This is a genomic window from Corynebacterium sp. AOP40-9SA-29, assembly GCF_052377405.1.
In the GTDB taxonomy this organism is placed as follows: domain Bacteria; phylum Actinomycetota; class Actinomycetes; order Mycobacteriales; family Mycobacteriaceae; genus Corynebacterium.
This window is the reverse complement of record NZ_JBQSWR010000006.1, coordinates 54,708-170,050: the sequence shown is the minus strand read 5'-3', so window position 1 is coordinate 170,050 and position 115,343 is coordinate 54,708. Positions and strand designations below refer to the sequence as shown.

Genomic DNA, 115,343 nt, shown 5'->3' with positions numbered 1-115,343 from the left:
CGCCCATCGAGTTGGCCGTGCCGATGGCCGCCAGCCCGGCGACGCCGGTGCCGATGACGTACACGGTGGCCGGGGGAACCTTGCCCGCCGCGGTCACCTGACCGGTGAACAGCCGACCGAAGGTGTTCGCGGCCTCGATGACCGCACGGTAGCCGGCGATATTGGCCTGCGAGCTGAGCACGTCCATGGACTGTGCGCGGCTGATGCGCGGGACGGTGTCCATGGCGATGGCGGTCACGTTCTTCTCCGCCAGCTCGGCGACGAGCTCGTCGTTGCGCCCCGGGGCGAGCCGGGAGATCAGGGTGCCCCCGGACTTCAGGGCGCCACGCTGGTCGGCGGAGGGGGTGTCGAGCGTGGTGACGATGTCGGAGGACCAGACGTCCTCGCCGACGATCGTGGCACCGGCGGCCTCGAACTGGCTGTCGGGGAAGTTCGCCTTGTCACCTGCGCCGGACTGAACGGCTACGTCGTAGCCGAGCTTGATCAGCTTGCCGACGGTGTCAGGTGTCGCAGAGACCAAGGTTTGCGGTTCCCGGGGGATACCTATGAGCAACGGAGGGCTCCTCTGGTGCGTGGTCGAGCTTTCCGGGGCCGCGGCATGCCCACCATAGGTGTGGGTGGAGGTCGCGAGCGCGCCCGGACGTCGACCCAGTCATTGGGTACACGTATGTTAACGTCCGGTTTATTATGCACATGTAGCTGACTCGCCAACAGAGGTTCCGTGATATTGTCCGGAACTTCCCGCACATGGCCGGCAACCACCCCCGTTTTCCCGGATACAGTGCCCCCGACACTGCCTAATGTGACCTATTTAACGTTTCTACTGATAACGAAACCTCCCCCGTGTAGGGTCCCCACCCCATGCAGCGACCCCCGGGGTGAAGTCCCCGGGGGTCGATGTTTCTACGATGCGGACTAGTCGCGCACTGGTGTCAGCCGAGCTTCGTGGCGATGAGCTTGTTCACCTGTGCGGGGTCGGCCTTGCCGCGGGTGGCCTTCATGACCTCACCGACGATGGCGCCGGTGACCTTCTTATTGCCTGCCTTGTACTTCTCGACGATGTCGGGGTTGGCGGCGAGGGCGTCGTCCACGGCCTTCTCGATCGCACCGTCGTCACGGACGACCTCCAGGCCGCGGGCGGCGACAACCTCGTCGACGTCCCCCTCACCGGCGAGCACGCCGTCGACGGCCTTGCGGGCGAGCTTGTTGGTCAGCTTGCCCTCCTTCACCAGTGCGGCGACGCGGGCGACCTGGGCCGGGGTGATCTCCAGACCCTCGAGTTCGACGCCGGCCTCCTTGGCCTTCTGGGACAGGTAGGCGACCCACCAGCTACGCGCCTCGGAGGGAGTGGACCCGGCCTCGACGGTGGCGATGATCAGGTCGAGTGCACCGGCGTTGACCAGGTCACGCATCTCCTCGTCCTTGAGGTCCCACTCCTCCTGGATGCGGGCGCGGCGGATCCAGGGCATCTCCGGCAGCGTCTCGCGGATCGACTCGACCCACTCGGACGGTGCGAGCACCGGGGGCAGGTCGGGATCATTGAAGTAGCGGTAGTCCGCCATCGTCTCCTTGACGCGCCCGCGGGAGGTCGTGCCGTCGGCCTCCTGGTAGTGGCGGGTCTCCTGGATGATCTCGACATCGTTGACGATGCAGGCCGCCTGGCGCTGCATCTCGAAACGCACGGCCTGCTCGACCGACTTCAGCGAGTTGATGTTCTTGGTCTCGGTACGGGTACCGAACTCCGTGGTCCCGACCGGACGCAGGGACAGGTTGGAGTCCACGCGCATCGACCCCTGGTCCATGCGAGCATCAGAGACCTCGAGGGCCTTGACCAGGTCACGCAGGGCGGTGACGTAGGCGCGCGCGATCTCCGGTGCGCGCTCCCCCACACCCTCGATGGGCTTGGTGACGATCTCGATCAGCGGGATACCGGCACGGTTGCAGTCCACCAGCGACGCGGTCGCGCCGTGGATGCGTCCGGTCGCGCCACCCAGGTGGGTGAGCTTGCCGGTGTCCTCCTCCATGTGCGCACGCTCGATCTCGATGCGCCACGGGGTGCCGTCGTCCAGCACGATGTCGAGGTAGCCGTCGTGGGCGATGGGCTCGTCGTACTGGGAGATCTGGTAGTTCTTCGGCTGGTCCGGGTAGAAGTAGTTCTTCCGGGCGAAGCGCGAGTAAGGGGCGATGTCGCAGTTCAGCGCGAGGCCGATCTTGATGGCCCACTCAACGCCCTGGCGGTTGACCACGGGCAGCGCTCCGGGGAGGCCGAGGCTGCAGGGGTCCACGTTGGTGTTCGGTGCGTCACCGAACTCCGCCGAGGACGCGGAGAACATCTTCGTCCGCGTTGCGAGTTCAACGTGGACCTCCATCCCCATCACGGGGTCGAAGCGCTCGAGCACCTCGTCGAAGTCCATCACGTCATCGGAGTAATCGTTCACCACGGCTGTCATGGTGATTCAGTCTAGTGGATGGCGTCCGCGGCGTCGCTGGCGTGGTCCGCTCTGTGCTCGGTTCGTTGTGCCGCACGACGGTCCGATGCACGGCACAGGGCTGCGAAGACCGCACCGGACAAGTTGTGCCATACCGAGAAGATGGCACCCGGCAGCGCGGACATCGGCTCCATGTGCTGGGCGGCGAGCCCGGCGGCCAGCCCGGAGTTCTGCATCCCGACCTCGATGGCCATGGTGCGACGCACCGGGACGGGCCGTCCGGTGACCTTGCCCGCACCGTAGCCCAGCGCCAGGCCCAGGGTGTTGTGCAGCACGACGGCCACCAGCACCAGGAGACCGGCTTCCAGGAGGTTGTCGCGGTTTCCGGAGACGACGATCGCCACCACGGCGGCGATGGCGACCACCGAGATCCACGGCAGTGCCGGCAGGATCTTCTCGATCAGCCGGGGCAGCAGGAAACGGAACAGCAGCCCGGCGATGACCGGAACGAGCACGACCTGCACGATCGACACTGCCATGGAGCCGGCGTCCAAGGGCATGTACTGTCCGGCCAGCCACAGGGTGAGCAGCGGTGTCAGCAGCGGTGCGAGCAGGGTCGAGACCGACGTCATCGCCACGGACAGGGCCAGGTCACCGCGGGCGAGGTAGGAGACCACGTTGGACGCCGTCCCGCCCGGGGCGCAGCCCACGAGAACCACACCGGCGGCGATAGCGGACGGCAGGCCGAGGACCCAGACCACCAGCAGGGCGGCCAGGGGCATGATCACGAACTGTGCAACAACACCCACGATCACCGGAAGCGGCCGCTTGACCACGAGGACGAAGTCGCCGGGCTTCAGGGTCAGCCCCATGCCGAACATGATCAGCCCGAGCAGCCAGTTGGTCCACCCGGACGTCGCAGCGGACAGGTCGTCGCCGCCGAGGAAACCGATGACACCGCCGATAATCACCAGGACGGGGAAGCCCAGGGAAGCGATGTAGGCGCTGCGGTCCTGCGTTGCGGAGGAGGATGGGGATGTTGATGTAGAAGACACGGGGAGGTCAGGTCACTTTCGGAAAGAAGCCGTGAGTGCGCGCCATCTCCGTGGGCCGGGGGTGGTCGGCCGCGCGAGAACGGGAATGAACGCGGGATGCCTGATGCGGTGAGGGTCACCCTACAAGCGGGTACCCCCTCCCCTGTTCGGCAGGGGCCGGATGCACGTCGTTCACCGCTACTACCGACACAGAACCCCGCGTAGTGGTTGGTCTGACAGGATCAGACCACCAACCGCGCGGGGTTCTGGGAACGGGGCCGGGTACCTACCCGATCAGCGCGCCGACCGAATCGATACGCTGCTGCGGCACGACCTTCAGGTTGCCGACCGCCTCATCGAAGGACACCAGCTCGATACGCTCACCGTGCAATGCGACGACCTTGCCGGTCTCCCCACGCAGCGCCGCCTTCGTGGCATGCACCGCGTACCGGGTCGCCAACACCCGGTCGAACGCGGTCGGGGTGCCACCACGCTGAATGTGACCCAGCACCGTGGAACGCACATCGGTGTCCAACCGGTTCTCGATCTCGTTGGCGATCTTCGCTCCGATGTCATCGAACTTCTGATGACCGAACTGGTCCACCGCCCGGTCGCCGATGTCGAAGGTGCCCTCCTTGGGCACCGCCCCCTCGGCCACCACGATGATGCCGTACTTCTCGCCCAGCTCGAAGCGACGCGACATGCGCTTGCACACCTCGTCAATGTCGAAGGGCACCTCCGGGATCAGGATGTCGTGGGCACCACCGGCCATACCGGCGTGCAGGGCGATCCAGCCCACGTGCCGGCCCATGACCTGCACGATCATCACACGATTATGCGACTCCGCGGTGGTGTGGAGCCGGTCAATGGCATCGGTGGCCACGGCCACCGCGGTGTCGAAACCGAAGGTGTAGTCAGTGGCGTTGACGTCGTTGTCGATGGTCTTGGGCACACCGATCACCGGAAGGCCCTGCTGGTGCAGCCACTGCGCACCCTTGAGCGTGCCCTCGCCACCGATGGCGATGAGCACGTCGATACCAGCGTCCTCGAGGTTCTCGCGGATCTTGCCGATCGATGCCTTGAAGTCGGCGGTCTTGAGCCGGCCGGTGCCCAGAATCGTGCCGCCACGGGTGAGGATCCGGTCGATGTCCTCATCATCGTAGAGCTGGATGCGGCGGTCCTCGACCAGCCCCTGCCAACCGTCCTGGTATCCCACGACGGTTCCTCCACGGCCTGCCGCCGTACGGACCACGCCACGGATGACGGCGTTGAGTCCGGGGCAGTCCCCTCCACTGGTCAAGGTTGCGATGCGCATGTCACTGATCCTAGTCAGCCGACGGCTCGGCTGCGACTGTCGAGGTCCGGTGCAGGTTGTTCCTGGACAACAGGGATGACGCCACCCCCACAAGCATGGACGCGGCGGGCAGAAGCACCGCCAGCCCGAAGGCCATACCGGGATCGTCGACGGTGAGTCGCCACTGCATCATCGCCCCGACTGCCGCCACGCCGAGCACCGAGCCGAGCTGGCGGGTCTGGTTGTAGACACCGGAGCCGGCACCCATCTGGCTGAGTTCCAGGTCGCGCATCGTCGAGGCCGAATTCGGCGCCCACACCAGCGAGTTGCCCACGCCCAGGCCGAGCAACGGAATTATCGTCCAGTAGTGGCTCACGTCCGTGGACATCACCACGGTCATGCCCACGATCGACAGCCCCATCAACGCGAAGCCGGACGCACTCAGCCCCCGCGGGCTGTAGCGGTCGGTCATGCGTCCGACGACGGGCGACAGCACCAGCGCCATCGCCGCCTGCGGGACGAGCATCATGCCGGCCTCCAGCGGCGTCAACCCGTGAACCTGCTGGTAGTAGAGGGTGAACGGCAGCGGCACGCTGGCCACGGTGAAGCCCATGGCCACGATGCCGATATTGCCCAGGGAAAAGTTGCGCACCTTGAACAGACTCAGCGGCATCAGCGGGTCGCGGCCCCGCTTCTCGGCGACGACCTGCTGGCGCACGAACAGGACCAGGAGGACCAGCGACCCGATGATCATCAACCAGATCCACCAGGCCCAGTCCATCGTCTCGCCCTCCTGCAGGCCGAACACCAGCAGGAAGACGGCGAGCACGGACAGCACGATGGACAGCGGGTCGATGCGCCGCGCTGCCGGCGGGAACCGGGGCACCCACATCATCACCGCGATGATCGACAGCACACCGATAGGCACGTTGATAAAGAAGACCCACTCCCAGCCGACGGTGCCGGTAATCAGTCCACCGAGGATCGGACCACACAGGGTGGACAGTCCTGCCGTCGCACCCCACACTCCCAGTGCGGAGCCGCGCTTGTCGCGCGGGAAGATCCGGTTGATCACGGCCATGGTCTGTGGCGTCAGCAATGCCGCACCCAGTCCCTGGACGGCGCGCGCGGCGATCAGCTCCTCGACACTGCCCGACAGCCCACACCACAGCGAGGACGCCGTGAACACGGTCATGCCCACGACGTACACATTGCGCGGGCCGAAGCGGTCGCCGAGCCGTCCGGTGACCAGCAGCGGGACGGCGAAGGTCAGCAGGTACGCCGATGTCACCCAGATGACCTGGTTGTAGTCGGCATCGAGCTGGCGCTGGAACTCCGGCGTCGCCACGGCGACGATCGTCTGGTCCAGCAGGATCATGAAGAAGCCGGTGCATAGCGCGAAGAGCGCGGGCCACGCGTCCTTCGCCGGCAATGGCATCGTGGGGTACGTCGGGGCGTTCTTTTCGGTCACGTCGGACCAGTGTGCCACGAAAAGGTGTTTCTAGGCCTCCAGCATCTCCCGCAGCCCGGGCAGGGCCTCGCGGAAAGGCGGGATCAGCGGGAGCTCGGCAACCTCGTCGATGGGGCACCACGCCAGATCGGCGCTCTCCGCCGAGGGGTAGAGCTCGAGCGCGGAGTCGCAGGTCGCCAGCACGGTGGTGTACGTCCATTCGTCGACGCTGTCATCCGGGACCTCCCAACACAGTTGGCCAGAGATGGTCATCGTCAGCGGATAGCCGGTGCCAGGCTGAGTGATGCGGTGGGAGCGCACGGCCTCCAGCAGCGTCGCGCCCTTCTCGACGGCGGCGGTAACCGGGCCGGCGAGCACCATTTCCTCTGGGGCGAGGGGCACCCGCACCAGCACGTGGGTGAGCTCTGCCCGGGAGGTGACCAGATGGTCGGAGATGTGGGTATCGGACGGGTCGACGCCGGTTTCCTCCTGCGTCTCGCGCAGCGCGGCTTCCACCACGGACTCCCCCGGTTCAACCGCCCCGCCGGGGATTCCCCAGGTGCCGCCGAAGTTGGTCCAGTTCGCGCGGTGCTGAACGAGCAGGAGGATCGTGTCGTTTTCCCTGGTGGTGAGGAAGAGGCCCGCCGCACCGAGCGTGCCCCACCGTCGGGTGCCGTCGGTGCCGACAGCCCACCCGTCACCGTGCAGTGCCTGTTGGGTCATGCCGACGAGGGTACGCCACTTCGGGCCGAGGCTCTTGTGCGGAGTCCCCGCCGGATCTACCATGAAGCCCATTCATGGTTACGGTTGCCAAACCGCAGGAGAGACATGACCACGCCACACACAGAACCGGACGCCGACTCGGAGCCTGACGCGGCACCCGACGCGGCGACATCCGGTCAGGCCGACCAGAAGGCCGGCTCGGCCGCGCTCCGGGACCTGCTGTCCCCGGTTTCCGGCCCACTCGCGGTCGGACGCCTCCTCGCCGCAGTCTCCGCGATCCTGGCCGTCGCCCCCTACGTGGCGCTGGTGAAGATCGGAGAGATCCTCCTGCGCGCCTCGACGGCCGGCAATGCGGACGGCGGCGTGAATGGAGACGCGGTCGACGGTGCAGCCGTCCAGCGGTGGCTGTTCATCCTGGTCGCCACCTTCACCGCCCGCCTCTTCGTCTACTTCATCGCCCTGACCCTCACTCACGTGGCCGACGTCCGCCTCGGCCACCACATTCGCGGTGAGCTGGTCGCCCGCCTGGCCCGTGTTCCGCTGTCCTGGTTCACCTCCACGAACTCCGGCCGCGTGCGCAAGGCCCTGCAAGACGACATCACCACCGTGCACCAGCTCATCGCCCACCAACCCGTCGAAGGAACGAATGCGCTGGTGATGCCCATCGCACTGATGGCCTACGCCTTCGTCATCGACTGGCGTCTCGGACTGCTATCCATTGCCACAGTGCCGCTGTACCTGGTGGCGAACCTGGTGATGATGCGGGGCATGGGCGAGAAGACGGTGGAGATGGACCGCAAGCTCGGCGACGTTTCGGCGCGGATGGTGGAGTTCGTCACGGGCATCACCGTGGTCAAAGCATTCGGGAAGGTCGGCAAGGCCCACGGCCGCTACCAGCAGGCGGCCGACGACTTCTACAACTTCTACTACGCCTGGTGCCAGCCGCTGATCCGGATGGCCGCATTGGGCCAGTCCACCTTGGCTGTCCCGCTGGTCCTGCTGGTCAACCTCGGCGGTGGCGCGTGGCTCGTGCACCGCGACTACGTCAGCGTCGCCGATGTCACCGCTACTGTCCTGATTGCCCTGCTCGTACCCTTTGCCATCGAGATCGGGATGAGTTCGATGTGGTCGCGACAACTTGCCGGGCAGGCCGCGCTGCGGCTCATCCAGCTCCTGCAGACCCCGACGCTGCCCGAGGGCACGGAGACAGGTACCGACGCAGGCACGGACGTCGCGTCCTCCCCCGCCAACCACGATGTCGTCTTCGACCACGTCACCTTCTCCTACGAGGGCTCGGACGTTGCGGCCGTCGACGACGTCAGCTTCACCCTGCGACAGGGCACCGTCACGGCCCTGGTCGGTCCGTCCGGCTCCGGCAAGTCCACCATCGCCACCTTGCTCGCCCGCTTCGCCGACCCGGACTCCGGCACCGTCAGTATCGGCGGTGTCCCCGTCCCCCAGGTGCCGGACTTGTACTCCCACGTCGGATTCGTCCTGCAGGATCCGCAGCTGCTGGGGGTCAGCATCAGGGACAACATCGCTTTAGGACGCCCCGACGCCACCGACGACCAGGTCCGCGCCGCCGCGCGGGCGGCCCACGTCCTCGACGAGATCGAGGCACTGCCCCACGGCTTCGACACCGTCTACGGTTCGCAATCCGGCCTGTCCGGCGGCCAGGCCCAACGCATAGCCATCGCTCGGGCCCTCCTGGTCGATGCCCCCGTCCTCATTCTCGACGAGGCCACCGCCCTGACCGACCCGGAGTCCCAGCACCAGATCCAGGAAGCGTTGAGCACCCTTGTCCAGGGCAGGACCGTACTCCTCATCGCGCACCGCCCCGAGGTCATCACCGGGGTCGACCAGATCATCCTCACCGACAACGGCAGGGTCGTCGCCGCCGGGAACCACACCGAGATGCTCGCCCATCCGGGGTACGCGCGCCTCTGGGACAACACCGAAGGACTTCACTCATGAACCTCCCGCTGACCGACATCATCCCCCGCTGCCGCCGGATGCTCGCCGACCCCGGCGCGATGCGGCGCGTGGTGGCTGTCGCCATCCTCGTCGGCCTCCTCGAAGGTGCAGCGCTAGGAGCCCTGTTACCCGCAGTGACCACCCTGGCGACTGGAGATCCCGTGTGGGGGCTCGGATTCACCGGATGGATGTGGGTATTGGGCGGACTCGCCCTGGCTACCTTCGGGGCGAACTACCTCTCCAACAGGTGGGGATACGCCATGGCCCTGGATTTCCTGCAGAATATCCACCGGCTCGTCGGCGACCAGGTGACACGTCAGCCGCTGGGCTGGTTCGCCCGGTCCCGGGCGGGCCGTCTCTCACGCATCGTGTCCACGGAGTTGATGACCACCGGCGAGATCATCGCCCACATGATCGTGCCGCTGATCAGTCGGACGGCCGCAGCTGGAGTCATCATCGTGGCGGCCTGGTTCTGGGACCCGCTGCTCGGGCTGGTCCTCACCGTCTCTGTCCCCGTATTCGCACTGCTAACGGTGGCCTCCACCGCCCTGATGCGCCGGGCCGCCCGGCGAACCACCCCGGCACAGGAGGACCTCGCCGACCGGATCGTCGAATTCGCCCAATGCCAGGGGGCGTTGCGGTCCTGCGGGCGAAGCGGCGACTTCACTCCCCTGACCGAATCGATGGAGCAGGCCCGGTCCACGAAATTGCGGGCGCTGGGAATGGAGACCGGTGGCCTGCTGCTGAGCGGCGCGGCAACCCAAGGTGTGGTCGTGGCACTGATCAGCGTGACCGGTTCGCTGGCGGTGTCCGGCACCTTGGAACCAGTTCCTGCGCTGGCCTTTATCGGGCTGGCGATGCGCTTCACAAGCACCCTGTCGGCGATCACGGAAAGCGCGATGGGTATCGAGAGCCGACGCGCCGTGCTCGACGGAATCGACGACGTCCTCACGGCCACGCCGCTGCCGGAACCGTCTCGTCCGTCCGAATTGACCGCTCCTGGCTCGGTGTCATTGGAGCACGTCACCTTTGGTTACACACCGGACTCCCCGGTGCTGCGCGACGTAGATCTGCACATACCGGCCGGGACGATGGTCGCGCTCGTCGGCCCGTCCGGGTCAGGTAAGACGACGGTGGCACGCCTGATCAGCCGCTTCTACGATGCCGAAAGCGGTGTCGTCATGGTCGGCGGGGTGCCCGTCACCGAGCAGACCACCACCCAACTGATGTCGCAGCTGTCCATGGTCTTCCAGGATGTGTACCTCTTCGACGACACCCTGCTGGAGAACGTGCGCGTAGGACGGGAGGACGCCTCGGACGCGGACGTGATTGCCGCCGCCTCCGTGGCCGGCGTTGATTCCATCGCCGCCCGGCTCGCCGACGGCTGGCACAGCCGTGTCGGCGAGGGTGGTCGTTCGCTGTCCGGTGGTGAACGCCAGCGGGTGTCGGTCGCCCGCGCCCTGCTCAAGCAGGCGCCGGTCGTCCTGCTGGACGAGGCGACGAGCGCCCTGGACGTCGAAAATGAATCAAACATCATCGCCGCAGTGGAGGAACTTCGCACCCACTCCACGGTGCTCACCATCGCCCACCGGCTGGACACCATCGCCCGCGCCGACGTCATCGTGCAACTCGACGAGCAGGGCCGGGTGGAGGCGCAAGGGACTCACGCTGAACTGCTCGCCCTCGGCGGGACGTACGCGCGTTACTGGGGCCACCTGCATGACGCGCAAGGGTGGAGGCTGGTGGAGTAGATGGCACTCTCCCCCACTACGCTGGTCCCATGAGCACCACACCTGGACAGGCGGGACGCAAGACCGGGCCGAAACCCACATTCACCGGCGACAACGTGGTGGATGCCGCGCTGGAGCTGGGCATCGCCGACTTCACCCTGTCCGCCATCGCTCGCCGACTCGAGGTCGTCACCCCAGCGTTGTACCGGGTGTTCCCCTCCCGCGACGCGGTGCTGGAGGCCTGTCTCGCCCGCGTCGCCGCCACGATCCAGCCTCCCGGGGATGACGCCGGCTGGCAGGACGCCCTGCGTCTCTGGGCCAATGAGTGCTGGCGCATGTGCGAGGAAGTGCCGGGGCTTGCCCGGACCCTGTTCTCCTACCCGGCGGCGTTCGATCACATCGAGGACCCGCTCCGCGGCTACGTCCGGGTGATCGAGGAGCACGGCAGGTCGAGAATGCAGGCAGCCTTCGCCCTGGACTTCCTCGGCGACACCGTGATGGCCACCCGGCTCGGGGTGGAGATGATGCGCGCCACCGACACCGCCGGTGTCTCGGGGCTGGAGAAGGTGCGCCAGCGCATCGGCGAGGAGCACCTCTTCCAGCCCGACGAGTCCTGGTCGGGGCGTGGATTCATGGACGTGAAGGTGAACTTCATCATCGAGGGCCTGGAGCGCAACTGGCCAGAGGTGTGAGGGGCCGAGCCTATTCGGCCGCTCGCCTCAGCCGTTTCGGGGCGCGGGCCTCCCATGCTTCGGCGAGGAGCTCGGAAAGCTCAGCGACGTCGACCTGGTCGAGGCGGACCAGGACACAGGCGTGCCCTGCGTAGTGGTCCGTGGTGAAGAACTTGCCCGGATCCGCCGCCAGCAGGAACTCACAGTCCTCGAGGCTCTCCCGCCAGCACACCAGCACGTCCGGTTCTTCGCGGAGGCGTGCGAAGATCCTACCCGCCACGTAGAACGCGGGCGTCCCGTAGCACGTGCGCTCAGCCACCTCCGGCAGGGCGGTGGCCAGGCGCCGGACATCGTCCTCAGTGCTCACTGGTCTCTCCTCCTGCCTCAGCGGTGGTTGCGGCCAGTCTAGCGCCGCCCCGCCTCGTAGGCCGCGCCCACGCGGTAGAGCCGGTCGTCGCCGTGTGCCGGGCCCATGATCTGCAGACCGACGGGCAGGCCGGTGTCGCTGGACAGCGGGCCGGGCACGGACATGCCACACACCCCGGCGAGGTTCAGCGGCAGGGTGCACAGGTCGAACAGGTACATCGCCAGCGGGTCGTCCGCCTTCTCCCCCAGCTCGAAGGCGGTGGTCGGGGTGACCGGGGAGACCAGCACGTCCACGTCGGCGAAGGCCTTGGCGAAGTCCTGGGCGATGAGGTTACGCACGCGCTGTGCCTGAAGGTAGTAGGCGTCGTAGTAGCCGACGGACAGCGCGTAGGTGCCCAGGATGATACGACGCTTGACCTCGGGGCCGAACCCTGCGGCGCGGGTCGCGGACATCACCTGGTCGGCGGAGTGCTGGCCGTCGTCGAGCTGACGCTGGCCGTAACGCATTCCGTCGAAGCGGGCCAGGTTGGAGCTGACCTCGCAGGGCAGGATGAGGTAGTAGGCGTTCAGTGCGTACTCGAAGCTCGGGCAGTCCACCTCGACGATGGTCGCGCCCTGGCTCTTGAGCTGCTCCAGGGAGGCCCGGTAGCTCTCCGCCACACCGGCCTGCAGGCCCTGCACGCTCTCGAGCTGCTTGACCACGCCGACGGTCACACCGGTCAGGTCGCCGTTGGCGCCCTGGCGGGCCGCCTCCACGACGGGGGCGACGGGACGCTCGGAGGACGTCGAGTCGTTGGCGTCGTGGCCGGCGATGACCTCGTGCAGCAGAGCGGTATCGAGCACGGTGCGTCCGGTGGGCCCACCCTGGTCCAGGGAGGACGCGCAGGCGACCAGGCCGTAGCGGGAGACCGTGCCGTAAGTGGGCTTCACGCCGACGGTGTTGGTCAGGGCGGCCGGCTGGCGGATGGATCCGCCGGTGTCGGTGCCGATAGCCAGCGGGGCCATGCCCGCGGCCAGTGCGGCGGAGGAGCCGCCGCCAGAACCACCGGCGGTGCGGGTCAGGTCCCAGGGGTTGTGGGTGGGGCCGTAGGCGGAGTTCTCGGTGGAGGAACCCATGGCGAACTCGTCCATGTTGGTCTTGCCGAGGATCGGGATGCCGGCCTCACGGATGCGGCGGGTGACCGTCGCGTCGTAAGGGCTCATGTAGCCCTCGAGCATCTTCGAGGCGCAGGTCGTCGGCGCGTCGGTGGTGACGAAGACGTCCTTCAGTGCCAGTGGGACGCCGGCGAGGGAGGACGCGACGGTGCCGGCGGCGATGTCCTTGTCCGCCTGCTCGGCGGCGGCGAGCGCCTCCTTCTCCCCCACGTGCAGGAAGGCGTGGACATCGGTGTCCACCGAGGAGATCCGGTCGAGGTGGGCGCGGGTGGCGTCGACGGAGCTGACGTCGCCGGCGTGGATCTTCTCCGCGAGCTCGGCGGCGGTCCAGGTCGTCAGGTCCGAGTCGTCCCGGGTGCCGACGGTGTAGGTCGTGTTGTTCACTTCACTCATTTCGCTGTCGTCTCGCCCTCTACTCGCCCAGGATCCGGGGAACCTGGAAGCGCTGCTGGTCCTGCTTGGGGGCCTGGTCCAGGGCCTGCTCGGCGGTCAGGGACTCCTGGGGGACGTCCTCACGCATGACCGACACCGCGCCGTCGACGTTCTGGGTGGGGTGGCTCAGCGGTTCGACACCCTCGGTGTCGACCTCGCGCACGGCGGCGACGGTCTCGACGATGCCGTCGATCTGTGCGGCGTAGTTGGTGAGCTCGTCCTCGGTCAGGTCGAGGCGGGAAAGCCTGGCGAGGTGCGCGACCTCGTCACGGGAGATCTCGGACACAGGTGGGTCCCCTTTTCATCGTTCGTGCGGTGTTCGTGCGGTACATGTGCTGTCGCAGGGTTTACCCGCACCACTCTAGTAGGACGCCGTGTCCGCGCGTGCGTCCGCCCCGGTTCGCTACAATCGTGGCGCAACGCATTGTTTCTGCTTTATTTACCCTGCCCTATCTACACTGAGGTTCACCTTGTCCTATCTGATGCGCGTCCGGCTTCCCGACGTCCCCGGCACCCTCGGGCTCATCGCTGCCACGATGGGCACCATCGACGCCGACATCAGGAGCGTGGACGTCGTCGAGCATGATCCGGACGGCTCGGTCGTCGACGACATCGTCGTCGACCTGCCGAACGGCCGCCTGGCGGACGCCCTGATCAGCGCTGCCCAGGAAGTCGACGGGGTCTACGTCGACTCGATCCGCCCGTTCTCCGGGACGGTGGACCGTCGCGGCCAGATCAGCCTGCTCGCCGAGGTCGCCCGGCACCGCCGTCGGGCGATGGGCAGCGTCCAGAAGCTGATCGACCGGCTGCCGAAGTCGATGTCGGTGCAGTGGGCGGTGATCCTGGAGTCCGGGGAGAACACCCGCCGTGTCACGGCGTCCGCCGCGGCGCCTGAGGACGACGGCCGGGTGCTGACGGAGACCCCGGTGACCGAGCCCCGTGCACTGACCGACCGGGACACCTGGGTGCCGTCGAGTTGGACGGTGATGGACTCCGCTCTGGCGGCGACCCCGTTGACCGGTACGGACTACATCCTGATCCTGGGCCGTCCGGGCGGCCCGGATTTCCTGCTCTCCGAGATCGAGCACCTCGGCGAGGTCGGCGAGATCCTCGGCGCCCTGCTGGACTGAGCGGCCTCCGCCTCGACCCAGAGGCCTCGACCCGAACTTCGTCGTCTACTCCCCCGGTGCCCGGTAGTTCGAGGCGGGGACCCCGGGATGAAGTTGCTCCCAGACCTCGCTGATCCCCTGCCTGCCGAGTTCGATGCCGCTGTCCTGCGGCAGCAGTTCCCAGTTAAAACCCTGCGCCGACCAACGGTGTGCATTGGTGTCCTCCTCGTGCCGCAGTTCGCTGTCCGGGAGGACCCGGATCAGGGACATGTTCTCTGCGGAGGCCCTGAATTCACCGGCCTCCTCGCGCCGGACGGGCACCCTCGTTGGCGTCAGGTCCACGGTGACAGGCAGGTTGACAAGGTCGTCCTCGGACTCAACGACATTGGCCAGCAGCCAGTCGCGGTGTCGATGCTTCGCTTCCTCCAGCCGCTGTGCCCTGGTCTTGCTCCAGGCTTTCTGTCTGGATCTCTCCGTCTGGATCGGTCCGGACCAGCTGAAGAGCTCCTCGTCCACGGGTAGGCCTATCTCCGGGTCCACGAACCTCTCGCCGAAGGTCGATCCGCCGGTGTGCAGGGACATCGTGTGAAGTGACTCCTGATCAACCACGACCCGGACCCCACGGAGCGTGAATGCCCATGCGGAACGTCCGGCGATGCTATCACCCTCGATCGCTGCATCCGGACGCACGTCGTCCTCGGTCCAGCCGATCGCGGGAAGCCCGTTGATGAGCCACTGTGCTTCACCGCGGTAGGCCATCGCACCTGACCAGCTGGCAGTCTCCCGGGAGATCAGGACAGGACGGTGTGCGTCCTCCCAGAAATCCCAGGTGCGCGTCCCGTCGGTGATGTGGACCGGGACACCGTTCCTCTCGACGCGCAGTCGTCGACCGTGGCGCCAGACCTCGATCTGGACAGGTTCGTCTGAGGATTCGCCTTTCCTCCCCAGGTTCCGCGGCCCCGGACCCCAGGTGTAGTGACCGTTCATGAAGAACAACGGTGGTGCCTCGCCGTCCTCCCACTGGATGCTGGCGTGGAGTGTGCCGGATGGTTCGGTGAGCAACCGCTCGCGCAGGTCCTCCCATGTCGGGGTCGTCACTTTTCTTCACTCCTGTCGTGGACCTGTCGGCTGAATCTCCGGCGGACCTCGGAGCGCAGCGCATCGTCGACGATGATCTGGGGTGCCAGGAAGGTGACCTCCCAGTCGTACCCGTCTTCCTGCCAGGAGACGTCCGCTTTCTTCCCCGCAGGTTGGGGGTTAGCCCGATCAGGCGTGGAAACACGTCGCTCGAAGCGGAAGATTCCTGGCGTCCCACCGTGGACAATGTCCTCTTCAACACGCATCTGTTCGGGGATGAGGCTCACCGTCGCAGACGCAGTCAACGGCGTGGACAGAACATTTCCCCGGAACCATGCCATTTGGGATTCCTCGAGTGCCCGGATCTCGTCCGACCTGAGTTTCTTGACGTCGCCTTGCGTCAGCACCGGTCCGTCCCAGGAGAACAGCGCGGCATCGAGAGATATGCCGATTTCAGGAGCCTTGATCCACTGTCCATCAATTGTCGGATCCGTGGTGTCAGCGATCATCCCGAGCAGAAACCCGGAGTCCCGGTCGACCCAGATGCGTAGTTCCTCGTTCAGCACAATGGTCCAGCAATCCCGCCCTTGAAAAGAGTCCTCGGCGGCCGGACTGTCAGGTGCGGTGGCGTCAGTTCCCGCCCAGTCACCTGCCTTCCAGGGCCGACACAAGTGCTGGATCCCACCGAAGAAGCGCGACCCGTCGCCTGCGGCGGCGACCGGGCGGCCCTGTGCTCCGGCCAGGCGTTCAGTACGCCCGAAGGACCAGTAGGTTTCCCCGTCACTGATGAACGTTGGGGCCCCGTTCTTCTCGACCCGGAGTTTCGGGCCATCGCGCCAGATCTCGTAGGCGGATTTCTCTGCGAACTCACCGCGACTCTCTACAGTCGCGTGCAGCGTGCTGGGCGGGTTGCGGAGAAGGACCCCGAATAGACGGGCCCATGTCATCGGAGTGATCGGCTGGTCCGGCTGCTCGACGCCGTTCATCGGCTACTCCCCCGCAGGTGCCAGGAACAGCTTGTAGGACGAGTTGTCCGTCACCTCGGTGAACGGGTAACCCAGCTCGCTGAGGTGGGCCTCGAAGTCGGCGGAACGGGCATCCTCGAAGGCGGCGAGGATTCGTCCGTAGTCCATTCCCTGGCTGCGGTAGTGGAATGCGGTGACGTTCCAGTTCGCGCCGAGCACGTCGAGGAAGTGGACCAGGGCACCGGGGTGCTCGGGGAACTCGAAGGTGAACATCCGCTCGTCGACGAAGGCCGGCGGCACCCCGCCGATCATGTAGCGGACGTGCTCCTTGGCGACCTCGTCGTCGGAGAGGTCGACGACGTCGTAACCGGCGGTGTCCAGTGCGTCGGCGATGGCGGTGCGTTCGGCGGCGCCCTCCTTGAGCTGGACACCGACGAAGATCCGGGCACGCCGGTCGTCACCGCGCTCGCCTACGCGGTAGTTGAACTCGGTGACCATTCGGCCGTTGAGCACCTCGCAGAACTTCACGAAGGCGCCCTGCTCCTCGGGGATGGTGACGGCGAAGATCGCCTCGCCACCTTCACCGAGCTCGGCGCGCTCCGAGATGTAGCGCAGGGTGTGGAAGTTCAGGTTCGCCCCGGACAGGACGTTGACGAGGGTCTCGTCCTGAAGATCATTGGCGGTGGCGTACTTCTTCAGCCCGGCCAGGGACACCGCGCCGGCCGGCTCGGCGATCGCGCGGGTGTCGTCGAAGAGGTCCTTGATCGCCGCGCTGATCTCGTCGGAGCTCACGGTCACGACCTCGTCGAGGTACTGCTGGCACAGCCGGAAGGTCTCGGCACCGATCTTGCGCACGGCCACACCCTCGGCGAAGAGGCTGACGTGCTCGAGCTCCACGGGCTCCCCTGCCCACAGGGCGGCGGTGAGGCACGCGGATTCCTCGGGCTCGACACCGATGACCTTGATCTGCGGGTTGAGTTCCTTGAGCAGTACCGCCACTCCGGCGGCGAGGCCGCCACCACCGACGGGCACGAAGACCCGGTCGACGGCGGCGGACTGGAAGATCTCCAGCCCGATGGTTCCCTGCCCGGCGATCACTGCCTCGTTGTCGAACGGGGGCACGTACACCAGGCCCTCGACCTCGGAGAGTTCCTTGGCTTTGCCCTGCGCGGCGTCGAAGTTTTCTCCGTGCAGCACGACCTCTCCACCGAATCCGCGGACGGCTTCCACCTTGATGGACGGGGTGGTCACCGGCATCACGATGACTGAGCGAATCCCCAACTCACGGCCGGACAGGGCCACGCCCTGGGCGTGGTTGCCGGCCGAAGCGGTGATCACACCGGCGCAGCCGGTGAGCTGGGACATGCGGTTGAAAGCCCCACGCAGCTTGAAACTGTGGACCGGCTGCAGATCCTCACGTTTGACCATCACACGGTTGCCGGTGCGTGCCGACAGCGCGTCCATGGTCTCAAGCGGGGTGTGCCGTGCCGCCCGATAGACCGGCGCGGCAACGATGTCGCGGAGGTACTCGGCCGAGGTCTTAGGTGCGGAATTAGCCATGGTCGTCAATCCTACTGAACAGCTATGCCTGCAGGGGCCAGGAGGTGTTCACCGTGGCCGCACGGTCGGTCTGACCCTTGTTCTCGAAGTACTTCTTCAACCCCGACTGCGACTCGTAGTGCCAGGTGGCCTGCTGGAGCATCAGCTCGTCCGCGGTCACCTCAGTGATCTCCGGGTAGGCACGAGCCAGCTTCCAGGCCACGCGGGCGGCTGCCAGTGCGTCCGCCGTCGCCTCGTGAGCGTTGCCGAGGGTGACGCCCCAGTGCTCGCACACGTTTTCCAACCGCCGTTTCCCCGTGCGGTACTGGTCCTTGGCCTTGTCGACCACCAGCGGGTCGATAACAGGACCGTCCACGGTGAAGGACGGTTCCAGGCTGCGCAGGACGGTGAGATCGTAGGCTGCGTTGTAGACGACCAAGGTCGCCCCGGCGCGCCAGCCGGCCCGGATGCGTTCGATGGTCTCGGACAACACCTCGGCGTGCGGGCGGCCGTGCTCCTGCGCGTACTCCGTGGAGATGCCGTGTATCTTCGACGCCCCCTCGGGGATCGGAATCCCCGGGTCCGCGAGCATCTCCAGGTCGTCTCGTTCACGTCCGTTGATGGTGATCAGCGCGCTGGTCACGATCCGTGCGGTCAAGGGATCCGTTCCGGTGGTCTCCAGGTCGAAGCTGAGGAGGTGGGTCGGGTCGAAGTGCTCGGCGGTGGTCATGGCAGCCACTCTATAACGGACCCCGGACATGAAAATCCGGGCGTGGTCGAACAGCGCCGTCCAGCAACGTCCAACTACAACATCGCCCGGGTGCACGATCGTGACGATCGTGCACCCGGGCGACGGGAACCCGGTGAAGTTAAACCAGGCGAAGTTAAACCAGGCGAAGTTAAACCAGGTGGAGCTAGACGAGGAAGTCGTCGTGCTCCGGGGTGTCCACGGCGATGGCCTCGTCGTCACCGAAAAGGAAGTAGTTGGCGCCGGCGGTCATCTCGTTGATCTCTTCACGGCTGAGCAGGTTGAACATGTGATCGTCCTTTCTGAAGGTGCAGCCATCCGATTTCAGTACTGGTCTGCGTGGGTGGTGTTCCCTGTGGGGCTCCCTGACACCGACAACGCTAGGTTTCCCCAGGTGAACAGATCTACCCCCACGCGCCACGGTCCACCCCGATACCTACATCACATTCCCGGAATCACCGCAGGACACGGCCTGGACGTTGCACTAACCTAGTTATGACCACCGCACAGACCACCACCCCCGCCGGTAGTGATGCACACCACAGATAGGCCGGGACCTGTGAACAGGCACTCATCTGTCCGCAGAACCATCCGATTGCCGCCAGGTTCAACTCCCCCGGTGACTCCGCGCTCACTACACTGGCCCAGGTGACTGAGACATCCGAGCCGACACCTGAGCACACTCCCGAGCAGACACCCGAAGACCGGTGGACCACGCTGGCGTCCGACATCCGCCGCCACCGGGAGCTGTACTACTACGAGGCGCCCGAGATCTCCGACGCCGACTTCGACGTGATGATGCGCGAACTCCAGGAGCTCGAGGCGTCCCACCCGGAGGTGGTGCAGGGCACCAGCCCCACCCAGGAGGTCGCCCCGTCGCCGGAGAACTCGCCGTTCCGCAACGTCGACCACCGTGAGCAGATGCTCAGTCTCGACAACGTCTTCAGCCTCGACGAGATGCGTGAGTGGCTCGAACGCACCCCCGCGCCGACCTACCTCACCGAGCTGAAGATCGACGGTGCCTCGATCGATCTGCTCTACATCGACGGTCGGCTCGACCTCGCCCTCACCCGCGGTGACGGCGTCACCGGTGAGGACGTCACCCACAACGCCCGCACCCTCGACGACATCCCGGACGTGCTCACCGGCACCGAGGAATTCCCCGTGCCCGCCCTGGTGGAGATCCGCGGCGAGATCTTCATCACCGTCGAGGACTTCGCCACGATGAACGCCGACCGGCAGGCCGAGGGCAAGAAGATGTTCGCCAACCCCCGCAACGCCGCCGCCGGGGCGATGCGGCAGAAGAATCCGGAGGAGACGGCCAAGCGTCCGCTGCGGCTGATCTGCCACGGCATCGGCGCCCGCGAAGGCTTCGAGCCGGCCAGCCAGCACGACGGCTACCGGGCGATCGAGGCCTGGGGCCTGCCCGTGAGCCCCTACACCCGGCAGGTGCACAGTGTGACCGAGGTGCTGGACGCGGTCACCTACTGGGGCGAGCACCGTCACGACGCCGCCCACGAGATGGACGGGCTCGTCGTGAAGATCGACGACGTCTCCGAGCAGCAGGACCTGGGTGCCACCAGCCGAGCACCGCGCTGGGCCATCGCCTACAAGTATCCGCCGGAGGAGGCGGTGACCACCGTGGAGTCCATCCGCGTGGGCATCGGACGCACCGGGCGCGCCACCCCGTACGCGGTCATGACACCGACCTACGTCGCCGGGTCCACCGTCACCATGGCCACGCTGCACAACGCCACCGAGGCGCACCGCAAGGGCGTCCGGCTGGGTGATCGTGCCATGATCCGCAAGGCCGGCGAGGTCATCCCCGAGGTCCTCGGCCCCGTGGAGAGCGCGCGCACCGGGGAGGAACGCGAGTACCTCTACCCGTCGTTGTGCCCGGAGTGCGGCACGCCGCTGTCGCCGACCCGCGACGGCGACGCCGACTGGCGCTGCCCCAACACCCGCTACTGCCCCGGCCAGCTGCAGAACCGCCTGAATTACCTCGCCGGACGCGGCGCCTTCGACATCGACGCTCTCGGTGAGCGCGCCGCCCACGACCTCATCGACTCCGGCGTCCTGCCCGACGAGGGCCACCTGTTCTCCCTCACCGCAGAGAAGCTGGCCACCACCAGTGCGTACACCACGAAGGCCGGCACCCTGAACAAGCAGGGCGAGGTGCTGCTTGCCAACCTCGAGGAGGCCAAGGGTGTGGACCTGTGGCGGGTGATCACCGCCCTGTCGATCCGCCACGTCGGCCCCACCGCAGCTAAGGCGCTCGCCGCGAAACTGCAGTCCATCCCCGCCATCGACGAAGCCTCTGTCGAGGAAATGGCCGACATCGACGGGGTCGGCGGCATCATCGCCCAGTCGGTGAAGGACTGGTTCGCCGTGGACTGGCACCGCGAGATCGTCGACGCCTGGGCCGCCGCCGGAGTACGCATGGAGCAGATCATCGAGGCCTCCGAGCGCCCAGAGCAGACCCTAGAGGGGTTGACCCTGGTCGTCACCGGATCCCTCGTCGACTTCGACCGCACCGAAGCCAAGGAGGTCGTCGAAGCCCACGGGGGCAAGGCATCCGGCTCGGTGTCGAAGAAGACCGACTTCGTCGTCGCCGGAGAGAAGGCGGGCTCGAAGCTGAAGAAGGCCGAGGACCTGGGTGTCCCGGTCCTCGATGAGGACGGCTTCAAGCTACTGCTGGCCGAAGGGCCGGACGCGGTGCGCTGACCGTCGGCGATGGACTTCGACTGACCGAAGTACTCCCGAAGTTACTACAGTCGACTGTAGTAACTTCAGGACTACTATCAGCCTCGTGCCCCTCACTGACGTACTCGACCGGTTCCGCGGGTTCGCACTCGACTCCCAGCTCACCGACACCGAAATTCGCAACGCGCTGGACGATGGCACACTGGTGGTCCACGAGACCTTCGGTGACACCACCGTCTACCGGCAGACCGACCTAGAACCCGACATGCCAGTCTCCGACTACTGGCCCACGGTGATGGCGCTGAGCCGGGCCGACGTTCCCGAACCAGGCCGCACTCCCGGATTCATCTTCGCCGACTCCACCGCGTTGAGGATCCGCGACTGCGGGGTTCTATCTCCCCAGCGCACCGAGATTCTCGCGCACCACGACTGGATGCCCCCGGTATCTGAGGGGACGCAACCGCCGACCCTGACAATCACGCCTGGGACCATCACGACCGTGACCATCACGTCTGGGACCTTCACCGACGAGGACTGGTCCTGGGAGTTCGGCCTGCCGGTCATGACCGCCCTGTGCGCCATTCGCCGGCTGGCGGACAACTCCGGTATCGAGCCCACCTGGTTGCTCGCGGCCGTCGAAGACGCCTACGACGAGGGGCTGGCCGACTTCCCTGACCTCGCAGCCGCCGTGAACCACCGGGCGCAGACGTGGGGATACCAGGACGGACAGGCCCTCATCGCCGACATGTGTCCCAGCCTGTTTCTGGACGCCACCGGCGGTAGACTCGCAGGTGGTAACGCACTCTCACCCCGAAGCAAGGAGCACCATGTCCGTCGTGAAGATTAACGCCATCGACGTCCCCGAGGGCGCCGGCCCCGAGCTCGAGGCCCGTTTCGCCGCCCGCGCCCACACCGTCGACAGCTCCCCCGGCTTCGAGGGCTTCCAGCTGCTGCGCCCCACCGCCGGCGAGACCCGCTACTTCGTGGTCACCACCTGGGCCACCGAAGAGGACTTCCAGGCGTGGGCGGACGGCCCGGCGAAGGCCGCCCACAGCGGCCCGCACGGCGGCGAGGGCAAGAAGCCCGTCGCCACGGGTGCCTCGCTGCTCGAATTCGAGGTCGTGGACCTCAGCTCCGAGTAGTCCCCTCCCCGACCCCCGGGGACGCCGCGCCTAGTTGCTGTGCAGCAGCGCCGCGGCCCCGCGCACGGTACGGGCAAGTTCGGCCGCCGGGCCTGGTTTCAGTACCCCGTCCCCCACGGCGACCAGGTCGATCTGGGGTTCGGGGGTGGCCGCGTCGAAGGTCCAGCGCCGCCACGTGCCGATGACCTCGTGGGCGATGTCCTCGCTCGACCGGGCGTCGTCCACCCGCCAGGCGACCTGCGCCCCGGCGTCGATCAGCCCGGCCACGTCGTCGGTGCACTCCCCGGAGATCTCGTCAACGACCAGCGCGTCGGCACCGGTGTGCAGCAGTTCCGGCCACACCAGCCCGGTGTCCAGGACTACCTGGCGCTGCGTTCCACCGCGCACCTGGTCGATGAACCTGTGCTCCACGTTCAGCGCGACCTCCCGGTCAACCTGCATCGACTCGAACTCCGTCGCACCCTGCAGGTGTGAGGTGACCTCGCCGAGGCGGCGTTCATGCACGTGCACCACGGATGCGCCCACCGCATCGCAGAACTCCCGGACGCCCTCGCCCAGCGACAGCGCCACGTCCCGGAACGCCGGACGATCAAAGCACAGCGGGTGCCCGCGGTACTCCACGTCCGCCCCGAACGTCCACGGGCCGGTGACGTGCACCATCAGCCGGTCGGTGCCCGGCATGACCTCGGCAACGATGTCGGTGAGCTCGTGCAGCCGCCCCAGGAAGTGCCGGGCGTCCAGCGTCCGGCCCGGGGCGATCTCCCAGCCGCGGGCGTGGGAGCGCAGGTAGGGCCCGCCGACGAGCACGCCCATCGCCGCGCTGGCGGGCAGCAGGTCACCCTGCGGCAGGCTCAGCGGGGGAACCACGCCAACGTCCTCGTCCACGTCGCGGGAACGTCGGGACGCTGCGGCCAGAGCGGCACGCAGGTCGATGTGCTCGGTACGGACGTCCTCCCACCAGGCGAAACGACCCATCGTCTCGCTCACGCGGTCCGTGCCTGCGACGCCTGTGATGTAGGCGCCGTCTCGGACCAGGGCTGCGTCCGGCAGATCGTGCCGGAGCCGAGCAGGATGTCGCCCTCGGCGTCCGGCAGGTAGACCACCGCGGCCTGGCCGCGGGCCACCCCGCGCAAGGGTTCGTGCAGCTCCAGCTCCACCGACTCCCCGCTGAGGGTAGCGGTGGCCGGAACTACGCCGCCGTGGGCGCGGACCTGCACATCGCAGTCGAAGGTCGTGCCGTGCTTCGCCGGGTCCAGGCGCTTGAGCCGGTCGGCGGTGATGTGCCCGACCCGCAGGTCCTCGCGTCCGCCCACGGTCACCGTGCCGGTGGAGGCGTCGATGTCGGTGACGTAGCGCGGCTGGCCGTCAGCGGCGGGACCGGCCACGCCGAGACCCTTGCGCTGGCCGATCGTGAATCCGTAGACACCGTCGTGCTCGGCGAGGGTCTCGCCCTCCACGGACTTGACCATGCCGGGGCGCAGACCGATCTGGTTGCCCAGGAATGCCTGGGTGTTGCCGTCGGGGATGAAGCAGATGTCGTGGCTGTCCGGCTTAGAGGCCACGCCCATGCCCAGGTCAGCGGCCTCCTCACGAATCTCGGGCTTCACGGTGTCGCCGACCGGGAAGATGCAGTGGGCCAGCTGCTCGTCGTCCAGCACGCCGAGCACGTAGGACTGGTCCTTGTTGTCGTCGATGCCGCGGCGCATGACCCCGTCGTGCAGGCGGGCGTAGTGGCCGGTGACCACCGCGTCGAAGCCCAAGGCGATGGAGCGGTCCAGCAGCGCCTCGAACTTGATCTTCTCATTGCAGCGCAGGCAGGGGTTGGGGGTCTCGCCGATCTCGTAGGACTCCACGAAGTTGTCGATCACATCGGCCTTGAACCGATCGGAGAAGTCCCACACGTAGAACGGGATGCCCAGGGAGTCGCTGACTCGGCGGGCGTCGGCGGAATCCTCCAGCGAGCAGCAGCCGCGGGAACCCGCCCGCACGGCCTCCGGCGACTGACTCAACGCCAGGTGCACGCCGATGACCTCGTGTCCGGCCTCTAGTGCCCGTGCTGCAGCCACGGAGGAGTCCACCCCACCGCTCATCGCCGCGACAACCCGCATCGTGTGTACCCGTTCCTCTCGTGCTCTCTTCTTCGCCCCCGCGCGCGGGGGCCCTGCAGTCAGCCCTTCACCCTACACGGTGGGGACGCGGCCTCTCACCTGCTACGCCATGCCCGCCGCACGGGCCTGATCGACGACCCCGGGCAGCAGCGTGCACAACCGGTCCACGTCGGCGGCGGTGGTGGCGGTGCCCAGGGTGAGCCGCAGCGCGCCGCGGGCGACGTCCACCGGCACGCCCATCGCGGTGAGCACGTGGCTGGCCCGGTTAACCCCGGCCGAGCAGGCCGAGCCGGTGGAGGCGTCGACCCCGGCGACGTCGAGCAGCATGATCAGGCTGTCGCCCTCTGCCCCCGGAAAGCCCACGTGCACGTGGCCGGCCAACGCACCGCCGGACGGGTCGGTGTAGGTGCGTGCGTCCGGGATCTGGCGCACGGTCGCCAGCAGGCGCTCCTGCAGGACGCTGAGGCGCTCGTGCTCCTGGGCCATCTCCGCCACGGCGGCGGCGAGGGCCGCGGCGGTCGCCGCTGCCCCCTGCGGATCGGCGGTGCCGGAGCGGATCTTGCGTTCCTGGCCGCCGCCGCGCAGCGGGCTGACAAGTCCGGCGTCGCGGCGGGCCAGCAGAATCCCGGTGGCCTTCGGCCCACCGAACTTGTGCGCACTCGCCGCCAACGTGGCGCAGCCCAAGGCGTGGAAGTCCACCGGGACGTGACCGACGGCCTGGACGGCGTCGACGTGCACGGGCACGCCCGCGCCTGCCGCGAGGTCGGCCAGCTCGGCGACGGGCTGCAGGTTTCCGGTCTCGTTATTGGCCCACATGCAGGTCACCAGCGCGTCGGTGGACGGATCGAGCGCCGGGACGTCCCCGGCGTCCACACGCCCGTGGCCGTCCACCGCCAGTTCGACGTGCTCGAACAACGGTTCCCCGCCCCCGAGCAGGTCGCCGCACAGCCAGTCGACGGTCTCCACGACCGCCGGGTGCTCCGTGGCCGCGGAGTAGATACGCCGGGCACCGGGCCCGCGGGACGACCGCGCACCGAAGGCGAGACCCTGCACGGCGAGGTTGTCGGACTCAGTACCGGAAGCGGTGAAGATTACTTCGGCGCGGTCGGCGCCGAGCAGTTCGGCGACCTGCTCGCGGGCGTCCTCCAGCACGCGCTGGGCCTCACGTCCCGAGGCGTACTGCCCGGCCGGGTTGAGCAGCGCAGTGGACGCCGCGGCAGCCTCCACCGCTTCCGGACGCAGCGGCGCGGTGGCCGCGTGGTCGGCGAAGATCCGCCGTGTCACAGGTGTCATACTCACTTCTCCCCGGGGAACGCCAGCAGGCGTCGGTCGAGTTCGCGCATCTTCTCGGCGATGACCTCCGGGTCGACTCCCTTGCGGAACTTCGCCGCGGCGAGGCTGCGCTGGGCGGCGTACATCGACACGCGGCGCACCTCCACGGCGCGTTGGGCGAGCTGCTGGCGGTGCTCGCGGCGCCGGCGCAGGGCCTCCGCCTCAGTTCCTCCGGACCCGCTCGTCCGCGCGGGAGCGGTCCGTTCGCCACCGGCCTCGTCAACTTCCTCGGAGGTGTCGTCGGAACTGTCGTCAAGACTGGAGACCGAGCGCACCACACCGAGGCGTTCCTCGATCCTGGCGGCCTGCTCCGGGGACAGCCCCTCGCCCATTTGCTGGCGGACCACCAACATCGCGGCACGGTAGGCCTCGTCGAGCGCTTCCTCGGTCAGCTTGTCGTCCAGGTCCTGGAGATCGTAGTGCTCGCGCAGATAGTTCGTCAGCGCCGGCAGGGTAAGGCCCGGGATCACCATGGTGCACAGCAGGACCACGAAGGCCACGATGATGAACTCATCGCGCATCGGGAAGTCGACCGGGTTCAGCGACAGCACCAGGGCCAGCGTCACCAGCCCGCGCATGCCCGACCAACTGAGCAGGATCACGTCCGTGAACCGGATGGGCGCGCGGTAGCGTCCACCCTTGCGGCGGTTGACCCGCAGCAGCCAGCACATCCAGAGGAAGCGCACGAGGATCAGCACCGCGGAGATCACCAGCCCCCACCACACCGGGTTGAGGTGGTCGGTCTCGTCGTCCATGATCGCATCACGCACGTTCATGCCCATCAGCCCGAAGGCCAGACCGGTGACGAGCAGTTCGGTGACCTCCCAGAAGGCTGAACCCGTCAGGCGAGCGTCGGCGGCCGTGGCATCCGCCCGGGAGGTCAGTTCCACGGCGGCGACGACCACGGCGATGACCCCGGACACGCCGATCTCCTCGGCGGCCAGGTACACCATGAACGGCAGCACCCAGGTGAAGGCGTTGCCGGCCACCGACGAATCGACCCACCCGAGCACCAGGGCCGAGCCACGCCCGACGAGCCAGCCCAGCGCCACCGCGCCCACGGCACTGTAAATGAACGTGCCGCCGGCCTCGAACCAGTGGATATCGTGGTGGAACTCCGCGGCGGTAATCGCCGCGCTGAAGATGACCAGTGAGGCCGCGTCGTTGAACAGTCCCTCGGACTGCAGCGAACCGATGATCCTGCGGGGGATGCCTGCGGGCTCGGCGACAGCCTCCACCGCCACGGGGTCCGGTGGTGCCACCGCGGCGGCCAGCGCCATCGCCGAGACCAGCCCCACCCCGGGGATGATCAGCATGGTCACACCGGTGACCGCTGCCACGGTGATGAAGACCAGGCCGACCGACAGGCTCAGGATCGTGCGCCACTGGTCACGGAACATGCCCCATGAGGTGCGCCTGGCCAGCGCCCACAGCAGTGGTGGCAGGAACAACGGAAGGATCAGCTCCGGTTCGATCCAGATGGTGGGTGTGCCGGGAATGAACATCACCGCCGTGGTGACCAGCAGCAGCAGGACCGGCCACGGCAGTCCGATCCGGTCACCCACGCCCACCGTGAGGACGGTGGCGAGCATCAGGCACATGATGACGAAGAGGGTGGTCACGGAGGTGTTGTCCTTTTCAGGGGTGCACGTGGGGGCTCACGTGGGGGCACGTCGGGTTGTAGCGTGAGGGCCTGACGCACAACGACGACGACCCGCACTCGGTGAGTGCGGGTCGTCGTCGTGCCGTGCACGGTGCACCTCACCGGTTCACCGAAGAGTCTACTCTCCGGTCCCGGGGGGATGCGGGGGTGGTTGGCTAGCCGCGGGCCTTGAGGGCCTCGGTGGCCTGCGGGGCGACCTTGAAGAGGTCGCCGACGACACCGAAGTCGGCGATCTCGAAGATGCCTGCCTCGTCGTCCTTGTTGACTGCGACGATGGTCTTCGAGGTCTGCATGCCGGCCTTGTGCTGGATCGCACCGGAGATACCCAGGGCCAGGTACAGGTTCGGGGAGACGGTCTTGCCCGTCTGGCCGACCTGGAACTTGCCCGGGTAGTAGTCGGCGTCGACCGCGGCGCGGGACGCGCCGACGGCGGCACCGAGGACGTCGGCCAGCGGCTCGATGACGTCGCGGAAGCCGTCCGGACCGGCGACACCACGACCACCGGAGACGACGATCTTCGCCTCGGTGAGCTCGGGACGGTCGGCCTTCTCCGCCGGGGAGAAGGAGGTCACGGTCACGGCCGTGGGGCCGGCAGCCGGCAGCTCGACGGGCTGAACGGTACCCGAGGCCGCCTGCGGCTCCGGGTCGACGGCACCGGCACGCAGGGTGTAGACCGGCGACGCGCCACCGGCGGTCGAATCAACGGTGAAGTCGCCACCGAAGATCGAACCCTTGGCGGAACGGTCGGCGTTGACCGCGATCTGGTCGTAGAGGACGCCGGAAGCCACGCGGGCACCGACGCGTCCGGCGATCTCGTTGCCGGCGGCACCGGCAGCGATGATCACCGGGACCTGCAGCTGGGCGGCCAGGCCGGAGACGGCGTCCACGGAGGGGGTGACGACGTACTTCTCGGCGTCGTCGGACTCCGCGGCGTAGATGGTCTCGGCGCCACCGGCGGCCAGACCCCCCTGCAGCTTCTCGGCGGTGCCGGGGGCACCGACCACGATGGCACCGACGGAGCCGAACGTGCGGGCCGCGGTGATGAGCTCCAGGGTGGAGTTCTTCAGTTCACCCTGAGTGTGCTCGACAAGTACCAGGACGTTGGTCATGGTTGTGTATGTCCTTTCGACAGTTTCGTTCTCGCTGAACCGGTGGGTGAACTAGACGAGCTTCTTCGACACGAGGTACTCGACGAGCTTGTTGCCGCCGTCGCCCTCGTCGGTGATGATCTCGCCCGCGGTCTTCTCCGGCTTCGGAGCCGCGGTGGTCACGGAGGTGGAGGCGGCGGCCAGGCCGACGTTCTCCGGAGCCACTCCGATGTCGGCGAGACCGACTTCCTGGATCTTCTTCTTTTTGGCGGCCATGATGCCCTTGAAGACGGCGAAACGCGGGGTGTTCGCCTTCTCCGTCACCGAGACGATGGCCGGCTTCGGGGCCTCGACGGTGTAAATGCCGTCCTCGGTGACACGCTCGCCGGAGACCTTGTCACCGCTGACCTCGAGGGTGCGGAGGTGGGTCAGGGCGGGGATCTGGCGGTACTCGCTGAGCAGACCCGGGACCGCGCCGGCAACGCCGTCGGTCGAGGCGTTGCCCGCGATGATCAGCTCGATGTCGTCGACGAGGTTCAGCGCATTGGACAGGGTCCAAGCGGTGCCGAGGGCATCAGAGCCGGCGAGTGCGTCGTCGGTGACGAGGATCGCCTCGTCAGCACCGAGGGACAGCGCCTTGCGCAGCGCATCCTTGGCGCTGGCCGGGCCGACGGAGAGGACGACAACGTTGCGGTCGCCACCAGCTTCCTTGAGCTGGAGCGCAGCCTCGACGGCGTTCTCATTGATCTCGTCGAGGACCGCGTCAGCGCACTCCCGATCGAGGGTGAAGTCGTCATCGGTCAGCTTGCGCTCGGAATAGGTGTCCGGCACCTGCTTGACCAGAACCACGATGTTCGACATTCATAGGCCTTCCTGCTTGGGGTGCTTTTCTTCGGTCCGAAGTCTACCTGCGAATCGCCGTGACGTACCCCACATCGGAAATATCCCCCGGCCCACGTCACCACGGAATGGTCGTCACCTGCGACGACGCGGCCGACCGTCGCGAAAATCATTTATTTAGAACTACCCCCGCAGGTGTAGTTCCTCGGTGATGACCGCTACAGAGGTGTCGCCGATCCGGGTGAGAACAACCGTCAGCTCCCGGTCCCCCTTCAACTTCATCTTGCGACGCAACTGGTCCGGGTCCACGTCCACTCCGCGCACCAGGATCTCCAGTCGCCCGCACCCGAGCGCCGCCAGCGCCGGGCGCAGCTTCTTTAGCTGCACCTGCTCGATCACCTCGAAGACGCGCTGTCCGGGCAGGAACGCCCCGGCCATCCCCTTGTCCGGCAGATCCTCCAGGGAATCGCCACTGAGATAGGCGATGTGCGGGTCCACCCGCCACCAGCCCAGGGCCGCGGCGTACTGGCGCACCAGCCCGGCGCGCACCACGGCACCGTCCGGGTCCAGGATGTAGCGTCCCACGGCCCCGACCTCCTCCGACTCCTCGTCATCGGAGGTCAGCACGCGGCGCTGCCCGTCGCGGAAAACCACAGCCCGACGCTCGTGCACGGCCAGCGACGGGGTGTACAGGCACGCTTCCTTCACCCCGCCGTCCACGCTGACCACGTCGACCTGGCCCTCCCACTCGCCGTAGTCGATGCCCGGCGCGCACTTCACCGCCACTGCGGCTCCCCGGTGTGCCTCCAGCAGGTCCGGCAGGGGCGGCAGTAAATCCTTCGGGTCGCGGATCCGCCCGCGGGCGGTCCTGCGTGCCGGATCGGCCACCACAACGTCCACGGCCCCGGGGGCGAAGACAGGACGCACCGCGTCGGCGCGCACCAGCGCGACGCGTCCTACGTCCTGTCCTGCGTCCTGCCCTGTGACCGCCATATTGTGACGCGCCATCGCCAGCCGGACGGGATCCATGTCGCCGCCGATCACCATGCCGAATCGTGCGGCGAGATGCGGCAACTCGGTACCGACCGAGCAGGTCACGTCGGCGACGACGAGACCATCACTGTCCTGAGTACCGCTGGCCCCGAGCACACCGGCGATATGCTCGGCACGCTCGGCAGCCACCACAGCCGGAGTGGCCTGCTGGGCAGAGTCCCCGCACACCAGCCAGTCCCCGGGCACCTTGCCGCCGGCGACGGCCGAACGCCGGGCGGACACCAATTCCATCAGGGCGCGGGAATACTCGCCATGTTCCCGACGCAGCGTCGCGGTGTCGGCCACCCGGCTGGACTTCGTCAGTGCGAGGGTCTCCGCTCCAGCCACGGCATCCGGGTGCGCCTTGAGCCAGTCGACCTCGTCCAGCGAGAAACTCACGCGAACGGGGACGGGGGCAGATCCCCCGGGTCGACGGCGAACTTCATACCGGGGGCGAACACCCGCTCGGGGTAGCCGTACATCCGGGTCTCCAGCAGGTAGTACTCGGCCATGTAGGGCTCGTCGACCGGTTCGGAGCGCACCGGATCCACCCGCAACGTCTCGGCGAAGTCGAGGACCTCGTCCACACTGCGGAAGGTGTCCAACATCTTGAGCTGCGACCACGTCGGCGGCATGAGATTGATTTTGCGGTTGCGCCAGCCGTCGAGCAGCGTGGCCGGACGGAACCAGCCCGTCGAGCTCGCCTCACGGGTGTCCCCGTGGGCCTCCTGCCCCTCGGGCATCGCGGCGACGAAGAACGCCGTGTCATATCGGATCGGCTGCGACTCCGGGGTCACCCAGTTCGCCCACGGGCGCAGCAGGTCGCCGCGCAACACCAGGTCATGCATGCTCAAAAAGTCAGAGAAAGCCAACCGGTGCTGCTCGAGTTCCTGCCGGAACGGCAGGTAGGGCACCGTGTCACGCACCGGACCGGAACCGTTCTGGCCGGTCTCCCCTGCCTCACCTGCTTCGCTCGCATAGCCGGCGAGCAGCGTGCCGGTCTCCTCGAAAGTCTCACGCACCGCCGCGCATACCAGCGCCCGCGCCAGTTCCGGAGAGGTCCCCAGTCGCTCGCCCCACCACTGCGGTGAGGGGCCCTGCCAGCCGATCTCCGGGGAGTCGTGGCCGTCGCCATCCACGTCGCCGGGAAGGTCCCGGGCGTCCACCCCGCCACCGGGGAAGACCGTCATCTCCGCGCAGAAACGCATCGTGCTCGCACGCTCCTGGACGTACACCTCCGGGCCGCTGAGAGTGTCGCGCAGCAGCATCAACGTCGAAGCATGCCGGGCTGGCACGACCGACCCCGGGGCCCCCGAGGCCTCCTCGCGTGCCCCGTCACGCTCACTGCCGTTCACACTGCCGTCCACCATGTCCTCCACCATAGTCGTGTGTTCCGGTCCCTGTTCCTCAGCGGGCCCGGTGGCTTCCCCCGGTCCGCGCCCTGCGCGCGAAGTAGCGTCCGTCGTCGAAAGACAGCGAGATCGGCTGGTGGTAGGCCCTGGTCAGGTTCTCGGAGGTCATCACGTCCTCCAGCAGCCCCTGGGCCACCACCCTGCCCTCGTCCAGGATCATGCCGTGGGTGAATCCCGGCGGGATCTCCTCAACGTGGTGGGTGACCATCACCGTCGCCGGGGCGTCCGGATCCTCGGCCAGCTCCCCGAGCATGCGCACCAGGTCCTCACGCCCACCCAGGTCCAAGCCGGCACCCGGCTCGTCGAGCAGCAGCAGTTCGGGGTCCGTCATCAGGGCGCGCGCGATCAGCACGCGTTTACGCTCGCCCTCGCTCAGGGTCTCCCAGGTCTGCTCCCCCAGGTGCAGCGCACCCATCTGCTCCAGGATTTCCATGGCGCGCAGTTCATCGCCGCGGTCATAACGTTCACGCCAGCGGCCCATCACGTCGTAGCCGGCGGAGATCACCAGGTCGAGGACCTTTTCCCCACCCGGAACCTGGTGTGCCACCGCGGCCGACGACATGCCCACCGCGGTGCGCAGTTCGCGCACATCTGTCTTACCCAGGGTCTCCCCCACGATCCGGGCGGTGCCGGACGAGGGGTACTGGCGCGCCCCGGCGATGGTCAGCAGCGACGTCTTTCCCGCCCCATTGGGGCCGATGATGATCCACCGCTCATCCACCTCAACCTGCCAGGTCACCGGGTGCAGGACGTGGCGTCCGTCGCGCACGATGGTCACCTCGTTCAGGTCGAGGACGAGATCCTCGTCGAGGGCATCGGCAGTGGCGGGTGAGGAAATGATGGTGTCGTTCACACCCTCCATCGTGCCCTACCGGGCGGCGCCGTGGTGGATCAGGGGCCCACCCGCCCCCGTCGCATCAGAACAGTGCCGAGGCCATGCGGGTGCGCGCGGCGATGACCTCGGCATCGGCGGTGTCGTACATGGCGAAGATCTCCAGCAGCCGGGTGCGCGCGGTATCGCGCTCATCCCCACCACTGGTCCTGATGCGCTCGATGAGAGTGTCGAAGGCCTGCACCCGCTCACCGGCCAGCAGCAGGTCGTCGACCTCGTCGGACGCCCCCTGCGCCGAACGCTCCAGCAGCAGTGCCGTCACGCGCGCGGCACGCGCCTCCGCCACCACGTCCTGCACAGCCTCCGGCTCCGCCGAGGGGTCTGCGGCAGGGTTCGCAATGATCTCGTCGTAGACGGCCACCGCGCCAGCGTAATCCTCGGCGTCCAACAGGACGCCGGCGCGCTCAAAGCGCGGATCTCCCGCGTCGGACGCCGCGGCGTCCTCTCCCCCGTCGGCCGCGTCAGCACCGCCGTCAGCTGCGTCTTCGCTGTCATCGGACTCCGGCAGCCCCGGCAGCCGCCCATCCACGGCACGCACGACGGCGTCCACGAACTGCGCGATCTGCTCGGCGGGCTGCACGCCCTCGAAGTTCGTCAGCGGACGCCCGCCGGCCAGCGCCAGCACCGTGGGCACAGCCTGCACCTGCAGCGCCTGAGCGATCTCCGGGGTGGTGTCCACATCGACCTCGCGGAAGACCCACTGCACCGGTTCACCGGAGGCGTCCTGCGCCTCAGCCAGCCGGGTGAACTCCGCGGACATCTCCGCACACCCCTCGGCACGCGGACTGCCCAGCAGCAGGATCACCGCGACCTGGGTGGAACGCACCACCAGGTCCTGCTCGAAACTCTCCGGAGTCACCGCGGCGGCGCGCGCGATACGCACCCCCGACGAGACCTCCTGCCTGGACCTTTCCGCCGCCCGCTGGCGTTGATCGGCGGCCTCTTTAACCGCCCCGAGGTCCACGGCGCCGGCCGCGAAACGGTTCGGGGCCGCCGCGCCGCCCTGCTGATGCTGTCCCGGATTGTTCGGTGTCGTCATGGCACCCCATCCTAGCGCCGCCCGGTTCGCCGACGCTCCCAGCACCCGGTGTGCCAGTGCCGCCGGTCATCCCCTCCCCGGTGCGAATCCGGCCAGGCAACGATATGCGCCACCCCCGGCGGAATGTTCTGGTTGCAGCCCGGGCACACGTAGTACTTCACCGCCGCCTGCGGGCCGATGCGACGTACCAGGTAGCTCTCCGCCCAGCCGGACGTCCCCCCTGCCCAGGATGGGGCGTCCTCACGCCGGGTGCCGAGGTAGGATCCGCCGTCGCGAGGAAGCCCGCGCGGCGATCCCGCATCCCTTCTATTGCGTCTCGGCATCGATGTGCTCCCCGCCTACGTCAGAACAGGCGGAGCTCGTCGGACTCCACCCCGCGCATCGCCTGGTAGTCCAGGGTCACGCAACGGAAACCACGGTCCTCGGCCAGGGTCTTCGCCTGGGGCTTGATCTCCTGTGCAGCGAAGACACCCTGCACCGGGGCCAGGAGCTCGTCGCGGTTGAGCAATTCCACGTACCGGCTGAGCTGCTCGACCCCGTCGATGCCGCCGCGCCGCTTGATCTCCACGGCGACGGATGCGCCATCGGCGTCGCGGGAGAGGATGTCAATCGGGCCGATCGCCGTCGGGTACTCGCGACGCACCAGGGTGTAGCCCTCCCCCAGGATGTCGATCTGCTCGGCGAGCAACTCCTGCAGGTGCGCCTCCACGCCGTCCTTGACCAGACCCGGATCCTCCCCGAGCTCGTGGGAGGTGTCGGAGTAGACCGTGCTGATCTTGATGGTGAGACGTTCCTTCTTCGGGTTCTCCACCGTCCACACCGCCTCGATGCCCTGTTCAGCGAGGTCGTCGGGAACGTCGTCGCCCTCGGCCACACTCAAGGTGCACGGCGGCGTCATCCAGTTCAATGGCTTGTAGGCACGGTCGTCGGCGTGAATGCTCACCGAGCCGTCCGCCTTCACCATAACGAGGCGGTCAGCTTCCGGGAGATGGGCCGCAAGGCGCCCGTCGTAATCGACGGAGCAACGGCAGATGACCAAACGCATGAGGGACAGGCTACCGTATGCCCCGTTTCCTCACCGTGCGCAGGTCCGAGCGGATCATCCGCTCCGAGGGGGCGGACTCCAACCAGGAGACCAATGCGGTATCACCGGCATCATCAAGGGCGACCTCCCACGTATTGGTCCCGTCCTCCAGGGTCATCACGTGCAGTTCCGACTCCAGGAACGCCGACTCACGGTCCGTGATGGGACGCCGGTCGGTGATCTCGGTGTGGTGGCGATTGAGCTGGAGGTCGGACTCCGGGCGGACCGAGCGTAACTTGTACACGCGCGCGATACCGCTTCCATATACAAGAACCCCGTGGCGCCAGTGCCTTGCGTCCTGGTTAGGAAGGCTTCTGACAACCACGGGGATACCCCTGCTGCGGAGGGTGAGGAATCTCGCGCCGGCGATTATCACGCCACACGCAAGAGCGATCACTACGACAGTGATCAGAATATTCAACAGCACCAGTCACGCCCCTTCTCGGCCGCGTCCCTCCCCACGGTGGTCATCCGTGCGGGCGGGGTCACGCCTTAGAACTTTTCGTCGATATTACCGCCGTTCGGGGGCAGTACCAAAAGGAATAGATAACGCAGGGCGCTGATCGGAGATTCCCCTGTGGGAGCACAACAAAAACCGGGCCGGCCACCTCAGTGAAGAGGTGGCTGGCCCGGCAGCAGGCTGGAGCGGCTGTCAGCTCTCCTGCAGACGCTTCACGGCGCGAAGTTCGGACTCTGCCAGCTCGCGCTCCTCCTCGGTCGAGGCATCGCGGACGCGAGCCTCGGCCTCGGCGGTGTCGACCTCGTGGGCCCACAGCGCGGAGTCAGCGAGGATGGTGATCTTCGACGTGGACACGGACAGGAAACCGCCCTGTACCGCGGCGACGAAAGTCTCACCCTCGGTGGTCCGGATGACCACGACACCGTTGTCGACCAGCTGGCCGAGCAGCGGCTCGTGACCGGGGAGCACGCCGATCTCGCCCTCGGTGGTCTGTGCGGTGACGGAGGTGGCCATACCCGACCACAGCATCCGCTCCACGGCCACCAGTTCAGCGGCAATCTCAGCCATGTGCGTGACCCCTTACTTCTCGGTGAGCTTCTTGTAAGCGGCTTCGACGTCGTCGAGTCCACCCAGACCGTCGAAGCACTGCTCCGGGTAGGCGTCGAACTCGCCGTCGCAGATGCGCTCGAAGGCGTCGATCGTGTCCTCGAGGGGCACGAAGGAGCCGGGGATGTCGGTGAACTTCTGCGCGACGTAGAAGTTCTGACCCAGGAAGCGCTCGATACGACGGGCACGCTGGACGGTGATCTTGTCCTCTTCGGACAGCTCGTCCATACCCAGGATGGCGATGATGTCCTGCAGTTCCTTGTTCTTCTGCAGAACACCGATCACACGCTGGGAGACCGCGTAGTGGCGCTCGCCGACGATGCCGGGCTCCAGGATGCGCGAGGTCGAGGTCAGCGGGTCCACCGCGGGGTAGATACCCTTCGAGGCGATGGCACGGTTGAGCTCGGTCGTCGCATCCAGGTGGGCGAAGGTCGTCGCCGGTGCCGGGTCGGTGTAGTCGTCGGCAGGCACGTAAACGGCCTGCAGAGACGTAATCGAACGGCCCTTGGTCGAGGTGATTCGCTCCTGGAGCACACCCATCTCGTCAGCCAGGGTCGGCTGGTAACCCACGGCGGAGGGCATACGGCCCAGCAGCGTGGAAACCTCAGAACCGGCCTGGGTGAAACGGAAGATGTTGTCGATGAACAGCAGCACGTCCTGGTTCTGAACATCGCGGAAGTACTCCGCCATGGTCAGACCGGACAGCGCCACGCGCATACGGACTCCCGGGGGCTCATCCATCTGGCCGAAGACAAGGGCGGTGTCCTGAAGGACGCCCATCTCTTCCATCTCCAGGCGGAGGTCGGTGCCCTCACGGGTGCGCTCGCCGACGCCGGCGAACACGGAGGTACCGGAGAACTCGCGGGCGATACGGGTGATCATCTCCTGGATGAGCACCGTCTTACCCACACCGGCGCCGCCGAACAGGCCAATCTTGCCGCCCTTGACGTACGGGGTCAGCAGGTCGATGACCTTGATGCCGGTCTCCATGAGCTCCGTGCGGCCTTCGAGCTGGTCGAAGCTAGGGGCCTCACGGTGGATGCCCCACTGCTCGCCGTCACGGCCGAGGCCGGGCTCGTCGAGGCAGTCACCGAGGGCGTTGAACACGTGGCCCTTGACGACGTCGCCCACGGGCACGGAGATCGGACGGCCGGTGTCGATGACCTCGGCGCCACGGACGAGTCCGTCGGTCGGGGCCATGGAGACACCACGGATGATGTTGTCACCGAGGTGCTGAGCGACCTCCAGAACGATGGTCTTAGCCACCGACTCCAGAGTCACCTCCACCTCGAGTGCGTTGTACAGTGCCGGCATTGCGCCACGCGGGAACTCCACGTCGACGACAGGTCCGATGACTCGGACCACGCGACCGGCAGCAGTCGATGCGGCGCTGTCGCGCTGCACCTCAGTAGCTGTAGTCATAGTTAGTCACTTTCTCCGCTGTCGGCGAGCGCATTGACGCCACCGACGATCTCTGAGATTTCCTGGGTGATCTTTGCCTGGCGCAGCTGGTTGGCGACCCGGGAGAGGTCGTTGACCAGCGCGGTGGCGTTGTCCGTCGCAGCGGACATTGCGGTACGGCGAGCAGCGGACTCACTAGCGGCGGCTTCCAGCATCAGGGCGAAGATACTCCGGGAGACGTACTGCGGAAGCAGTGCCGTCAGGAGCGTGTCCGCATCCGGCTCGAAATCGACCTCGGCGCTGACGTTATCGCTGGCATTGGAGAGCATGTCCTCCCCGGTCTGCAGCGGCTGGTCGTCCTGCTGGGTCGCGATCGGCAGCATGCGAACCGCACGCGGTGTCTGAGTAAGCATCGACTCGAACTTCGTGTAGACCACGTGGAGTTCGCCGAAGCCGGTCAGCTCGGTGCCTTCCGGGACGTTGAGCCCGTCGCGCCAGTGCACGCTGCCCTCGTCGCCGGCGGTGAAGCCGTCGATGAGGTGGCGGCGGAGATCATGCGTCGCGGCGTAGTCGGGGTCCTGGGAGAACCCGGTCCACGACCCGGCGAAGTCGTCACCACGGAAGCTGTAGAAGGTGACTCCCTTGGAGCCGGCGATGTACAGGACGACGTCCTTGCCCTCGCCCTCGAGCCGCTTGCGCAGCTCGGCGGTCTTCTTCAGCACATTGTGGTTGTATCCACCGCACATGCCACGGTCACTCGTGATGACGAGGATAGCGGCGCGCTTGGCCTCGGCCTCAACGTCCAGCATCGGGTGGTCCAGTGAGGACGCGGATGCGAGACGCTGGATGACCCGAGTGATCTCGTCGGCGTAGGGCTGGGAATCGCTTACGCGAGCCTGCGCCTTGGTGATCTTGGAGGTCGCGATGAGCTCCTGGGCCTTCGTGATCTTCTTCGTCGAGTTAACGGACTTGATCCGTCCCCTCAGTTCGCGAAGTGTTGCCATCGCTGCTACCTCCCTTCTTGTGTGTACTCGGTCTGTGCAGTCATCGTTTTAGTTCCCCGCGCTACTTCTTGCGGGAGACGCTGATCTGCGACTGGTCGAGATCCTCGTCAGCCAGTGCCTGGGCTTCCGGCTCGTTGATGACCGGGGTGCCGTCGGTGGACTGGAACCCGCGCTTGAAGTCGGCGGTCGCTGCGACCAGTGCCTTCTTGGAGTCGTCCGACAGCGGCTTACCACCGTTGATCTGCTCGTAGACATCGGTGTTGTTGGCGTGCAGGAACTCCCACAGCTCCGACTCGAAGCGGCGCACGTCGACGACGGGGACCGTGTCGAACTCACCCTCGCCGGCGAGGAAGATGGAGACCATCTGATCCTCGACAGCCTGGGGCTGGGTCTCCTTCTGCTTCAGCAGCTCGACGAGACGCTCGCCGCGCTCCAGCTGGGCCTTGGAGAACTCATCCAGGTCGGACGCGAAGGCCGCGAAGGCCTCCAGGTCACGGTAGGCGGCGAGGTCCAGTCGCAGGTTACCGGCGACCTTCTTCATGCCCTTGGTCTGAGCGTCGCCACCCACACGGGAGACGGACACACCGACGTTGATGGCCGGACGGACGCCCTGGTTGAACAGGTCGGACTCCAGGAAGACCTGGCCGTCGGTGATGGAGATGACGTTGGTGGGAATGAACGCACCCACGTCGTTGGCCTTGGTCTCGATGATCGGCAGTGCCGTCATCGAGCCGGCGCCCTCTTCGTCGGACAGCTTCGCCGCACGCTCCAGCAGACGGGAGTGCAGGTAGAAGACGTCGCCCGGGTATGCCTCGCGGCCCGGCGGGCGGCGCAGCAGCAGGGAGATGGCGCGGTAGGCCTCGGCCTGCTTGGTCAGGTCGTCGAAGATGATGAGGACATGCTTTCCCTCGTACATCCACTGCTGACCCAGGGCGGCACCGGCAAACGGTGCGAGCCACTTGAAGCCGGCGGAGTCGGATGCCGGAGCTGCCACGATGGTCGTGTAGTCCAGGGCACCCTCGTCCTCGAGGGTCTGACGCAGCGCGGCGATGGTGGAGCCCTTCTGGCCGATCGCGACGTAGATGCAACGCACCTGCTTCGTCGGATCCCCGGAATCCCAGTTCTCGCGCTGGTTCAGGATGGTGTCGATGCAGACGGAGGTCTTACCCGTCTTGCGGTCACCAATGATCAGCTGACGCTGGCCACGGCCGATCGGGGTCATCGCGTCGATGGCCTTGATGCCGGTCTGCATCGGCTCGTGCACCGGCTGGCGCTGCAGCACCGACGGTGCCTGCAGCTCCAGGGCGCGGGTCTCGGTGGACTCGATGTCACCGCGGCCGTCGATGGGCTGACCCAGGGGGTTGATAACCCGGCCGAGGAAGTTCTCCCCCACCGGGACGGACAGGACATCTCCGGTCCGCTTGACTTCGTCGCCTTCCTTCAGCGACTCGTAGTTACCCAGGACCACAACACCGATTGAATCGGTCTCGAGGTTCTGCGCGACTCCGATGAGACCGCCCGGGAACTCAAGCAGTTCGTTGGTCATCACGGAGGGCATGCCCGAAACCTGGGCAATGCCGTCCGCTGCCATCGTAACCACGCCGACCTCCTCACGGGAGGCCTCCGCGGAAGTGCTTGAGGTGTAGTTCGCAATCGCGCTACGGATCTCATCGGAGGAGATCGTAAGCTCCGCCATGTTCTTCCTGCTCTCGGTATCGTCTTCCAGCATTACGTGAATTATCTTGTCGATCGAGGTTCGATCCGGGTGCGGACTAGGCGAAGGCCCGACGCATGCGCTCCAGCTTTCCAGCTGTGCTGCCGTCGATCACTTCGTCGCCGACCCGGATGACCGCGCCACCGAGGAGGCTGGTGTCAACCTCGGAATGAACGGACATCGCGGAACCGTAGATCTTCTCCAGCTTCTGGCCCAGTGCCTGCTCCTGAGACTCCGACAGAGCCGAGGCGGAACGGACGCGGGCAACCCGACGTCCGTCCAGTCCGGCTGCGAAGTCACACAGTGCGTCAAGGTCCTCGACCGGACGCGCGACGGGACGGCCGATCACCTGAAGCGCGAGGGCTTCGGCGATGGCACTGACGTGTCCGTAAAGGACCTTCGCCAGCAGTTCCCGACGTCGTTCTCCGGACGCCAGTCGGTCGGCCAGGAGCATCTCCAATTCCGGCTCCCGCTCGAGGAGACGGGCAATGTCGAAGAGCTCGGTGGCAACCTTCTCGCTCTGACCCTGCTCATGGGCTGCACGCAGCAGGGCACGGCGGCCCAGCTCGACCAGCCCGTGGCGCAGGTCCCGGGTGTTGGACCAGGTGCCCGTGACGACCTGCGAGACAACCTCGCGGGTGGTCGTGGAAACCTTGTCCGCCAGCAGCCCGTCGGCCAGTGCGGCGCGACGGTCGGCCGGAACAGTCTGGTCCACCAGCGCCGTGCGCAGTGACCGGTCGCTGTCCAGGAGGTCTGCGACCTCGAACAGCTCGGAACCGGTTGCTGCACCGGCGGCGGCGGTGTCGGTTGCACTGGACAGTGCACCGTCCAGCGACTCAGTCAGCTGGTCCAGGGTTGTTCTGCTCGCTGCGTGCACGGGCCTCACTTCCCCGATCCGACGCTGTCGAGATCAGCGAGGAAGGAGTCGATGGTTCCGGAACGCTTGACGTCGTCCGAGAGCTGGTCGCCCAGCAGACGCTCGGCGAGGTTGATGGAGTTCTCCCCCATCTCCTTACGCAGATCAGAGACGACGGACTCGCGCTGCGCGAGCAGCTGCTTGTGGCCGGACTCGATGATGCGGTTGGATTCGTCGGTCGCCTGCGTCTTCATGTCAGCGATGATCTTCTGACCCTGGGAGCGGGCGTCGTCACGAATCTGGGAGGCTTCGGTGCGGGCCTCGGCCAGCTGGGCGTTGTACTTCTCCAGCGCGGCCTTGGCCTCGTCCTGTGCCTGCTCGGCACGTGCGATGCCACCCTCGATCTGGTCGGTGCGGTCAGCCATGACCTGCTTGACCTTGGGAAGAACGAACTTCCAGAAGATCACGAAGATGATGATGAAGCTGACAAGGGACCAGACGATGTCATACGACTTGGGGAGCAGAGGGTTGATCTGCTCCTCCAAAGGCAGCTCGTCGGCTGCCAGAATGAGGTAGTTCGTCATAGTCTCCAGCTTTCGCTCTTGAGTGTGATTTCAGTCTGCAAAACCAATTGCCCGATATGTGTCGTTACTTCGACATCGGGCTCGGCAAACTAGAAACCGAAGAGGAAGCCGGCGACGAGGCCGATGAGAGCGAGGGCCTCGGTGAAGGCGATACCCAGGAACATGGTGGTGCGCAGCTGGCCGGCCATCTCGGGCTGGCGAGCCATGGCCTCTGCGGTCTTGCCGACCAGGATGCCGATACCGACGCCGGGGCCGATGGCGGCGAGGCCGTAGCCGATCGAACCGAGACCGGTCAGGTTGGTGGTGGCGTCCTGGGCAAGGAGCAGCTCGTTCATTAGGATTACGTTCCCTTTCGTGTTGCTCTGTTCGGGGTGCTATGGGTAGCTGGACAGAGCGGAGTGAGTTGAGATGTGTGTAGGGGTCAGTGCTCGTCTGCGTGCAGCGACTGCTCGATGTAGACCGCCGTCAGCAAGCTGAAGATGTAAGCCTGCAGGAAGATGATCAGCATCTCGAACAGCGTGAAGGCGACTGCCGCAACAAGGGTGCCCGCACCGAACAACGTCCAGCCGTTAAGCTGCCAGAAGAAGAAGTTCGTTGCGCCGAACAGCAGCACGAGAACGATGTGGCCGGCCAGCATATTCGCCATGAGACGAATGGTCAGCGTGACCGGACGCAGGACGAAGGTCGAGAAGAACTCGATCGGCACGACCAGCAGGTGCAGCGCCGGGGGCAGGTTCGGAATGACCACGGAGGACTTCACGAACTTGGCAAACCCGTAACGCTTGGCACCGGCGTAGATCATGGCGATGTACGCGACCGCCGCCAGGATGATCGGCATGCCGATCCTGGCGTTGGCGGAGATGTTCAACGCCGGTATGACTGCCGGCAGGTTACCGATGAGAACCACGAAGAAGATGGTGGCGATGATCGGCAGGAACCGCCGACCCTCCTTCTTCCCCAGGATCTCCTCGGCGACATGAATACGGACGAAATCGACAGCGTATTCTGCTACGTTCTGCGCACCTCGTGGGATTAGCTTCGGCTTACGGAAGGCATACAGAAAAAAGGCCGCCAGGATGACGATCATCAGAAGACGGATGATCATCAGGCGGTCTACTGCAAAAATTCCGTTCGCGAAATCACTAAACCAAAGCTGGTCAGGATGCACGTCCCCCGGGAAGAATTCAGGTCCCAATTCAGGCGCGTGAAACTCACCCTTCATGGCCAAGGTTGTAACGCTCAGCGTTCTCTCCCGTGGTTTGGGCCGCGTGATTGTGGGTCAGGCGGTGCGATGGAGGATGTCAGGAGTTCCCGGAACCGTGGACTCCGTCGCACATCCGCACGGTACCGGGGGTGATATACCAGGATTGCTCGCGGGCACGCGTGACCGCGTGGGTCCGCCTACCTGATTACCCGCGGGAGATATTACCAGCAGTCCGCGCAGGTGCGCGAACCAACTCCCCCCATCCCCCCGGATCAGACGATGCCCCGGCTCCCTGCCTGTGCCCGCCACCCCCGAGTTTACACGTTCGTCACATTCGTCCGGATGATGCCGATGGTCTCCGCCCCCAGCGCGACCACCAACGATACGATCACGGTGACCCCCATGGCAGTGTGGTCAAAGAAGTCCATGTCACGCAGCACCAAGAGGACGCCCAGGACGACGACGATCTTGATCAGCCAGGAGCCCAACGTGACGATCATCGTAGTCTGCACAGTCGTGTTGGAAGTCAACAGGACAACACCCACTGTCGCCAGCACGAAGCCTCCACCAACCGCAGCACCGATCAGAACTCCCCAGAGCCCCTCGAGGCCGCGGAAGTTGCCCCACAAGGCCAGGGAGATCACTGTGATCACTAGGAGCCCGATCGCTCCCAACCTGGCGGCGTTCAGCAACGGGCGCCGGTGGTCGGCCAAATCCCCATCTGACTCGTTGATCTCGGGGAGGTCGGCGGGGTCAGTCGTCTGCTCGCTGTTCTGCTCATTCACGGGGTACAGCCTAGCCGCCCTGCACGGCGGCAACCTACCCGGCCGAACCTACCCGGCCGCGACCGCGTTCGTGCTACCGCTGGAGCCTCCATGCGTAGCGTCCTCACGCTCGCGCCACAGCGGGACGGCGGTAAATGCCGTCGCCAGCAGGATCGCGACGCCGAAGACGATTGCGGCGATCGGCAATGGGAGCACCGTGGATCCCACCGCCCCGAGGGCGACCACGCCGACCCACGTGTAGAGCACCAGCACGACCTGCTTCTGAGAATGACCCAGGCGCAATAGTCGGTGGTGCAGGTGCTGCTTGTCTGGGGCGAAGGGGCTCTTGCCCGCCTTCAACCGGCGGACGACCGCCATCAGCAGGTCGAGCATCGGAATGAACAGTGCGGCGATCACCACGAGCACCGGGGTCATCAGCGCCAGGAAGTCCGCAGGCCCGTAGAGCGCCATGTTGATCCGTCCGGACGCCGAGACGCTGGCCGCCGCCAGCAGTAGGCCAATCAGCATGGACCCGGAGTCCCCCATGAATATCCGCGCCGGCGAGAAGTTGTGCGGCAGGAAGCCCAGACACACGCCCAACAGGCCGGCGGAGATCATCGCCGGTGGGTAGGCGCTGACCGTCCCGCCCTGGTCATGCAGGATCGTCAGGGAGTAGATCAGCAGCGTCGCCGCGGCGATCGCGCCCAGGCCGGCGGCCAGACCGTCCAACCCATCCACGAAGTTCATCGCGTTGATGATCGCCACCGTCAAGAGGGCCGTCAAGATCGTGGACTGGACCTGGTCCAGGATCAGCGTGGTGCCGTCGCCGAACGGCGAGTAGATCAGGTACCAGGACAGCCCGGCCAGGCTCATCGCCACTGAACCAGCAACCTGGCCGCCAAGTTTGAGCACCCAGGAGATGTCGAAGAGATCATCAACCACCCCCACGATCACGATCACGAAGGCGGCGGCGACGACCGCGACCATGTCGGGGGTCACCGGGGGGAACCCACGATTCAGTGCCGGCAGCTGATTGGCCACCAGCACGGCGACCACGAAGCCGGTGAACATCGCCACCCCGCCAAGCCGCGGGGTCGGCACGGTGTGCACGTCGCGGGAGCGCGGGGCGGTCATGCGTCCAAACCGGATCATGATCATGCGGATCACACCGGTAGTCAGGTACGTGGTGACCAGGCCCACGAGCAGGATTAGCGCCAGCTCACGGAACGGCACACCCACCCCGGACCAGGACGCCGCGGACAGCTCCATCCTCAGTTGCCCCGGGCGGAGTCGTCGGCGAGCAGCGCCTCGGCAGACACGCCCAGCACCTCACCGACCCGGTCGGCGCTGATGGCACCGTCGCGCAGGATGCGCGGACGGTGACCGGACAGGTCCACGATCGTGGAGGCCGTGCCGATGGACGCCTCACCGGCGTCGAGGTACACCGACACCGAGTCACCGAGCTGCTCGCGTGCCTCGGCAGCGGTGAGCGCGGCCGGGCTACCGGAGATATTCGCACTGGAGACCGCCATCGGCCCGGTCTGCTGCAGCAGCTCGATCGCCAGCGGGTGCAGCGGCATGCGCAGCGCCACAGTCCCGCGGGTGTCCCCCAGGTTCCACGGCAGGCTCGGTGCCTGGTGGGTCACGATGGTGAGCCCGCCGGGCCAGAAGGCTTCGGTGAGCAGGCGCACCGTCTCGTTGTAGTCGCGGACCAGCCCGGCGACGGTGTCCCACGAGCCGATGAGGACGGGAACGGGCATGTCGGGGCCACGGTGCTTGGCACGCAACAGAGCGGCGACAGCATCATTGTCGAAGGCGTCGGCGCCGATGCCGTACACCGTGTCGGTGGGGGTGACCACCAGACGTCCGGCCTTCACCGCGCTCAGTGCGGCGGCGACACCGCTCTGCTTGCCCTCGTCCTCGTTGCAGTCGTAGGTCTGTGCCATGCTCCGCGCCGTCCGTCCTCTCGTGTCCTTAGTTGATTACCTTAACCCGTTCACTCTAGCCCCGTGCGGGCTTGTGTCCGGGATCGCGGTGCACCTGTCCGGTGACAAACCTGTCGCGACCAGCGAAGTCCTGGTGTTGTTCCAGCTCAGTGATGCCCACGCCGGCCAGGATCTCCCGAACGTCTGCACCGGTGCTGTCATCGTGTTCGACGGCCACGCCGGCGCTCGGGGCGGCGACGAGGTCGATGACCTCCGCCAACGGACGCATAAGTTCCAGGCCGTCGGCCCCGGAGAATACCGCGGCGTGCGGGTCACGGGCGACCTCCGGGGAAACCTCGGTAGTCTCCGGGACGTAGGGCGGGTTGGACGCCACGATGTCGGCGGAGGCGACGAGCCCGAGCGCCACAACGTCGTCCGACGTGGCGACGTCCGCCCGGTGGAACTCCACTGTGATGCGCGGATCCACGTGGCCCTCGGCAACCCAGGTGCGGTGGTTGACACGGGCCTGCTCCACGCCCTGGGCGGTGATCTCCAGGCCGATGACGCGCACGTCGACAGCGTCAACTATCCCTCGGGCACTGAGTTCATGGGCCACCCCCAGGGCGATCGTGCCCGGCCCGGAACACAGGTCGACGATGGTCAACGTGGGTTCCAGCAGACGGGCGAAGAGCGGGTCCTCGCGCAGCGCCACACGCCGCTGGGCCTCGCCAGCCACCCAGTCGATCAGCAGGTCCGTTTCGGGACGCGGGACGAACACCCCCGGGCCGACCGTCAGGTCGATCCCCGTGACCGTCCCGTACCCCAGGATCCACTGCAGCGGTTCGCGCTCCACGCGACGCTGCAGCATCGTGGCGAAGGACGCCGGCACGGCGTCACCGCCGCGCATCACCAGGTCCAACGGGCCGACGTCCACACCCGATTCGGCGGTGAGGGCGGCGGCCATGAGCACGCGCGCATCGTGCGCGGCGGACTCGACCCCGGCCGAGGACAACGCCGAGGAGGCGTCCCGCAGCGCCGCCGACACGCTCGCAGCGTCCTGCGTCACTGTGGTCCTACTCCCCCGCCTCGAGGCGGCTCTGACGCTCGGCCTCGCTCAACGCGCCGAAGAGCGCGTCGAGGTCACCGTCGAGGACGGCGTCGAGGTTGTTCGCCTTGTAGCCGATGCGGTGGTCCGAGACGCGCGACTCCGGGAAGTTGTACGTCCGGATGCGCTCGGAACGATCCATCGTGCGGATCTGTGCGGCGCGTCCCTCCGCGGCCGCAGCGTCCGCCTCCTCCTCCTTCATCTGCTGGAGGCGTGCGGCGAGCACCTGCATGGCGCGCGCACGGTTCTGGATCTGGGAACGCTCCTTCTGACACGTCACCACGATGCCCGTGGGCAGGTGGGTGATGCGCACCGCCGAGTCGGTGGTGTTCACGCCCTGACCACCCTTACCGGAGGAGCGATAGACGTCGACGCGGATGTCCTTGTCGTCGATCTCCACGTCCTCGACCTCGTCGGGCTCCGGGTAGACCAGCACGCCGGCGGCAGAGGTCTGGATGCGGCCCTGCGACTCGGTCACCGGGATACGCTGCACCCGGTGCACGCCGCCCTCGTACTTGAACACACTCCACGCGCCGTCGCGGCTGGGCTGCTTGGAGCGCACGGACATGGTCATGTCCTTCACGCCGCCCAGGTCGGTCTCGTTGACGTCGAGGACCTCGAAGGTGAAGCCGTGCTTCTCACCGTAGCGCTGGTACATACGTGCCAGCTCCCCGGCGAACAGTGCGGCTTCCTCGCCACCGGCACCGGACTTGATCTCCATGACCACGTCCTCACTGTCGTGGGGGTCACGCGGGGCCAGCAGGTCGGTGAGCTTCTCCTCGAGGCCCGGCAGGTCCGCGGCGAGGCGGTCAGCCTCGGCGGCGAAATCCGGGTCCTCGGAAGCCATCTCGCGGGCGGCCTCGAGGTCGTCGCGGGTCTCGACGAGCTTGTTGTAGGTCTGGATGACCGGCTGCAGCTCGCTGAAACGCTTGGCCACGCGGCGGGCCGCGGTGGCGTCATTGTGCAGTTCGGGGTCGGCCAACTGCATTTCCAGGCCCTGGTACTCCGACAGGATGTCGTCGACCTTGGAGGGGGAACCGGCGAACTCACTCATCGTCGTCCTCCCCGGCCAGCGGTGCGGAGGAGGCGATCTGCAGCATGAAATCGCGGTTCGTCTTCGACTTGCGCAGCTGCTTGTTCAGCAGCTCGATCGCGGCCTGCGGGTCGAGGGCGGAGAGGATACGGCGCAGCTTGTGCAGCAGGCGCGCCTCGTCCGGGCCGAGCAGTAGTTCGTCCTTGCGGGTGCCGGACGGGTTGACGTCCACCGCGGGGAACATGCGGCGCTCGGCGATCTTGCGGTCCAGCTTCAGCTCCGCGTTGCCGGTGCCCTTGAACTCCTCGAAGATCACGGTGTCGCCGGCGGAGCCGGTCTCGACCATGGCGGTGGCGATGATGGTCAGCGAGCCACCGTCCTCGATGTTGCGGGCCGCGCCGAGGAAACGCTTCGGCGGGTACAGCGCGTTGGAGTCCACACCACCGGAGAGGATGCGGCCCGATGCCGGCGAGGAGTTGTTGTACGCACGGCCCAGACGGGTGATGGAGTCCAGCAGCACCACAACGTCCTTACCCTGCTCCACCAGGCGCTTCGCCCGCTCGATGGCGAGCTCGGCGATGGCGGTGTGCTCGTTCGGCGGACGGTCGAACGTGGAGGCGATGACCTCACCGCGCACGGAACGCTGCATGTCGGTGACTTCCTCGGGACGCTCGTCCACCAGGACGACCATGAGGTAGCACTCCGGGTTGTTCACCGTGATGGCGTTGGCGATGTCCTGCAGGATCGTGGTCTTACCGGCCTTCGGCGGGGAGACGATCAGCGCACGCTGCCCCTTGCCGATCGGCATGATCAGATCGATGACACGGGTGGTCAGGATCTTCGGCTCGGTCTCGAGACGCAGGCGCTGGTTGGGGTACAGCGGGGTGAGGTTGTTGAACTTCGGACGCTGCGCGGCCTGGCCCGGGGCGAGACCGTTGACGGTGTCGACGGAGTTCAGCGGGGTGTACTTCTGACGGTTGCGGTTGCGTCCGCCGCCGCCTCCGGCCTGCTGCGCCTTGGCGCCGGGACGGATCGAGCCGGTGATCGCGTCGCCGTGACGCATCCCGAACTTGCGCACCATCTGGATCGGCACGTAGACGTCCGTCGGGCCGGCGTGGTAGCCGGTGGTGCGGATGAAGGCGGTGTTGGCGTCGGCGAAGTCGAGGATGCCGGCGACCGGGGTCGGCGGCTCGTTGTTGCCGCCACCGTTCTGGCCGGCGTTGTTGCCGCCGTCGTTCTGGTTGTTCTGGTTGTTGCGGTCGTTCCGGTCGTTGCGATCGTTGCGGTTACCGCGCTCGTTGCGGTTGCCCCGGTTGCCGCGCTCGTTCCGGTCATTGCGGTCGTTCCGGTCGTTGCGGTTGCGGCCGCCGCGCTCGTCGGAGTTCTGCTGGTTACCGCCTTGGTTACCGCCCTGGTTCCCCCCTTGGTTCCCCTGGTTACCGCCCTGCTCACCCTTGCCCCGGTTACGACGGTTGCGACGGTTACGGCGACCGCGACGGCCCCCCTCCTCGTCAAAATCATTCCGGTCGTTCCTGTCGTTCCGGTCGTTCCGGTCGTTGCGCTCCGACGTGCCCTGGTCCTCGGTCGCCGGAGCGTCCGCCGCACTGCGGTCAGCCTTCTGGGCTTCCTTCTGGGCTTCCTTCTGGGCGTCCTTCTCGGCGGGAACCTGCTGCGTCATCGGCGACTCCTGGGTCTGCGGTGCATCCTTCGCGGGCTTGGTGTCCTTGGCGGGCTTGGCGTCCTTCGCTGGCTTGGCATCCTTGCCAGCCGAACCACGTTGACCGCCGATCCCGGCGCTCGCAATCGCGGCGACCAGATCCCCCTTGCGCATTCCAGAGATCCCCTTCAATCCCTGCGATGTCGCAATCTGCTTGAGTTCCGCCAATTTCAGGGAGGCAAGCCCGTCGTTCTGTGCCCTGGAGACGATGTCCGGCAAAGTCACAGGTGTCCTTTCGGTTCACCTCCCCCTGCCCACCGGCCCGCGGTCATTGCCGCAGTCCGGTCCCTGTCCCCGTGGGACCGCACGCCCAGGTGGCGTGACCGGTCGCTGACGGTGGCAGAACAACGGAAGGTGACGTGCTCGAGTGAGTCGTCGTTTTATGTGGAATGGATGTCACGGTGCGCGCGGACAACAGGTCCGGCGCCGGGGCAGACGAACACTCCCGGCGATTGGTGATGTCGGTGCGGTGTACCCGCGTGGATCTCCGTGACTCCGGATGACCGCCCACCGTCTCGGACCGATTCGGTGACCCCGGAAATTCCTGGGGTCGTCGGGATGGCGATGGTCGGTTCTCGTCAACGATGGTACCACCCCGGCATACCGGTGGTGCTAATCCACGCACCGACGCGGAGGTCGTCCGGCAGGACGCACGGTGCGTCCCCTATCCTTGAGATCATGGACGGCACCCACCACATGGACGCACGCACCGGATCAGAACCGGCCCCCAGCACCGCGCCGCTGACCGTGTCGACGATGCACGAGTATCCACTGACCATGGCTTCCATACTGGAGTACGGACGCGTCGTCCACGGCGTGACAACCGTGCGCACCTACTACGGCGACACTCCAGAGGACACCACCTTCGCCCAAATCGGTGGACGCGCCGCCGCCCTGGCCCACGCGCTGACCGACATCGTCGGCGTGGAAACCGGGCAACGCGTCGCCACGTTTATGCCGAATATCACCGAGCACCTGGAGTCGCTATTCGCGGTGACCTCCATGGGCGCGGTACTGCAACCGTTGAACTCCAACCTCGTCGCCGACCAGCTGGTGCACATCATCAATCACGCTGGTGACCAGGTGATCATCTGCTCGCCGAGGCTGTCGCGTCGTCTCGTTCCAGTGATGCCAGACTGCCCCGACGTCCACACCCTGATCGTCACCGGCACCGGCGGGGACGCCGCACGCAGTGAACTCTCCGACCTGCTCACCGACGCAGGACGAGGCAGTATCCGTGTCCTCGGGTACGAGGAAATCCTCGACGGTTACCCCACCAGCTACGACTGGCCGTCGGTGGAGGAGACGTCCCCCGCCGCACTGCTGTACTCCACCGGCACCACCGGCGCGCCGAAGGGCGTCGCCTACTCCCACCGGTCGCTGTGGCTGCACGCGATGAACCTACGAACCTCCGACTCCTTCGGAATCCGCAATGGACACAGTTTCCTGTGCGCGGTCCCCATTTTCCACGTGTTGAGCTGGGGCGTCCCCATTGCCGCATTCATGGCCGGCACCCCCCTGGTGTTCCCGGGCGGTGCCGCCGGACCCGCCCACCTGGCGCACGTCATCGCCGACGCCATGCCGCGTATGGCCCACGGCGCGCCGAGTGTGTGGATGCAACTGGTCGTCCACTACCAGCACACCCCACCGGAGAAGATGAGCCTGCAGGAGATCATCTCCGGCGGTGCCCCGGTACCCCCCGCCCTGATCGACGCGTGGGAGGAACGCTATGGCGTGGACATGATCCACGCCTGGGGAATGACCGAGACCGGCCCGGTCGGCACGGTCGCGCGCACGCCCGTCGGCGTCGGCGGTGCGGCCCGGCGGCGCTACCGCGACAGCCAGGGCCGCTTCCCCATCGGCATGGAGTTCCGCGTCGTCGGTGAGGACGGCACCGTGCAGCAGCCCAACGACCGCTCCAGCGGCGAGATTCAGGTACGCGGCAACTGGGTGACCACCGACTACCACCACTCGCCGGCCTCCGCCGAGGGTGGGGCCGCCCACGTCTTCCGCGGTTCCGACGTCGACGACAATGACGATGCCGCAGGACGAATCACCGACGACGGCTGGTTGCGCACCGGCGATATCGGCACCATCACCCGCGACGGCTACCTCACCGTGCACGACCGCCAGACCGACACCATCCGCTCTGGCGGCGAGTGGATCTACTCGGCAATCCTGGAGAACATCGTGATGGAGTCCGAGGTAGTCGCCGAGGCCGCTGTCATCGGCGTGCCGGATGAGCGGTGGGGACAGCGTCCCCTCGCTGTCGTGGTGACCACCCCCGGAGTGGAGCGTGGACGCGAAACCGCCGAGAAACTCGCCGCCGCAGTGGCCACGAAGGTACCCCGGTGGATGGCACCGGAGTACTGGACGTTCGTCGACCGCATCGACAAAACCTCGGTGGGCAAGTTCGACAAGAAGGATCTGAGGGCCCACCTCACCGACGGCGAGTTCGACGTCATTAAGCTGCGCGGCCCCGGCGAGCCGAAGCCCGCCGGGGAAGAGCAGTAGAGGTCAGTAGACGTCCGAAGAGGCTAGTGGATCTCGACGCTGGCACGGCGTCCCACGCCGGTCTCCAATACGTCGATATCGCGGCCTCGGGCCTCGTTGAGTAGCGCGGGGTCGACGGGGTTGGTCGACAGCACCATCACCGTGGGGCCGGCACCGGACAGGAACGCCGGGAAACCAAGGTTGCGCAGCCGGTTCACCCACTCGGTGGTCACCGGCAGCACCTCGGCCCGGTAAGGCTGGTGCAGCCGATCGCGAGTGGCCTCCCACAGCAGGTCGGGATGCGAACTCAGCGCCAGCGGCAGCAGTGCCGCACGCGACACATTGAAGCGGGCGTCCTGATGCGAGACGTCACTGGGCAGCACGCGGCGCACCGCCTCGGTGGAGGCGTGGAAATCCGGGATCAGCGCGGTCGCGGTGATGTCCGGGTGCACCGGCACGGCGACGGCATGGTACTCCGGGGCGCTACGACCGTCCACGGGGATGTTCGTCCAGGACACCACTCCCCCGCCGAGCACGCAGGCCGCGGCGTTATCCGGGTGACCCTCAAACGCGGAGGACAGCTGGATCAGCGTGTCGTCGTCCAGCGCACCGGTGGCGTATTCGCCGCCGGCCAGGGCGCTGGCGGCAGCAACCCCGGCAACGGCGGCCGCAGCCGAGGAGCCGAGTCCGCGCGAGTGCGGGATGTTGTTGTGGCAGACGATGCGCAGCCCGCCCACGCTCACGCCCGCCTCACGCAGGCCCGAGCGCAGGGCGCGGACCACCAGGTGACGCTCGTCGAGGGGGACCTCCCCCTCGCCCTGCCCGTGCACGGAGATGTCCAGGCCGGCGTCGGTGGACTCCACCTCGACGGTGTCGTACAGGCCCACGGCCAAGCCAAGGGTGTCGAAACCCGGACCGAGGTTCGCCGTGGAGGCCGGCACCGTGACCGTCACCCGACGTCCGGCGGCAAGCGTGCGCTCGGTCATGCGAGTTCCAGTGCCTCTGCCACGGCGTTGGTGTCCACGTCGATCGGAGTGGGCTCCGGCATTTCGCTGAGCGCGGTCGTCGGATCCTTCAGACCGTGACCGGTCACGGTGCAGACAATGCGCTGACCCGGCTCGATCGATCCCTCGGCGTGGGCGGCGAGCAGGCCGGCCACCGAGGAGGCGGACGCTGGCTCGACGAACACTCCCTCACGGGCGGCGATCAGGCGGTAGGCCTCGAGGATCTTCTCGTCGGTGGCGGCACGGAAGGATCCGCCGGACTCCTCCTTCGCAGCGACGGCCTGGTGCCAGGACGCCGGGTTGCCGATACGGATGGCGGTGGCCACGGTCTCCGGCTCGAGCACCGGCTCACCGCTGACCAGGGGTGCCGCCCCTGCAGCCTGCACACCGAGCATCACCGGACGCTTCGTGGACAGACCGGCCTCGGCGTACTGCGAGTAGCCCTTCCAGTAGGCGGTGATATTGCCGGCGTTGCCGACCGGCAGGGCGTGGATGTCGGGGGCGTCGCCCAGGGCGTCGACGATCTCGAAAGCAGCGGTCTTCTGGCCCTCGATACGCATCGGGTTGACCGAGTTGACCAGGGCGATCTCCGGGAAGTCGGTGGTGGTCTTACGCACGAGCTCGAGGCAGTCGTCGAAGTTGCCACGCACCTGGATGATCTTCGCACCGTGCATCACGGCCTGCGACAGCTTGCCCTGGGCGATCTTGCCCTCGGGGATCAGCACGGCGGAGGCGATGCCGGCACGTGCGGCGTAGGCCGCAGCGGAAGCCGAGGTGTTGCCGGTGGAGGCGCACATCAGCACCTTCTTGCCGGCGTGCACGGCGTCGGTGACCGCCACGGTCATGCCGCGGTCCTTGAAGGAACCGGTGGGGTTGGCGCCCTCGACCTTCAGCCACACATCGCACCCGGTGACCTCGGAGATGTGGTTCGCCCGGATCAGCGGGGTCCCACCCTCGTTGAGGGTGACCGGCTCCCAGTCCGCGGCGAAGGGCATCCAGTCGCGGTACTCGTTGATCAGGCCGGTCCAGTGGTGGAGCACCGGGGTGCGGTTGTCGGTCATCAGTTGCCTTCCATTCGGATCACGCTGTTGACTGCCTTCACGGCGTCGAGGTTCTTGAGGTTGTCCACGGTGGACTCCAGGTCGCTCTCGGCGGCGTGGTGGGTGATGACGACCAGGCGGGCCCCGTCGTCACCGGCCTCCTCCTGACGCACGGTCTTGAGCGAGACGCCCTGCACGGAGAAGGTGGAGGACACCTCGGCCAGCACCCCGGGACGGTCCTCGACGACCATGTCCACGTGGTAGCGGGTACGCACCGAGCCGAAGTCGCCGACCGGCAGGTTGGCGTAGGTGGACATGCCCGGCGCACGTCCGCCGTGCACGATATTGCGTGCGGCGGCGACCACGTCGCCGAGCACCGCGGAGGCGGTGGGCGCGCCACCGGCGCCATTGCCGTAGAACATGAGGCGTCCTGCGTACTCGGCGACGACGAAGATGGCGTTGAAGGAGTCGCCCACGCTGGACAGCGGGTGGTCCAGCGGGATCAGCGCGGGGTACACGCGCGCGGAGATCGACTCCTCACCGTTGGCGTCGACGAGACGCTCGCAGATGCCCAGCAGCTTGATGGTGCAGTCGGCGGCCTTGGCGGCGGCGATGTCGTCGACGCTGATCGAGCGGATGCCCTCGATGTGCACATCGTCGATGCTGACCGGCGAGTGGAAGGCCAGCGACGCGAGGATGGCGGCCTTCGACGCCGCGTCGTAGCCGTCGACGTCGGCAGAGGGGTCGGCCTCGGCGTAGCCCAGTGCGGTGGCCTCGGCGAGCATCTCGTCGTAGGACGCGCCGCGCTTGTACATCGCGTCGAGGATGAAGTTCGTGGTGCCGTTGACGATGCCCATGACCTGGTTGACCTTGTCACCGGCCAGGGAGCGACGCAGCGGGCCAACCACCGGGATGGCCGCAGCCACGGCGGCCTCGAAGAACAGGTCGGCGCCGGAAGAGTCGGCGGCCTCGGAGAGTTCATCGGCGTGCGCGGCGACCAGCGCCTTGTTCGCCGTGACCACGGACTTGCCGGCGCGCAGGGCGGCGAGCACCACGGTGCGCGGGTAGTCGATACCGCCGATGACCTCGATGACCAGGTCGATGTCCTCGCGGCCGACCAGGCCGAAGGCGTCGTCGGTCAGCAGCTCGGAGGGCACGCCCGGGCGCGGCTTGGAGAGGTCGGAGACCGCGATGCCGCGGACCTCGATCGGCCCGCCGATGCGTGCGGTGAAGTCCGCCGCGTTGTCCTCGAGGATACGGAGCACCTCGGTACCCACGGTACCCATGCCCAGCAGCGCTACGCCGACGGTGGGCGCGGCATTGTTGTCAGCCTGATCAGCCATTACTCTCCCGTTGTTGTGTCGTGTGGGGTTGCCCCGCGTGAAGATTCGTTTTCCTGATGATAAACCATCAGAAATTCTCGAGTGCCATGACGTCCGCCACTGTCTCCCTGCGGATCATCTCCCGGGACTCCCCGTCGGAGACGACGACCACCGGGGGCCGGGTCATCATGTTGTAGCGCGAGGACATCATGTAGCAGTACGCCCCCGTCGCCGGGATGGCGAGCAGGTCGCCGGGGACGATGTCGTCCGGCATGAGGGTGTCGTTGACCAGGATGTCACCGGACTCGCAGTGGCTGCCGACCACGCGGGTGGCTACCAGCTCGCCGCTGGCCTCGCGGTTGGCCAGACGGCAGTCGTACTCCGCCTGGTAGAGGGCGGGGCGGATGTTGTCGCTCATGCCGCCGTCCACGGAGATGTAGCGGCGCACGGTGTCGTCGGAGGTGTGCACGTCCTTGACGGTGCCGACCCGGTAGAGCGTGACGGTCGAGGGACCGACGACCGCGCGGCCCGGCTCCACGTTGACCACCGGCGCGGCGACCCCGTAGGACGCGGCCTTCGCCGCGACCCGCTCCAGCAGATCGCCGGCGACGGCCTCGACGTCGAGGGCCTCCTGGTCGGGGGTGTAGGCGATGCCGTAGCCGCCGCCGAGGTCGAGCACGTCGAGGGCACTAACGTCGTGCGTGGACTCGCCGCTGACGAGGCGGACCCACAGGCCCAGCAGGCGGTCGGCGGCCAGGGCGAAACCGTCGGCGTCGAAGACCTGCGAACCGACGTGGCAGTGCAGCCCGCGCAGGCGCAGCCCCTCGGTGGACAGGCAGGTCATGCAGGCGTCCTCGGCCGAGCCGGAGGCCAGCGAGAAGCCGAACTTCTGGTCCTCGTGGCTGGTGGCGATGAACTCGTGGGTGTCGGCGTGCACGCCGGGCTTCACGCGCACCAGGACGTCCTGACGACGTCCCTCCTGACCGGCGATCTCGGCGACACGCTCGATCTCGATGACCGAGTCGATCACGAGGAGCTCCACACCGGCGCGCACGGCGGCGGTGATGAACTCCCGGTTCTTGTTGTTGCCGTGCACGGTGATGCGCTCCGGCGGGAAACCGGCGGCCAGGGCGACGGCGAGCTCGCCGTGGCTGGCCACGTCGAGCGCCAGGCCCTCCTCGTCGATCCAGCGGCACACGGTGCGCGACAGGAATGCCTTGGACGCGTAGTGCACCCGTTCTCCCCCGCCGAAGGCGACGGCGAGACGACGGCAGCGCGCACGGAAGTCGGCCTCGTCCATCACGAACTGGGCGGTGCCGTGGCGCTCGGCGAGGTCGGTGACGCGGTTGCCGGCGATGACCAGCTCGCCTTCGCTGGTACGTCCCGAAGACATCGGGAAGACGTGCGCGGGAATCTTGTTGAAGTCCTCGAGAGTCTCGGTGCGCTTGCGCAGCGGGATCTGGGGCAGGTGGACGTCAGGATCCATGGTGGAAGGTCACATCCTCTCCGGTGCGGAAACCCCGAGCAGGCCCAGGGCGTTGGCGAGTACACGTCGGGTGGCATCGGCCAGAGCCAGACGGGCCAGGAAGATCGCGGCGGTGTCGGCACCATTGGGCTCGTCCGACTTCGGCAGGACCTGGCAGGAGTCGTAGAAACGGTGGAAGGTGCCGGCGAGGTGCTCGGCGTACCGGGCGATGCGGTGCGGCTCGCGCAGCTCGGCGGCCGTGGCGACCACACCCGGGAATTCGCCCAGCGTGCGGATCAGATCCCCCTCGCGGTCGTGGTCGAGCAGTGAGAAGTCCAGCGTGGAGAGGTCCTCGGGGACCTCCACACCCAACGAGGTGGCCTTGCGCTGCAGCGAGCACAGGCGCGCGTGACCGTACTGCACGTAGTAGACCGGGTTGTCGCTGGTCTCGCTGGCCCACAGGCTCATGTCGATGTCCAGGGAGGAGTCCACCGAGGTGCGGATCAGCGCATAGCGGGCGGCGTCCACGCCGATCGCCTCGACGAGGTCATCGAGGGTGATCACGGTGCCGGCGCGCTTGGACATGCGCACGGCCTTGCCGTCCTGCACCAGGTTGACCATCTGGCCGATGAGGACCTCGACCTGGTCGGAGTCATAGCCCAGAGCCGAGGCCGCGGCCTTGAGCCGGGCGATGTAGCCGTGGTGATCGGCGCCGAGCATGTAGATGCACAGGTTGTGGCCGCGGTCGATCTTGTCGGCGATGTAGGCGATGTCGCCGGCGATGTAGGCGGCGTTGCCGTCGGACTTGATGACCACGCGGTCCTTGTCGTCACCGAACTCGGAGGACCGCAGCCACCAGGCACCCTCGGCCTCGTAGAGGTTGCCGTTGTCCTTCAGGGTGGCGATGGCCTTGTCCACCGCACCGGACTCGAACAGGGCGTTCTCGTGGAAGTACACGTCGAACTCGGTGCCGAACTCGGCGAGGGTGCGCTTGATGTGCGCGAACATCAGCTCCACGCCCTGGGAGCGGAAGATCTCCTGGATGGCGGCGTCGTCGTTGTCCGCCCAGTCCGGGGTGGCCTCGATGACCTGGTTGGCGATATCGGCGATGTACTCTCCGCCGTAACCGTCCTCGGGGGCCTTCTCGTTCTTCGCCGAGGCGACCAGCGACCGGGCAAACCGGTCGATCTGGGTGCCGTGGTCATTGAAGTAGTACTCGCGAGTCACCGCAGCACCGCGGGCGGCGAGGATGCGGCCCAGGGAGTCGCCGACTGCCGCCCAGCGGGTACCACCCAGGTGGATGGGGCCGGTGGGGTTGGCGGAGACGAACTCGAGGTTGATGCGCTGCTCGGCGTAGTCGTCGCCGGTGCCGTAGGAGTCGCCGGCGGTGATGATGTCGGCGACGAGCTTGCCCTGGGCGTCGGCGGCGAGCCGGATGTTGATGAAGCCGGGGCCGGCGATGGAAGCCTCGTCCACCCCGTCAACTGTTGCGAGCGCCTCGGCGAGCCAGGTACCGAGCTCGCGCGGGTTGGTGCCTGCCTTCTTCGCGGTCTGCAGTGCGATGTTGGTGGCGTAGTCGCCGTGCTCCGGGTTACGGGGACGTTCGACGGTGGCCAGTTCAGGCACGACGGCGGGGTCGAGATCATGGTCCGCCAGGACAGTGCGGGTGGTCTCGGTAATGATGGAGGCGAGTTCAGCTGGAGTCACAACCCACGAGAGTAACAAGTCCGGGGGTTGCGTCCGTGAATCGCGTCCCGTCCGGGGGTTTTGCGGTGGCGCGGATCGGCGGTGCTATAGTAGCCGCATTGCCTCCGTAGCTCAGGGGATAGAGCACTGGTTTCCGGTACCAGCGGTCGGACGTTCGAATCGTCTCGGGGGCACTCGCTATGCGGCCTGATCACTATCATTGATAGTGGTCAGGCCGCTTTTCGCGTCAGCCCTGGAGCTCCGCCATGGAGGTCACCGTGGCCCCGGGCACACTGTCGAACCGGGCGGGGTCACAGGTGAGCACGATGATCTGGTTGGTCCTGCCGAGCTGAGACAGCACCACGTTCATGCGCTGCACCCGCGCGGAGTCGGCGAAGCCGAGTGCATCGTCGATGACCACCGGTACGCCCTCCCCCTTGCCCACGATGTCAGCGACGGCAAGGCGGGACAGAATCGACAACTGCTCCCTGGCACCGCCGGACAACTGTGCAGCATCGAGGGCCGTGGAGTCCAGCACCCGGCGCGAGATGCGCAGGTCCTCGTCGAACTCGATGGTGACCGCCCGCCCGTAGAGGGTGCGGGCGAGTTTCTCTACCGAAGCCCGGTACGGGGCCTCGTAGCGACGCCGGGCATCGTCGCGCGCGGCCTGCACCGCCTGGTGGAGCGCATCGGCGGCCTGGGCCTGTCGGTTCACCCGGTCCTGGGTCCGACGGGCACGTTCCAGCCTGGAGGTGGCTACCTCCAGGCGTTCGGCGACGCCGCTGTGTTCGCCGAGTGCGCCATTGGCCCCGGAGATCTCGTGGCCGATGCGGTCGGCCCGGTCACGCAGTTTCGTGACCCGTGACTGGGCACCTTCGGCGAGGCCTTCGAGCGTGTCGAGGTCGCCGGCGCTGTGGTCGGTCTCCGCGAGCAGGGCGTCCAACTCCCCCTGTGCCGTGTCGACACCTTGATGGGCGAGAGTCACCTGCTCGCGCAGGTGGTCGTCACCGACCTCGGCGCGCATCTTCTCCAGCGCGGAGCCGATGGTGGTCACCCGGGCCTCGGCGCGGTCGCGCTCCTCGACCCGGCTGGTCAGGACGGCGACAGCCCCGGTGCGTGCCAGGGTGTCGAGATCCTCCCTGGTCTTCTCCGCCTGCGCCTCGGCCTCGTCGACCTGCCGAAGGATTGCATCGGTGGCGCTGCCCTCGGGCAAGGTCACCACCCCATCGGGGTCCTCCTCGGAGATGAGGTCGTGGGCCGTGGAGACCGCGGCATCCGCGGTGCGATAGTCCCGGTCGTTCTCCTCGGTCTTCTGACGAAGTTCCTCCAGCGACAGGCCACCGGTCGCCTGGCTCAGGGTGATCCGCAGTTCCCCGAGCGACTCCTGGAGCACCCGCCTGGCCTCGGCCCGGTCTGCCACGTCCTCGAGGTTCGTGACCCCTGCCTCGGCCAGAGCGGCACGGAGGGCTGCCTCCGCCCTCTCTACATCGGCGTCGAGGTCTCCGGCATCAACCGATCCGTCCTTTCCCCGGGCCGGGGTGACGTTGACCGTGACATCGCCAAATTCCAGTTCCCGCGGGGAGGTGACCCGCAGGCTTTCGGGAACCTCGGCGAGTTCTCGGTCGCTGCCGTCCACCCGAAATTGCGTACCCACAGGTCCACTGACCTCGACGAGTGTGGCCGAGGCATCCCGGATACCGAGCGCCCGGCGGCGCTCGGCCTCCGCCTGCCTGACCGTCGACTCCAATTCCGGTGTGACGGGGTTGTCGGCGAGGTTCTTACGGGTCTCCTCGATCTTCCGGGAGACGTCCTCAGCCTTCTCCTGCTGTTCCGCTAGTGCCTGACGGGTTTTTGCCACCTCCTCACGACGCTCGCTGGCACTGAGGTACCTGCCGTAGGCGGAGAGGGTGCGGGCACGCCGTCGATGTTCGGCCAGGGATTCTCTGAGCTCTGTTTCCCGTTGTCGTTCGCCATCGGCGGCCTCGGTCGCCGCGGTCACTGCCTCGGCGGCGGCATCGCGGACCGTGGTCGCCTCAGTCAGTTCCGTCACCCGGTCCTCACGAACCTGGAGGCGCTGCTCGGCCAGGTCCAATTCCTGGTTCGCCCTGGTCACGGCAAGGCTGTGCTCGTCGATCCGGCGCTGACGCTCGCGCCCCTTCTCCAGATCGGCGGCGGTGGACTGCGCCTCCGCACGTGCCGTCGGTTCCTGCCGTGCGATCTCGTCTTTCTCTGTGCGCAGGCGCTCGAGCTCGGTGATCAGCTTCTGCGCCTGGTCGTAGGCGTGCTCGGCGGTGCCGTGCTCCTCCAGTGCTACCGCCAGCTCGTCGTCCGCTGCTTTGAGCTCCTTCGACGCTCTCCCGCTCGGAGTGAAGTAACGGGACCGTTCAGCGGCGATGCGTTCAACCAGGGTCGAAGCCGCACCGATGTCACCCTGCTCCCCCGCTGCGGTGACCTGTACGCCGGTGTCCTCGGCCAGGGCCCGCTCCAGCGGGCCGAGCCCGGCGGCGGCCAGCTGGTCGAGACTCGCCCCCTGCTCCACGGTGAGTGCGTCCAACAGGTCGGTGTCGACCTCACCACGCAGGATCTCGGCGAAGCGATCGGAGGCCTCCCGTCCGGTCAGGCTCTCGGCACGCGGCGAACTCACCTGCAGTTCGCACCGTCCGGTTCCCTTGTTGTAGGCCTTGGTGAGATGCAACTCCATGTCCCCGACCACCATCTGCGCACTGATCGTGGTCGGCTCATCCACGCCCACGTCTTTGAGCGCCTTGACCTCCCGCTTACGTGAACTAGTGGGGGTGTCGTCGAGCAGCAGCCGGATTGCGCGCAGCAGGGTGGACTTGCCCACCTCATTGGGGCCGTGGACCACGAGTACCCCGTTGTCCGGGAACTCCAGATGGGCGTACTCGACTCCCGCCACATGTGACAGGGTCAGTGACCTGATATTCAGCATCGTCTTCCTAGTTCCCCTTCTGTGCGCTGAGTCGGTAGAGCAAGCGAAGCGCATCTTGGGCGGTCTCGTCCTCGTGGGCACCGCGGTCGGCGAGTTCCCTCGCTGCCACACCAACGACCCCTGGCCAATCCGCGCCGGCGAGCTCCTCATCACCGGGGACGACGTGCAGGTCCATCAACCGTTGACGTTCATACAGTGCAGCGAACGCCGGGCGAACCCGTTCCATCTCCTCGTCGAGCACCGCCGCGGTGGCCAGGTCGACGCTGCCGGTCAGCGCGTACTTCACCACGGTGGTGCGCTTCTCCGTCATCTCCTCGAGCCTGGCGATCCACTCCTCGACATCCTGCGGACCGTTGATGTGGGCAGACAACGCCTGGAACCGCCAGCGCCCGGTTGAGATCTCTTCGACCCCGATCGTGGACGCGGCCCGGCCGGCGTCTGCGGCAACATCTGGGGCAACGTCGACGATCAGCGCATAGCCCGAGCGGCCTTCGCCGCCGCCGTCTTCCTCACGGAAGTCGGTTACCTCAGGGCTGCCGGAGTACCAGACGGTCCCGTCCGGGTGCAGACACCCGACCGAGTGGGTGTCACCCAGGGCGAGGAAATTGATGATCCCCTCGCGGCATGCCTCTGCGGCAGCAGCGACGTCGATGACCGCGGGATCGCCGCCTGAGGTCCGTGACTGGGTGGCACCATGCCCGACGAGGATCCGCACCCCACCCGGCTGCCTCCCCGGCGCGCTGTCGTCGCCCGTATCGCCAGCCGTGTCGTCACCCGTGTCGTCAGACACCGACCCTGTCAGCGCCGCGGCCACCGGGTCGGTGCTCATGTACTTCGACAATAAGGGTGCTCCGAGGATCTCGGCGGGCACAGCGCTGTGGGCGACAGTGCGCGGACGAGAGTCGGTGAGCACCTGAACGGTCGGTGCCAGGTCGTCGAACTCCCGGGACCGGTAGACACTGGCCGCATCATAGGGGTCATGATTACCCGGCAGCAGGAACACCGGCACCGGGCTGCGCCTCAGGATGTCCACTGCTCGGCGCCACGTGACCGGGTCGACGAGGTTGTCGTCGAAGACGTCTCCGGCGACGACGACGGCACCACAGCCCCGCTCGCCAGCGGTGGTGAGCAGCCGTTCCACCGCGGCGAGGCGGGCCTCACGGTAGCGAGGCCCCGCCTCATCACCCAGGAACCACCGGTCCATGCCCAGCTGCCAGTCGGAGGTGTGCATGAACCGGAACACGCCATCCTCCGGTAGAGGGGGCAAGTTCACGGGTAGCGCCGCTGTCTCAGTCATGGTTCCCACTTCTATCATCCGGCCCGGACATCCACGGTTCGCGTTCGAACACCCGACCATCGGCACCGCGCGGACCGTCCTGCCCATAGGGCTCGCTGGGATCATCCAGCGCCGTAAGCGCCTCATAGCACCGGGTCAATGTGTCGAGGACGCGGAGCTGGTCGGCGTTGTTCCAGCTGAACTTTCGTAATGCCCTGTCCCTGGCCTGCGTATCCCCCAGGTCGAGACCGATCTCCATGTCCAGCGAGCCCCAGGACGGGAGGGCATCTGGGTCACCCCAGAACTCCGTCGGGGAGTACGTCGTGGTGTCTTCGGGCTGCTCAGCGGTGGCCTCACCTGCTGACTCACCTGCTTGATCGCCTGCTTCGCCGTCGCCTTCGCCGTCTCCACTGCGTTCGACACGCCCGGACACTCCTGTACCGGTGGCCCCCACGCCAGCTTCTGGCCCGTCTTCTCTGCCGCCGGTCTCTTCCGGCCAACCGTTCGGGGAGCCAAGTGATCCACCGGTGGCTGCCAGCAACTCCTCCACGTCGATACCGCGCCAGGCAAGGAACTCCCTGGGATCCTTGGCGAACCGGGCGGCGAGGGCATACGCGACGCAGACCCGGTGTTTGCAGAACTCTGCGAGATCGGGGCAGGTACAGAACGAGTCCATATAGTGCTCGACGCCGAAGAGCACGCTGGCCACGGTGGACGTCGGGCGCATACCCGCCAGCAGACGACGGACGTTGTCGGGCTGGTCGCCACACTCGCCGATGACGAAGTCGATCTGCCGCTGGGTCAGCGGGCGCCACCGGATCTGTACCTCGAAAGGTTCCAGCTGGGTACCGCTGACCAGGGCGTCGACTCGGCCAAGCTCGTAGTCGAGGCGTGAGGCGTGGCCACCACGGAAGTAGGTTCGTCCACGCGACAGTCGAGCCGCGTCGGCCTGAGCGGTGGCGGTACGCATGATCTCCTCGGCAGCCCACCCGTCCTTCGTGCTCCGGGGTTGCTCCGCATCCTTGGTATGCGCGGCCGAGGTACCTGCCGAGGCAGCAGCCGACTCGTCAGTACGCTTCACCGGTGACGTCGCCCCCGTCTGCCCCGAGCGTCCCGGCTTCTTCGCGGTCTTACGGCCGCGACTGAAGTCCGCGGACACCACGTTGTCGCCCCATTCGGGCTGCGGGATGCCGATCCTCGCCCGGGCCTTGCGACGTTCGTCCCAGCGGTCACTCATTGTTCTCCCCGTTCCCTTCGCTGTCGTCGGCCCGTCGGCGGGTGGCGGGCTCCGCCCGGTCGCTGCCGGCGGACGTCCTGTCCACCGTGGAACGCCTCAGCATCCAGAGCTCGGCGAGGTCGCCGTCATCCAACTTCGCAATCCACCCCTCACCGGTGGTGACGATGTCTCCTGCCAGCTCCCGTTTCGAACTGAGGATGTCGTTGATGCGTTCATCCAGGGTACCGACGGAGACGAGCTTGTGAACGGTGACCTCACGTCCCTGTCCGATACGGTAAGCCCGGTCCGTGGCCTGGTCCTCGACCGCCGGATTCCACCACCGGTCGATGTGCACCACCACGCTGGCGTGGGTCAGCGTGATGCCGGTTCCGCCCGCCCTGGTGGACAGGATCATCACCTTCGGCCCGTCGTCAGACTGGAAAGCGTCGACCATCCTCGTGCGCTCACCACGGCTGAGCCCCCCGTGCAGCACCGGGACACCGCCGTCGGCGAGAGCAGCGAAGTTGCGCTGCAACTCTGGGGCCAGCATCGCGCCGAAGGACGGGAACTGGGTGAACACCAGCACTTTCCGGTCGCTGGCCAATGCTTCCTCGACGATCTCAAACAGTCGCTCGACCTTCTTCGACCGGTGCCGACCGTTCTTCATCAACCCGGACCCGTCGCCGGTGAAGTGGGCTGGGTGGTTGCAGATCTGCTTGATGCGCACCAGCGCACCGAGGATGATCCCGCTGCGACCCTTGCCCTTCGCCTCGGCGATCCGACGCTCCAGGCTCGAGGTGTACGCCTCGTAGAGGGCCGCCTGTTCCTCGGTCAGCGGCACCTGGTCAATGATCTCGTGCTTGTCCGGGAGGTTCAGCCCCACCGCCGCATCGTCCTTCACCCGTCGCAGGATGAAAGGTTCCACCAGCCTGCGCAACTGATCGCGGCTGTCGTCGTTCTCGCCCTTCTCCGCTGGCATCGCCAACCGGTTCTGGAAGGCCTGGGCACTGCCCAGAATCCCCGGGTTGCAAAAGTTGAGGATCGAATGCAGCTCGGAAAGGCGGTTCTCCACCGGGGTACCGGTCAATGCCAGCCGGTGGCCGGCGGGGATCAGGCCCACCGCCCGGCTCTGCGCGGTACCGGGGTTCTTGATGTTCTGCGCCTCATCGGCGACGACCCGACCCCAGGTCAACAGACCATAGCGGGCGGCATTGCGTGCCACGGTGCCGTAGGTCGTGAGCACGATGTCATTGGACGTGGCGCGCTCCACGAAGTCCTTCTCGGCGACCTTCCGGGAACCGTGATCGACCAGCACCGACAGTCCCGGGACGTGGCGCTCCACCTCCGCGCGCCAGGTGTCGAGCACCGAGGTCGGCGCGATGACCAACGTCGGCCCTTCGGCTTCGCCCGCCTCACGCTCCCAGGCCAACAGGCTCAGGACCTGCAGGGTCTTGCCCAGTCCCATATCGTCGGCGAGGATGGCACCGATGCGGTGCCGGAACATCCACACCAGCCAGTTGAGGCCACGGCGTTGGTGGTCGCGCAGCGTCGTCTGCACCATCGCCGGCACGTCGACGAGCTCGGGTGGGGCCAGAGCAGGGCGGCCCTCGTCCTTCCACGGATTCGGGAAGAAGGAGCGGACGAGCCGGTCGAGCCAGCCTTCCGCGTCGACCGTGATCTCCTCCATGCCCGGGCCACCCTCGGCCAGGGAGTCCAGCTCCGCGTCGACGAGGTCGACGAGGGTGAGCTGTGCGTCCTGCTCCCCGTCCCCGGACGCAGCGCCGGACGCAGCCTCCGCCGCCGCGTCCCGCAGCCGGGCGAAGTAGTTGCGCGCGGCGTTCAGGGAGTTAGTGTCCAGCCGGACGTAGCGGCCATGGAGCTCCACCATCGACGAGGCGCTGTTCATCAGCTCCTCCATCGTCTCGGCGCTGAGCTCCTCCCCGTCGACGGCGATCGACCAGTCGAAGGACAGCACCTGGTCCAGCCCCATCTTCCCCGAACCGGGGCCCTGACCGACCGGGGTGACCTTCACCCGCACATCCGGACGCACCCGCGACCATGCTCTTGGCACGAGCACCTCGATGCCGTTGGCGGACAGAGCCTGGACACCCTCCCCCAGCAGCCTTTCCACCTGGGAGGTGTCCAGCGCCAGGTAGACGGCACGGTCTTTCTCCGGCCGTCCGGTCAGCGACTCCGAGGGCGGGAACCACAGTTTGGTGCGCAGCCATGCCTCGGCAGCCGCGGTGTACTCCCGCAACTCCGGCCAGGCCCGATACGCCTGGTCGAGCCCGGTGCGCAATGTCTGCCGTACCGATCCGGTGGCCTCGGCGGCCTTGATCGGTTGGGCGGGTCCGTCGTCCACGGACAACCTGACCTCCACCCGCCAGCACTGCCCGGCCTCGCTCCCTGCGACCTTGTCACGGCCCGGCCCCACCGAGTTGGCCAGGCTGTCCGGCTCCTCCAGGGACAGCACCAGTCGGGTGGACGCCTCACGCGCCGAGGCCCGCCAGGTATTCAACAACTCCGCGATCCCGGAGTTGGCTCGCTTGTCGGCCTCCCCCGTGACCAATGCGTGGAGGAAATGGTTCTCCGGGACTCCCCCGACCAATTCCATCCGGTCTTCCAACAGCCGCACGCACATCCAGTGCACCAGCTCATCGGCGGCGCGCAGCAGCACGTCCGGCCCCCCATTGAGGGTGAGCACCGCCGGAGCACTCGCCTGGAACTCGCGGACCACCGGATTGTGGTCGCCGCTGGTCGACAGACACCAGGTGGGGAACCAGTGACCGTCGGCAAACTGCATCTTCGTCATCACCCGACCGGCATGGACCGCCTCCAGGAGGAGCTCGTAGAGGCGGACGAGCCACAACGACTCCGGGCTCAGCCCCTCCACCGACCCCGCCGAGCCCGTCGAGCCCGTCGACCGCAGATAGCGGGACAGTCCGCCGAGCACGCTCAAGGCCTGTTCGGGTGTGTAACCCTGGGTGGGCAGGTCGAGCGCCAGCACCTTGCCCTTCGGCGTCGCGACCTGCACCGCGTCCCGGCGGCGCAGCGGGCGGGCCGTCATCAACTCGTACAGCGGATCGGGCAGCGCCCCCTCGACGATGTCGGACGCGTCGACAACGGCAGCGTGCCCCTCGACACGTTCCGCCCAGACGTGGAGGCCCTGGCCGTTCAGCCAGAGGAGATGAACCTGGTAGTCAGTCACTCCCCTTGTGTACCACGGGGCCCGGACTTGGAATCCACGCGTGCACCCAAACAGTCGAACATCGGGTCCACCGAGTCGATCCTGGCAGAAACCTGGCGAGAACATTCGGATAATTTGGCTGTCTGGCTGGATATCGAGGTGCGGACATGGAACCCTGATGGGGTGCCGCCTCCCCACCCAGTGGGGTGGCGACTGCTAATTCTGAACGATCAACCGCTACCACCTACTTGAGGAGGCCAACGGTGAGTGAACAAACCTGGTTCATTATCGCCATGGTGATCTATCTAGCTGTGATGCTCGGCATCGGAGTCTGGAGTTTCACCAAGACAGACAAGTACGAGGACTACATGGTCGGAGGCCGCGGCCTCCACCCGTTCGTCGCCGCACTGTCCGCCGGCGCATCCGACATGTCCGGCTGGCTGCTGATGGGCCTGCCCGGCGCACTGTTCATGTCAGGTTTCTCCGAAATCTGGATGGGCGTCGGGCTGCTGATCGGTTGCTGGCTGAACTGGAAACTGGTCGCGCCCCGGCTGCGTAGTTACACCGAGGTGTCGAATAACTCGATCACCGTCCCGTCGTTCTTCGAGAACCGTCTGCGCGACAACAGCCACACGCTGCGTGTCGTCGCCGGCATCATCATCCTGGTGTTCTTCGTCTTCTACGTGTCCTCCGGCATGGTCGCCGGTGGCCGTTACTTCCAGTCCAGCTTCGACGGTGACTACCTCACCGGCCTGGCCATCATCGGCGCCGTCACCGTGGTCTACACCTTCGTTGGTGGCTTCCTCGCGGTGTCCTACACCGACGTGGTCCAGGGCTCGATGATGTTCCTGGCGCTGATCCTGGTGCCGGTGTTCGCGATCATCTCGCTGGACAACCCGGGCGACATCTTCACCTACCAGCTCGACAACGACTACGGTTCCATGGCCGACAACGCGGCGAACGCCGTCGGTGCGAACTCGAACTTCTACAACCTGTTCCAGTTCAATGACACGACCACCTGGGCCGCGTTCATCATCATCATCTCGAACCTCGCCTGGGGACTCGGCTACTTCGGCCAGCCCCACATCGTGGTGCGCTTCATGGCCATGCGTAAGCCGTCCGACGCCGTCGCCGGCCGTCGCTGGGGTGTCAGCTGGATGTTCCTGTGCCTCATCGGCGCGGTGTTCATCGCCATGACCGCCCCGGTCTTCTTCGCCCAGACCTCGGAGGCCATGTTCTCTGACACGGCGAACTACGAGACCAACTTCCTGGACATGGCCAAGGTGCTCTTCCACCCGCTGGTCGCCGGCCTGATCCTCACCGCCGTGCTGGCCGCGATCATGTCCACGGTCTCCTCGCAGCTGCTCGTGGTCGCCTCCGCTCTGGTGGAGGACATCTACGCGGGCATGATCAACAAGAACGCCTCCGATACGCTGCTGAAGAACCTGTCGCGTGCCATGGTCGTCATCGTGGCGATCATCGCCGCGCTCATCGCCCTGGATCCGGATTCGGCGATCCTCGGCCTGGTCGAGTTCGCCTGGGCTGGCTTCGGTGCGGCCTTCGGACCGGTCATCGTGGCATCGCTGTACTGGCGTCGACTCAACGCCCAGGGTGCCGCGGCCGGTATGATCGCCGGCGCGTTGGTCGCCTTCATCTGGGGTGGCCTGCCGCAGTTCGGTGTCATGGACAAGCCCTTCGGCCTGTACGAGATGATCCCGGGCGTGGCGCTGAACATCATCCTGATGGTCACCGTCACCCTGGCCACCAAGGCCCCCTCCAAGGAGATCACCGACGAGTTCGACGAGGCCCTGCGCTTCGCCCAGCTCACCGTCGACAACGACGATGTCGACCTCGAGGCCGCTCGTGCCAAGGTCGAGGCAGAGTCTGCCGAGGGCAAGCTCTAGCAGTGATCTACCCCAAGGCCTGACCCCCGGGATCTGATCCGCGCCCCGCGCGGATCTGCCCCGGACGGGAACCTCCGGACCGGCCGGGGGAGTCTCTCTTCACCATGAGACTCCCCCGGCCGGTTTCGTCGTTCCCGCCGCTGTTCCTCGCCGGTGCCCTGCTGGGCGCCAGCGTGCTGGTGCCCTCCGGGAGGACGCAGGACGCCCCGGCGTCCGCCGACCGCGCGGCGGTGGCGGCGGCGCTCGAGGACCTGCGCACGGTACCGCGCCGCGTCCACGTGCTCGGTTACTCCCGCGACCATTTCGGCGGGTGGTCCCAGCAGTACAGCGACGGGGTCGGGTGCAGCACCCGGAACCTCGTCCTCCTGGACGCCTTCGCCGACCACTCCCCCGGTACGACCGGCTCCTGCGCCGTCGCGACCGGTGAGACCACCGACGTGTACACCGGCGAACCCCTCACCCCCGGGGACGTGGAGATCGACCACGTAGTGCCGCTCTCAGCGGCCTGGGACCACGGGGCATGGGGATGGGAGCGCTCGGCACGCGTGGCCTTCGCCAATGACCGTGACCTCAACCTCTTGGCTGTCTCCGGTGCGGCGAACCAGGCGAAGAGCGACGGGACGCTGGGTGAATGGCTCCCCCAGACGGCAAAAGCCGGCTCCCTCTCGGGAGCCGGCTGTGCGTATGCCGCGCGCTATCTCGCGGTGAGCCTGAACTACCAGCTCACTGTCAGTGCCGCGGACGCGGACACGGCACGACAGGTGTGCGGTCTGTGACCGTCAGTGACCGTCAGTCGCGCTTGCCACCGCGGTTGCCGCGGAAGCTGCCGCGTCCTCCGCGGTCACCACGGTCGCGGTCGCTGCGGTCGCGGTCGAAGCGTCCGCCGCCGTTGCCACGGTCGTTCCGGCCGCGGTTGCCGCGGTCGTTACGATCGCCCCGGTCATTGCGGTCGCCGCGGGGACGTCCGCCGCCGCGGTTGCCACCACGGTCGCCGTCCTGACGGGTGCGCGCGGGGCGTCCGGCGGGGGCGCCGGGGTCCGGCTCGATGTTGATCAGCTTGCCGGAGATCCGGGTCTGGTCGAGGGACTCGAAGGTCTCGCGCGGCAGGTCGGCGGGCAGCTCCACCAGGGAGTGCTCGGAGAAGATGCTGATCCGGCCGAAGTCGCGGGAGTTCATGTTTCCCTCGTTGGCCAGGGCACCAACAATGGCACCCGGGCGCACGCGCTGCCGGTGGCCGACGCCGATGCGGTAGACCGCGAGAGACTTGCCGTTGCGGTCGGTGACCGTGGGCGCCTGCTTGTTGAAGCGCTCCTTGAACGGGCGGTGCACACCGGTCTGGCCGTCGAAACCGTCACGGCGGTCGCCGCGGTCTCCACGATCATTGCGGTCACGGCGCTCGCGGCGCGGCTCCTGGATCTCCTCCATGAGGAACGGCTCCTTGCCCTGGAGCTTGGCGGCCAGTGCCGCGGCGATCTCCGTGGGCTCGACGTCGTTCTCGGTGGCGTACTCGGCGATCAGGTCGCGGAAAGTCGCGACCTGCTTGCCCTTGAGCGACTCGGTGATCGAGGCGTGGAACTTCTTCTTGCGTGCCTCGTTGACCTGGTCGACGCCCGGCAGCTCGATCTCGTTGAGCTTGGACTTGGTGGCCCGCTCGATGTTCTTGAGCAGACGGCCCTCACGCGGGGTGACGAAGAGGATCGCGCGGCCGTGGCGACCGGCACGGCCGGTACGGCCGATGCGGTGCACGTAGGACTCGGTGTCGCGCGGGATGTCGTAGTTGAAGACGTGGGTGATGCGCTCCACGTCGAGACCACGGGCAGCAACGTCGGTGGCCACGAGGATGTCGAGGCGACCGTCCTTGAGCTGGTCGACGGTGCGCTCACGCTGGTTCTGCGGGATGTCGCCGTTGATGGCGGCAGCGTCGAACCCGCGCTCACGCAGCTTCTCGGCGACCTCTTCGGTGTCGTTCTTCGTGCGGACGAAGAGGATCATCGCGTCGAAGTCGGTGACCTCGAGGATGCTGGTCAGCGCGTTGAGCTTGTTGCGGTAGGTGACGTACAGGTAGTCCTGCTCGATGTTCTCCGCGGTGCGCTGCGTGGACTTCACCGTGATCTCGGCGGCGTCGTTCAGGTACTGCTTGGAGAGGCGACGGATCGCCGACGGCATGGTGGCCGAGAACAGGGCGACCTGGCGGTCGTCGGGGGTGTCGGACAGGATGCGCTCGACATCCTCCTGGAAGCCCATGTTGAGCATCTCGTCGGCCTCGTCGAGGACGAGGAAACGCAGACCGGACAGATCCAGGCTGCCCTTGGCCAGGTGGTCGATCACGCGACCGGGGGTGCCGACGACGACCTGGGCGCCACGGCGCAGGCCGGACAGCTGGGCACCGTAGGGTGCACCACCGTAGATCGGCAGGACGCTGACGCCGCCGAGCTGCTTGGCGAAGGTCTCGAAGGAGTCAGCGACCTGCAGGGCGAGCTCTCGCGTGGGGGCGAGAACCAGCACCTGCGGGGTGCGCTGGTTGGGATCGAGGCGCGACAGCGCGGGCAGAGCGAAGGCAGCGGTTTTACCGGTACCGGTCTGTGCCAGACCCACGACGTCCCGACCCTCCATGAGGGTGGGAATGGTTGACGCCTGGATCGGCGACGGGGTCGTGAAGCCGACCCGTTCCACGGCTTCGAGGATCTTCGGCGGCAAGCCGAGGGTATCGAAGCCGTTCTTCTCGTTTTCTGTTTGGATGTTCTTCTCGGTGACGTCCCCGTCCACAGTGCTCTCGGGAATCTCTGCGCCCACTTCGTCACCGAGGTCCGACGACCCCGTGACCGGGGAGGTGGCATCCTCGTGCAGATTCTCCTGAGGTACTGACGACTGGGAGGTTTCCGGCATATTTTCGTCGCCGGTTACGTTCTCAGTTTCAGACATTGATCTCACAGTACGTGGCCGACGCCATAAAAGCGATTCGGACGGCCCACGCTGTGATATAGGACTCTCCGATGGTTAGTATGTGAGTCCGTGAGTGACTCAAGCGCCCCCGTCCGGCAAGAACGCCAGCTCCGCCGCACGCTGACCCACCGGCACATCCACTTCATCGCACTGGGCTCCGCGATCGGCACCGGCCTGTTCTACGGTTCCTCCGGCGCCATCGGCGCCGCGGGCCCCGGCGTGGTGTTCGTCTACCTCCTTGGCGGCGCGGTGGTCTACTTCATGCTCCGCGCCCTGGGCGAAATGGCTGTCGCCGACCCCGCCCCCGGATCTTTCGCAGAGTACTGCCGCCGCTACCTCGGCGGCTGGGCCGGCTACATCACCGGTTGGATGTACGCCTTCGAGATGATCATCGTGTGCCTGGCCGACCTCACGGCCATCACGGTGTACATGACGTTCTGGTTCCCCGACACTCCAGGCTGGGTGTGGGTGTCCGTGGCACTGCTGATCGTCGGCGCGGCGAACCTGGCCAGCGCGCGCTGGTACGGGGAGCTGGAATTCTGGTTCACCTCGATCAAGGTCACGGCCGTGGTCGCGATGATCCTCGGCGGCGCAGCGATCCTGGTCTTCAACCTCGACACCGGCGGCTCCGCCGGATTCGACAACCTCTGGAACGACGGCGGGCTGTTCCCCAATGGCGTGACCGGTGTCTTCAGCGCCCTGATCCTCGTGCTCTTCGCCTTTGGCGGCACCGAGATCATCGGGGTCACCGCCGGCGAAGCCGCCGACCACGAGAAGACGATCCCCAAGGCCGTGAACACGGTGCCGATGCGCATTCTGCTGTTCTATGTGCTGGCCATCATGGTGATCGTGGCGGTGATCCCCTGGCGGCAGATCACCGGTGAGGAGTCCCCGTTCGTCCAGATCTTCAGCGACCTCGGCATCGGATGGGCCGCCGCCGCGCTGAACGTGGTGGTCGTTTCTGCGGCACTCTCGGCGATCAACTCCGATCTCTACGGGGCCGGACGCGTGGTCTTCGGCATGGCCCGCCAGGGACTGTCGCCGCGGATCTTCGCCCGCCTGAACCACCGGGGCGTCCCGGTGACCACCATCGGTGTCATGCTGGTCGTCCTGCTGGTCGGCGTGGCGCTGCAGCTCGCCAGCAGCACCGCTGCCGAGATGTTCCAGAGCATCGCCGCCCTGGCCACCTTCGCCACCGTCTTCGTGTGGCTGATGATCCTGCTCGCCCACCTCGGAAGCCGGTACGGGAAGAACGCGGTGAAGAACGAGAACGGCACACCCCCGGCATTCCCGGTCCCGCTGTGGCCGGTGGGCCAGTTCTTCGCCATCGGCGTGATTCTTCTCACCTTCGGAACGATGATCTGGATGGACGAATACCACTCCGCCCTGTGGGCGGGCGTGATCTTCCTGCTGGCCATGACCGCGCTATACCCGCTCACGCGGCGCCGCGCGGCGGCCGTAGCGTCCGATTCAGCGTCCTCCCCAGAGCCCCGCTCCCCGCAGCGGGGGGATGAGACCGGGGACGACTAGGACTCCGAGCGTCCGTTCCCTTACCTTTAGAGTGTCCTTTCACCCCCGTACCGGGGACCATCACGACCGCCCCATAGGAGCTCCCACACCCATGAGTGCACCGGCCACCGATTCCCAGAGCGACTGGAACTCGCGCATCCTGCTTGCCGAGCAGATCCTCCCGCTTCTCTCCCGCCTGCACCGGGAACACAACGTCGTCACGTCCGTCTTCGGTCGGCTGCTGATCAACGTGACCGGTGTCGACGTGATCAAGTCGCACCGCTATGCACGTCTGGTGACCGACCGTGAGCTGCCGCTGAGCTCCACCCTGCCGATCCTGCAGGAGCTGGTGGAGATGAACCTCGGCAGCGCCTCGATCGATCTGGGACGCCTGGCCACCGGGTACGAGGCTGCGCTCGAGGCCGGGGACGCCGGGACGCTGCGCGACTACCTCGAGAGGGAGCTTTCCGAGGTCGTCGGTGGCCACACCGAGAAGGATCCGACGGACGTCGTCCTCTACGGCTTCGGACGCATCGGACGCCTGCTCGCCCGCATCCTCATTGCCCGCGAAGCCGCCTACGGCGGCGTGCGCCTGCGCGCCATGGTCGTGCGACGCAACGGCGACGACGACCTGGAGAAGCGCGCGAGTCTGCTGCGTCGCGACTCCGTGCACGGTGCCTTCGACGGGACGATCTCGGTCGACCACGACAATGAGATCATCTGGGCCAACGGCACCCCCATCCAGGTCATCTACTCCAGCGATCCGGCGACCGTGGACTACACCTCCTACGGCATCGACAACGCCGTGCTCGTCGACAACACCGGCCGCTGGCGCGACCGCGAGGGGCTCTCCCAGCACCTCGCGACCAATGGCGTGGCCAAGGTCCTGCTGACCGCTCCCGGCAAGGGCGACGTGCGCAACCTGGTCTACGGCATCAACCACGCCGACATCACCGAGGACGACTCGGACCGCATCCTGTCCGCCGCGTCCTGCACCACCAACGCGATCACGCCGGTACTCAAGGTGATCAACGACCGCTACGGCATCAGCCACGGTCACGTCGAGACGGTGCACTCGTTCACCAACGACCAGAACCTCATCGACAACTTCCACAAGGGTGACCGGCGCGGGCGCGCTGCGGGGCTGAACATGGTCATCACCGAGACCGGTGCCGCCAAGGCCGTGGCCAAGGCACTGCCGGAGCTCGGCGGCAAGCTCACCGGCAACGCCATCCGCGTCCCCACCCCGGATGTCTCGATGGCGGTGCTGAACCTCAACCTCGACACCGAGACCACCCGCGACGAGGTCAACGACTACCTCCACAAGGTCGCCCTGCACTCCAACCTGCGTCAGCAGATCGACTTCATCAAGTCCCCCGAGGTCGTCTCCACCGACTTCGTGGGCTCCACCCACGCCGGCATCGTCGACGGCCTCGCCACCATCGCCGAGGGCAGCAACCTGGTCGTCTACGTGTGGTACGACAACGAGTACGGATACTCCAACCAGGTGATCCGCATTGTCGAGGAGATCGCCGGTGCCCGTCCGCGGGTGTTCCCCCAGCGTGTCGCGCCGGTGGAGCTCTACTAAGCCCTCCCCTCACTTCGAACGAATGTTCGATTAGTTGCGGCCGGTCGCGGATTCATGTCCGCGGCCGGCCGTAGTGTTCCCGGCATGGAGAACACCACCACGCCCACACCATCCATCCACGTGCTGATGCGCCGACCGCTCAGCGCACTGAGGCCGACACCGTCGGTGGCCCGTGCGGCCGAGCGTTGCGCCACGGTCCTGCGCCACCCGCGCAGCCGTATCCGCGTCTCCCCCGGCTGGAAGGCCCCGTCCCTGCGCATTGCGCTCCCCTCCGGCCCCGCGCAGGTGTTCATGTCCCGCCACCGGGTCTCCACCACCATGTGGCGCAGGCTCACGGAAGCCGGACCGGAGGAGACCCCACCGCCGCCGCCCGTCCATCTGGTCACCCTGACCGCCCGGGTGGAGAAGTCGGAGCTGACCGCGCCCATCCGGAACATGACCACGGACGTGCACTCGCTGTTTCGCCGGACGCTCAAGACCGACGGTGGCGAGAGCGGTGAGGCCGGCACACTCGTCGGCGGCCCCGTGCTCTGGGTGTCACAGGAGACCTGTGGGGGACCCGCTCGGACCGACGGGCTCATGGAATGGACGTGGCACGCCCTCCTCAGCGGCGAACCGGGCCGCGCGGCAGCGCCGGCGTCCGATCACGGCACCGCGGCCTGACCGTCCTCATCATCGTCTTCGTCGTCTTCCTCGTCTTCCTCCCACAGGGTTTCCAGCGGAACCAGGAGCGCCTCCCAGTCCAGAGCCTGGGCCTGCGCCAGGGCGAGGACGTCGAAGAGTCGGTCGAAGTCGGTGTACACACCGAGGTCGAGGACCTCCTCGGACAACTCCGCGACATTGCTGACCAACCCACGGAACATGGCCTGGCGCTCCATCTCGGAATACTCCTCGCCCACCGAGTCGCCGTCCCAGACGTCAGCGATGGCCTCGTCCATGAGATCTTCGAACCCGTCGCCCAGGGAGATGAACTCGACCCGCGCCGTCGGCTCGGTCGACTCACCGTCGAGGGTGACCACCAACTCCGAGCTCTCCCCAATCTCGGCGGAGACGCGCAGGGCGTCCACCGGATCCTGAACAAACTCCAGATCGACGATCCGGGAGTCCGTGCCGTCGATCAGATCCCGAATCACGCCGACGACCTGATCGGTCGCAATGTGGCGGGCGACGGTGGCGACCGCCTCCTCCACCGAGAAGACCACACCCACCAGGGCGGCCTCAAAGTCCTCGTCGTCCTCGGCAACGTCAGCCATAGCCAGGAAGACGTTCGCAGCCACCAGACCGGCTGGGACCCCCTCCTCGATCTCCACGAACTGGATCTCGAGATCCGAGGACACCGGGACGAAGACCGTCCCGTCATTCACTCTCGACTCAATGCCCTCAGCATCCAGCGACTCAGCAACATCCTCATAGAACCCCATGGCGGGCGCCTCCTCGGTACTTCCTCCGAACGATGTGCAGCATGCGCAAGATTCGCGCGGTCGGGCTGCCGGAACGACACCATGCTAGCCCAGTCTGCGCCGCGCGTCCCTGCCCACCAGAAGTGGTTTCGTCCAGGTAACAGGCGCGCTGTTAGAATCAACTCGGAGAGCTACTGAAAACATACGCTCAACTGGCAATTTCCATACCTCCCCCACCGCGGTCACGAAATCCAGTGTTGTAGTAGGGTGGAACGTCGAGATTGACCACATCATGAAATGAGGCGAGGACCTGCTGTGAACAGCACCAATTTCGGCCAAAATGAATGGCTGGTCGACCAGATGTACCAGCAGTTCAAGGAAGACCCCCAGTCCGTAGATCCGGAATGGCGGGAACTCTTCAATAAGCGGCCGGACAAGGTTGACCACGCATCGGGGACGACGTCCCCGAGCTCCACGACCTCCGAGAACGACGGCACGTCCGCCGACAAGAGGACCAACAACGCTACGGCTTCGACCGGACAGACCAAGTCCGAGTCGAAGACCGAGCCGAAGAAGACCGGCGGCACCCAGCCCACCAAGGCAACCAAGCCCAAGGGCGCGGTGGCCCCGAAGAAGTCCCTTTCTGCATCGGTTAACCCGATCCCGGATCGCGTGGCTCCCCCGGCACCCAAGGGTCCGGCCGAGGCACCTACTGCCGGCGAGCACCCCCTCAAGGGAGCGCAGAAGTCCATCGCCAAGAACATGGACATCTCCCTGGAGATCCCCACGGCGACCACCGTGCGCGACATGCCCGCCAAGCTCATGTTCGAGAACCGCGCGATGGTCAATGATCACCTGATCTCCCGCGGTAAGGGCAAGATCAGCTTCACCCACATCATCGGCTGGGCAATGGTCAAGGCCGTCCAGGCCCACCCCTCGATGAACAACAACTACAAGATCGTCGACGGCAAGCCTGTCCAGGTCACCCCCGAGCACATCAACCTCGGCCTGGCCATCGACATGGTCAGCAAGAACGGTGCCCGCAACCTCGTCGTCGCGGCCATCCGCGAATGCGAGACCCTCACCTTCGACGGTTTCGTCGACGCCTACGAGGACATCGTCAGCCGCGCCCGCATCGGCAAGCTCACGATGGACGACTTCAGCGGTGTGACCATCCAGCTCACCAACCCCGGTGGCATTGGCACCCGCCACTCCGTGCCGCGCCTGACCCGCGGACAGGGCACCATCGTCGGCGTCGGCGCCATGGACTACCCGGCGGAGTTCGCCGGTGCCTCCGAGGACCGCCTGGCTGACATGGGTGTCGGCAAGCTCGTCACCATGACCTCCACCTACGACCACCGCATCATCCAGGGTGCGGAGTCCGGCGAGTTCCTGCGTGACATCAGCCGCCTGCTGATCAACGACGAGTTCTGGGACGACCTGTTCGCCGCCATGGCCGTGCCCTACGCCCCGGTGCGCTGGAGCCAGGATCTGCCGAACATCGGCGTCGACAAGTCGACCCGCGTCATGCAGCTCATCGAGGCCTACCGCAGCCGCGGTCACCTGATCGCTGACATCGACCCGCTGCTGTGGACCCAGCCGGGCCTGCCGGTCCCCGACCACTCCGACCTGGAGATCGAGACCCACGGCCTGACCTTGTGGGACTACGACCGCAGCTTCAACGTCGGCGGATTCGCTGGCCGTGAGAAGATGACCCTCCGCGAGGTGCTGGCCACGCTGCGCCGCGCCTACACGCTGAAGGTCGGCTCCGAGTACACCCACATCCTCGACCACGACGAGCGTCAGTGGCTCGAGGAGCAGATCGAGGGCGGCCAGCCCAAGCTGTCCAACCCCGAGCAGAAGTACCTCCTGCAGACCCTGAACTCCGCAGAGGCCTTCGAGAACTTCCTGCAGACCAAGTACATCGGCCAGAAGCGCTTCTCCCTCGAGGGTGCCGAGTCGCTGATCCCGCTGCTGGATGCCGCCGTGGACTCCGCCGCCGAGCAGGGCCTCGAAGAGGTCGTCATCGGTATGCCCCACCGTGGTCGCCTCAATGTGCTGGCCAACATCGTGGGTAAGCCGTACTCCAAGGTCTTCACCGAGTTCGAGGGAAACATCGAGCCGACGGTCGCCGGCGGCTCCGGTGACGTCAAGTACCACCTCGGCCAGACCGGCCAGTACACCCAGATGTTCGGTGACAACGACATCGACATCACCCTGACCGCGAACCCCTCGCACCTCGAGGCAGTCAACCCGGTCATGGAGGGTCTCGCACGCGCCCACCAGGACATCTCGTCCAGCCAGGCCGAGCACCCGATCATGCCGATCCTGATGCACGGCGACGCGGCCTTCACCGGCCTCGGCATCGTCCAGGAGACCATCAACCTCGCCCGCCTCGACGGCTACTCCGTCGGCGGCACGGTGCACGTCGTGGTCAACAACCAGATCGGGTTCACCACGACCCCGGACTCCGGTCGTTCCACCCACTACGTCACCGACCTGGCGAAGGGCTTCGACGCCCCCATCTTCCACGTCAACGGCGACGACCCCGAGGCAGTCGTCTGGGTCGCCCGTCTGGCCGTGGAGTACCGTCGCCGCTTCGGCAAGGACGTCTTCATCGACCTGGTCTGCTACCGCCGCCGCGGTCACAACGAGTCCGACGACCCGTCGATGACCCAGCCGGAGATGTACGACCGCATCCACGACCGCGCCACCGTGCGTGCCCTGTACCACGACACCCTCGTGGGACGTGGCGAGCTGTCGGAGGAGGACGCCCAGCGCGCCGCCGATGACTTCCACGGCCAGCTGGAGACGGTCTTCAACCAGGTGCGCGAGGCCGAGAAGGGCACCGCCCCGGCCGAGCAGACCGGCATCGCCGGTTCCCAGGCCCTGACCCGTGGGCTGGACACCTCCATCTCCCGCGAGGTCGTCGAGGCTGTCGGAGACGCCTTCACCGGCGTCCCGGAGGGCTTCAACGTCCACCAGCGCGTGAAGCCGGTCGTCAAGCGCCGTCACGAGATGACCCGCAACGGCGGCATCGACTGGGCCTTCGGCGAGCTGCTCGCCTTCTCCACCCTGGCCCAGGACGGACGTCTCGTGCGCCTGGCCGGTGAGGATTCCCTGCGAGGAACCTTCACCCAGCGCCACGCCGTGCTCTTCGACTCCGAAACCACCGAGCCCTACAGCCCGCTGGAGAAGCTCGCCGAGGAGTCCGGCAACGGCGGATCGTTCCGTGCCTACAACTCCCCGCTGACCGAGTTCGCCGGTCTCGGCTTCGAGTACGGCTACTCGGTGGGCAACATCGACGCCGTCGTCGCCTGGGAGGCCCAGTTCGGTGACTTCGTCAATGGTGGCCAGACCATCATCGACCAGTACATCGCCTCCGGCGAGGCGAAGTGGGGTCAGCTCTCCAGCGTCATCATGCTGCTGCCCCACGGTTACGAGGGGCAGGGCCCGGATCACTCCAGCGCCCGTATCGAGCGGTTCCTGCAGATGGCCGCCGAGGGGTCGATGACCATCGCGCAGCCGTCCACTCCGGCGAACCACTTCCACCTGCTGCGTCGCCACGCCATGGGCACGATGCGTCGTCCGCTGGTGGTCTTCACCCCGAAGTCGATGCTGCGCAACAAGGCCGCGACTTCGCCGGTGGAGGACTTCACCGAGGTCAAGGGCTTCCGCTCGGTGCTCGACGACCCGCGTCTGGCCGACTCCGCGGCCACGCACGACGAGGTCACCACCGTCCTGTTCTGCTCGGGCAAGATCTACTACGACCTTGAGAAGAAGCGTCAGGAGGACGGTCGCGACGACGTCGCCATCGCCCGCCTGGAGATGCTGCACCCGCTGCCGCACAACCGCATCAAGGAGATCCTGGACCGGTACCCGAACGCCCAGTACCGCTGGGTGCAGGACGAGCCCGCCAACCAGGGCCCGTGGCCGTTCCTGGCCCTCAACCTGCCGGAGCGCATCGAGGGACTGCGTCTGAAGCGCGTCTCCCGCCGCGCCCAGTCGTCCACCGCGACTGGCCTGGCCAAGGTCCACAAGCTGGAGCAGGAGCAGCTGCTCAACGAGGCATTCGCCAAGTAGCGTCCTCGCCCCCGCCCCTGCCGTCACCGGCAGCGAGTGGGGAACGCCGGAGGCCCGGAGGGAACCGAGAGATTCCCGCCGGGCCTCCGGCATGTTCTGGGCCGCTAGGAGCCTTCAGCCGATTCCTCAGCGATATCGTCGTCGGACACGCCTCCGGCGACATTGTTCAATGCCCGCCGGTCCGCCCGTTCCAGCGCGGTCTTGCGGTAGACCGCCACGAAGTTCTGCGGCAAAGAGTCATCGTCACACGCCGACACCTCACCGGGGTCGCTGGCCTGCAGGTCCGTCGGCAGCGCCGAGAACATCGTGGAGTGGGCGATGTCGCGCCACTGTGCGGCGTCGATCCCCTCCTCCTCCTCCTCCTGCGCCTCGGCGTAGAGACCCCGCAATTCCTGCCCCTTGACCGGGTCGAGCTCATCGAGGAGTTCACCGACACATCCGATAACGACGCTGACCTCGCCGTTGTGCAGCTTGTCCAATCGGTCACTGGTGGTGACGTCCCTAACTTCCACGTCACGGTCCGCCGACTCCAGAGCGCTGCGGTACCTCCCCTCCAGGCGTTGCTGGACGGCATCATCGGTGACACCCAGGTACACCGGACCCGAGGTTTCCTCACTCATGGCCACCGATGCCGGGCCGGTGACACCACTGGCCGCGCAGGACGAGGCCCCCGCCGCCACGACGACGACCGACACCGCAATCGCCATGCGGCGCGTGCCGGCGCGCATCCCCCGTCCGGCATGCACCGAATTCCCGTGAGCGCTCATGTACCTGTCCTGTCCGTCGTCTCGTCCGCCACCGGCCCAGCCTTTCACACTCATCTCACCACCATGCCACGAGATACACGCCCACCAGCGCCAGCCAGGGAACGATCCCCCACCACCGGGCGCGGTCGGAGAGCAGCGCCCCGGCCGTGGCCACCACCGCCGCCACGGCGTGGGGAATCCACAGTGGACTCCCCAACACCGCGAGGATGAGCGCGATCCCGCACAGGCCACCGGCTATCAGACGTGACATGGTTTCCTTCCGCTCATTTGGCAGGAGCTCGACATCCGAAGCTCGACATCCGAATCAGGATACCTGCAGTGCGGTTCCGGAATGAAGCCGTAGAGGCCGGTTCAGGGCGCGGTCACAGGAAGCTGTGCCGTAACCTCTAGTTCCATGAACTCCACTGCGAACCCCGGCAGGAACTCCAGCCGGAACACCACACGGTTCTTCGCCGGCCGTCTCGCCGGGATGCTCTTACTCGGCGCGGACGGTGAGTCCCTCGGACGTGTCCGCGACGTTGTGCTGACCGTGCGCTCCACCCGCGCGGTCGCTCTCGGCATCGTCGCGGAAGTGGGCTCAAAGCGCCGAATCTTCCTTCCCATGGGCCGCATCGCCTCCATCGACCCGAAGGAAGTCACGCTCAACACCAGCTCGGTGAGCCTGCGTCCCTTCCGCTCCCGCTCCGGTGAGATCACGGTGATGGAGGACCTCGTCGGAGCCATGGTGCACACCGACGACCCCGAATTCAGTCACCTGGCCGGACGGGCCGTGGAGATCTCCGACGTAGAACTGGAGCGCACCCGAACTCGTGAGTGGGAGTTGAGCCGGGTCGCCGTGTTCACCCGCGGACGCCTGGGCCGGCGCACCACCCCGGCGGTGATCCCCTTCACGCACGTCCACGGCCTGTCCGCCTCGGGTACCGGGCCGGTGGACATAGATGCCGAGCTGATCGCCGAGTTCGCCACGATGCGCAACGCCGATGTCGCCCACGCCCTGCGGGACATGGACCGGGAACGCCGGCTGCGTGTCGCCGCGGAACTCGACGACGAACGCCTGGCCGATGTCATCGCCGAGCTGCCTGACGACGAACAGACCGAAATTGTCGAGGTCCTCAACATCGAGCGTGCCGCGACGATTCTGGAGGAGATGGACCCCGACGACGCCGCCGACCTGCTCGGCGAGCTGCCCGGGGACAAGGCAGACGTCCTGCTGGAGCTGATGGATCCGGAGGAGTCCGAGCCGGTTCGCCGTCTGATGAGCTTCTCCCCCGACACCGTCGGTGCGCTGATGACCTCGGACGCGATCATCCTCACCCCGCAGGCGACGGTCGCCGAAGCGCTTGCGCACGCGCGCAACCCCGAGGTGCCGTTGTCCTTGAGTTCACTGATCTTCGTCGTGCGGCCGCCGCAGGCGACCCCGACCGGACGCTACCTGGGGTGCGTACACCTGCAGAAGCTCCTGCGCGAGCCACCGTCGTCTCTGGTCGGCGGCATCCTGGACCTGGATCTGCCGGCATTGCATCCGGAGGACACCGAGGAGACCGCGGCGCGCTACTTTGCCACCTACAATCTGGTCTCCGCGCCGGTGCTGGACGAGGACTCCCACCTTCTCGGCGTCGTGGGCGTCGACGACCTGCTCGACCACCTACTCCCGGAGAACTGGCGCGACGATGACTGGCGAAACAACCGCCAGGCCGACACCACCACCGCGTCCGCCTGACGAGAAAGAGACTCCCCATGCCCGACAATTTCTCCCGGACCGACCTCGACACCCCGTCGACGGGGCCTCGCCGCCGCCTGTTCGCCTATAACGACGACGCGGTGGGCTTCGGTGCCGAGAAAGTCGCCCGCTTTCTCGGCACCGGCCGCTACCTGATGTGGCAGACGATCATCGTGATCGTCTGGATCTGCCTCAACGTCGGCGGTTTCTGGTGGAACTGGGACGTCTACCCGTTCATCCTGCTCAACCTGGCGTTCTCCACGCAGGCCGCCTATGCGGCACCATTGATCCTGCTTGCCCAGAACCGCCAGGACGACCGGGACCGTGTATCCCTGAACGAGGATCGCCGACGTGCCGAGGAGACCAAGGCCGACACCGAGTTCCTGGCCCGCGAACTCGCTGGCCTGCGCATCGCCGTGGGAGAGAACGTGACCCGCGACTACCTGCGCCGCGAATTGGACGACCTCGGCGACGTCCTGCGTCGTATCGAGGACAAGCTGGAGGACCGCCGCCACGACGAACTCCAGGATGACAGCGACAGCGGGTCGGCGGGACGGGGAGGATCGTCGAGCGCACACGGCGATTGGCCCTGAATCGGGGTGGGCGTATCATCGGGGTCAATGTCTACTGTCACTGAATCAGCAGTTCGCAGCGCCCTGGACACTGTCGAGGACCCGGAACTCAATAAACCGATCACGGAACTCGGCATGGTCAAGTCCATCGATGTCGACGGCTCGACCGTGGCCGTCGAGATCTACCTGACCATCGCCGGCTGCCCGATGAAGTCCACGCTGACCACGCGCACCCGCGAGGCCGCGGAGAGCGTGGAGGGCGTCGAGAGTGCCACGGTGACCACGGACGTGATGAGTGACGAGCAACGCCGCGAACTGCGCACCCAGCTGCGTGGCGGCGTTGCCGAACCGGTCATCCCCTTCGCCCAGCCGGAGTCCACGACGCGTGTCTTCGCCGTGGCGTCCGGCAAGGGTGGTGTCGGCAAGTCCTCGGTCACGGTGAACCTGGCTACTGCGCTGGCCAAGCGGGGGCTGAACGTCGGCGTCGTCGATGCCGACATCTACGGCCACTCGGTGCCGCACATGATGGGCTCGAACCACCGGCCGCACCAGGTCGATGACATGATTATCCCGCCGCAGGCCCACGGTGTGAAGATCATGTCGATCGGTCACTTCCTCGAGGGCAATTCGCCGGTGGTGTGGCGTGGGCCGATGCTGCACCGCGCGATCCAGCAGTTCCTGGCGGACGTGTTCTGGGGCGACCTGGACATCCTGCTGCTCGACCTTCCGCCGGGAACCGGCGACGTGGCGATCTCCGTCGCCCAACTCGTGCCGAACGCTGAACTGCTGATCGTCACGACTCCGCAGACGGCGGCGGCCGAGGTCGCCGAACGGGCCGGGAGCATTTCGGAGCAGACCCGTCAGCGCATCGGCGGGGTCATCGAGAACATGAGCTGGATGGACATGCCTGACGGTAGTCGGATGGACATCTTCGGCACCGGTGGCGGTCAGGTTGTGGCCGACCGGTTGAGCCAGCTCACTGGCGGGGAAGTTCCGCTGATGGGGCAGATCCCGCTGGACCCGAACCTGCGTATCGGCGGTGACCTCGGTAATCCGATCGCCATCTCCGAACCGGACTCGGCCGCGGGCAAGGCGTTGGGAGCGATCGCTGACAAGCTTTCAACCCGCCGTCAGTCCCTTGCCGGACGTCAGCTGAACCTCGGTGTTGCCGGCCAGTAGTCGGCCCCGATATGCCTCAGGCGCCTCACCTTGTCGGGTGAGGCGCCTGATCTGTCTGGCCAACGCTGTCTGGTCTACATGGTGTCGTCGTAGTTTTCCGAGCGTCCCCAGTCCCGGGATTGGCCGACTTCGTCCTGCTGCGGCAACTCCACCCGGGGCTCATCCCCACTCGCAGCTGGAGCGGTGTCTGTCTCTGGCGCTGCGGCCGCCTCTACGGCGGGGTCTGCAGGAACCTCCGTGGGGCGCGGCGGGTTCTTCGGAGCCTGACCAGAGACCCGCGCCCCGGTCCCCCGGATTGCACCGGTGACATCCTTCGCCGAGGACTCCAGGTCCGTGAGGAAGCTGTCATCATCGTCCAACAGGGTCTTGGTGATGAATCCTCTGGCCCCCATCTGCCGCACACTGTTGAGCTGCGACAGCGGCTTGCGGAACTCCTCGAAATCCTCCCCGAAGTCCTGGTCGAGTTCCTTACGCGCATCAGCGATGGCATTGCGTGCGGCAAGCAGCAGGGCCTTGACGTCCGTGATCAGTCGGGGCAGGCGTTCGGGCCCGACCACGATAATGCCCACGACGACAATGATGAGGATCTCGCCCCACCCGACGCTGGAGAACACCTGGCACGCCTCTCTCTCAGATCTCTCGGCTCTCTCGGTACTGACAACATCTCGATCCTAGCCCTCCCCCTGCTGACGCGGCGACTTCGAGCGGCCATTCACCGCCCTACCCGTCGTCCGACGCTGCACCTTGCGGGCGGCCGCCGCCATGCGGCCGGTCAGGCTGTCCGGGCGGCGGCACCCGTCGATGCCCACGGGGTCGTGCTCCGCCGCCGCGTCCAGCGGCTCAGGGCCAGTGCCGGCGCAGTCATCGGGGATGCGTGCCAGCCGGCTCATCAGGCTGCCGGAGACATGGACCTCGTCCATCGGGATGCTGCCCCGCAGTCGCTCTGCGGCCTGGCGTTGCGCCCGAACCTCCTCGCGGCATTCCCCGCAGTGCACCAGGTGGATCCGGGCCCGGTGTTCGGCACCCCGGGTCAGTTCCCCGTCCACCAGTGCCGCAACGACCTCAGGGGTCAGATGACCGACATCTGATAGTCGCCCGACTTCCGACATGACTGGACCTCCTCGTCGGCCTCGCACCTACCGTGCGCCGTCCGGCATCAACGGACTCAATGGCTTCGTTGCCATCGATGATAGCGCTAAGACTGCGGCACGTAGCTGAGTTCGCCTGCGGAGCGTTCCAGGCTGGCCCTCAGCTGGGTCCGCGCCCGGTGGATGCGCGAGCGCACTGTGCCCATCTTCAACCCGAGGGTGTCCGCGATTTCCTCGTAGGTCATGTCGAGCCCGTCGCACAGGATCACCGCGACGCGGAACTCCGCGCTCAGATCGTCCAACGCCCGCTCAAGGGCCGGGTCAAGGTTGCTCATCTCAAAGGCGCGCTCCGGCCCGAGCCGGGTGCCCTCAACGCGGTCGTAGTCGTCCGGCAGAGCCTCCATGCGGATCGTTCCGCGGTGGCGGACCATGTCCAGGAAGAGGTTCGTGGTGATGCGATGCAGCCACCCGGAGAAGGTGCCCGGACGGTAGGACTTCAGCGACCGGAACGCCCTCATGAAAGTGTCCTGGGTGAGATCCTCGGCGTCCTGCCGATCGCCGCTGAGCCGATAAGCCAGACGGTAAACGCTGTCCGCGTGCTCCTGCACCAGTTCGCTCCAGCTCGGCATGTCGCCCTCACCGCGGTCGAAGGCGTCGGTACCCCCGGTGGTGCCGGGGTCTGCTGCGGTGTTCATGATGTCCATCCTCACGCACGTGCATTGCCACGGAGTACCTGGTCGCTTCGGTTTTCCTGTGAGGTTCAGGCGGGCTTACCGAGAGGACCAGGCAGCAAGTGAATTCCCCTCTGAATATATCGGTTCGCTACCCTCCGTGGCAATACCGCTGCAACACCCCTCCAGACACAATGTTCACACTGGTATTCACTGTTACCACGATGCCCGCGAGCCGTGGCGACTCGCCGGGGGCGGTCACGACTCAGACCCCCCGTCGCACCTACAGTTACAGCCGTGAACGCAGAATCCAGCTCCGCCCTCGACGCCGTCCGCGACTACGTCAACAGCACGGCCGCCACCGACGAGACGCTCGACGCCGCCCGCGACTCGGCGAACGAGTACGGGCTGCTCACACCGGACGCCATGACCGGGGAGTTCCTCACCTTCCTCGCGGCCCAGGTCACCAGCGCCTCCCCCACGGCGGTCGTGATGTCTCCGGCCTACGGAGTGATCGGCCTGCACCTGTTCGCCGGGCTGCCCGGCGGGGGCCACGTCACCTGCATCGACCCCGAGGTCCAGCATCAGACGCTGGCACGCTCGGCGTTCAACGCCGCCGGGGTGCGCTCCAACGCCTACCGGTTCCTGCCTTCGGCACCCCTGGTTGGCGTATCGCGACTGGCGACCTCCTCCTACGACATCATCGTCTCGCAGTCCGCCGTGGAGCACCTCACGGCGACGGTGGACGCCGCGCTGCCTGTTCTGCGCCCCGGCGGCGTCCTGGTCCTGCTGGATTCCCTGTTGGACGGTTCCCTGGGCGACCCGGAGAACTCGGACCGCCAGACCCGCGCCGCCGCCGACGCCGAGGAGCACCTGCGGTCCCTCGACAACGTCACCGTGGCACGACTGCCCCTGGGGGCTGGGTGCACCGTGATCACCACACACGCCTCGCGGTAGTCCGGACGGCGGGGACGGTGGAGACGATTCCACGGCCCCGACTTTGGTAACGGTGGTATACAGGGATGACGTGAACCGCTACAGACCTGAACTACACGTCACCGCGGAAGTCGGCGTTCTCGAGGCCCCAGCCGGAGCCCTGAGCCGGGGAGAGTCCCTCCATGTCTTCCACCAGTTCCGGCCACGACCTGATGCCGGTGCCCGGTGGGCCCACCAGGTCGCTTCCGGAATCCCCTACGGCTGGGATGTGTGCGACGACGTCCTTGTTCCCCGCGACGACGAAATCGACTGCCTCGCTGGCTCCTCAGTGCCGGTGGGCGACGGGGTGGAACTCTTCTTCGTCACCACGTCCGCCGCCGCAGACGCGTCGGACGGCTCGGACGCCGCGCCGTCCTCCCTGCAGTCCAATGTCGTCGCCCACGGCCGACGGGGTGCCCGAAACTTCACGCTCCAGCGTGCGCGCATCGCCGACCTCGCCTCCGCCACGACCGAGGTGTCCGACGACCCCAGCGTGGTCTCCCCCTTCGTCGAGCGACTCGGTGCCGTTGACATTGACGACTCCGCCTTCCCGATCCACAACCTCGCCACCCCGTCGGTGGTCCGCCGCGGCGAGGGCTGGACGATGCTTGCCCTCGATCTCGTCGACGACGAGGACGCCCGCATCGTGGTCCTCGACTCCCCCGATCGCCAGTCCTGGACCGTGCGCGGCGAGCTCGCCTTCGTCGGCGAGTCCGTCCCCGAGGGACGCCCCTACGCCCCGCGCATCACCCTGATGACGGACCTGGGCACGGAGCAGGACCGGGTGGTCCTGTTCATCACCTATCCGGACGACAGCCTGGCGGACAGCCAGGCCGGTTCGAAGTCCGGCGAGACGACCGGCTACATCGTCGGCGATCTCGACGGGACCACCTTCCGCACCGCCACGGACTTCCAGGTCCTCGATCACGGCCATGACTTCACCCGGCCCCGCCTGGTGCACGGCACCCGGCCGGTGATCTCCGGGCTGGTGGGAGCCTTCCCGCACAGCGAGGACGGCGATGAGCCGGCGACGTGGGCAAACTGCCTGTCGGTGCCGCGCTTCCTCAGCCTGCGCGACGGACACCTCTACCAGGACGTCATCGGGCTGCCCACCGCAGTGCGCTCCTACACCGACCGTGCGGCGGTCTACACCGCACAGCTGTCGGTAGAGACCGGTTCAGCCACTGTCGACGTGTTGGACACCGACGGCAACGTCCTGCTCGGGATCACCCACTCCGGGGAGGAAGTCTCCGTCACCCGCGACGGCGACACCCGTTCGGCTCCCCTGGCCGATGGGGACAGCGACACCCTGACCATCTTCGTCGACGGCCCGGTCTGTGAGGTCTTCGCCGACGGCGGCCTGGTCTCCCTGACAACCGCCCTGACCGCCCCCGGTTCCTTCGATAGGTTCGCCGTCCGCGCCACCGGAGGGGCCCGGGTGCTGTCTGCGATGGAGTCGTTGGGACGCCAGCTGCAGCGTCAGCTCGCCCACCTGGACGACCCGGAGGAGCAGGAGAAACTCATCCGCGAGGCCGTGCTGGCCGACCGCGACCTCGCCGCAGGGATCGACCCCGGCGAGTAGATTCTCCGGCCGGCCGGCCCTCCCCCGGCCGCCGGCCCCAGCCCTCCCCCGGTACGCAGTGCCTTCGGTCTAGCCGAGCTGCGGGTCGCGCTTCAGGCGGGTGATCGCCGCGCGGGCAGTCACCGTCATCGTCTCAGGCAACCCTGCGATCCGCTCGGCGAGCACCTTCGGGTGAATGTGACGGGCGGACGGGCTCATACCGATCTGCGCGGCGATGGACGCCTGGTCGAGAGTCATCTCGAACTCCACGTTCTGCGGCTCGCCCACGGGCACCAGGTGGCCGGATGCCTGGGTAATCATCCGCTCGACCTTGCCCTCCTCGACATCGATGATGCCCAGCGGTTCACGCAGTTCGGCGAGGTGGCCAGCGTCTGCAGTTAACACCACGACCTGCCCTTCCGGGGACAGGACGCGGGCGAACTCGGCGGCATTGCGCGGAGCGAAGATCACCGTGACCGCGTCGACGACACCGTCGCGCAGCGGCAGACGGGACCAGGCGTCCGCGACGACGGCGCCGATGCGCGGGTGGCAGGACGCCAGCCGCTTGGCCGCCGGTACGGACACGTCGATGCCCACACCCCGCGAGTTCACGATGGAGTCCAGCGTGTGCGACAGGTAGTAGCCGGTGCCTGCACCGATCTCCACGATGGAGGGGTGCACATCGTCGGCGACACCGGCATCGTCGAGGGCGTGGCCGACGTTGTCGGTGATCGCCTCGACGAAGGGGGCGAAATGCCCGCCGGAGAGGAAGGTCTCACGCGCCTGGATCATCTCGGCGTCGTCGCCGGAGTAGCGCAGGCCCGCGCCGCCGGCGAGGGTGACGTACCCCTGGCGGGCCACGTCGTAGTTGTGGCCGGAGTCGGACACCAGGGTCTTCCACGCGTCGTCACCGGCGCGCAACAGGGTGCCGTCCACCGGGTCGGCGAGAAGGTCGATGACATCAGAGAGCACGGGTGCGAGGTCTCCCCTCGGTAGCGGGACTAATCAGGAAAAGGTCTATGAAGAACCGGGTCGGCTACTTCCGGAACCACTCTACAAGAGTCCTGGCCGCGAATCCTGTGCTACCCCGGTCCAGCTCACCACGGACCGACTCGGACCACGATGGGCCCGTGATGTCGAGCACCGTGCAGGGCACTCCGGCGGCGAAACGACGCAGGAACAACGGCACCGCCAACGCGTCGGGGCCGTCGAAGACCGCCGTGACGTCGGCGTCGCGGGTGCTCACCTTCTTCTCCAGGTGTGCCGGTGACGGCAGCGGCCACCACCTCTCACCGACGCGGGCACCGCGCAACGTCACCCGTCGGACGGCTTGGGCGTCGCGCGGGTCACCGCTGACAGCACCAGTGAGCTCGCCGAGCGCCGACTTCGACGCGGTGGTCAGCCCACCGACGACGACCACCCGGCGCGGCCGGTAGCGCTCGACGCCGTAGGCCACTGCGTCCGCGGCAGCCAGTCGCCGGCACACTTCCGCCCGTTCAGCCGCCCCGCTGAACCCGGGGATCTGCGTGGTCGTGCCATTGACATGCTCGACCACTGCTTTCGCCCGCCCGGGAACAGAGACCGGCGGACTGTAGCCGTGCACAGGCACGAGGCCGACGACCTTCTTCGGCCCCTTGAGTTCGGCGAGTGCGCGGATCACCGCCGGCACGATTGCGCCGCCAATGAGCAGGATGTCGGGACGTTCATTGGTGAGGTCGCCCTCCGCGGCTGCCGGGTCCCAGAACATCTCGACCAGGCCCACCTCGTCCTCGCCCTCGGGATCATTGACGCTTGTCCCGGCGGACGCGGTGGCCAGCAGTCCGCCGAATCCCTTGCGCTGCAGCCATCCGCGCCCGTGGGTCTTCACCCGGGTGCCCGGCACGTCGCCGAGCACGGCCTTGGCCTTGCGTCGCCACCACACCGAGGTCGCTGTCGGCGACGGTACGGCGTCGATGTCGCGGGCCAGCATGGTGGCCGCCCCGAGCACCCTCCCGCGCTGCACCGCGTCCTCCACTCGCTTGACCATGGCGACGGCGTCGCCGTCGGAACCATTGCCGTCGGAGCCACCGAAATCACTGACATCACTGACATCAAGGTGCACGGAACGCACCTCCGCGGCCGCGTCCTTCCTGGTCACAACCAGGGGGCGGCCACCCAGGACGATGCCCAGGGAGAGGTTGCGCAGATTCTGTGCCGTGGCGCTCTTCGGCACTCGGATCTGCACGGTATGCCGCTTCGCCCGAACCGGGTGGGCGGCGATGAGCGTGCTGAGGCGACGACTGAGCACCGCGCCGGCGCTACGCCAACCGTCGTCGCCGAGACGCGGCTCGTCGGCCAGCTCGGTGAGGTCGGTCAACGCGGTGGGCTCCGCGGGAACGTGCACCTCCCAGACACCATCGGCAGCAAGGTCGGCGGCAAGGTCGGCTGCAGGGTTCGCACTAGAGCCAACAGGGTTCTCGTCGACCAGTACCCGGCAGTCGATCACGTCACTGCCGGTCACCGTGGTGCCAACGGTGATCTCCGGGGTCGGTCGAGGTAGGTTCGGGATCCTCTTCACTGGAGCTTCTCCTCGGATTCATGGTCGGTACCCGGATCAAAACCCAGGTCGGAGCGTAATTCGGCGATCGTCGCGTCCCGCTCGGCGAGCTGGACGGTGAGCCCCTCGATGCGCAGGTTAGCGTCCCGCTTGCCTGCCAATCGCTCAGCCCTGGTACTGCCCGGTGCCGCCGGTTCACGGTCGAAGACCACGAGCACGAGGTAGACCAGCACCAGGCCCGCGAGCAGGGCGGCGATGACGGTGATAAGCAGGTACATGGAAGCCGAGGTTACCCGAGATCCCCGGTCGTCCCGGCCTGCTTCCCGAGGTTCTCCAGGTCCTCCAGCTCCTGGAGTTCCTGCAGCAAGCGGGCGCGCTTCTCCTCCAGTTCCTCGACCTGCCCCTGGTGCGCGGCAACGCAGTACGCCACCGCCTCCTCCGGCGAGTCGGTGACCAGGAACAGGTCCGGGTCCCCTTCCGAGATCATGCCCTCGTCCACCAGCCGTGTGGTGATCCAGTCGACCAGACCACTCCAGAAGTCGCAGCCCAGCAACACGATCGGGAACTGGCGGACCTTGCCGGTCTGCACCATCACCAGGGCCTCGAAGAGTTCGTCGAGAGTCCCGTAGCCGCCGGGCAGGCAGATGAACGCCTGGGCGTACTTCAGGAACATCATCTTGCGCACGAAGAAGTAGCGGAAGTTCAGGCCCAGGTTCACCCAGGAGTTCAGCCCCTGCTCGTGGGGCAGCTCGATGCCCAGACCCACCGACAGCCCGCCGCTCTCTGCAGCACCACGGTTCGGCGCCTCCATCAGTCCCGGCCCGCCACCGGTGATCACGGCATAGCCCGCCTCATTGAGGCGGCGGCCCAGTTCACACCCGATGGCGTAGTAAGGGTGGTCCTCGGCGACACGGGCGGAACCCCACACGGTGACAGACTTGGGAAGTTCGGCCAGTGCCCCGAAGCCTTCCACGAACTCCGACTGGATGCGCATCACTCGCCACGGGTCGGAGTGCAACCAGTCGGTGTTCGGCTGCTCATCGAGGAGACGCTGGTCCGTCGTGGACCGCGGGTAGGGGGTGTTCGGGTAGACCCCGTCGATGCCGCGTCGCACCACCGGTCCCTGGAACGTGAACGGCTGGGGATTCTCTCTGCTCACCGTGCTTACCGTGCCTTTCGTGTCAGGTAGTCGATCAACTGCTCACTCACCGTCTCGATCATCTCCACCGGGCAGTTCTCCTGCGGGGTGTGGCACAATCCCGGATCGCCGGGCCCGAAGTTCACCGCGGGGATCCCCAGGGCGGAGAACCGCGCGACATCGGTCCAGCCGTACTTGGCCCGGACGTTGCCACCCGTGGCGTCCACCAGGGCGAGCGCCGCCGGCTGGCTCAGCCCCGGCAGCGCGCCGGGCGCGAGGTCGTCGACCTCCACACTGAAGCCCTCGGCCGGGGCGTCCGGCGTCCCCACGCCGAGGACGTCGAGGGTGTGGGCGAGCGCCTGCTCGCCGGAGCGGTCCGGGGCGAAGCGGAAGTTGACGAACATCCACGCCTCATCGGGGATGGTGTTCGTGGCGACCCCGGACTCCAGGTGCACCACGTTGAGCCCCTCCCGGTAGGTGCAGCCGTCGATGGTGATGTCGCGCGGGGTGTAGTCGCTGATGCGACCAATGACCCCGCCGAGCCGGTGGGCGGCGTTATCGCCCAGCCACGCGCGCGCCGAGTGCGCGCGCGTGCCGTGGGCGGTCACCCGCAGCCGCAGCGTCCCCTGGCACCCTGCCTCGATAACCGCGCCGGACGGCTCGCCCAGCAGGGCGACGTCCCCGGCCAGCCAGTCGGGGTGCGCGGTGACGAGGTGGCCCAGCCCGTTGTAGCGGGTGGCGACTTCCTCACCCTCGTAAAGCACGAGGGTGAGGTCGTGGGCCAGGTCCGGGGAACTCGCCAGCGTCGCGAAGGCGTGCAGGTAGACCGCGTCGCCGGATTTCATGTCCACCGAGCCGAGCCCGTGGATGGCGTCGCGGCCTTCCCCGTCCGCCCGTCGCACCGAGGGGATGTTGTCTGCCACCGGGACGGTGTCGATGTGCCCGGCCAGGATGACGCGGGTGGGCAGGCCCCGGTTCGTGCGTGCCACCAGGGTGTTGCCATGGCGGTCCACGGTCACGTGGTCGTGCTGGTCGGCGAGTTCGCCCAGCACCCGCTCCAGGGCGTCGGCGATGTCCTTCTCCTCGTGGGAGACGCTGGGGATGTCGACGAGCAGTCCGGTCAGGTCCACCGGAGAGCCGGTGAGGCTCGCGACGGTGAGCGTGGTCAGGTCGGTCGGTTGATCGGTGACGGGGGGAGTCGAATTGTTCATCGTGCCCTCACTCTAACGACCTGTGCCGAAAACCGCCTGCCCAGTGTGCGAGAATTTAAACCCATGAGTACACAGCACGCCGGTTCCCCCGCCGGCCAACCCTCCGATCCGCAGGGGGCCGAACCGGCCGAGGCCGGTAACAGGGACCTCGGGCACAGCCTGAAGGTCCGGCACCTCACGATGATGGGCCTGGGCTCCGCCGTCGGCGCCGGCCTCTTCCTCGGCACGGGGGTGGGCATCAAGGCGGCCGGACCGGCCGTCCTGCTGTCCTATATCGTCGCCGGCATCATCGTGGTGTTCGTGATGCGCATGCTCGGCGAGCTCGCCGCGGCACGTCCGGCCTCCGGGACCTTCGCGACCTACGCGAAGATGGCCCTCGGCCCCTGGGCGGGGTTCTCGACCGGCTGGCTGTACTGGTTCATGCTCATCATGGTGATGGGCACCGAGATCACCGGTGCCGGGGCAATCATGGGCAACTGGTTCGGCGTGGACGGCTGGATCCCCGGCCTGATCTGCGTGGTGCTGTTCACCGTGATCAACCTGGCCTCGGTGCGTGGCTTCGGCGAGTTCGAGTACTGGTTCTCCTTCGTCAAGGTCGCCGTCATCGTCTTCTTCCTGGTCGTCGGCGCGCTGCTGATCTTCGGCCTGTTGCCCGGCCACGAGGCCGTGGGTGCCGATAACTTCACGCCCTTCGCCCCCTACGGCATCTCCGGCATCGCCGCCGGTCTGCTCGCTGTGGCCTTCGCTTTCGGCGGCATCGAGATCGTGACCATCGCCGCCGCGGAGTCGGAGAAGCCCAGCGAGGCGATCACCGCCGCGGTGCGTGCCGTGGTCTGGCGCATCTCCGTGTTCTACCTCGGTTCGATCCTGGTGATTGTCGCATTGCTCAATGTCTCCACCCTCGACGAGGCCGACAATGCCGCGGACTCCCCCTTCACCCGGGTTCTGGCCATGGCCGACATCCCCGGTGTCGTCGGGTTCATGGAGGCGATCATCGTGCTGGCGCTGCTCTCCGCCTTCAACGCGCAGATCTACGCGACCTCCCGGCTGACCTTCTCCTTCGCCCACCAGGGCAACGCCCCGAAGATGTTCCGGAAGGTCTCCTCGCAGAAGGTGCCGACCACCGCGGTGGTCTGTTCCCTCGTCTTCGCCTTCATCTCGGTCGGCCTGCAGGTCTGGGGCCCGGACAACCTGATCAACATCCTGTTCAACGCCGTGGGCGGTTGCCTGCTGGTGATCTGGTTCATCATCGTGCTCAGCGAGTTGCGACTGCGCCCGCAGCTGGAGGCCGAGGGCAGTCTGAAGGTGCGCATGTGGGCCTGGCCGGTGCTGCCGATCATCACGCTGGTGGCGTTGGTCGGCTTGGCGGTACTGATGCTCTTCGACGAGACCGCCCGCGACCAGGTGATCACCGTGGCCATCGCGTTCACCGCGGTCAGCCTGCTCGGACTGTATGTGACCCGCCATCACGCCCGCACGGAAGCAAACGAGGCGAACGAGGCGAACGAGGCGAACGAGGCCCACGGGGCCGACTCCTAGCAGCGTCCGGGCGGCGGCGGTCGCCCCACCCGGGGCCGGGTAGACTCACTGACCATGACTGCCGCTTACGGAACCGGAATCGCGACACTGACCGCAGACGACACCGTCCTGGACGTGTGGTACCCCGAGTTCGGCCTCGGGGCCGCACCGGGCACCCCCCTGGACCTGACCCACCTCGAGGGCGAGGACGCCGACCGTGGCGTCCGGCGCACCGTGGTCTCCACCGTCATCGATGACCTGGACGCCACCCCCGTCGACACCGCCGACGTCTACCTGCGCCTGCACCTGATCTCCGGGCGCGAGATCCGCCCGCACGGCTGCAACCTGGAGGGCATCTTCGGCAAGCTCGCTAACGTCGTGTGGACGAACTTCGGCCCGTGCGCCGTCGAGGGCTTCGAGGCCACCCGCGCCCGCCTGAGCCGCCACGGCCGGGTCACCGTGCTGTCCGTGGATAAGTTCCCCCGCATGGTCGACTACGTGGTCCCCACCGGTGTGCGCATCGGCGACGCCGACCGCGTCCGTCTCGGCGCGCACCTTGCCGAGGGCACCACCGTGATGCACGAGGGCTTCGTGAACTTCAACGCCGGCACCCTGGGCTCCTCGATGGTCGAGGGCCGTATCTCCGGCGGCGTCGTCGTGGGCGATGGCTCCGACGTGGGCGGCGGCGCCTCGATCATGGGCACCCTGTCCGGCGGCGGCAAGGCCGTGATCTCCGTGGGTGAGCGCTGCCTGCTCGGCGCGAACTCCGGGCTGGGCATCTCCCTCGGCGACGACTGCGTGGTCGAGGCCGGCCTGTACGTGACCTTCGGCACCAAGGCCGTGGTCTCCGGCGACGTCGCCTCCGCCCTCGGCGTCGAGGACGGCGCCACCGTGAAGGCCTCCGAACTCTCCGGTGTCTCCAATGTGCTCTTCCGCCGCAACTCCGTGTCCGGCGCGGTCGAGGCCGTGGCCCGTCGCAGCGGTTCGGTGGAGCTCAACGAGGACCTCCACAAGAACTAAACCGGGAGGGGCTACCTCTCCCCTCTCCGCTCGCCTCCCTCTCCCCTCTCTCCTCCAGGGCCGTCGGCGGCCCGGAAAGCTCTCCTCTCCATGGGACTCCCCGCAGCCTCACCTGCCCGCCTGCTCCCCACCCTCACCCGCCCCCGATGAGCGCGGCGGCCACCGTCCTGCGGCTGAGCACCCGCGGGCTCCGCGCCCATCTCGGTCGCCTGGTCCTGACGGTGCTGGCGGTGGTACTCTCCACCGCCTTCATCTCCGGCACCGCCGTGCTGTCCGGGGTACTCAATGACTCCGTCGACCGCCTCCTCTCCCCGGGCCACGGCCGCGCCGAGGTCGTGGTGCTGCCCGGCGACGGCCATCTCGTCCTGCCCGACGACATTCCAGCCCGACTGCAGGACGACCCGCTGGTCGACCGGCTCACCGTGCTCGACCGGCGCAGCGTGGTGCTCACCCGCGGCGGCGCGGACAACGGTACGACGCTCGACACCGGCGGCGTCCCGGTCCGCCCCGGCCCCTGGGACGACGCATCCACCGCCCTGGACCCGGACACCCGCATCGTCGAGGGCACCGAACCCGCCCCCGGTGAGGTCGCGATCGGTGCCGACGTCGCCGCCACCGCCGGGCTCGACGTCGGCGACGAACTCACCGTCAGCCACGCCGCCGGCGACCTGCAGGTCACCATCGCCGGGTTCTACCGCGGCGACGGTGACGGGGGTAGTGCAGACGGCACCGTCCGCATCGCCCTCAATGAGGACGACTACCGCAAGGAACTCGCCGCCGACGGACTTCCCGGGCTTGGCCTCACCATCGCGGGGGGCGGGTCCTCCGGAGACGTCGCCGAGAAGCTGGACGGGGAGCTCTCCGGCCAGGACGACTCCCCTGTCGTGCGCACCGCCGCGGACCTGGCCGCCCAGGAACGCTCGCCCGCCACGTCCGGCCTGGCGTTCCTGCGCTACACCTTGGCGGTCTTCGGCGCGCTGGCCCTGGTCGTCGGCATGTTCATCATCGCCAATACCTTCGCGATGACCGTCGGCCAACGCCTGCGCGACTTCGCCCTGCTGCGCGCCCTGGGCATGTCGCGGGTGCAGGTCGGCGTCTCCGTACTCGCCGAGGCCATTGTGCTCGGCGTGCTGGGCTCGATGCTCGGTGTGCTGGCTGGCCTCGGCGCGGTCGTGGCCGGGCTCTGGGCGACCGCGAAGGTGACCTCCGGACTGCCGCTGCCCGACCCGGCCGAGGTCGCGTCCTCACCGGGTGTGGCGACGGTCCTCGTGCCGTTGGTGCTCGGCACCCTCACCACCGTGGTCTCGGCGTGGGGTCCTGCCCGACGTGCCGCGGTCGCCTCACCCACTGTCGCCGACGCGCAGGACGCTGCGACACCGCTGGCCCGACGCACCGTCGTCGGCGTCGTCCTCGCCGTGCTCGGTGCCGCGGCGACGGTACTGGCCGTGCTGACCGGGAACTGGGACACCAGCGTGCACGGTTCCCTCTGCGCGGCGGGGCTTCTGGCCGTGCTGCTGGGCACCTACCTGCTCTCCCCGGGGGTCTCGACCGTGCTCGTCCCGGTGCTGGGACGCTGCCTCGTCGCGCTGCTCACCCTGGTCCCGGGGCGTCCTTTCCGCGTCCCCGGCAGACTCGCGGTCCGCAACGCAGGACGCACCCCGCGCCGCACCGCCGGCACCGCTTTCGCCCTCACCCTGGGACTGTGCCTGGTGACGGTGACCGGGATGACCGGGGCGTCCACCGCGGCGTCCATGCGTGAGGTCATCAACACCGAAGTCACCGCCGACCGGGTCGTCGCCGCCCCGGGCGGGGCCGTCGACGTCCCCGTCCCCGGGGAAGCGGTCAGCGCGGTCCGAGAGACCGACGGTGTGGGATCCACCTTCACCGTGGCCAAGGCGTTGGCGATGGTCGGCGACCCCACGCAGCGCGACAGCAGCGCTCTGCCCCTGGTCACCGTGAGCAATGGCGATCCCAGCACTGTCCTCGACGTCGGACGCACCCACGGCGACCTCGATCTCGGCCGCGAGGACGGTGTCACGATGTCGGCGTCCTACGCCGCGGACAACGGGTGGCACGTCGGCGACATGGTGCCCGTCGCCGCGCCCGGGCAGGGCCGCTCGGTGACGATGCCGCTGAAGGGCACCTACGAGGGCTCCCGGGTGCTCGGCGACGTCGTTATCGGTGCCAGTTCCTACTGGCGGCTGGCACCGGGCGCGCAGGGGCGCGGCGGCCACCGCGTGCTCGCCGTCTTCGTCGCCGGTGACGGCTCGGTCGGCCCCGACGAGCTGGACGCCCGGCTCACCGCCACCCTGTCCACCACCCCGGCAGCCGGCGTCCTGACCCCGGACGAATACGCCGGCGAACAATCCCGGCTCATCGATCGGGTCATCGTGGCCGTCTACGCCCTGCTCGCCCTGGCGGTCATCGTGGCCGTCCTCGGGGTGATCAACACCCTGGCCTTGTCCGTGGTGGAACGTCGCGGCGAAATCGGTGTGCTGCGCGCGGTGGGGGTCACTCGTGGGCAGGTCCGCCGCATGGTGGTGGTCGAGTCGCTGCAGACCACCCTCTATGGGGCGGTGCCCGGAGTACTTCTCGGGCTGGGTGCCGGGTGGGCGGTGCTCAGCGTGCTGTCGGACGTGGGACTCACGGCGATCAGTGTGCCCTGGGAGCTGATCGGCGCGGTCCTCGGCGGCTCCATGGTGCTGGGTGTCGTCGCCGCGGTGGCCCCGGCCGTGCGGGCGGCCCGGGTACCGCCGCTGGACGCCGTCGAGCCGCGGTAGGGGCTACTCCGCCTGCCCGGCCAGTCGGCGGGCGGCAGTGACGATCTGCTCATCGGTGGCGGTCAGCCCGATACGCACGTGCTCGGCACCGGAGGGACCGTAGAACTCGCCCGGGGCGACCAGGATGCCGAGCCCGGCGAGCCGGTCCACGGTCTCGCGGCAGGGGCGGCCTTCGGTGGCCCACAGGTACAGGCCCGCCTCGGAGTGGTCGATGCGCAGCCCGGCGACTTCGACCGCGGCAGAGAGCAGTTCCCGACGCTTGCGGTAGCGCTCTTTCTGCAGGATCTCCTGGCCGTCGTCCTCGAAAGCTGCCACGCTGGCGGCCTGGATCGGGCCGGGCATCATCAGCCCGGCGTTCTTGCGCACGCTGAGCAGCTCGGCGATCAGGTCACGGTCGCCGGCGAGGAACCCGGAGCGGTAGGACGCCAGGTTCGAGGTCTTCGACAACGAGTGCACCGCGATGAGGTTGGTGTGGTCACCGTCGCAGACCCGCGGGTCCAGCACGGAGACCGGCGCACCAGAATCATCGCTGTTCCAGCCGAGGCCGAGGTAGCACTCGTCGGACACCACGACCACGTCGCGCTCACGGGCGAACTCCACGACCTTGCGCAGGTGCTCGACGCCGAGCACCTTGCCGTGCGGATTGGCCGGGGAGTTGATGAAGATCATCGCCGGGGCCTGCGGGCCGAGCGCCACGAGCGAGTCGCTACGCAGTACCTCGGCACCGGCCAGCTTCGCGCCGACCTCGTAGGTCGGGTACGCCAGCTCCGGGATGACCACGGTCTGCCCGGGCGTCACGCCGAGCAGGAACGGCAGCCAAGCGATGGCCTCCTTGGTCCCCACCACGGGCAGGACGGCGTCCTCCCCGACGCCGGTAACGCCGAAGCGCCGGCCCAGGGCCGCGACAATTGCCGCGCGCAGCGCCGGGGTGCCGACGGTCTGCGGGTAACCCGGTGCCCCGGCACTCTCGGCCAGAGCCAGCTGGATCGACGGGGCGACCTCATCCACCGGAGTGCCCACCGACAGGTCGACCATGCCGTCGGGGTACGCCGCGGCCGTGGCCTTGGCGTCGGCCAGCGAGTCCCAGGGAAAATCCGGGAGTTCTGCGGAGAGCGTTCGGCGGGTGGTGCGCGGCATGCGGGATCCTCTGACTGTGGTGGTGGTTTCTAGTTGTCCTGTGCTAGTCCTGGTTTTGCGGCGGGAGGTTCGTGATGCCCTCCACGTCGAAGTCCTGCGGGCCGAGCTTGGCGGCTCCGCCCGGATCACCCAGGTCGTCGAAGAAGGCGACGTTGTAGTCGATGTAGTCTTCCCACTCGTCCGGCAGGTCGTCTTCGTAGAAGATCGCCTCGGTCGGGCACACCGGTTCGCAGGCGCCGCAGTCCACACATTCGTCGGGGTGGATGTACAGCGAACGCTTGCCCTCGTAGATGCAGTCGACGGGGCATTCTTCCACGCACGCCCGGTCCATCACATCCACACACGGCTGCGCGATCACGTAGGTCATCTCGTTGTCACCTTCTGGAGTTCGTCACTGTCAAGGAATATCGGGGTCTTGTCTTGTGGTCTAGCTCGGTGGGTCCCGGAGTCACCGGGGCCCGGTGGCCCGCACCCGTCAGGTATGCGCACCGCAGTTGTGGCTGTAGTACTGCCGTTATCTTGCCTCTGTCTTGCCGTTCGTCGACAGTGATCATCTCACTTCAACCGCAGTAATGCCCAACCACCCCCGGCTGCCCCCAGGCCGAGCAGCAAAACCGCCCATACGGTACCGCCAAGGGGCGTGTCGCCGCCGCTGCCCGGAAGCACCGGCCAGAACAGCAGGACGCTGTACGTCGCCAGCCACACCCACAAGGGTGTCGCAGCGACCCGACGATTGTCGGTCCACAGCATCGCCGTCCTGACCAGCACAAAATTGAACCAGGGTGCGACAACAACGGGCCAAGGGAACGGGACCGAGACTTCACCGATGGTGATCCTCGACCCCAGGTACAGCGCCGAGAGCAACGTGGCAATCACTGCGCCGATGCACAGCCAGACGATGCCGGCCACCCGCTCGGAACGTGAGGTGTCCCGACGGACTTGCGAGCGTTCCGGGTCTCCCCAGTGCGGCTCGGCGGTGCGAGACGTATTCGTCCCGTCCTGTGCACCCATCGGTCTCACCTCCCTTCGACGAATAGACAGTCTAGTCTGTTCACTGTCTCCTGGGAAACACCGCCCCGGACTGGGAACTCCCCGCCGAGCGTGTAACTTTCGGTGTCCAGCAGCGGCTGCGCTATGAGGTTCGACAGGCAGTAGGCGATCGTCCCGGCGCTGTCGGCGGTCCCGGTACGAGCGCGGTCGTTGACGTCGGTGACCGAGCCATCCGCAACCCAGATCTGCGTGGCGTGGGCGACCATCGCCCGACGCTTCGCCGTCAGATCCGCTTCACTCCCCTCGACTCGCGCGTCCACCACTCGCGCCGGCACCGTGGCCAGTTCGCCGGGGGCAGGACGGCGCCAGCCCTGCGGCGGCTCACCCTGAGTGTCGAGCTCGCGCAGACCTGCTTCGACCCGCTCACGTTCCTGGGCGGTCCAGTAGATCCTCGCCGGGACCCACCGGCCGTCGCCTGCTTCTTGTTCTGCCTGTGCTGCCTGTGCTGCGGCAGCATGGGTGATCTCGTGGGCACGGATGTGGTCGGGGTGGCCGTAGCCACCGTCCGGACCATAGGTAATCACCACATGGGGTCGCAGCTCGTCGAAGATGTCAGCGAGCTGGTCGACCGCCGTCTGTTCGGAGTTGACGAAGGCGCGCGGGTGCTCGGCAGCCGGTGTACCGACCATGCCGGAATCGCGCCAGCGTCCGGGCCCACCGAGGAACCGGGGGCGTCCCAGCCCGAGTTCGCCGAGGGCCCGTTGCAGCTCGGCGATGCGGTACCCGCCGAGAATGTCGTACTTGTCGGCTACGAGGTCGGCGTACTTGTCGCCGATGACCTCACCCTCCTCCCCCAGGGTGCAGGTCACCACGGTGACCTCCGCGCCGCGGCGGACCCAGTTGGCCAGTGCGAGGCCACCCCAGATGGACTCATCGTCAGGATGCGCATGGACCGCGAGGATCCGCAGTCCGGCCAGATCGCCGGGCTCAGTCGCTTGCTTAGTCGTCTGTTCAGTCATCGTCTGCCTCATTCGTCGTATCGTCCTCCCCGTCAGAGGCTGAGTCGGACTGGAAACCGGCCCGGAACCACTCCGGGATGCTCACGAAGGGCCCCGTTGACTCCCCGATCGGCCAGTCGGCGATTCTGCCTGCGGGGCCAGCGAGTTCCGCTGCGCGTCCAACGACCACCGAGTCCCCCATCAACGGCAGCGAGAGAGCCAGCTCGGAGAGGTGGTCGGCGATCTGAGCGTCTGTTCCCGCGTCCAGCAGGGTGTCGAGTTCCGGGTCGCAGATTCCGGAGACGTTCGAGGCGCGGGCGATCAGCTCGCTATCCCCCGGTGCCGGGCTGGTGGTCGCTGGTTCGGACGACTCGGACGTCTCCGACGGTGCCGAGGATTCTGATGACTCGGTACTTTCGGGTGTCTCGGACGTTTGCGGCAGGTCGGATTCGGTGGGCAGGGAGCGCGACGGTGACATCACCGGTCGGTCCGCCTCGTCGCAGGCGAAGGAACTGCGCAAGTCAGTGCGCGAGCGGTCCCGGTCCTGCCACGCCAAGACGACGTCCACCTCGCCGCGGGGAAGGAAGGCGGAGTACAGGTCTGACGAGGATGGGGTGACCACCGTCGAGGGAATCCCCGCGGCAGTCAGTTGGTCAGCGACGCGTCGCGCAGCCTCCACCGCTTCATCGTCCAGGGTGTCCGCAGCGATGCGCAGCGGGTCGGCAGTGCTCGCCCCGATAATCGCCGCAGCGTCCACGTCTCCGACGCCTCCGCTGTAGGCGCCGGTGACCCCGGACGGCGCCGTGGCGTCCGGCGACCCACTGACCAGGCGTGCAACCTGGTCAGCGTCGACGCTACCCAGCAACGCCCGACGCGCAGCCGAGGATTCCATCCGCCCGGCGGCCACGTTCGGCACCAGGTCGAGCCGGGTGTCCAGGTCCACGGTCCTGGCGCCCACCGTGGGCACGGTGCCCACGGACTCCGAGGTCACCGCGCCGCTGCGGGTCGTCAGCATCTGGTACTGGCCCGCGCGCAACATCTGCGTGGACGTGTTCAGGTCGGCGGACTCGGAGAAGACCACCCGGTCGGTGCGTGCCGGGGACTCGCCCCAGTAGCGGGTGTTGCGCTCCAGCACCAGGTTGCCGCGCGAGGGGTCGAACTGGCGCACCGTGTACACCCCGCCGGACGCCGCGGGCAACGACCCCAGCAACGTGGTGAAGTTGCGGCCTTCTGCTCCGTAGATGTGACTGGGGAGCAGGTGGGAGAACAGTTCGCGCCAGTCCTCCTGCGGTCGGGTGAAGGACACGGTCACCGTGCTGCCACCGGCGGAGACGGCAACGTCGTCGATGTCTGCGTAGCCGGCGATGTCGGTGGTCCCCGGCATGGTCACGACCTGTTGCCACAGGTAGTGGAAATCTGTGCCGCTGATGGGTGTGCCGTCGGACCACTGTGCCTCATTGGCCAGGGTGTAACGCACCTCGGTGGGGGCGTCCTCCTCGCCGTCGGTCACCTGGGCGGAGTCCAGCAGATCGGTATTGAGTACGGTGCGGTTACCGTCCTCGCCAACGGTGAAGGCGCTCGGCAGGGTGAGGTCGGCGACCGTCGAGGTCAGCATCGACCGTGATCCCACCAGGTGCGGATTCAGGTCCGCGGGGATGCGGTCCACACCCACCGTGATGGTGCGCAGCTCCTCGGGCACGGAGGACGTCCCGGTGTCCTCGTCTCCCTCACCGTCGGTGGAGTCGCCGGCATCCGTGTCGGTGTCGGGGTCGTTGGCGTCCTCGACCGTCGGCGCGTCACCAGGGTTCGCCTGGCAGGCAGACAGGACGAGACCACAGGCCGCGAGGGCAGCTACGACCGACGGAAGCCGCCGCCGGGGACGACTGATCTTGTTCACCTGGCGACGGCTCCTCTTATACGTGCTGCGACTCGGGTCGGGCTGGGCCTACTTGTTGCGGGCCTTCATGCGCGACAGCGCACGGCCACGCTCGTTGGCGCCGAGGATGACCTTGCGCACGCGGATGTTCTCCGGGGTGACCTCCACGCACTCGTCGCCACCACAGAACTCCATGGCCTCGTCGAGGGTGAGGTTGCGCGCCTTGGCCAGCGTCACGGTGGCGTCCGCGGTGGCGGAACGCATATTCGTGAGCTTCTTCTCCTTGGTGATGTTGATGTCCATGTCCTCGTCGCGGTTGTTCTGTCCGACGACCATGCCCTCGTAGGTCTGGGTGCCGGGCTCGACGAAGAACTCACCACGGTCGCCGAGCTGAGTCAGCGCGTAGGCGGTGATCTGACCGGTGCGGTCGGAGACCAGGGAGCCGTTGGGACGGTCCTTGATCTCGCCGGCCCAACCCTCGTAGCCAGCCGAGTAGTGGTTGGCGATACCGGTGCCGCGGGTCTCGGTCATGAAGATGGTGCGGAAACCGATCAGGCCGCGGGACGGGACGGTGAAGTTCATCCGGATCCAGCCGGTACCGGTGTTGTCCATGCCCTCCATGCGGCCCTTGCGGGCGGCCATGAGCTGGGTCACGGCACCGAGGTGCTCCTCGGGCACATCGATGATCATGTGCTCGTAGGGCTCCTGGAGCTTGCCGTCCACGGTCCGGGTAACGACCTGGGGCTTGCCCACGGTCAGCTCGAAGCCTTCGCGGCGCATGGTCTCGACCAGGACGGACAGGGCCATCTCGCCACGCCCCTGGACCTCCCAAGCGTCGGGACGCTCGGTGGGCAGCACGCGGATGGAGACGTTACCGATGAGCTCCTGGTCCAGGCGGGCCTTCACGACACGGGCGGTGAGCTTGTCGCCGCCGCCACGGCCGGCCATCGGGGAGGTGTTCACACCGATGGTCATCGAGATCGCGGGCTCGTCCACGGTGATGCGGGGCAGGGCGACCGGGTGCTCGGGGTCGGCGAGGGTATCGCCGATCATGATGTCCTCGATACCGGAGATCGCGGCGATGTCGCCGGCGATGACCTCCTCGGCGGGGACACGCGAGACACCGACGGTGCGCAGCAGCTCGGCGATCTTGGCGGTCTTGGTGTGCTCGACGCCATCGGCGTCGTAGTGGATCCAGCAGACCTGCTGCCCCTTGCGGATCGTGCCGGCGAAGACACGGATCAGGCCGATGCGGCCCAGGAAGGAGCTGGAGTCCAGGTTCGTGACGTGGGCCTGCAGCGGGGCCTCGATGTCGGCGGAGGGCTCCGGGAGAACGTCGTAGAGGACGTCGAAGAGGGCCTGCAGGTCCTCTGCCTCCGGCACGTTGCCGTTGCCGGGGTTCTCGGTGGAGGCCTTGCCGGCGCGGCCGGAGGCGTAGAGCACGGGCAGGTCGAGGAGGGTCTCGGCGGCGGCCGCGGCCTCGTCATCGTCCAGGGCGGAGGCGAGCTCGAGCAGCAGATCCTGCGCCTCGGTGACGACCTCGTCGATCCGGGCGTCCGGACGGTCGGTCTTGTTCACGCAGATCATGACCGGCATCTTGGCCTCGAGGGCCTTGCCGAGCACGAAGCGAGTCTGGGGCAGCGGGCCCTCGGAGGCGTCGATCAGCAGAACGACACCGTCGACCATGGACAGGGCACGCTCGACCTCGCCACCGAAGTCGGCGTGACCGGGGGTATCGATGACGTTGATGACCAGGTCACCGCCGTCCTTACCCAGGCCAGCACGGCGAATCGCCGTGTTCTTGGCCAGGATCGTGATGCCCTTCTCCTTCTCCAGGTCCCCCGAATCCATGACACGGTCCTCGACCTCGCCGTGGGCATCGAAGACCCCGGACTGACGCAGCATGGCGTCGACGAGGGTGGTCTTGCCGTGGTCAACGTGGGCGACGATGGCGACATTGCGGAATTCAGTCAGTGACACAGATCCTTCAGCTTCCTAATTGAGAATGAGTCGAGGTCGGGGGGACCGCAGGACGACTCGGGGTTCAACGACGGTCCAGGGTACTCGACAGCACCCCGTTTTCTCTCATCGAGACTATCGTGTGGCCCATTTTATCGCGCGGTGAACGTTCATCACTGTTATTGTAGACAAAAGCGCCACTTGGCCCACCCTGTTACGCATGTTACGGTTGTGACTCATGTGACGTTTGATGTCCCCGTACGCCTCGTTCGCGGGACACCATTCCAGACCACCCGAGAGGCTGACAGTGCTCCCCCAGCTCCCCCAGCTCACCCACCCCGCCCGCCCGGCCCGGGCAGGACGCACCGACCGCGCAGGACGCCCCACGCGCCGCGTGGCGCGCACCGTCGTCGCCGTCCTGACCGCCGCCGCGGCGTCCGCCGGCATCTCGCTTGCCGCCGCCCCGGCGGCGCAGGCCGCTCCCGCGATCCCCGGGTTGCCCGACCTGACGGCCATGCCGGACCTGCCCCTCGACAACCTCGGACGTCCCACTCCCGAACTGCTGCAGCAGATCGAGGACGTCGCCAACCGTCCCGAGATCCCCGAGGAAATCTCCGGCGTGCTCAAGCGCGTCGTCAGCTTCTTCCGCGGCGACGGGGAACCCGGTGTCGACCTCCCGGAGGATGCGCCCGCGTTCACCCAGTTCGGTTGGCCCACACTGGCCCAGAACTGCATCGGCGGCACCAGCAACGCCGTCGGCATGGCCATGGGAGTCCCCGGCCCCGCAGCACTCCCCCTCCCCGGCGTCCCCGAGGGCCACGTCTCCTTCGTCTTCACCGCCCTGGGCACCGGTCCTGTCGCCGAGCACCAGAACGAGGGCATGCGCGTGCACTGGGTCAACATCGACAACGGACGCATCGGCCAGACCCCACTGGCCTACGGCGGTATCAACCCCGACGGCCCCGCCACCATCAACGGCCTTGCGGACACCGGCCCCGGCAACGTCCTCACCCTGCTCGAAGGCGGCGTGACCACCGACGAGGACGGCGCGCAGGGCAACTGCACCTTCCTGCCCACCGCCGGCATCTTCAACGTCCGCTAGCGTCCTGCACCATCCCGGGAGCCGAGATGAGCGACCTGCACCCGCCCAAGGTCGAAACCTTCGACCTCGTCAATGACACCAACACCGACCCCAAGGGCTTCCTGCGGCCCGTGGACCGCTGGTCGCAGACCGACGGCATGCTGTACATGGCCCGTCCCGCCGACCACCCGCGCTTCGGCTACATCGAGAGCTGGCTCATCCCCGATCTCGACCTGCGCGTGAACCGCTTCCACTTCCGGGAGGGCGAAGGCGGACGCTTCGATGGTCAGGACCTCTACGTCGACATCGCCCTGGTCGAGGACCGCGGCGACACCTGGCACACCACCGATCTCTACGTGGACCTGGTGACCTACGCCGCCCGGAAGTGGGAAGTCCTCGACCTCGAGGAGCTCGGCGACGCCCTGCTCGCCGGGTACCTGGACGCCGCCACCACGCACCGCGCACTGCACTCCTCCCAGCGTCTCATCAACGGCATGCTCGATGCCGGCGGCGTGGAATCCTGGCTCGATGGTGTGGGTTTTCCCCTGAGTTGGGCCACCGACGTGCATCTCGCCGCCCCCTGCGACACCGCTACGGGAACTTCTACTGACGCTCCAGCGGGATGACAGCTTTCCCCAAGATCACGGTCGTAGATTGATGTCAGTGCCGCCGAGAAAGGTGGCCGAGCGACACGGACCCCACCGGAAGGACACCTCGTATACGGCAGCTGAGCATTCTCCTCTTGAAACGTCAGCAGTGCGCCCCCGGCCCTTTCGGTCCGGGGGTTCACTGTGTGCGGGGACATGTGGGGCCGGGGCGAGTGCTCATTGTCGCGGGGGCCGGGGTACCAAGTTGGACCTGGCGGCGCTGAGTTGGCCAACTCACACATCCCACGTCCAACTTGGTACCCCTCTCGCCCTCTCCGCCATCACGCAGCGGCGCCACCTAGTCGCACCCTTTTCCTTCTCTGAAACTCTCAGTGTGCAAAGCTAATCGCCGGTGCCTATCCGACGTAGGCGGAACGAAGAGGAGTCCACACTGAATACCCGGCGAAGTCTCTGCGCAGTCATGTTCGCTGTCCCCCTGACGTTGACCGCATGCGGCAATGCTGACACGGGGCCAAGTTCAACAACCCCTTCAACATCCACCTCTGCCTCCGCACAGCCCTCCGTGACGGAGTCGACACCGAACTCGGCCGCCGACACATCTCCAGCGCCGTCCCCCGCTGCTGATGATGAACCCGCAGCGCCCACCGAGGAACCTGCCGTGACCTACACGTGCCCGGACTGGCACCTGTACGAGCTCGGCACGACCTTCTACTCGGACGGGACCAGCGGCTACACCGACGACTGCTACTCGCAGATGCAGTCCGACATGCAGGCCAGCCAGCCAGACCTTTCCACGATCCCAATCCCCGACGGCGGAACCTGCCCCGCCGCGATCTGCGGCTACGGGCACGACGAGGACGGTAACCCGAATCCCTCGTCCGGTGAACTCCAGACGCAGAACGGCTGCGAAGAGGGCTACATCACCGATCCCGACCTCTGCGCCGCCGCAGGCCGCCCACTCAACTGAACCTCACCAGGGCCAGAACCAACCAACCTTTAAGCCACAACAGCTTTAAGCCACGACAGGAAAACGATGCGCCTCCGACACGTTATTGCCACGGCAATCCTCACGCTCCCGCTCGCCCTCACCGCATGCGGAGGTGACGAGGATCCGGTTGATGCAACTACCTCCTCGGCCACATCATCGGCCGCCTCCTCTGCGCAGTCCTCCTCAGCGTCAGCTGCTGCAGGCTCCGACAACGAGCAGAGCGATGGTTCGACGGCCGATCGCCAGCAGCAGGACGGTCAGGGCTCAATCCAGGACACTGATACCGGAAACTCCTCGGGGAACGAAAACGGTGGCGCACCGGGCCGGACGGATACCTCGAATCCGGATCGGCAGGCACCCGCCCCGGACGAGCGAACCGAACAGCAGGAAACTCCGGACGAGACCACCACTGCGCCCGCAGAGACGACGACCCCGTCCGCCACTGCGACGACCACCGCGACGCCCACACAGACCCAGGAGCGCAACAACCCCCGGGATTACATCCGACCGCACTACTACTGCGAGGAACTGGGCGCGACGGCGCAGGACACCGTCACCGACGAGGACCTCGTCTGCGACTACCGGGATGAGGCGATGGACGACCTACGCTGGCTGCCCGCCTAACTACCGCGCCCAAGCGCGTCGGGACCTCAGAGGGGCAGAAATCGAGCGTGGGATGGTTGAATACGGTGATTCAACCATCCCACGCTCGATCTTGGCTCCTGGCGCCTGGCTAACCGCCTACTTCAGGATCTGGCGGCCCATCACCATGCGGCACACCTGGTTGGTTCCCTCGTAAATTTGCGTGATCTTGGCGTCACGCATCATGCGCTCCACCGGGAAGTCACGGGTGTAGCCGTAGCCGCCGAGCAACTGCACGGCGTCGGTGGTGACCTCCATGGCAATGTCGGAGGCGAAGGTCTTCGACCCGGCAGCCAGCAGGCCGAGCTTGTCGCCACCCTCGGCGTAGCCACGCTCGGCGTTGGACGCAGCGGTGTAGATCATCAGCCGCGCGGCGTCGATCTTCATCTTCATGTCCGCGAGCATGAACTGGGTGTTCTGGAATGCTGCGATCGGCTTGCCGAACTGCTGGCGCTCCTTGACGTAATCCACCGCGGCGTCGAAGGCACCCTGGGCGATGCCCAGCGCCTGCGCACCGATGGTGGGGCGGGTGTGGTCCAGCGTCGCCAGGGCGGTCTTGAAGCCGGTCCCCTCCGCACCGATGATGCGGTCGGCGGGGATGCGGCAGTCCTCGAAGTACAGTTCGGCGGTCGGGGACCCCTTGATGCCGAGCTTGTGCTCCAGCCCGCCGACGCGGAATCCGGGGTCGTCCTTGTGCACCATGAACGCGGAGATGCCGTTGGCACCGGCGTCCGGATCGCTCACGGCCATCACGGTGTACCAGGTGGACTTGCCGCCGTTGGTGATGAAGCACTTGGAGCCGTTGAGGACCCACTCCTCGCCGTCGCGCACGGCCTTGGTCTTCATCGCTCCGGCATCGGAGCCGGCCTCGCGCTCGGTCAGCGCGTAGGACGCCATGGCACCGTTGGCAATGTCCGGCAGGACCTGCTGCTTGAGTTCCTCGGAGCCGGAGAGGATCAGCCCCATCGTGCCGAGCTTGTTCACCGCCGGGATCAGCGAGGACGCGCCGCATACGCGGGCAACTTCCTCGATGACGATGACCGCGGCCAGCGAGTCGCCGCCCTGTCCGCCGTACTCGTCACCGACGTGGATGGCGTTGAATCCGCTGTCGTTGAGGGCCTTGAGCGCCTCCTCCGGGAAGCGCTCGTCCTCGTCGACGGCGGCGGCGTAGGGGGCGATTTCCTGCTCTGACAGGCCGCGGATGCTGGCACGCAGTTCGCGGTACTCTTCCGGCAACTGGAAGAGGTCGAAATCGGGGTTGAAAGCCATGGACGTCAGTCTCCTGGGGAAAATCGTGGGCAGTGCTCGCACGGGACGTTACCCCGGTAGCGCGGTCCCTCGTGGAGGTACCGTGAACCCGGTGTTGTGATTCAGCCTACACTGGGGGTCATGTCTACCGAGTACCCGTCAGACGCCCCGTCCACCCCTCTCTCCACCGCCGGACGCCCCCGCGACCTGCGCAGACGCGGTAGGACGCCCCGGCGCGCTGCCGGGGTCGCCTGCGCGCTCGGCGCGGCCAGCGTTCTGACCGTGTCCGTCCTCGCCGGGTGTTCCGACGGTGACGGGACCTCGTCCGATGCCGGTTCGGACGCCTCGACGAGCACGAGTACGCCGACGCCCGTGGCCACCGGCGAACCCGGTTCCACGGGCACCACCGACACGCCGGACGATGCCGATGCGTCCGGCGACGACGGGCGCTGCACCACCGGCGACCTGGACGTCACCGCGGGTCAGACGCAGGGCGCGGCGGGCAGTATCCTGCTGGACGTGGAGTTCACCAATACCTCGGATGGCTCCTGCACCCTCACCGGCTTCCCCGGGGTCACCCTCGTCGACGAGTCCGGCGAGCCCGTCGGCGCGCCGGCCGAGCGTGAGGAGAACCTGCCGTCCTCGGTGGTGGATCTCGCCGCGGGGGCAACCGCGACGTCGGCGCTGAGCATCGGCCGGGCGGAGAACTACGACGAGGCCGCCTGTGGCCCCACTCCGGCCGGCGGCCTGCAGGTCATCGTCCCCGAGGAGGAGCAGACCACCATCCTGGATATGCCGGACCTGACCGCCTGCACGGACGACGCCGTGTCGTTGCTGACCGTCCAGCCCCTCACTGACGGCGCGTGAAACGGGGCCTGTTCCCGGTCCTGATTCTGGCTGCACTCCTGGGGCTGCGCGGGTGGCAGCTCAGCCAGCGGACCTTCTACTGGGACGATCTGGTCATCCCACCGTCCTTCCGTGACTCCGGATTGTGGGCCCCCTACGACGGGCACCTGATGCCCGGCTCGGCGGCGCTGCAGGTCGCCGTGGACTCCCTCGCGCCTCTGCAGTGGTGGCTGCCGTGCGTGGTCACCCTGGCCGCGACGGCCCTGGCCGCCGTCCTATGGTGGATCCTGCTCGGCCGCCTCACCGAGCGGTGGGGGTTGCGGGTGCTGGGGTTCACTGCCCTGGTGTTCTCCCCGTTCCTGGGTGCCGCCACCGGGTGGTGGTCGGCGGGGGTCAACGCCCTGGCCTGGCAGCTCACCGCCGCTGGTGTCGGTCTGGCGCTGACCGCCTCGCGCGGGGTCGTGCTGCGCACCACGCTCGCCACGCTGGTGCTGCTGGGCGGGCTACTCATGACGGAGCGAGCGCTGACGGTGGTGCCTGCGGTACTGGCCGTCGCGCTTGTCCTCCGGTTGCGCCGGGGCCCGTCCGGCGACCGGCTGGTGCTCGTGGTTCCGGCGCTGCTCACCCTCGCATGGGCCGGGGTGTACCTCGCAGTGGTCGGACGCGGTGACGGTGGCGGCGATGCGCCGGGTCTGCACGGGGTCACCTCCGCGCTCGGATCCTCGGTTCTGCCCGGAGTGTTCGGCGGACCGTGGAGCTGGGACCGGTGGAACCCCTCCCCTGCGTTCTCCACGACACCGAGCCTGGTGCAGGTGATTCTCGCCGTCCTGCTGGCCGCACTTCTCGTGTGGACGCTGGTGCGCGCACGCCGCCGCCCGGCGGCGAGCATCGCGGCGCTGGCGGCGTCCTGCGGGTACCTGCTGGTCGTCCTGCTGCTCCTGCGTGAGGGACGCACCGGCGACGGGGCGTCCGACCTGCTCGCCCGCGGCATGCACTACTACGCCGACTGGTGGACGGTCACCGTGGTGCTCGTGGTGGCCGCGGCACCAGTACTGGCGCGCACCTGGACCGCGGCGCTGGCCGCCGTCCTGTTCGCGCTGAGTTCCACGGTGTCCACGGTGACGTGGGTGTCCGCGTGGTCGGACGATGAGACCGCCGCGTACCTCGCCGGCGTGCGCCAGGCCGCGTCGGAGGCGCAGGACGTCGGCACCGTCCTGCTCGACCAGAACACGCCGCTGGAGGTGCTCACCCCGCTGATGTCGCCCTACAACCGGGTCGGCGCGCTCGCGGCTGGCGTCGGCGACGTGAGCACCGCACCCACGGTCGTCCTGCCGGACGGACGCGTCGCTGAGGCCGAGGTACTCGACATCTCACGCAGCGCCCAGGGCGACGTCCCCGACTGCGGCGTCCGCGTGGACGCCGGCCAGCCACAGATCATCACCGTGGAACCCGCCCTACCCTTCGGCGACTGGACGTGGGAGTTCACCGCCACCGCCGACCAGGAGCTGACCGTGCAACTGTCCACCCCCAACGGACTGGAGGACGAGGCGCAGTGGCGGGCGCGTGCGGTGGACGTGGACGTGGACACCGACCTGGTCACCAGGTGGGTCAACCTCTCCGGCGGCGGTGGCACGATCATGGCGGAGATCGACGGGCCGCCGGGATCGCATATGTGCGTCGGAGCCGGAGCTGTGGGCGCGCTCACGGCCCGCTAGGCTGGGGAGACCAGCGACGTAATAATGCCCTCGACGAAAGGCACCCCACACCATGTACGACATCGTCATCATCGGCGGCAACGGGAAGGTTGCCAGGCTGACGGCACCGATGCTCGTCGAGGCGGGCAATTCGGTGACCTCCGTGATCCGCTCGCGCGACCAGTTCAACGACGTGCGCGAAAGCGGGGCCACCCCGACGGTGTCGGACATCGAGACGATGAGCACCGACGCCATCGCCGACCTGCTCGAAGGCCATGACACGGTCATCTGGGCCGCCGGCGCCGGCGGCGGGAACCCGGAGCGCACCTTCGCCGTGGACCGCGACGCGGCGATCCGCACCATCAACGCCGCCGAAGAGGTTGGTGTCACCCGGTTCATCATGCTGTCGTGGTCGGGCTCCTACCTGGACCACAGCTTCCCGGAGGACAGCGACTTCTACCCCTACGCCGAGTCGAAGGCGGCCGCCGACCAGCACCTGCGCGATTCCGAACTGGACTGGACGATCATCGCACCGAGCCGGCTGACCGACGACCGCGATCGCGGCGGCATCGAGATCCTCCCGGAGGGCGACGGCCGCACCGACGCCACCGAGGTCCCGCGGGAGACGGTGGCCCAGACCATCGTCGCCGCACTCGAATGCCCGCAGACCTCCGGGCGCACGATCCGGTTCAACGCCGGCAACGAGGACCCCCACGAGGCGCTGCGCGGGGTCGAGTGGTGAGCGACACCTCCGCACTGGCCGCGCCCGACGTCGCCCTGATCTTCGAGGGCGGCGGCATGCGCAATAGCTACACCGCCGCCTGTGTCAGTGCTCTGATCGAGCATAAGGTGCAGGTCGGCTGGGTCGGCGGCATCTCCGCCGGGGCCTCGCACACCGTGAACATGCTCTCGCACGACGCCGAGCGCGCCCGGCAGAGTTTCGTGGAGTTCGGCGCCGCCCCCGGCACCGGCGGCATCAGCTCCTTCCTGCGTGGCGACGGCTACTTCAACGCCGAGTTCATCTACGAGACCTCCGGGCTCCCCGGCAATGAGTTCCCCTTCGACTGGGACACCTTCACCGCCGACCCCACCCCCTTCCGTGTCGGTGCGATGCACGCGCGCACCGGCGAGACGGTCTACTGGGGACGCGAGGACCTCACCGACCTGCCGTCGCTGATGAAGCGGGTGCGGGCGTCCTCGACGATGCCGGTGTTGATGAAGACCCCCATCGTCGACGGCGAACCCTACGTGGACGGCGCCCTGGGCTCCTCCGGCGGCATTGCGCTGGAAGCGGCCGAACGTGACGGGTTCGAGAAGTTCCTGGTGGTCTGCACCCGCCCGCGCGACTACGTCAAACCCGAGGTCAAGTACCCCGGCGCGGTGCGCCGGGTGCTGCGTGACACCCCGGCCGTCGCCGAGGCGGTGATCACCCGTCCTGCCCGCTACAACGCCACGAAGCGTCGTCTCCTGGAACTGGAGGAGCAGGGCCGCGCACTGTTGTTCTTCCCCGAGCACATGCGCATCTCCAATACCGAGCGCAAGATCGACAAACTGCGCACCTCCTACACCGACGGAGAAAACCAGATGCGTGACGACTGGTCACGCTGGCAGGACTTCCTCACCGCCTGACCCCCAACCTGAACCCCGACCTGAACCCCGACTGCCTGAACCCCGGGGAGTGTCGTGCATACCGCGCCGATTGCGGGAAAGCACTGTACAGTTCCCATCATGTACGTCAGGTCCAGCGGGGACGGTGGTCTCCGCCCGTCCGACCTTCCCCGTGTTCTCGCGCATCGACGCGCGTTGACGGCCCGTCACGTGGTCTCCGAGGCTGACCTCGCCGACTCCACCTGTCAGCTGCGCCGGATCGACACGATGATCTCCCACAACGAGGAGCGCTCCCAGTCCCCCGCCTCCGCCGTGGGCTGGTCTGTCGTGGTCCTTGTCCTGGCCGTGCTGCTCGTGGGCGGTGGGCTGTGGCTGTTCACCGTCTCCGGCGCGGTCGTGGCGCAGGTAGCCCTCCGGGTGCTGGGCGGGGTCCTGGTGCTCGGCGGAACGGTGAGCGGCACC

Annotated in this window: 100 protein-coding genes and 1 tRNA gene (2 of these 101 cut by a window edge); 32 read left to right on the top strand and 69 right to left on the bottom strand. The window is 67.2% G+C overall.

Annotation, left to right across the window (positions count from 1 at the left end; genetic code table 11):
* The 6 genes from ACT3SZ_RS11860 to ACT3SZ_RS11835 form a co-directional block, all read right to left on the bottom strand.
* Positions 1–553: the start of a Re/Si-specific NAD(P)(+) transhydrogenase subunit alpha gene (locus tag ACT3SZ_RS11860; RefSeq protein ID WP_444618865.1), read on the bottom strand. It extends 1,010 nt beyond the left edge of the window; 553 of the gene's 1,563 nt are visible here — the first part of the coding sequence; it begins with the start codon at positions 551–553; the stop codon falls past the left edge of the window.
* Between the two features lie 379 nt (positions 554–932).
* Complete coding sequence (gene gatB, locus ACT3SZ_RS11855; protein WP_444618863.1) at positions 933–2,450, bottom strand: Asp-tRNA(Asn)/Glu-tRNA(Gln) amidotransferase subunit GatB; 1,518 nt, start codon at positions 2,448–2,450, stop codon at positions 933–935.
* A gap of 11 nt (positions 2,451–2,461) precedes the next feature.
* Positions 2,462–3,484: a bile acid:sodium symporter family protein gene (locus ACT3SZ_RS11850; RefSeq protein WP_444618861.1), complete on the bottom strand. Its 1,023-nt coding sequence runs from the start codon at positions 3,482–3,484 to the stop codon at positions 2,462–2,464.
* 265 nt (positions 3,485–3,749) lie between these two features.
* Positions 3,750–4,778: an ATP-dependent 6-phosphofructokinase gene (locus ACT3SZ_RS11845; protein ID WP_444618859.1), complete on the bottom strand. Its 1,029-nt coding sequence runs from the start codon at positions 4,776–4,778 to the stop codon at positions 3,750–3,752.
* A gap of 10 nt (positions 4,779–4,788) precedes the next feature.
* On the bottom strand, positions 4,789–6,195 hold the full coding sequence (locus tag ACT3SZ_RS11840) for a DHA2 family efflux MFS transporter permease subunit (RefSeq protein WP_444619042.1): 1,407 nt from the start codon (positions 6,193–6,195) through the stop codon (positions 4,789–4,791).
* A gap of 63 nt (positions 6,196–6,258) precedes the next feature.
* On the bottom strand, positions 6,259–6,930 hold the full coding sequence (locus ACT3SZ_RS11835) for an NUDIX domain-containing protein (RefSeq protein WP_444618857.1): 672 nt from the start codon (positions 6,928–6,930) through the stop codon (positions 6,259–6,261).
* Positions 6,931–7,035: 105 nt separating this feature from the next.
* Here ACT3SZ_RS11835 and ACT3SZ_RS11830 point away from each other — a divergent pair, with 105 nt between their 5' ends.
* Genes ACT3SZ_RS11830 through ACT3SZ_RS11820 form a run of 3 tightly spaced genes read left to right on the top strand, consistent with a single transcriptional unit; the run spans position 7,036 to position 11,326 of the window.
* Positions 7,036–8,904 carry an ABC transporter ATP-binding protein gene (locus ACT3SZ_RS11830; RefSeq protein ID WP_444618855.1) on the top strand — a complete coding sequence of 623 codons (1,869 nt, stop codon included), beginning with the start codon at positions 7,036–7,038 and terminating at the stop codon, positions 8,902–8,904.
* Positions 8,901–10,655, top strand: coding sequence for an ABC transporter ATP-binding protein (locus ACT3SZ_RS11825; RefSeq protein WP_444618854.1), 1,755 nt, complete (start codon positions 8,901–8,903; stop codon positions 10,653–10,655). The genes ACT3SZ_RS11830 and ACT3SZ_RS11825 overlap by 4 nt, the downstream gene beginning before the upstream one ends.
* 29 nt (positions 10,656–10,684) lie before the next feature.
* Positions 10,685–11,326, top strand: a complete 642-nt coding sequence (locus tag ACT3SZ_RS11820; protein WP_444618853.1) for a TetR/AcrR family transcriptional regulator — start codon at positions 10,685–10,687, stop codon at positions 11,324–11,326.
* Positions 11,327–11,336: 10 nt separating this feature from the next.
* On the opposite strand, the gene ACT3SZ_RS11815 is transcribed toward ACT3SZ_RS11820, so the two are convergent.
* The 3 genes from ACT3SZ_RS11815 to gatC are packed head-to-tail and all read right to left on the bottom strand — an operon-like array spanning position 11,337 to position 13,544.
* Entirely contained in the window at positions 11,337–11,672 is a 336-nt protein-coding gene (locus tag ACT3SZ_RS11815) for an MmcQ/YjbR family DNA-binding protein (protein WP_444618852.1), read from the bottom strand.
* 38 nt (positions 11,673–11,710) lie between these two features.
* The gene (gene gatA, locus ACT3SZ_RS11810; RefSeq protein ID WP_444618850.1) at positions 11,711–13,210 is read right to left on the bottom strand and encodes an Asp-tRNA(Asn)/Glu-tRNA(Gln) amidotransferase subunit GatA; all 1,500 of its coding nucleotides are present in this window, start codon (positions 13,208–13,210) and stop codon (positions 11,711–11,713) included.
* Positions 13,211–13,238: 28 nt separating this feature from the next.
* Positions 13,239–13,544 (bottom strand): Asp-tRNA(Asn)/Glu-tRNA(Gln) amidotransferase subunit GatC, encoded by a 306-nt coding sequence (gatC, locus tag ACT3SZ_RS11805; protein WP_301442071.1) that lies wholly within the window; start codon positions 13,542–13,544, stop codon positions 13,239–13,241.
* A gap of 184 nt (positions 13,545–13,728) precedes the next feature.
* Between gatC and ACT3SZ_RS11800 the strand changes: the two genes are divergently transcribed.
* A complete protein-coding gene (locus ACT3SZ_RS11800) occupies positions 13,729–14,388 on the top strand; it encodes an amino acid-binding ACT domain protein (protein WP_444618848.1) in 660 nt (219 codons plus the stop codon).
* Positions 14,389–14,433: 45 nt separating this feature from the next.
* Here the strand turns inward: ACT3SZ_RS11800 and ACT3SZ_RS11795 are convergent, their stop codons facing one another.
* The 5 genes from ACT3SZ_RS11795 to ACT3SZ_RS11775 all read right to left on the bottom strand — a co-directional run bounded on the left by ACT3SZ_RS11795 (position 14,434) and on the right by ACT3SZ_RS11775 (position 18,985).
* Entirely contained in the window at positions 14,434–15,465 is a 1,032-nt protein-coding gene (locus tag ACT3SZ_RS11795; protein WP_444618846.1) for a hypothetical protein, read from the bottom strand.
* Positions 15,462–16,430: a hypothetical protein gene (locus ACT3SZ_RS11790; protein WP_444618844.1), complete on the bottom strand. Its 969-nt coding sequence runs from the start codon at positions 16,428–16,430 to the stop codon at positions 15,462–15,464. The genes ACT3SZ_RS11795 and ACT3SZ_RS11790 overlap by 4 nt, the downstream gene beginning before the upstream one ends.
* 3 nt (positions 16,431–16,433) lie before the next feature.
* Positions 16,434–17,969 (bottom strand): threonine ammonia-lyase, biosynthetic, encoded by a 1,536-nt coding sequence (gene ilvA, locus ACT3SZ_RS11785; protein ID WP_444618842.1) that lies wholly within the window; start codon positions 17,967–17,969, stop codon positions 16,434–16,436.
* 22 nt (positions 17,970–17,991) lie between these two features.
* Positions 17,992–18,678 (bottom strand): 3'-5' exonuclease, encoded by a 687-nt coding sequence (locus tag ACT3SZ_RS11780; protein WP_444618840.1) that lies wholly within the window; start codon positions 18,676–18,678, stop codon positions 17,992–17,994.
* A 184-nt stretch (positions 18,679–18,862) separates the two neighbouring features.
* A complete protein-coding gene (locus tag ACT3SZ_RS11775) occupies positions 18,863–18,985 on the bottom strand; it encodes a hypothetical protein (protein ID WP_301442067.1) in 123 nt (40 codons plus the stop codon).
* A gap of 359 nt (positions 18,986–19,344) precedes the next feature.
* Here ACT3SZ_RS11775 and ligA point away from each other — a divergent pair, with 359 nt between their 5' ends.
* The 3 genes from ligA (at position 19,345) to ACT3SZ_RS11760 (ending at position 22,541) form a co-directional block, all read left to right on the top strand.
* Positions 19,345–21,420, top strand: coding sequence for an NAD-dependent DNA ligase LigA (gene ligA / locus ACT3SZ_RS11770; RefSeq protein ID WP_444618838.1), 2,076 nt, complete (start codon positions 19,345–19,347; stop codon positions 21,418–21,420).
* 85 nt (positions 21,421–21,505) lie between these two features.
* Positions 21,506–22,246 carry a hypothetical protein gene (locus tag ACT3SZ_RS11765; protein ID WP_444618836.1) on the top strand — a complete coding sequence of 247 codons (741 nt, stop codon included), beginning with the start codon at positions 21,506–21,508 and terminating at the stop codon, positions 22,244–22,246.
* Positions 22,227–22,541, top strand: a complete 315-nt coding sequence (locus ACT3SZ_RS11760; protein WP_444618834.1) for an antibiotic biosynthesis monooxygenase family protein — start codon at positions 22,227–22,229, stop codon at positions 22,539–22,541. Before ACT3SZ_RS11765 ends, ACT3SZ_RS11760 begins: the two co-directional genes overlap by 20 nt.
* Positions 22,542–22,571: 30 nt before the next feature.
* On the opposite strand, the gene ACT3SZ_RS11755 is transcribed toward ACT3SZ_RS11760, so the two are convergent.
* From ACT3SZ_RS11755 to rho, 27 genes are all read right to left on the bottom strand, one after another.
* Positions 22,572–23,528, bottom strand: coding sequence for a hypothetical protein (locus tag ACT3SZ_RS11755; RefSeq protein ID WP_444618832.1), 957 nt, complete (start codon positions 23,526–23,528; stop codon positions 22,572–22,574).
* The gene (gene mnmA, locus ACT3SZ_RS11750) at positions 23,525–24,649 is read right to left on the bottom strand and encodes a tRNA 2-thiouridine(34) synthase MnmA (RefSeq protein WP_444618830.1); all 1,125 of its coding nucleotides are present in this window, start codon (positions 24,647–24,649) and stop codon (positions 23,525–23,527) included. The genes ACT3SZ_RS11755 and mnmA overlap by 4 nt, the downstream gene beginning before the upstream one ends.
* A gap of 102 nt (positions 24,650–24,751) precedes the next feature.
* Positions 24,752–25,942: a cysteine desulfurase family protein gene (locus ACT3SZ_RS11745; RefSeq protein WP_444618828.1), complete on the bottom strand. Its 1,191-nt coding sequence runs from the start codon at positions 25,940–25,942 to the stop codon at positions 24,752–24,754.
* A 2-nt stretch (positions 25,943–25,944) separates the two neighbouring features.
* Complete coding sequence (locus ACT3SZ_RS11740; protein ID WP_444618826.1) at positions 25,945–27,603, bottom strand: cation:proton antiporter; 1,659 nt, start codon at positions 27,601–27,603, stop codon at positions 25,945–25,947.
* 196 nt (positions 27,604–27,799) lie between these two features.
* Complete coding sequence (locus tag ACT3SZ_RS11735; protein WP_444618824.1) at positions 27,800–28,753, bottom strand: electron transfer flavoprotein subunit alpha/FixB family protein; 954 nt, start codon at positions 28,751–28,753, stop codon at positions 27,800–27,802.
* A gap of 51 nt (positions 28,754–28,804) precedes the next feature.
* Positions 28,805–29,593: an electron transfer flavoprotein subunit beta/FixA family protein gene (locus ACT3SZ_RS11730; RefSeq protein ID WP_444618822.1), complete on the bottom strand. Its 789-nt coding sequence runs from the start codon at positions 29,591–29,593 to the stop codon at positions 28,805–28,807.
* A 162-nt stretch (positions 29,594–29,755) separates the two neighbouring features.
* Positions 29,756–31,003, bottom strand: a complete 1,248-nt coding sequence (locus ACT3SZ_RS11725; RefSeq protein ID WP_444618820.1) for a class I SAM-dependent methyltransferase — start codon at positions 31,001–31,003, stop codon at positions 29,756–29,758.
* Complete coding sequence (locus ACT3SZ_RS11720) at positions 31,000–31,872, bottom strand: NUDIX hydrolase (RefSeq protein WP_444619040.1); 873 nt, start codon at positions 31,870–31,872, stop codon at positions 31,000–31,002. Before ACT3SZ_RS11720 ends, ACT3SZ_RS11725 begins: the two co-directional genes overlap by 4 nt.
* Before the next feature lie 139 nt (positions 31,873–32,011).
* Positions 32,012–32,878, bottom strand: a complete 867-nt coding sequence (locus tag ACT3SZ_RS11715) for an ABC transporter ATP-binding protein (protein ID WP_444618818.1) — start codon at positions 32,876–32,878, stop codon at positions 32,012–32,014.
* Positions 32,879–32,933: 55 nt separating this feature from the next.
* Positions 32,934–33,947 carry a tetratricopeptide repeat protein gene (locus ACT3SZ_RS11710; RefSeq protein WP_444618816.1) on the bottom strand — a complete coding sequence of 338 codons (1,014 nt, stop codon included), beginning with the start codon at positions 33,945–33,947 and terminating at the stop codon, positions 32,934–32,936.
* Between the two features lie 11 nt (positions 33,948–33,958).
* Positions 33,959–34,270 (bottom strand): hypothetical protein, encoded by a 312-nt coding sequence (locus ACT3SZ_RS11705; RefSeq protein ID WP_444618814.1) that lies wholly within the window; start codon positions 34,268–34,270, stop codon positions 33,959–33,961.
* A gap of 20 nt (positions 34,271–34,290) precedes the next feature.
* The gene (gene nucS / locus ACT3SZ_RS11700) at positions 34,291–34,992 is read right to left on the bottom strand and encodes an endonuclease NucS (protein ID WP_444618812.1); all 702 of its coding nucleotides are present in this window, start codon (positions 34,990–34,992) and stop codon (positions 34,291–34,293) included.
* Between the two features lie 10 nt (positions 34,993–35,002).
* Entirely contained in the window at positions 35,003–35,428 is a 426-nt protein-coding gene (locus tag ACT3SZ_RS11695; protein ID WP_444619038.1) for a DUF2550 domain-containing protein, read from the bottom strand.
* Positions 35,429–35,683: 255 nt separating this feature from the next.
* Positions 35,684–36,058 (bottom strand): F0F1 ATP synthase subunit epsilon, encoded by a 375-nt coding sequence (locus tag ACT3SZ_RS11690; protein ID WP_444618810.1) that lies wholly within the window; start codon positions 36,056–36,058, stop codon positions 35,684–35,686.
* Between the two features lie 12 nt (positions 36,059–36,070).
* Complete coding sequence (atpD, locus tag ACT3SZ_RS11685; RefSeq protein ID WP_444618808.1) at positions 36,071–37,519, bottom strand: F0F1 ATP synthase subunit beta; 1,449 nt, start codon at positions 37,517–37,519, stop codon at positions 36,071–36,073.
* A 2-nt stretch (positions 37,520–37,521) separates the two neighbouring features.
* Positions 37,522–38,502, bottom strand: coding sequence for a F0F1 ATP synthase subunit gamma (locus ACT3SZ_RS11680; protein ID WP_444618806.1), 981 nt, complete (start codon positions 38,500–38,502; stop codon positions 37,522–37,524).
* Between the two features lie 61 nt (positions 38,503–38,563).
* Positions 38,564–40,198, bottom strand: coding sequence for a F0F1 ATP synthase subunit alpha (gene atpA, locus ACT3SZ_RS11675; protein ID WP_444619036.1), 1,635 nt, complete (start codon positions 40,196–40,198; stop codon positions 38,564–38,566).
* A 76-nt stretch (positions 40,199–40,274) separates the two neighbouring features.
* Positions 40,275–41,093 carry a F0F1 ATP synthase subunit delta gene (locus ACT3SZ_RS11670; RefSeq protein WP_444618804.1) on the bottom strand — a complete coding sequence of 273 codons (819 nt, stop codon included), beginning with the start codon at positions 41,091–41,093 and terminating at the stop codon, positions 40,275–40,277.
* A gap of 5 nt (positions 41,094–41,098) precedes the next feature.
* A complete protein-coding gene (locus ACT3SZ_RS11665; protein WP_444618802.1) occupies positions 41,099–41,656 on the bottom strand; it encodes a F0F1 ATP synthase subunit B in 558 nt (185 codons plus the stop codon).
* Positions 41,657–41,745: 89 nt separating this feature from the next.
* Positions 41,746–41,991 (bottom strand): ATP synthase F0 subunit C, encoded by a 246-nt coding sequence (locus ACT3SZ_RS11660; RefSeq protein WP_444618800.1) that lies wholly within the window; start codon positions 41,989–41,991, stop codon positions 41,746–41,748.
* A gap of 86 nt (positions 41,992–42,077) precedes the next feature.
* Complete coding sequence (atpB, locus tag ACT3SZ_RS11655) at positions 42,078–42,878, bottom strand: F0F1 ATP synthase subunit A (RefSeq protein ID WP_444618798.1); 801 nt, start codon at positions 42,876–42,878, stop codon at positions 42,078–42,080.
* Between the two features lie 299 nt (positions 42,879–43,177).
* Positions 43,178–43,645, bottom strand: a complete 468-nt coding sequence (locus ACT3SZ_RS11650; protein ID WP_444618796.1) for a hypothetical protein — start codon at positions 43,643–43,645, stop codon at positions 43,178–43,180.
* A gap of 48 nt (positions 43,646–43,693) precedes the next feature.
* Positions 43,694–44,893 carry an MraY family glycosyltransferase gene (locus ACT3SZ_RS11645; RefSeq protein ID WP_444618794.1) on the bottom strand — a complete coding sequence of 400 codons (1,200 nt, stop codon included), beginning with the start codon at positions 44,891–44,893 and terminating at the stop codon, positions 43,694–43,696.
* Between the two features lie 2 nt (positions 44,894–44,895).
* Complete coding sequence (locus ACT3SZ_RS11640; RefSeq protein WP_444618792.1) at positions 44,896–45,570, bottom strand: L-threonylcarbamoyladenylate synthase; 675 nt, start codon at positions 45,568–45,570, stop codon at positions 44,896–44,898.
* A 55-nt stretch (positions 45,571–45,625) separates the two neighbouring features.
* A complete protein-coding gene (locus ACT3SZ_RS11635; RefSeq protein ID WP_444618790.1) occupies positions 45,626–46,615 on the bottom strand; it encodes a N5-glutamine methyltransferase family protein in 990 nt (329 codons plus the stop codon).
* Between the two features lie 7 nt (positions 46,616–46,622).
* Positions 46,623–47,708: a peptide chain release factor 1 gene (prfA, locus tag ACT3SZ_RS11630; RefSeq protein ID WP_444618788.1), complete on the bottom strand. Its 1,086-nt coding sequence runs from the start codon at positions 47,706–47,708 to the stop codon at positions 46,623–46,625.
* Positions 47,701–49,629, bottom strand: coding sequence for a transcription termination factor Rho (gene rho, locus ACT3SZ_RS11625; RefSeq protein ID WP_444618786.1), 1,929 nt, complete (start codon positions 49,627–49,629; stop codon positions 47,701–47,703). Before rho ends, prfA begins: the two co-directional genes overlap by 8 nt.
* Positions 49,630–50,100: 471 nt before the next feature.
* Between rho and ACT3SZ_RS11620 the strand changes: the two genes are divergently transcribed.
* A complete protein-coding gene (locus tag ACT3SZ_RS11620; RefSeq protein ID WP_444619034.1) occupies positions 50,101–51,918 on the top strand; it encodes a long-chain fatty-acid--CoA ligase in 1,818 nt (605 codons plus the stop codon).
* Between the two features lie 23 nt (positions 51,919–51,941).
* Here ACT3SZ_RS11620 and thrB read toward each other — a convergent pair whose 3' ends face one another.
* The 5 genes from thrB to argS form a co-directional block, all read right to left on the bottom strand.
* Positions 51,942–52,883, bottom strand: coding sequence for a homoserine kinase (gene thrB / locus ACT3SZ_RS11615; protein ID WP_444618784.1), 942 nt, complete (start codon positions 52,881–52,883; stop codon positions 51,942–51,944).
* Positions 52,880–53,962 (bottom strand): threonine synthase, encoded by a 1,083-nt coding sequence (gene thrC, locus ACT3SZ_RS11610; protein ID WP_301441827.1) that lies wholly within the window; start codon positions 53,960–53,962, stop codon positions 52,880–52,882. Before thrC ends, thrB begins: the two co-directional genes overlap by 4 nt.
* Positions 53,962–55,284, bottom strand: a complete 1,323-nt coding sequence (locus tag ACT3SZ_RS11605) for a homoserine dehydrogenase (protein WP_444618782.1) — start codon at positions 55,282–55,284, stop codon at positions 53,962–53,964. The genes thrC and ACT3SZ_RS11605 overlap by 1 nt, the downstream gene beginning before the upstream one ends.
* 67 nt (positions 55,285–55,351) lie before the next feature.
* Positions 55,352–56,749, bottom strand: a complete 1,398-nt coding sequence (gene lysA / locus ACT3SZ_RS11600; protein WP_444618780.1) for a diaminopimelate decarboxylase — start codon at positions 56,747–56,749, stop codon at positions 55,352–55,354.
* Between the two features lie 9 nt (positions 56,750–56,758).
* Positions 56,759–58,435 (bottom strand): arginine--tRNA ligase, encoded by a 1,677-nt coding sequence (gene argS, locus ACT3SZ_RS11595; RefSeq protein WP_444618778.1) that lies wholly within the window; start codon positions 58,433–58,435, stop codon positions 56,759–56,761.
* A 100-nt stretch (positions 58,436–58,535) separates the two neighbouring features.
* Here argS and ACT3SZ_RS11590 point away from each other — a divergent pair.
* Positions 58,536–58,608, top strand: a tRNA-Arg gene (locus tag ACT3SZ_RS11590).
* A gap of 53 nt (positions 58,609–58,661) precedes the next feature.
* Here the strand turns inward: ACT3SZ_RS11590 and ACT3SZ_RS11585 are convergent.
* The 4 genes from ACT3SZ_RS11585 to ACT3SZ_RS11570 are packed head-to-tail and all read right to left on the bottom strand — an operon-like array spanning position 58,662 to position 67,064.
* Complete coding sequence (locus ACT3SZ_RS11585) at positions 58,662–61,364, bottom strand: AAA family ATPase (protein WP_444618776.1); 2,703 nt, start codon at positions 61,362–61,364, stop codon at positions 58,662–58,664.
* Positions 61,365–61,371: 7 nt separating this feature from the next.
* Complete coding sequence (locus ACT3SZ_RS11580; protein WP_444618774.1) at positions 61,372–62,607, bottom strand: metallophosphoesterase family protein; 1,236 nt, start codon at positions 62,605–62,607, stop codon at positions 61,372–61,374.
* Positions 62,608–62,653: 46 nt separating this feature from the next.
* Positions 62,654–63,877 (bottom strand): SWIM zinc finger family protein, encoded by a 1,224-nt coding sequence (locus tag ACT3SZ_RS11575; protein ID WP_444618772.1) that lies wholly within the window; start codon positions 63,875–63,877, stop codon positions 62,654–62,656.
* A complete protein-coding gene (locus tag ACT3SZ_RS11570; RefSeq protein ID WP_444618770.1) occupies positions 63,870–67,064 on the bottom strand; it encodes a DEAD/DEAH box helicase in 3,195 nt (1,064 codons plus the stop codon). Before ACT3SZ_RS11570 ends, ACT3SZ_RS11575 begins: the two co-directional genes overlap by 8 nt.
* 242 nt (positions 67,065–67,306) lie before the next feature.
* On the opposite strand from ACT3SZ_RS11570, the gene putP reads away from it, so the two are divergent.
* Complete coding sequence (gene putP / locus ACT3SZ_RS11565) at positions 67,307–68,947, top strand: sodium/proline symporter PutP (protein WP_444618768.1); 1,641 nt, start codon at positions 67,307–67,309, stop codon at positions 68,945–68,947.
* A 104-nt stretch (positions 68,948–69,051) separates the two neighbouring features.
* Positions 69,052–69,723 carry an HNH endonuclease family protein gene (locus ACT3SZ_RS11560; protein ID WP_444618766.1) on the top strand — a complete coding sequence of 224 codons (672 nt, stop codon included), beginning with the start codon at positions 69,052–69,054 and terminating at the stop codon, positions 69,721–69,723.
* A 13-nt stretch (positions 69,724–69,736) separates the two neighbouring features.
* Here the strand turns inward: ACT3SZ_RS11560 and ACT3SZ_RS11555 are convergent, their stop codons facing one another.
* Complete coding sequence (locus tag ACT3SZ_RS11555; protein ID WP_444618764.1) at positions 69,737–71,869, bottom strand: DEAD/DEAH box helicase; 2,133 nt, start codon at positions 71,867–71,869, stop codon at positions 69,737–69,739.
* A gap of 90 nt (positions 71,870–71,959) precedes the next feature.
* Between ACT3SZ_RS11555 and ACT3SZ_RS11550 the strand changes: the two genes are divergently transcribed.
* From ACT3SZ_RS11550 to ACT3SZ_RS11540, 3 genes are all read left to right on the top strand, one after another.
* The gene (locus ACT3SZ_RS11550) at positions 71,960–73,420 is read left to right on the top strand and encodes an amino acid permease (RefSeq protein ID WP_444618762.1); all 1,461 of its coding nucleotides are present in this window, start codon (positions 71,960–71,962) and stop codon (positions 73,418–73,420) included.
* A 91-nt stretch (positions 73,421–73,511) separates the two neighbouring features.
* Positions 73,512–74,987 (top strand): glyceraldehyde-3-phosphate dehydrogenase, encoded by a 1,476-nt coding sequence (locus ACT3SZ_RS11545; RefSeq protein WP_444618760.1) that lies wholly within the window; start codon positions 73,512–73,514, stop codon positions 74,985–74,987.
* A gap of 84 nt (positions 74,988–75,071) precedes the next feature.
* Positions 75,072–75,650 (top strand): hypothetical protein, encoded by a 579-nt coding sequence (locus ACT3SZ_RS11540; RefSeq protein ID WP_444618758.1) that lies wholly within the window; start codon positions 75,072–75,074, stop codon positions 75,648–75,650.
* Here the strand turns inward: ACT3SZ_RS11540 and ACT3SZ_RS11535 are convergent.
* Positions 75,632–76,408, bottom strand: a complete 777-nt coding sequence (locus tag ACT3SZ_RS11535) for a hypothetical protein (RefSeq protein ID WP_444618756.1) — start codon at positions 76,406–76,408, stop codon at positions 75,632–75,634. The genes ACT3SZ_RS11540 and ACT3SZ_RS11535 overlap by 19 nt on opposite strands.
* A gap of 294 nt (positions 76,409–76,702) precedes the next feature.
* Here ACT3SZ_RS11535 and ACT3SZ_RS11530 point away from each other — a divergent pair, with 294 nt between their 5' ends.
* On the top strand, positions 76,703–80,470 hold the full coding sequence (locus ACT3SZ_RS11530) for a multifunctional oxoglutarate decarboxylase/oxoglutarate dehydrogenase thiamine pyrophosphate-binding subunit/dihydrolipoyllysine-residue succinyltransferase subunit (protein ID WP_444618754.1): 3,768 nt from the start codon (positions 76,703–76,705) through the stop codon (positions 80,468–80,470).
* Positions 80,471–80,574: 104 nt separating this feature from the next.
* On the opposite strand, the gene ACT3SZ_RS11525 is transcribed toward ACT3SZ_RS11530, so the two are convergent.
* Positions 80,575–81,237: a hypothetical protein gene (locus tag ACT3SZ_RS11525; RefSeq protein ID WP_444618752.1), complete on the bottom strand. Its 663-nt coding sequence runs from the start codon at positions 81,235–81,237 to the stop codon at positions 80,575–80,577.
* Positions 81,238–81,292: 55 nt separating this feature from the next.
* The gene (locus tag ACT3SZ_RS11520) at positions 81,293–81,487 is read right to left on the bottom strand and encodes a hypothetical protein (RefSeq protein ID WP_444618750.1); all 195 of its coding nucleotides are present in this window, start codon (positions 81,485–81,487) and stop codon (positions 81,293–81,295) included.
* Between the two features lie 144 nt (positions 81,488–81,631).
* Here ACT3SZ_RS11520 and ACT3SZ_RS11515 point away from each other — a divergent pair, with 144 nt between their 5' ends.
* Genes ACT3SZ_RS11515 through ACT3SZ_RS11505 form a run of 3 tightly spaced genes read left to right on the top strand, consistent with a single transcriptional unit; the run spans position 81,632 to position 84,708 of the window.
* On the top strand, positions 81,632–82,957 hold the full coding sequence (locus ACT3SZ_RS11515; protein ID WP_444618748.1) for a magnesium transporter MgtE N-terminal domain-containing protein: 1,326 nt from the start codon (positions 81,632–81,634) through the stop codon (positions 82,955–82,957).
* 17 nt (positions 82,958–82,974) lie between these two features.
* Positions 82,975–83,550 (top strand): DUF1003 domain-containing protein, encoded by a 576-nt coding sequence (locus tag ACT3SZ_RS11510; RefSeq protein WP_444618746.1) that lies wholly within the window; start codon positions 82,975–82,977, stop codon positions 83,548–83,550.
* Positions 83,551–83,577: 27 nt separating this feature from the next.
* Complete coding sequence (locus tag ACT3SZ_RS11505; RefSeq protein WP_444618744.1) at positions 83,578–84,708, top strand: Mrp/NBP35 family ATP-binding protein; 1,131 nt, start codon at positions 83,578–83,580, stop codon at positions 84,706–84,708.
* Positions 84,709–84,782: 74 nt separating this feature from the next.
* On the opposite strand, the gene tatB is transcribed toward ACT3SZ_RS11505, so the two are convergent.
* The 3 genes from tatB to sigE all read right to left on the bottom strand — a co-directional run bounded on the left by tatB (position 84,783) and on the right by sigE (position 86,491).
* Positions 84,783–85,322: a Sec-independent protein translocase protein TatB gene (tatB, locus tag ACT3SZ_RS11500; protein ID WP_444618742.1), complete on the bottom strand. Its 540-nt coding sequence runs from the start codon at positions 85,320–85,322 to the stop codon at positions 84,783–84,785.
* A 57-nt stretch (positions 85,323–85,379) separates the two neighbouring features.
* Positions 85,380–85,817, bottom strand: coding sequence for an anti-sigma factor (locus ACT3SZ_RS11495; protein ID WP_444618740.1), 438 nt, complete (start codon positions 85,815–85,817; stop codon positions 85,380–85,382).
* A gap of 86 nt (positions 85,818–85,903) precedes the next feature.
* A complete protein-coding gene (gene sigE, locus ACT3SZ_RS11490; RefSeq protein ID WP_444618738.1) occupies positions 85,904–86,491 on the bottom strand; it encodes an RNA polymerase sigma factor SigE in 588 nt (195 codons plus the stop codon).
* A gap of 273 nt (positions 86,492–86,764) precedes the next feature.
* On the opposite strand from sigE, the gene ACT3SZ_RS11485 reads away from it, so the two are divergent.
* Both ACT3SZ_RS11485 and ACT3SZ_RS11480 read left to right on the top strand, forming a co-directional pair.
* A complete protein-coding gene (locus ACT3SZ_RS11485) occupies positions 86,765–87,424 on the top strand; it encodes an O-methyltransferase (protein WP_444618736.1) in 660 nt (219 codons plus the stop codon).
* A 70-nt stretch (positions 87,425–87,494) separates the two neighbouring features.
* Positions 87,495–89,024, top strand: a complete 1,530-nt coding sequence (locus ACT3SZ_RS11480) for a GH32 C-terminal domain-containing protein (RefSeq protein ID WP_444618734.1) — start codon at positions 87,495–87,497, stop codon at positions 89,022–89,024.
* Positions 89,025–89,093: 69 nt separating this feature from the next.
* Here the strand turns inward: ACT3SZ_RS11480 and ACT3SZ_RS11475 are convergent, their stop codons facing one another.
* From ACT3SZ_RS11475 to dapE, 5 genes are all read right to left on the bottom strand, one after another.
* Positions 89,094–89,975 carry a methyltransferase domain-containing protein gene (locus ACT3SZ_RS11475; RefSeq protein WP_444618732.1) on the bottom strand — a complete coding sequence of 294 codons (882 nt, stop codon included), beginning with the start codon at positions 89,973–89,975 and terminating at the stop codon, positions 89,094–89,096.
* Positions 89,976–90,039: 64 nt separating this feature from the next.
* Positions 90,040–91,560 carry an aminopeptidase gene (locus ACT3SZ_RS11470; RefSeq protein WP_444618730.1) on the bottom strand — a complete coding sequence of 507 codons (1,521 nt, stop codon included), beginning with the start codon at positions 91,558–91,560 and terminating at the stop codon, positions 90,040–90,042.
* Complete coding sequence (locus tag ACT3SZ_RS11465; protein ID WP_444618728.1) at positions 91,557–91,817, bottom strand: hypothetical protein; 261 nt, start codon at positions 91,815–91,817, stop codon at positions 91,557–91,559. Before ACT3SZ_RS11465 ends, ACT3SZ_RS11470 begins: the two co-directional genes overlap by 4 nt.
* A gap of 11 nt (positions 91,818–91,828) precedes the next feature.
* On the bottom strand, positions 91,829–92,656 hold the full coding sequence (locus ACT3SZ_RS11460) for an LOG family protein (protein ID WP_444619032.1): 828 nt from the start codon (positions 92,654–92,656) through the stop codon (positions 91,829–91,831).
* Between the two features lie 47 nt (positions 92,657–92,703).
* Positions 92,704–93,888, bottom strand: a complete 1,185-nt coding sequence (gene dapE, locus ACT3SZ_RS11455) for a succinyl-diaminopimelate desuccinylase (protein ID WP_444618726.1) — start codon at positions 93,886–93,888, stop codon at positions 92,704–92,706.
* Positions 93,889–93,951: 63 nt separating this feature from the next.
* Here dapE and ACT3SZ_RS11450 point away from each other — a divergent pair, with 63 nt between their 5' ends.
* The 3 genes from ACT3SZ_RS11450 (at position 93,952) to ACT3SZ_RS11440 (ending at position 99,206) form a co-directional block, all read left to right on the top strand.
* A complete protein-coding gene (locus tag ACT3SZ_RS11450) occupies positions 93,952–95,427 on the top strand; it encodes an amino acid permease (RefSeq protein WP_444618724.1) in 1,476 nt (491 codons plus the stop codon).
* Positions 95,428–95,481: 54 nt separating this feature from the next.
* Positions 95,482–96,426: a 2,3,4,5-tetrahydropyridine-2,6-dicarboxylate N-succinyltransferase gene (gene dapD / locus ACT3SZ_RS11445; RefSeq protein WP_444618722.1), complete on the top strand. Its 945-nt coding sequence runs from the start codon at positions 95,482–95,484 to the stop codon at positions 96,424–96,426.
* Positions 96,427–96,572: 146 nt separating this feature from the next.
* A complete protein-coding gene (locus tag ACT3SZ_RS11440; RefSeq protein WP_444618720.1) occupies positions 96,573–99,206 on the top strand; it encodes an ABC transporter permease in 2,634 nt (877 codons plus the stop codon).
* A gap of 3 nt (positions 99,207–99,209) precedes the next feature.
* Here the strand turns inward: ACT3SZ_RS11440 and dapC are convergent, their stop codons facing one another.
* From dapC to typA, 6 genes are all read right to left on the bottom strand, one after another.
* Positions 99,210–100,343: a succinyldiaminopimelate transaminase gene (gene dapC / locus ACT3SZ_RS11435; RefSeq protein ID WP_444618718.1), complete on the bottom strand. Its 1,134-nt coding sequence runs from the start codon at positions 100,341–100,343 to the stop codon at positions 99,210–99,212.
* 43 nt (positions 100,344–100,386) lie between these two features.
* Entirely contained in the window at positions 100,387–100,710 is a 324-nt protein-coding gene (gene fdxA, locus ACT3SZ_RS11430; protein WP_301443811.1) for a ferredoxin, read from the bottom strand.
* 188 nt (positions 100,711–100,898) lie between these two features.
* Complete coding sequence (locus tag ACT3SZ_RS11425; RefSeq protein WP_444618716.1) at positions 100,899–101,354, bottom strand: hypothetical protein; 456 nt, start codon at positions 101,352–101,354, stop codon at positions 100,899–100,901.
* 5 nt (positions 101,355–101,359) lie between these two features.
* Positions 101,360–102,352, bottom strand: a complete 993-nt coding sequence (mshB, locus tag ACT3SZ_RS11420) for an N-acetyl-1-D-myo-inositol-2-amino-2-deoxy-alpha-D-glucopyranoside deacetylase (RefSeq protein ID WP_444618714.1) — start codon at positions 102,350–102,352, stop codon at positions 101,360–101,362.
* Positions 102,345–104,228 (bottom strand): ABC transporter family substrate-binding protein, encoded by a 1,884-nt coding sequence (locus ACT3SZ_RS11415; RefSeq protein WP_444618712.1) that lies wholly within the window; start codon positions 104,226–104,228, stop codon positions 102,345–102,347. The genes mshB and ACT3SZ_RS11415 overlap by 8 nt, the downstream gene beginning before the upstream one ends.
* Positions 104,229–104,276: 48 nt before the next feature.
* On the bottom strand, positions 104,277–106,187 hold the full coding sequence (gene typA, locus ACT3SZ_RS11410) for a translational GTPase TypA (RefSeq protein ID WP_444618710.1): 1,911 nt from the start codon (positions 106,185–106,187) through the stop codon (positions 104,277–104,279).
* A gap of 286 nt (positions 106,188–106,473) precedes the next feature.
* Between typA and ACT3SZ_RS11405 the strand changes: the two genes are divergently transcribed.
* From ACT3SZ_RS11405 to ACT3SZ_RS11390, 4 genes are all read left to right on the top strand, one after another.
* Positions 106,474–107,268: an Rv1157c family protein gene (locus ACT3SZ_RS11405; RefSeq protein WP_444618708.1), complete on the top strand. Its 795-nt coding sequence runs from the start codon at positions 106,474–106,476 to the stop codon at positions 107,266–107,268.
* A 26-nt stretch (positions 107,269–107,294) separates the two neighbouring features.
* On the top strand, positions 107,295–107,873 hold the full coding sequence (locus tag ACT3SZ_RS11400) for a DUF402 domain-containing protein (protein ID WP_444618706.1): 579 nt from the start codon (positions 107,295–107,297) through the stop codon (positions 107,871–107,873).
* A gap of 640 nt (positions 107,874–108,513) precedes the next feature.
* Entirely contained in the window at positions 108,514–108,822 is a 309-nt protein-coding gene (locus ACT3SZ_RS11395; protein WP_444618704.1) for a hypothetical protein, read from the top strand.
* Between the two features lie 66 nt (positions 108,823–108,888).
* The gene (locus ACT3SZ_RS11390; RefSeq protein WP_444618702.1) at positions 108,889–109,467 is read left to right on the top strand and encodes a hypothetical protein; all 579 of its coding nucleotides are present in this window, start codon (positions 108,889–108,891) and stop codon (positions 109,465–109,467) included.
* A gap of 117 nt (positions 109,468–109,584) precedes the next feature.
* Here ACT3SZ_RS11390 and ACT3SZ_RS11385 read toward each other — a convergent pair whose 3' ends face one another.
* On the bottom strand, positions 109,585–110,754 hold the full coding sequence (locus ACT3SZ_RS11385) for an acyl-CoA dehydrogenase family protein (protein ID WP_444618700.1): 1,170 nt from the start codon (positions 110,752–110,754) through the stop codon (positions 109,585–109,587).
* 120 nt (positions 110,755–110,874) lie between these two features.
* On the opposite strand from ACT3SZ_RS11385, the gene ACT3SZ_RS11380 reads away from it, so the two are divergent.
* From ACT3SZ_RS11380 to ACT3SZ_RS11360, 5 genes are all read left to right on the top strand, one after another.
* Positions 110,875–111,600 (top strand): DUF4232 domain-containing protein, encoded by a 726-nt coding sequence (locus ACT3SZ_RS11380; protein ID WP_444618698.1) that lies wholly within the window; start codon positions 110,875–110,877, stop codon positions 111,598–111,600.
* Positions 111,597–113,294 carry a hypothetical protein gene (locus ACT3SZ_RS11375; protein ID WP_444618696.1) on the top strand — a complete coding sequence of 566 codons (1,698 nt, stop codon included), beginning with the start codon at positions 111,597–111,599 and terminating at the stop codon, positions 113,292–113,294. Before ACT3SZ_RS11380 ends, ACT3SZ_RS11375 begins: the two co-directional genes overlap by 4 nt.
* Positions 113,295–113,346: 52 nt before the next feature.
* Positions 113,347–114,015 (top strand): SDR family oxidoreductase, encoded by a 669-nt coding sequence (locus tag ACT3SZ_RS11370; RefSeq protein WP_444618694.1) that lies wholly within the window; start codon positions 113,347–113,349, stop codon positions 114,013–114,015.
* On the top strand, positions 114,012–114,902 hold the full coding sequence (locus ACT3SZ_RS11365) for a patatin-like phospholipase family protein (protein WP_444618692.1): 891 nt from the start codon (positions 114,012–114,014) through the stop codon (positions 114,900–114,902). The genes ACT3SZ_RS11370 and ACT3SZ_RS11365 overlap by 4 nt, the downstream gene beginning before the upstream one ends.
* Before the next feature lie 99 nt (positions 114,903–115,001).
* On the top strand, positions 115,002–115,343 hold the 5' portion of the coding sequence (locus ACT3SZ_RS11360) for a hypothetical protein (RefSeq protein WP_444618690.1). 198 nt of this gene lie beyond the right edge of the window; only the first 342 of its 540 coding nucleotides appear in the window; its start codon is at positions 115,002–115,004; its stop codon lies off the right edge, out of view.

Bases quoted from the DNA above. Each gene is read 5' to 3' on its own strand.
- ACT3SZ_RS11820 (WP_444618853.1), top strand. From the start codon at position 10,685: ATGAGCACCACACCTGGACAGGCGGGACGCAAGACCGGGCCGAAACCC.
- ACT3SZ_RS11690 (WP_444618810.1), bottom strand. From the start codon at position 36,058: ATGGCTGAGATTGCCGCTGAACTGGTGGCCGTGGAGCGGATGCTGTGG.
- prfA (WP_444618788.1), bottom strand. From the start codon at position 47,708: ATGAGTGAGTTCGCCGGTTCCCCCTCCAAGGTCGACGACATCCTGTCG.
- ACT3SZ_RS11845 (WP_444618859.1), bottom strand. From the start codon at position 4,778: ATGCGCATCGCAACCTTGACCAGTGGAGGGGACTGCCCCGGACTCAAC.
- sigE (WP_444618738.1), bottom strand. From the start codon at position 86,491: ATGAACACCGCAGCAGACCCCGGCACCACCGGGGGTACCGACGCCTTC.
- ACT3SZ_RS11605 (WP_444618782.1), bottom strand. From the start codon at position 55,284: ATGGCTGATCAGGCTGACAACAATGCCGCGCCCACCGTCGGCGTAGCG.
- ACT3SZ_RS11620 (WP_444619034.1), top strand. From the start codon at position 50,101: ATGGACGCACGCACCGGATCAGAACCGGCCCCCAGCACCGCGCCGCTG.
- mnmA (WP_444618830.1), bottom strand. From the start codon at position 24,649: ATGCGGGTTGTCGCGGCGATGAGCGGTGGGGTGGACTCCTCCGTGGCT.
- ACT3SZ_RS11510 (WP_444618746.1), top strand. From the start codon at position 82,975: ATGCCCGACAATTTCTCCCGGACCGACCTCGACACCCCGTCGACGGGG.
- ACT3SZ_RS11440 (WP_444618720.1), top strand. From the start codon at position 96,573: ATGAGCGCGGCGGCCACCGTCCTGCGGCTGAGCACCCGCGGGCTCCGC.
- ACT3SZ_RS11715 (WP_444618818.1), bottom strand. From the start codon at position 32,878: ATGGAGGGTGTGAACGACACCATCATTTCCTCACCCGCCACTGCCGAT.
- thrC (WP_301441827.1), bottom strand. From the start codon at position 53,962: ATGACCGACAACCGCACCCCGGTGCTCCACCACTGGACCGGCCTGATC.
- ACT3SZ_RS11840 (WP_444619042.1), bottom strand. From the start codon at position 6,195: ATGCCATTGCCGGCGAAGGACGCGTGGCCCGCGCTCTTCGCGCTATGC.
- ACT3SZ_RS11760 (WP_444618834.1), top strand. From the start codon at position 22,227: ATGTCCGTCGTGAAGATTAACGCCATCGACGTCCCCGAGGGCGCCGGC.
- ACT3SZ_RS11660 (WP_444618800.1), bottom strand. From the start codon at position 41,991: ATGAACGAGCTGCTCCTTGCCCAGGACGCCACCACCAACCTGACCGGT.
- thrB (WP_444618784.1), bottom strand. From the start codon at position 52,883: ATGACCGAGCGCACGCTTGCCGCCGGACGTCGGGTGACGGTCACGGTG.
- lysA (WP_444618780.1), bottom strand. From the start codon at position 56,749: ATGGATCCTGACGTCCACCTGCCCCAGATCCCGCTGCGCAAGCGCACC.
- ACT3SZ_RS11710 (WP_444618816.1), bottom strand. From the start codon at position 33,947: ATGACGACACCGAACAATCCGGGACAGCATCAGCAGGGCGGCGCGGCG.
- atpB (WP_444618798.1), bottom strand. From the start codon at position 42,878: ATGAAGGGTGAGTTTCACGCGCCTGAATTGGGACCTGAATTCTTCCCG.
- ACT3SZ_RS11505 (WP_444618744.1), top strand. From the start codon at position 83,578: ATGTCTACTGTCACTGAATCAGCAGTTCGCAGCGCCCTGGACACTGTC.
- ACT3SZ_RS11385 (WP_444618700.1), bottom strand. From the start codon at position 110,754: ATGGCTTTCAACCCCGATTTCGACCTCTTCCAGTTGCCGGAAGAGTAC.
- fdxA (WP_301443811.1), bottom strand. From the start codon at position 100,710: ATGACCTACGTGATCGCGCAGCCGTGTGTGGATGTGATGGACCGGGCG.
- ACT3SZ_RS11390 (WP_444618702.1), top strand. From the start codon at position 108,889: ATGCGCCTCCGACACGTTATTGCCACGGCAATCCTCACGCTCCCGCTC.
- ACT3SZ_RS11640 (WP_444618792.1), bottom strand. From the start codon at position 45,570: ATGGCACAGACCTACGACTGCAACGAGGACGAGGGCAAGCAGAGCGGT.
- ACT3SZ_RS11705 (WP_444618814.1), bottom strand. From the start codon at position 34,270: ATGCCGAGACGCAATAGAAGGGATGCGGGATCGCCGCGCGGGCTTCCT.
- dapE (WP_444618726.1), bottom strand. From the start codon at position 93,888: ATGAACAATTCGACTCCCCCCGTCACCGATCAACCGACCGACCTGACC.
- ACT3SZ_RS11730 (WP_444618822.1), bottom strand. From the start codon at position 29,593: ATGTCGAACATCGTGGTTCTGGTCAAGCAGGTGCCGGACACCTATTCC.
- ACT3SZ_RS11525 (WP_444618752.1), bottom strand. From the start codon at position 81,237: ATGAGCGCTCACGGGAATTCGGTGCATGCCGGACGGGGGATGCGCGCC.
- ACT3SZ_RS11520 (WP_444618750.1), bottom strand. From the start codon at position 81,487: ATGTCACGTCTGATAGCCGGTGGCCTGTGCGGGATCGCGCTCATCCTC.
- mshB (WP_444618714.1), bottom strand. From the start codon at position 102,352: ATGACTGAACAGACGACTAAGCAAGCGACTGAGCCCGGCGATCTGGCC.
- ACT3SZ_RS11735 (WP_444618824.1), bottom strand. From the start codon at position 28,753: ATGACCAACGTCCTGGTACTTGTCGAGCACACTCAGGGTGAACTGAAG.
- ACT3SZ_RS11370 (WP_444618694.1), top strand. From the start codon at position 113,347: ATGTACGACATCGTCATCATCGGCGGCAACGGGAAGGTTGCCAGGCTG.
- atpA (WP_444619036.1), bottom strand. From the start codon at position 40,198: ATGGCGGAGCTTACGATCTCCTCCGATGAGATCCGTAGCGCGATTGCG.
- ACT3SZ_RS11465 (WP_444618728.1), bottom strand. From the start codon at position 91,817: ATGTACCTGCTTATCACCGTCATCGCCGCCCTGCTCGCGGGCCTGGTG.
- atpD (WP_444618808.1), bottom strand. From the start codon at position 37,519: ATGACTACAGCTACTGAGGTGCAGCGCGACAGCGCCGCATCGACTGCT.
- gatB (WP_444618863.1), bottom strand. From the start codon at position 2,450: ATGACAGCCGTGGTGAACGATTACTCCGATGACGTGATGGACTTCGAC.
- ilvA (WP_444618842.1), bottom strand. From the start codon at position 17,969: ATGGCTAATTCCGCACCTAAGACCTCGGCCGAGTACCTCCGCGACATC.
- dapD (WP_444618722.1), top strand. From the start codon at position 95,482: ATGACTGCCGCTTACGGAACCGGAATCGCGACACTGACCGCAGACGAC.
- ACT3SZ_RS11745 (WP_444618828.1), bottom strand. From the start codon at position 25,942: ATGACACCTGTGACACGGCGGATCTTCGCCGACCACGCGGCCACCGCG.
- ACT3SZ_RS11450 (WP_444618724.1), top strand. From the start codon at position 93,952: ATGAGTACACAGCACGCCGGTTCCCCCGCCGGCCAACCCTCCGATCCG.
- ACT3SZ_RS11825 (WP_444618854.1), top strand. From the start codon at position 8,901: ATGAACCTCCCGCTGACCGACATCATCCCCCGCTGCCGCCGGATGCTC.
- ACT3SZ_RS11575 (WP_444618772.1), bottom strand. From the start codon at position 63,877: ATGAGTGACCGCTGGGACGAACGTCGCAAGGCCCGGGCGAGGATCGGC.
- ACT3SZ_RS11665 (WP_444618802.1), bottom strand. From the start codon at position 41,656: ATGACGAACTACCTCATTCTGGCAGCCGACGAGCTGCCTTTGGAGGAG.
- ACT3SZ_RS11720 (WP_444619040.1), bottom strand. From the start codon at position 31,872: ATGCTGCTGCGCGACACTCTCAGCGGCCCGGAGGTGTACGTCCAGGAG.
- ACT3SZ_RS11680 (WP_444618806.1), bottom strand. From the start codon at position 38,502: ATGGCAACACTTCGCGAACTGAGGGGACGGATCAAGTCCGTTAACTCG.
- ACT3SZ_RS11585 (WP_444618776.1), bottom strand. From the start codon at position 61,364: ATGCTGAATATCAGGTCACTGACCCTGTCACATGTGGCGGGAGTCGAG.
- ACT3SZ_RS11545 (WP_444618760.1), top strand. From the start codon at position 73,512: ATGAGTGCACCGGCCACCGATTCCCAGAGCGACTGGAACTCGCGCATC.
- ACT3SZ_RS11425 (WP_444618716.1), bottom strand. From the start codon at position 101,354: ATGGGTGCACAGGACGGGACGAATACGTCTCGCACCGCCGAGCCGCAC.
- ACT3SZ_RS11495 (WP_444618740.1), bottom strand. From the start codon at position 85,817: ATGTCGGAAGTCGGGCGACTATCAGATGTCGGTCATCTGACCCCTGAG.
- ACT3SZ_RS11555 (WP_444618764.1), bottom strand. From the start codon at position 71,869: ATGTCTGAAACTGAGAACGTAACCGGCGACGAAAATATGCCGGAAACC.
- dapC (WP_444618718.1), bottom strand. From the start codon at position 100,343: ATGCCGCGCACCACCCGCCGAACGCTCTCCGCAGAACTCCCGGATTTT.
- nucS (WP_444618812.1), bottom strand. From the start codon at position 34,992: ATGCGTTTGGTCATCTGCCGTTGCTCCGTCGATTACGACGGGCGCCTT.
- ACT3SZ_RS11540 (WP_444618758.1), top strand. From the start codon at position 75,072: ATGGAGAACACCACCACGCCCACACCATCCATCCACGTGCTGATGCGC.
- ACT3SZ_RS11380 (WP_444618698.1), top strand. From the start codon at position 110,875: ATGTCTACCGAGTACCCGTCAGACGCCCCGTCCACCCCTCTCTCCACC.
- ACT3SZ_RS11780 (WP_444618840.1), bottom strand. From the start codon at position 18,678: ATGACCACCGCCGAGCACTTCGACCCGACCCACCTCCTCAGCTTCGAC.
- ACT3SZ_RS11645 (WP_444618794.1), bottom strand. From the start codon at position 44,893: ATGGAGCTGTCCGCGGCGTCCTGGTCCGGGGTGGGTGTGCCGTTCCGT.
- ACT3SZ_RS11790 (WP_444618844.1), bottom strand. From the start codon at position 16,430: ATGAACGGCGTCGAGCAGCCGGACCAGCCGATCACTCCGATGACATGG.
- ACT3SZ_RS11775 (WP_301442067.1), bottom strand. From the start codon at position 18,985: ATGTTCAACCTGCTCAGCCGTGAAGAGATCAACGAGATGACCGCCGGC.
- ACT3SZ_RS11835 (WP_444618857.1), bottom strand. From the start codon at position 6,930: ATGACCCAACAGGCACTGCACGGTGACGGGTGGGCTGTCGGCACCGAC.
- ACT3SZ_RS11830 (WP_444618855.1), top strand. From the start codon at position 7,036: ATGACCACGCCACACACAGAACCGGACGCCGACTCGGAGCCTGACGCG.
- ACT3SZ_RS11515 (WP_444618748.1), top strand. From the start codon at position 81,632: ATGAACTCCACTGCGAACCCCGGCAGGAACTCCAGCCGGAACACCACA.
- ACT3SZ_RS11535 (WP_444618756.1), bottom strand. From the start codon at position 76,408: ATGGGGTTCTATGAGGATGTTGCTGAGTCGCTGGATGCTGAGGGCATT.
- ACT3SZ_RS11400 (WP_444618706.1), top strand. From the start codon at position 107,295: ATGAGCGACCTGCACCCGCCCAAGGTCGAAACCTTCGACCTCGTCAAT.
- ACT3SZ_RS11560 (WP_444618766.1), top strand. From the start codon at position 69,052: ATGAGACTCCCCCGGCCGGTTTCGTCGTTCCCGCCGCTGTTCCTCGCC.